Below are 114581 nucleotides of genomic sequence, written 5' to 3' on the forward strand. Positions count from 1 at the left end.
AAACGCTACGTGGCCCGCGAGCTCTACCGGCACATCCAGCCTCCGACGGCCGCACAGAGACCTTCAGCCACTTGACGAAACATAGGGGCATCTACAGCACCCACAATTCCCGGCGCAGGACACTAGATCCCCTGCCACCGCGGCTTCGCCGCATACGTGGCCCGGAAGTAGTCCGCCAGCTTCAGCTTCGACGCCGCGGCCTCGTCCACGACCACCGTCGCATGCGGATGCAGCTGCAGGGCCGACGCCGGTACGAACGACGCGACCGGCCCCTCGACCGTCAGCGCCACCGCCTCGGCCTTGCCCTTGCCCGTCGCCAGCAGGATCGGGTGGCGGGACTCCAGGATCGTGCCGATGCCCTGCGTGATGACGTGGTGCGGCACCTGGCTGATGTCGTTGTCGAAGAAGCGCGCGTTGTCGACCCGGGTCTGCTCGGTCAGCGTCTTGATCCGGGTACGGGACGCCAGCGAGGAGCACGGCTCGTTGAAGCCGATGTGCCCGTCCGTGCCGATCCCGAGCAGCTGAAGGTCCACCCCGCCCGCCGCGGCGAGCGCCTGGTCGTAGGCCTCACAGGCGGCCTGGACGTCCTCGGCGGAGCCGTCCGGGCCCATGAAGGACTCCTTGGACAGTCCGAGCGGCTCGACGACCTCGCGCAGCACCACCGAACGGTACGACTCGGGGTGGCCGGGCGGCAGTCCGACGTACTCGTCGAGCTGGCAGATGCGCGCACGCGAGGCGTCCACCTCGCCGGAGCGCACCTTGGCGGCCAGCGCCTGGTAGATGGGCAGCGGGGTCGAGCCGGTGGCAACGCCGAGAAGGGCGTCGGGCTTGCGGCTCAGCAGGGCGCCGATGGCTCCCGCGATGAGTTCGCCGCCTGCCTTGGCGTCCGGGACGATGACAACTTCCACGCGGGGCCTGCCGATCTGAAGAGTCTCGATATGTGGTATAGACCAATCTAAGGCTAATCTAGCAGAGCCTGGCAACCCGCAGGCGACCTCCGGGTTCCCTTCGCGCGCTGTCCGGCCGCCGCCCGCTGACGGCGCTCCCGTACCCCGTGGTCGACTTGGTCGAGCGGCGCTCCGGACGCACCGAGACACCTCTGGGAGGCACCTGGCATGTCCGCCACGTTTTCGGCCGGTGAGGGCGAGCGGCCGCGCCGGATCCGTCCGGCGAGATGGCCGAGCGGCCAGGGATGCTGCGCCGCATCCTCGACCGGGGCGCCCCCTGATCCGCGCGGTGGCCACCGAGATCGCGGCGAAGAAGCCGCGCTTCGTCCTCCTCGCCGCCCGCGGCACGTCGGGCAACGCCGCGCTCTGTCGTCACGGACGGCTGGGTCGGCGAGACCCTCCAGGCGGTCCTGGACCGACTGCGCGGCCGCGGCGCGGACCTCTTCGTGGTCGGCCCCAAGGCCCAGGCGGAGGCGGCGTCCGCGGCATTCGTCCTGCCGACGGCCGGGGTCGCCGAGGAGGTCCAGCCGATCCTGGAGATCCTGCCGCTGCAGATGCCGGCGTACGAGGTGACGATCGCCCGCGGCCAGGACAGACCCGGACGCGCCCCGTGCCCTGGCCAAGGTCACCGGGACCCGCTGACCCTGCCGGTCTCCGGTGGGGGCCCGCAGAAACACCCGCGGGCCGCGGCGCCAGGACGGGACCCTCAGCCCGTCCGGCACCGCAGCCCGGAGTAAGACCGGCCACCGCCTGGGGGGCGGCGTCGCGGGGCTGGGCACGCACATCTGCGGCGTTGTCGTCAATCACCAACGCTCCGCGTTGGTTCAATCCTCCGCCTTGCAGCTGCACGCACCCAGCCCCGCTCCTTCTTCCACCCCCCAGGCGCCGGACGGTCTGCTCGGCCGGCGGTGTGCGGTGCCCCCGGCCGGGGGAGGTGCCGGCGCAGTCAGGGCAGAGAGCGCGGGTACCTCGATCCACTCTCCTGTGCGGGGAGAGCGGAAGCTCTGTCTTGAGCATTGTGGACTAGACCATTCTCGTCTGTCCATCCATCGGAGCACGCCAATTTCCGGCCCTTCTGCCCTTGCACGTACGGGCAACTGGTTCGGTTCGGAACCATCGCGTATCCACAGGTACGCTCGCACACGTGCCCTCCATGAACGACCTCGTCCGCCAGCACACAGCCCTCGGCGACACCGACCTCGAGTGGCTGCATCTGCTGGTCTCGGAGTGGCAGCTGCTCTCCGACCTGTCCTTCGCCGACCTCGTCCTGTGGGTGCCTACCCGCGACGGGACCCGCTATGTGTCCGTCGCCCAGATGCGGCCCAACACGGGACCCACCTCGTACCAGGACGACATGGTCGGCCATCTGGTGCCGCGCGGCCGCCGTCCGCTGCTGGACGCGGCGCTCGACGAGGGCCGGATCGTGCGCGAGGGCGACCCGGAATGGCGCGAGGAGGTGCCGGTTCGGGTCGAGTCGATCCCCGTACGCCGTGAGGGCCGGGTTCTGGGCGTCATCGCCCGCAACACGAACCTCCTGACCGTCCGCACCCCGTCACGGCTGGAGCTCACCTATCTGCAGTCGGCCTCCGACCTGGCCCAGATGATCGCCGCGGGGGCCTTCCCGTTCCCGGGCCAGCAGGTCGACATGGATGCCTCCCCGCGCGTCGGTGACGGTCTGATCAGGCTCGATGCCGACGGCGTCGTCCAGTACGCCAGCCCCAACGGCCTCTCCGCGTACCACCGCCTCGGTCTCGCCTCCGACCTCGTCGGACACCACCTCGGCCGGACCACCGCCGAACTCGCCCCCTCCCGCGGCCCGGTGGACGAGGCCCTGGTCAAACTGGCGAGCGGTTACGCGCCCCGCGAGTTCGAGGTCGAAGGCGCGGGCGGCGTGATCCAGCTCCGGGCGATCCCGCTCAAGCCCAAGGGAGTCCGGATCGGCTCTCTGGTCCTCCTCCGCGACGTCACCGAACTGCGCCGACGCGAGCGCGAGTTGATCACGAAGGACGCCACCATCCGCGAGATCCACCACCGGGTGAAGAACAACCTCCAGACGGTGGCTGCCCTGTTGCGTCTGCAGGCCCGACGGATGGAGTCCACGCAGGGCCGTGAAGCCCTCAACGAGGCGGTACGGCGCGTCGGTTCGATCGCGATCGTCCATGAGACGTTGTCCCAGAATCTGGACGAGCGGGTCGAGTTCGACGAGATCGCCGACCGGGTCATCGCGATGGTCTCCGAGATCTCCCCGGGCCGGGTCGCCTGCCGGCGCAATGGGCGCTTCGGCATCCTCGATGCGGAAGTGGCCACTCCGCTCGCCATGGTGCTCACCGAGGTGCTGCAGAATGCCCTGGAACACGCGTTCACCGTCGGCCAGACCGGCACGGTTGAGGTCTCGGCGGTGCGCGGCGGCTTGTCGGCCGAGGCGCGATTGCTGATCACTGTCCAGGACGACGGGTGCGGGCTGCCCGAGGGGTTCGACCCGCAGCAGGCCGGCAATCTGGGGCTGCAGATCGTACGGACGCTGGTGGAGGGCGAGTTGAGCGGATCGTTCGGCATGGTCCCGGCCCCCGAGCGCGGCACCCGGGTGGTCCTCGACATTCCGGTCCGTGCGGAGAAGTGACCGGCTGCCGCCGGGGCACACCCGGCGGACGGCGCGAACGGGAATGCGCAAAGCAGTGGGCCCGGACCGTTGATCACGGTCCGGGCCCACTGCTTCATGCGTGCGCTTTTGGGGTGCTGCGCGCTGCGACTCGGGGGGCGGGTTCGTGCGTACGCTCTGTACGCGCCGCCTGACTGAGGCTCGTAGCGGTGGCGTCGAATCAGGCGCTGGCGTTACGCGCCCGGTTGCGAGCGGCGCGGCGCTTCATTGCGCGGCGCTCGTCCTCGCTGAGGCCACCCCAGACGCCGGAGTCCTGGCCGGACTCGAGCGCCCACTGCAGGCACTGCTCCATGACGGGGCAGCGACGGCAGACGGCCTTGGCTTCCTCGATCTGCAGCAGCGCAGGACCGGTGTTGCCGATGGGGAAGAACAGCTCGGGGTCTTCCTCACGACAAACGGCGTTGTGACGCCAGTCCATGGCTGCTACCTCTCCTTGGTATTACATACAGTTGCTTGTGAATGTGAACGCTTTCACGAATCCCCCCGCAGATGATGGGCCGACGCCCAGATGAACTGGTTGTGGTCCTGTGCAAGTGAGGAGGGGTTCTGGCTCTCAGTGGAGGCCGTTGTTGCGGGCCGTCCCGATCGCCATGTAGAGATTCGCAAACCTCGGCGGCGGATACAACCCCTTCCGGAAACTTTTTTTTGATTCCTCGGTGTCGGCTAGGTCACAGCCGTACTTCCAGGGGGTGGAAGCCAGTCCAAACGTTCGAGTTAAAGGACTTTGGGCCCTTCCACTCACACAATCACACGCAGTGCACGGCGTACGCCTGTGAACGTCACACTCGTACGCAGGCCCAGGTGGTCACCGTCCATCTGGAAGGGCAGCGGGGCCTTTGAATGCAAGGTGAAGTCCGTGAGGTCATGGAGTGAAACCGCGTGCTTGCCCTGCGGGCCCCTCTCGGGGGTCGAGGTGAGCAGCTGGGTGCCGTACCGGGCGACCGCCGGAGTGGAGAGGCGCTTCAGCCCGAGGACGTCCAGAGCGGTGTCGAACGACGCCTTCGGGGACGCGTACATCGGGCGATTCCCCAGGTAGGTCCAGGGGGCGGTGTTCGAGATTATGGAGAGCGCGAGATCGGTGACCGGGTCCTGGCCGGGGACGTCCAGCGTGATCACTCCGTGCCGCCGGTGCGGCTCCTCCAGGAACTGCCGGACCACCTGGCGCACGTACAGCGCATGCGTGGACCGCTTCCCGAGTTCGCGCTTCTGTTCGACGCGGCCGACCACGCCCGCGTCGAATCCGAGACCGGCACAGAACGTGAACCAGCGTTCGGGGACCGACTCGTCCTCGGTGCCCGGCGTGCCGGCCGCAAGTCCCAGGCCGACCGTGCGTTCGGTCCGGTTGGCGAGCGCGTCCAGGATGGCGCCGGTCGCCTCCACCGCGTCGTTCGGCAGGCCGAGGGCGCGCGCGAAGACATTGGTGGAGCCGCCGGGGACCACGGCCAGGCTCGGCAGGCTGTCTATATCGGGACCGCGGTGCAGCAGACCGTTCACGACCTCGTTGACCGTGCCGTCGCCGCCGAGGGCGACGACGAGATCGATGTCGTCCGAGTCCGCGGCCCGCCGTCCCAGGTCCCGGGCGTGCCCCCGGTACTCCGTGGTCACCGCCTCCAGCTTCATCTCGCTGGCGAGCGCGTGAATGAGCACGTCACGGGTACGCGCACTGGTGGTGGTAGCAGCTGGATTGACCACGAGGAGTGCACGCATGACCGCCAGACTACCTACCGTGCGGTACCGGTCTGAAGCCCCGCCCCCTGCCCTTCACGTTCAGTGACGGACCGGCTGCGAGGGGCTCGGGCGCGGCACCCCGGTCCAGACCCCGGCTTCGCTTTCACCGGGCCGGGATGTCAACCTGCAAGGGTGAGTACTCAGCAGAACACGCCGTCCTCGTCGCCCATGGCCGAGCCGACGAAGCCGGCCCGGATCGCTCTCGTGGCCGGGCTCAATGTCCTCGAAGGGGCGGCGCTCGCCCTCGGCGGGATCTACATGCTGGTCATGGGGCTGCTCGGCCAGCCCGAGAGCCCGCAGCAGGCGGAGACGGGCGGGCTCACTCTGATCGCCCTCGGCCTGATCCCGCTGATCGCGTCCCGCGGACTGATGCGGCGGCGCAGCTGGAGCCGCGGCCCGGCGCTCATCACACAGATCATCGCGCTGCCGGTGGCCTGGACGCTGCTGCGGTCGCACGGCGCGCTGATCCCGGCCGGGATCGTCCTTGCCGCGGTTTCGCTGACGGCGCTATTCCAGCTGGCCAGGCCGACGACCCGGGAAGCGCTCGGCATCCGGGGACCGGGCGCGACGCCGGAGGCGTGACCTCGCGACGCGGCACGTCCGTAGCCAGTGGCGTGACCGGCAATGCGTGCCCCATGAGGAGCATCGCCCCATCCGTGCGATCGCAAGGCGTCCGGACGTCCTTGGACGGGGTCTCCCCCTGCTCGAACGGAGCTGGGAGCTTGGGGAAGGAGCTGCCAGGGCTTATGGCCCACGCGGCGAGCGAGCGTGCCGGACGGTGCGACGGGGCAAAGCCTGCCAAGGGGCACTAGGGCCTGTTCTGAGTTCCCCGTCGTCCGCGCGAAGCGCGGGCGCAGCGGTGGTCGGTGCGTGCGATCGGCGTGCGGTGTCGCAGGTCATGTGGCGGAGCCACCTGTCCTGCGGCGCCGTGCGGCGAGCGTGCGTGCCGGGCGTCGGGGCGCAGGCGGGGAACTCAGAACAGGCCCTAGGCGCGGAAGCGCACCGTACGGCTGCTGAACCACAGTGCCCGCAGCCCGTCCGGCTACTCCTCGACGAGCAGCCGCTCGCGCAGCTGCGCCAGCGTGCGCGCCAGCAGACGCGAGACATGCATCTGCGAGATGCCGACCTCCTGCGCGATCTGCGACTGGGTCATGTTGCCGAAGAACCGGAGCAGCAGAATGCGCTTCTCCCGGGGCGGCAGGTCCTCCAGCAGCGGCTTCAGCGACTCCCGGTACTCGACGCCCTCCAGCGCCTCGTCCTCCGAGCCCAGCGTGTCCGCCACCGCCGGGGACTCGTCGTCCGTGTCCGGCACGTCGAGCGACAGCGTGCTGTACGCATTGGCCGATTCCAGGCCCTCCAGGACCTCTTCCTCGGAGATGCCCAGCCGTTCTGCCAGCTCGTGCACTGTGGGCGACCGGCCGTGCTGCTGGGAGAGCTCGGCGGTGGCTGTGGTGAGCGAGAGGCGCAGCTCCTGCAGCCGGCGCGGCACCCGGACCGCCCAGCCCTTGTCGCGGAAGTGGCGCTTGATCTCGCCGACGACGGTCGGCGTGGCGTACGTCGAGAACTCGACGCCCCGGTCCGGGTCGAATCGGTCCACCGACTTGATCAGGCCGATGGTGGCGACCTGGGTCAGATCGTCGAGCGGCTCGCCGCGGTTGCGGAACCGGCGGGCCAGATGCTCCACGAGCGGAAGATGCATCCGCACCAGCCGATTGCGCAGCTCGGCCTTCTCCGGCGAGCCGTCGGGGAGTTCCCGCAGCTCGTAGAAGAGCGCCCGCGCCCCGCTGCGGTCATGTGGATCGTGGTGCCCGTGCTCGCTCATCTGGCCTGCCCGCTCCGCCTGCGACTGCTCCACCGCGACCGTACGGACCACCGGCCCGTCCGCCCCGTCCACTGGATGGGGCAGGGCCTGCTGCTCGGGGATGCCTGCTGCTCGCACCACCCCTGGTCGGATCGTCTCGTCCCGCACCGGACCGTCCCCGTTCCCGTTGCTCACGCCGGCCCGGGTCCCGCGCCGCGCTGTTTGTACAGGCTGATGCTGACCGTACGGTCATCGGCGACCGTGGAGTCGACTTTGCCGGCCAGTGCGGAGAGCACCGTCCAGGCGAAGGTGTCGCGCTCCGGGGCCCGGCCGTCCGTCGTCGGGGCGGCCACGGTCACCTCAAGGGAATCGTCGACGAGCCGGAACACGCAGCTGAGGACAGAGCCCGGCACGGCCTGCTGAAGCAGGATCGCGCAGGCCTCGTCGACCGCGATGCGAAGATCCTCGATCTCGTCGAGAGTGAAGTCCAAGCGCGCTGCGAGACCGGCCGTGGCCGTACGCAGCACCGACAGGTAGGCACCCGCAGCGGGCAGCCGGACTTCCACGAAGTCCTGATTCCCGGGCTCGCCTGCGATCTGGGACACCCTCACCTCCAAGGTGGCACAAACTCATTCGAGGTTCCGGGAGGGTGCCCCGGAGCCATGCGGTACGTCTTCGGTTCTTGGTCCGGTGACGCTATCGCGATCCATGATGCCGTGTCGCCGGGACCCCATCCCCACTGCTGTCACTCATGGTAAACCCATGAGCACACACAGTGGCTAGAGGTCTGAGGCGGTCAATTACGAAGAACCGGCGCCGGTTTGACGTACCCAGGCCTCAGACGATCGAACCGTCCTCGAAGCACCAGCGCCAGCTTTCTCCCGCCTCGAAGCTCCGCATGACCGGATGGCCGGTCTCCTTGAAGTGTCCCGTCGCGTGCTGCAGGGGCGACGAGTCGCAGCAGCCGACATGACCACAGACCAGGCAGAGCCGCAGTTGCACGGGGTGGGTGCCCGCGGCAAGACATTCGGGACATGTGGCATCGAGCGGGACAGGCTCGGGGCTCGGCAGTTCGAGAACGTGCAGGCACTCACTCATGATTGTCAGGTTACGACGGATGCGAGGACCGTGAGATGGACGCATTGCCGCTGGTGGCACTGGTCGCGGCCAGTGCCGCGATCGCGGGCGCGGCGAGGCGCACCCCGGTACCGGCCCCGCTGCTGCTGGTGACCGCGGGGCTGCTCGCCTCCTACCTGCCCGGGGTGCCGACGTACACCCTGGACGCGCACATCGTGCTGCCGCTGCTGCTGCCGCCGCTGCTCTACACAGCTGCGGTCGACAGCTCGTATCTCGATCTGCGGGCCAACATCAGGCCGATCGCCCTGCTCTCCGTCGGCTACGTCCTCTTCGCGACCTTCGCTGTCGGGTGGCTGGCGTACTGGCTCGTTCCCGACCTGCCGCTGACCGCCGCGCTGGTGCTGGGCGCCGTCATCGCGCCGCCGGACGCCGTCACGGCCGCCGCCATCGCCCGTCGGGTCGGGCTGCCCGCCCGGGTCACGACGATCCTGCAGGGCGAGTCCCTGGTGAACGACGCGACCGCGATCACCGCCTTCAAGGTGGTGCTGGCCGCAGCCGTCGGCGAGGGCATGAGCTGGGGAGCCGGGATCGGCGAGTTCTTCCTGGCGGCGGTCGGCGGTGTCGGGGTCGGCCTGGTGCTGATGGTGCCGCTGCACTGGCTCCGTACCCATCTCGGAGAACCCCTGCTGCAGAACACCCTGTCGCTGCTGATCCCCTTCGTGGCGTACGCGGCGGCTGAGCGGGTGCATGCCTCCGGAGTGCTCGCCGTGGTGGTCGTCGCGCTCTACCTGGGGCACCGCTCCTGGCAGGTCGACTTCGCGACCCGGCTCCAGGAGGCGGCCGTGTGGAAGATGGTCGCCTTCATCCTGGAGTCGGCGGTTTTCGCGCTGATCGGACTGCAGCTGCCCTTCGTGCTGAAGGGGCTCGGTACGTACGCCGTCGCGGAGGCGCTCTGGTACGCGGTTGCCGTGTTCCTCGCCGTCGTCGTGGTCCGCTTCGTCTGGGTGTACCCGGCCGCGTACCTGCCCCGCTGGCTCTCGCGGCGGATCAGGGAACGCGAACCGGAGACCAACTGGACCTCGCCCCTGATCGTCGGCTGGGCCGGGATGCGCGGCGTCGTCTCGCTCGCCATCGCCTTCTCCATCCCGGTGGTGACGACGGCAGGGGCCCCCTTCCCGGCCCGCAACCTGGTGCTGTTCCTGACCTTCACGACCGTCATCGGCACGCTGGTCATCCAGGGGCTCACCCTGCCTCTCCTGGTGCGCGTCCTGAAGCTCCCCGGGCGCGACACGCAGGCCGAGACCCTCGCCGAGGCACAGGCCCAGAGCGAGGCGTCCGCGGCCGCCGAGGCGCGCCTGGAAGAGCTCCTCCAGGACCCGCGCAACTGCCTGCCCGGACCGCTCACCGACCGGCTCCGCACCGTCCTGGAGCGCCGCCGCAACGCCGTGTGGGAGAGGCTCGGAGCCTCCAATCCGCTGACCGGGGAGTCGGCGGACGACACCTACCGGAGGCTGGCCGGCGAAATGATCGAGGCCGAGCGCACCGTCTTCGTCCGGCTCCGGGACGAGCGCCGGATCGACGACGAGATGCTGCGGAACCTGCTGCGGCGGCTGGACCTGGAGGAGGCGGCGGCCTACCGGGAGGAGTCCGACGCCCCCCAGGGCTGACCCGTGACGACAGCGGCGACCGTGGTGCCCGGAGTGAACGCGTCCTCCTGGGCGAGTGTCATCAGTCCATAGAGCAATTTGGCGACATAGAGACGCTCGACGGGCAGCCCGTGCCGGTCCTCGAAGTCGTCGGCGAAGGCGTGCAGCTCCGGTGTCGTCCGGGCATAGCCGCCGAAGGCGAAGCGCTCGTCCAGCGACCACGCCCCGGCCGGGCCGCCGAACGCCTCCCGCTGCAGCTCCCGTACCGCGTCCCCCAGGAAGCCGCCGCGCAGCACCGGGATGCCGAGTGCCCGCTGACCGGGTGCGAGGCCCGCGGCGAGACCGGCGAGGGTGCCACCGGTGCCGCACGCCACCGCGACCACATCGGCCCGGCCGTGCAGCTCGCGCCCCAGCGCTGTGCAGCCCTGTGCGGCCAGGGCGTTGCTGCCGCCCTCCGGGACGACGACACACTCCCCGCAGTCGCTCAGCAGCCCCGCCAGGACCGCTGGATCGGTCTTCGCGCGGTACGTCGCCCGGTCCACGAAGCGCAGACGCATGCCGTCCGCCGCGCACTGCGCCAGCGACGGGTTGAGCGGGCGGCCGGCCAGCTCGTCGCCGCGCACGACGCCGACGGTCGGGAAGCCGAGCAGCCGGCCTGCGGCGGCGGTGGCACGCAGGTGGTTGGAGAACGCACCGCCGAAGGTCAGCACGGTGCGCCCGGCGGCGGCCGCCAGGTTGGGGGAGAGTTTGCGCCACTTGTTGCCCGGCAGATCGGGGTGGATCAGATCGTCGCGTTTGAGCAGCAGCCGCACGCCGTGCCGGGCGAAGCGCTCGTCCTCGGCCGGTTGCAGGGGGGACGGGAGCACCGGCCGCAGCCGGGAGAGGGCGGGCGGGTCGGAGGGCATGCGCCCATTGTCGCCCGGCACCCCGGTGACCCAACGGCCTCCCCCACGACAGGGAGTGGGCTCCCGGCGTCATGCGACTCCTCCCCCAAGCTCTCGGCTTCGCTCGAGCAGGGAGGGGCTCCCTTCGGCGTTGTCGTCGGTCACCGACGCTCCGCGTCGACTCCGTCCTCCGCCTCGCCATCGAAGCCGCATGACGCCGTTCGCTGATCCGCTCGCTATCGTGCACCAGGCCGTAAGCGGGGGCGAGCGGCTACGTCAGCCGGTCGTGGATCCGGGCGCGCAGGTAGTCCATCGTGAAGCCGCGCGGATCGACCTTGCCGGGCTGCCACTCCCGGTGCCCGATCACGGACCGGGAGGTCCAGTCGTGGTGGCGGCAGACCGCGGCGGCGGCCTTCTCGACGGCGTCCAGCTGGACCTCGGGCCAGGGGTCCTTGCCGTCGCCGAGGTTCTCGCACTCGAAGCCGTAGAAGTGCCTGTTCCCGTCGGTGTTGGCCTCGTTGTCGGCCGGCAGGCGCTTCTCGGCGACGACGGCGCGCAGGACGTCGTCGTCGCCGAGCCCGGCGTGGTTGGTGCGGCCGTAGCCGACCAGATGGATCCGGCCGTCCTTGGCGATCACGCCGTGGCAGAGCGGTCCGGGAAGCCCCGGGTAACCGTCACGGCAGATGCGGACGGTGGCCTCGGTGCCCCTGGTGGCGGTGTGATGGATCATCACGCCGTTGACAGGTCCCCAGGGGCCCTTGTGGTTGCGGTTGTGCGTACGCCAGCCGCCGACCAGGACAACGGTGAGCCCTTCGTTCACCAGGGCTTCGAGGAAGGTGCTCGCGGACATGGGTGAGGACATGGCCGACTCCTTGTGCGCGTGGGGGAGCGAATCCTTACAGCGCTTGTACCGGAGCGCCGGGCTCCGGGCCATTCCCGGGCCCTCTGTTCGGGCGGTGTGCGAGCCGATCCGGTCAAGTCCGCGAGCACCCACGGCGGTTCAGTCCTGGGCGAGCCACAGGTCGGGGCCGAACACCTCGTAGTGGATGTCGGCCGCCGGGACACCCTTGGCCAGCAGTTGGGTGCGCACGGCCCGCATGAAGGGCAGCGGACCGCAGAGGTACGCGTGCGTGCCGGGCAGGACCGGGATGCCGCCCAGGTCGACCAGGCCGGTGCGGTCGGCCGGGTGGCCGGGCTCCGGGTTCTCGTACCAGAAGTGTGCCGTGCCGTCCGGCAGCTTGGCGGTGAGCTGCGCATGGTCGGCGCGCAGGGCGTGGTCGGCCGGGGAGCGGTCGCCGTGCACGACGGTGACCGGGGCCCGGTGGCCGGTCGCCGCGAGGTTCTCCAGCATCGACAGCATCGGGGTGCAGCCGATGCCCGCGGAGGCGAGCAGCAGCGGGGCGTCTACGGCGTCGATGACCAGATCGCCGTACGGGGCGGAGACGCGCAGCCGGTCACCGGCCCGGGTGGTGGCGTGCAGGTGCGCCGAGACCTCGCCGTCGGGTGAACCGCCGCCGTGCACTCGCTTGACGGTGATCGAGTGCAGCCGGGAATCGGGACCGCAGGTAAGGCTGTACTGCCGTATCTGCCGGGCTCCGTCGGGCAGTTCCACCTGCACGGAGACGTACTGACCGGGCCGGAAGTCGGGGGCGGGCGCGTCGTCGGCCGGGCGAAGCTGGAAGGTGGCGACGTCGTCGTTCTCCTCGACCCTCGCGACCACCTCCCATTCACGCCAGACGTCACCGGCGACGAGGCCCCGCTGGGCGTAGAGCCGGTCCTCGATGGCGATCAGGGCGTTGGCCATCAGCCAGTAGACCTCGTCCCAGGCGGCCGCGACCTCCGGCGTGACCGCGTCACCGAGCACCTCGGCGATGGCGGCGAAGAGATGGGTGTGCACCACCTCGTACTGTGCGGCGGTCACGCCGAGCGAGGCGTGCTTGTGGGCGATGCGGCTGAGCATCACGTCGGGACGGGTGTCCGGGTGCTCGACCAGCTGGGTCGCGAACGCCGCGATGGACCCGGCGAGGGCCTGACGCTGGGCACCGGAGGCCTGGTGGCCGCGGTTGAAGAGGTCGCGCAGCAGCTCGGGGTGGGCGTCGAAGAGTTTCCGGTAGAAGAGATCGGCGATGTCCCCGATGGCTGCGCCGACGGCGGGGAGGGTGGCACGGACGGTGGCGGTCGACGACTCGGAGAGCATCGGGCAGACTCCTCAGATTGAATTGGTATTTTGGATTCTTATTTTTGGCAGCGGTGAGGCCGGGCTGTGCCGGGTGGGGGATTCAGTCGGCGGGACGGCTGCGGCTGATACCGATCAGCAGGGGGCCGGTGGGGGAGGTGACGAGTTCGGTGACGGTGATCGGGTCGAGCGAGGCGTAGAAGGCCTCCGCCGCCAGGCGCAGGGCGCCGCGCAGCCGGCAGGCCGAGCGCAGCGGGCAGGGGGTGCTGCCCTCGCAATCGACGACATCGCCGGGCCCTTCGAGCTGGCGGACGAGTCCGCCGATCGATGCGGACCGACCGGCTTCGGTGAGGGTGAGCCCGCCGCCGCGGCCGCGTCGCGCCTCGATCAGGCCGAGGTGCTGGAGCCGGGCGACCACCTTCGCGGTGTGGGTGTACGGCACCTGCATGGTCGCCGCCACCTCCCGGGTGGTCGGCGGTTCCTCGTTCTCCACGACGGCGAGGCGCATCAGTACGCGCAGCGCCACGTCGGTGAATCTCGTCAGCCGCATGGCTGTCACGTTAGATAACTTGCATCGAGGATGCAAGTTATTCACGCCCGGAGGCATCGCGGAGCGTCGTGCCCAGCCCAAAGCCCGATTAGTCACACTCTTTTGTGTAATGGCGTGCCGAGTCCCCATGCTGAAAGTCTTTTCACGCAGGTCAGCCGATGATCGAGAGGACGTCAGATGTCCGTTGGTGAAGAGGTTCAGAACGCGCAGGTATCGCCGCAGCAGAGTCTGGGCACGGCGGCCGCGCGGAACCTCGCGACGACCACCAAGTCCGCTCCGCAGATGCAGGAGATCACCTCGCGGTGGCTGCTGCGCATGCTCCCCTGGGTGCAGGTGCAGGGCGGTACATACCGGGTGAACCACCGGCTGAGCTACTCGGTCGGAGACGGCAGGGTGACCTTCGTGCAGACCGGTGACCGGGTCACGGTGATCCCCGCGGAGCTCGGCGAGCTGCCCGCCCTGCGGGACTTCGCCGACGAGGAGGTGCTCGCCGAGCTGGCCCGCCGCTGCGAACAGCGCGAGATCGCCGCAGGTCAGGTGATCGCCGCAGCCGGGGAATCGGCGGACCGGGTCTTCCTGCTGGCGCACGGCAAGGTCGAGAAGGTAGGTACCGGCCCGTACGGCGACGAGACCGTGCTCGGGGTGCACGCCGACGGAGCGTACTTCGGTGACCACTCGCTGATCGAGGGCGACGCCGTCTGGGAGTACACCGCACGTGCCGTCACGGCGTGCACAGTACTCACGCTCAGGCGGGCGGACGTGCTCAACCTCACCGAGCGGGCGGAGTCGCTCCGCGCGCATCTCACCGGGCTGCTCAACATCCCCCACCAGCGCACCAACAAGTACGGCGAGGCGGAGATCGACCTCTCCGCGGGCCATGTCGGCGAGGCCGTCGTGCCGCACACGTTCGTGGACTACGAATCTGCCCCTCGTGAGTACGAGTTGAGCGTCGCCCAGACCGTGCTGAAGGTCCACAGCCGGGTCGCCGACCTCTACAACCAGCCGATGAACCAAACCGAGCAGCAGTTGCGGCTCACGGTCGAGGCGCTCCGCGAGCGCCAGGAGCACGAGCTGATCAACAACCGCGAGTTCGGGCTGCTCAACAACTGCGACTACGGGCAGCGCCTCCAGCCGCACGACGGCGTGCCCAGCCCCGACGACATGGACGAACTGCTCTCGCGCCGTCGCGGATCGAAGCTCTTCCTCGCGCATCCGCGGGCCATCGCCGCCTTCGGCCGCGAGTGCAGCAAGCGTGGACTGGTGCCGGAGAGTGTGGAGATCGACGGACACCATGTGCCCGCCTGGCGCGGGGTGCCCATCTTCCCGTGCAACAAGATCCCGGTCACCGACGCCCGCACCACGTCGATCATCTGCATGCGAACGGGTGAGGCCGAGCAGGGGGTCATCGGACTGCAGCAGACCGGCATCCCGGACGAGATCGAGCCGAGCCTCTCGGTCCGGTTCATGGGCATCGACGAGCAGGCGATCATCTCGTACCTGGTGACGGCGTACTACTCGGCGGCCGTCCTGGTGCCGGACGCCCTGGGCGTCCTGGAGAACGTCGAGGTCAGCCGCTGGCGCTGACGGTCAGGGGGCCCGGACCGGACCGTCAGGATCCGGGTCCGGGCCCGTGACGGCCTCGGCCCGGGGCGTGCCCGGCCGGGGTGTCCCACCGCACTGACCGCGTGGAAACCACCCACTCACCGAGTCCATCCATGCCCCGGGACCGGGTTGCACCGGACCCGTGTGCTCACCGAAACCACCCACGCCCCCGGTCCGGGGGGGGTGCGCCTGGCCGGGGTGCCCCGAGCCGGCGCACCTCGGTTCAGGGGGTGCCTCAGGGGGAGCCTGTGACCATGATCAGTACGGACGCCGCCACCGAGGGCAACGAGGCTGCGGCGCTCCTGGAATGTGCCCGGAACCTCGTGGACCCACAACTGCGGGCCGCGGTCGAATCGTTGCCCGGATCCATCCGGCGCGTGGCGATGTACCACTTCGGCTGGGAGCACGCCGACGGCTCCGCGGCCGGCGGGCAGGCCGGCAAGGCGATCAGACCCGCGCTCGTCCTTGCCGCGACCAGGGCGTTGGGCGGCGACCCCGAGCGGGCGGTGCGGGCAGCCGTGGCCGTGGAACTGGTCCACAACTTCAGCCTCCTGCACGACGATGTCATCGACGAGGACCGGACCCGCAGGCACCGTCCCACGGCCTGGACGGTCTTCGGTATCCCGGCCGCCGTCATCGCGGGTGACGCCATGCTCGCCCTCGCCCACCGGCTGCTCGCCGAGGACTCCCGCCCGGTGTCGGCGCGCGCCTCGGCCCGGCTCGCCGGCTGCGTCATCGAACTGTGCGCGGGTCAGCAGGCGGACTGCTCCTTCGAGAAACGCGGCCCCGACGAGGTCACGCTGGACGAGTGCCTTGCCATGGCCACAGCCAAGACCGGCGCCCTGCTCGGCTGCGCCTGTGCGCTCGGCGCGCTGTATGCGGGGGTGGGGAACGGGCGGTCGGCGCGATGGACGGCTTCGGCCGGGAGGCGGGCCTCGCCTTCCAGCTCATCGACGACCTGATCGGCATCTGGGGGGACCCGATGCAGACCGGGAAGCCGGTCGGGGCGGATCTCGCCGCCCACAAGAAGTCTCTGCCGGTGGTCGCCGCACTGACCTCCCACACCCCGGCCGCGGTCGAACTCGCCGGGCTCTACCGGGGCTCCATGAACACGCCCGACGAGGTGAGCCGCGCCGCCGACGCCGTCGACCGGGCCGGCGGCCGGGACTGGGCACAGGCCTGCGCGGGGGACCGGATGGCCCGCGCCGTCCACTATCTGTCCCGGGCGGTTCCCGACCTGGCCGCGGCGGGTGACCTGTTGGCCCTGGCGGAGTTCGTCACCCGCCGGACGCACTGACCGGAGAGAGGGGGCAGTGGGGACCGGCCGGGCTCCCGCCGTACACGTGCGGCGTCAACTCTCGGATTCTGTAAGTAGGTTGAGGTCGCGCGAGTATATGGGTGAGTGAGGGCGGGAGCCGGGCATGGGTGTACGGGTACGCAGGGCGACGCCGGCGGGCACGGGCTACAGTCCCTGCCCATGACAGACGAGTCATGGGCAGGCTGGTACCGGGACCGCCAGGGTTCCGACGCCATCATCCTCACCACCGACGGACAGCAACTCCGCATCCGGATCCGGGGCGTCGATTTCGAGGGCGAGAGCTTCGACGACCTCGGACCGGTCCCCGGAATGCCGCCGGAGAGCGGCATGTTCGCCCTGGCGGACGGCGCGCTCACCGACTGCGTGCTGGAGTGGGACCTGCCGCTACCGGTGATCTCGGACGGCATGGTCCATCAGGCCACGCTCAGCTGCCTGCTGTCGCTGCGCCGCCCCGACGCCGATCTCCATCTGGAGCTGCACTTCGGCGGCGCGGTCTACGGTTCGCGCCGGGCCGAGTGCGACTTCGCCACCGCGCTCGCCACGATCCAGCGCATCCTGCCGCCCGGAGTCCGTCTGCAGACCTGCATCGCCTGCGCGTACTCGGACTACTTCCCGGCGCCCGGCCGTGGACTGTCCGGTGGCCTTGCCTGCTTCCGGGGTGCGAAGGACGCATACCGCGGGGTGACGGGCGAGGACGATGTCATCGGTCTGTGGGACCGGCGGACCGGATTCGTCCAGGAGATCTGGAGCTGCCGTGAGTTCGAGGCGCGCCCGGCGGAGGGCGCGGGCACCGGACACCGCGGCGCGTTCCCCCTCGAACACGCCTGACCGTTCTCTCGCCCGACGGCATGTCGGGCGACGCGCTGTGCCCCGTACCGGATGAACCTTCCCGGCGCGGGGCACGGCGCTTTACCGGGGCCTCATTGTTCTACTATCATGCGAACAAGGAGGTTTTAATGAATCGTAAGAATGCCGGCCGCGCGATCCTGGTCGCCCTGCCGTTCCTGCTCGCTCTCATCGTCGACCTGGCCCTCTTGGCCGCGTTCCGTGACCGGCTGCCCGGACAGTTGGCCAGCCACTTCGAGGCCGGCGGGCAGGCGAACGGCCATGCGGGCCGGACGTCATACGTCCTCGTCACCGTCGTCCTGTTCGTGGTGACCGGCGCCTTGTGGGCCACCATGGTGGTGAAGGAGAACTTCTCCGGCCGGGCCTACCGCCTACTGGTCGCCGGGGGATACGCCTTCGCCGGATTCTTCGGCTATCTGATGGCCGCTGTGCTGATCGTGAACCTGGACGCCGGCGAAGGCGCGCCGGGTGTGTCGTTCCCGATGTGGCAGCCGGCCGCCGCCCTCGGTGCCGGCGCGCTCGCCGCCGGTCTCGGATTCGTGCTGGCCGCACTGGGCCCCGTACCGCAGCAGCCGGACCGCTCAGCGCAGGCCATCGAGGGAGAGCGCATTGTGCTCGCCGACGGGGAGGTCGCCGGATGGGCACGCAGTGCCGACAGTTGGTGGCTGCCGCTCGTCTCGCTCGGACTCCTCGTCCTCGGAGTCGTTCTCTTCTTCGCCGGCAACTGGTCCGCCGCAGTTCTGCTGCTGATCGTCGGCGTGGTGCCGGCAAGCTTCGCCCGGCCGTACGTGAGCGTGGACCGGCGGGGTATCACCGTCTCCGGAATGCTGCCCTGGCCGCGCATCCGGGTGCCGCTCGACCGGATCGAGGCGGCGACCAGCCGGGACATCAACGCCCTTGCGGAGTACGGCGGCTGGGGCTACCGCATCCGGCCCGGACGGACCGGGGTCATGATCCGCTCAGGCGAGGGGATTGTGGCGAGGCTGGTGGGCGGGCGGGAATTCGCGGTGACCGTCGACGACTCCGCGACCGGTGCCGCGCTCCTCAACACCCTGATCGACCGGCGCCGGGCGGGGCGCTGACCATGCTCTTCCGGGTCGATCCCACCTCCACCGTGCCGCTCGGCGACCAGATCGCGGCCTGCGTCCGCCGGGCCGTCGCCGACGGGGCAGCAGTCCCGGGCGAGCGGCTCCCCGCCGCCCGGGTCCTTGCCGAGTCCCTCGGCGTCAACGTCCATACGGTGCTCCGCGGCTACCAGCAGCTCCGCGAGGAAGGGCTGATCGAACTGCGCCGGGGCCGGGGTGCGGTCGTCACCGGTGGCGCCTCGCCGCACCGCGCCCGGCTGCTGGAACACGTACGCGAGGTGGTCGCGGACGCACGCGAGCTGGGCATGACGCAGGACGAACTGCTGTCCCTGATCCGTACCGAACTCGACCGTACATAAGGGACGTTGCAGGCGCGGGTCAGCGCAGGCCGTCCCATCCCCAACGCGGTGTCGGCCCGGGATCGCCGAGGTCTTCGCCGGCCGGGGACGCCGAGACATCGCGTGCGATCTTCGTGCCCCAGTCGAAGTACTCCACGACGCGGCGGCGCAGCAACTCGTCGTCCGGCAGCGCCTTGTCGACCGCCGCCGTCATCAGCTCCATCCAGCGCAGCCGCTGTGGCTCGGTGATCGACAGCCCGAGGTGGGTGCGCAACAGGGCCTGGTGGCCGCCGAGCCTCGCGGTGTAGTCGGCGGGACCGTCGAAGATCTCGGCCAGCCACACGGCGACATGCTCGATGTGCGTCGGGGTGAAGCCCGCGAAGACAGGGGCGAGCAGCGGGTCGGCCAGCGCCTCGTCGTAGAAGGTGTTGCTCAGCCGGCGCAGTACGCCGATGCCGCCGACGGCCTTGTACAGCGTTTCCGGACGTTCGCTCACGCGGGCACCTCCAGGGGTGGGTCCGACCCTCGCGGACCGCTGGGCCCAGCATCCATCAGGGGGCTCGGCCCCGCCGGGACCGTTCGCTGCCGGCGCATCAAGCGGGGGCACCCGTTCACCCGTTCCGTCCCCCTTCCCGCGTGCCGCACGGGGCCGCCAGGCCGAGCGGCCCTGGGGCGTGTTTCGAAAGTCCCGCCTGCCAGGCGGCGCAGCGGGTGGCGGGTACCACCAGTGAATGGTGCGCCACCGCAGCCCCTCGCGCGGCTGCCCTGACGTCCCGCCCGGACCCGGCCGATTCCGCCCAGAGCGAGGAGCTGTTCCCAACTTCCCCGGCTGCGGGCAGAGTCGGCCCATGAGGCTCTTGATCCTGGGTGGTACGGAATTCGTCGGGCGCGCCGTCACCGAGGCGGCGCTCGCACGGGCCTGGCAGGTCACGGTGTTCCATCGCGGCCGTCACGCACCCCCGGCGGGCGTCACAGAGCTGTTCGGCGACCGCACCTGCGCCGACGGACTCGTGGCGCTCGCCGCCGCCGCCGGGCAGAGCGAGGGAGGAACGCACACCTGGGACCTGGTCGTCGACACCTGGAGCGGTGCCCCCTCGGCCGTACGGGACACGGCCCGGCTGCTCGCCGGCCGTGCCGGGCAGTACGCCTATGTCTCCAGCCGTTCGGTGTACGACCACCCCGCCCCGGCCGGACTCCCCGAGGACGGCCCGCTGGTCGACGGGGCCTCGCCGGACGCCGGGGCGGATGTCCCGTACCCGCAGGCCAAACGCGGCGGTGAACTGGCCGCCCTCGACGCGTTCGGTGACCACGCCCTGCTGGTCAGGGCGGGGCTGATCCTCGGGCCGTGGGAGAACGTCGGCAGACTGCCGTGGTGGCTGCGGCGGATCGCCCGCGGCGGACCAGTGCTGGCCCCTGGCGTACCGGACACCCCGCTCCAGTACATCGACGCCCGCGACCTCGCCGACTGGCTGCTGGACGCGGCGGAACGCGGACTGCACGGACCGTACAACGTGGTCAGCCGCCCGGGGCACACGACCATGGGTGAGCTGCTGGACGCCTGTGTGCGTGCCACCGGCTCCGGCGCCGAACTGCGCTGGACGGCCGCCGAGAAGATCCTCGCGGCGGGCGTCCAGCCATGGAGCGAGCTGCCGATCTGGGTGCCGCCGGGCGAGCTGTACGACACCATGCACCAGGGCGACGTCAGCCGGGCGTACACGGCCGGGCTGCGCTGCCGGCCGGTCGGGGAGACGGTCACGGACACCTGGGACTGGCTGCGCGGGCTGGGCGGCGCGGCGCCGCAGCGGCCGGACCGGCCCGCGGTGGGACTGGACCCGGAGACCGAGGCGAAGCTGCTGACGGCCTGAGACTCCGCTTGCCGCGTTGTCGCCGGTCACCGACGCTCCGCGCCGACTCCTTCCTCCGCCTTGCCATCGAATCCGCACGACGCCGCTCGCTGATCCATTCCTTGTCGTGGGGAGGCCGATAGTTTGGCCCCATGGCCGAACTCCTGCTGCACCTCACCGAAGGCCCTCTGTGGGAGGCGGCCCGCGGGATCGGGACGTACGAGATGTCCACCCGCGGCCGCACCCTGCACGAAGAGGGCTTCATCCACTGCTCGCTGCCCCACCAGCTCCCCGGCGTGGCCGAGATGCTGTACGGCGCCGGGGCCCCGGCCGACCTGGTGGTGCTCGTCATCGACCCCGCGCGGCTCTCCGTGCCCGTGCGGTACGAGTCGTTCGAGCCCGGCGGCGAGGAGTTTCCGCACATCTACGGCCCCGTCCCGGTGGACGCGGTCGTGGAGGTACGTCCCTGGCCGCGTAAGGAAGGCACCCCCGCATGAACACCGCATCCTCCACCGGCGCCCCGATCATCGCGGTCACCGGAGCGAGCGGTGCGGTCGGCGGCCGCGTCGCCCAGCGGCTCGTGCGTGCCGGTGTCCCCGTGCGGCTGCTGGGCCGGGACCCGTCCCGGCTGCCGGACCTGCCCGGCTCGGTCGCCGCTCCACCCGCCCCCTACGGCGACGGGGCGGCCATGCGCCGGGCACTCGCCGGGGCGCACACCCTGTTCCTCGTCTCCGCGCACGAGAGCCCCGACCGGGTACGCGAACACACCACCGCCGTGGACGCGGCGGCCGCCGCCGGTGTCGAACGCATCGTGTACCTGTCCTTCCTCGGCGCCGCACCCGACGCCACGTTCACCTTCGGCCGTGACCACTGGCACACCGAGGCGCACATCCGTGTGTCCGAGGTGCGCTACACCTTCCTCCGCGACAGCTGGTACCTCGCCGGGATCCCGGCGATGACCGGGTCCGACGGAGTGCTGCGTGGCCCGGGCGGCGACGGCCGGGTCGCCGCGGTGGCGCACGAGGACATCGCGGACGCGGCGACGGCCGTCCTGCTGGCCGGCACCGGGAGCGCCGGCGCCCGCCACGACGGGGTGACGTACGACCTCACCGGGCCGGAGGCATTCACCCTCGCCGAAGCCGCCGAGGAACTCAGCCGGGCCACCGGACGGACCATCACCTACCACCCGGAGACCCGGGAGGAGGCATACGCGTCACGGGCGCAGTACGGCGCGGCGGACTGGGAGGTCGCCGGCTGGGTGACGTCGTACGAGGCGATCGCGGCCGGCGAGATGGCCACCGTCTCGGACGCCGTACCGCGTCTGACCGGCCGCCCGGCGCAGAACCTGGCCACGTATCTCCGGGAGCATCCGGACAGCTACCGGCACCTGCTCAGGACCGGCTGAACTCCCGGCCCCTCGTCCTTCAGGTGCAGGTGCCGTACAAGGCGAAGTCCCGACGCGCCAAGGGCGACCAGGACTTCGCGTCCGGTCTGCCGATCCTGAGCGCCGGCCAGCGCGCCTGGCTGACCGAGACCATCACCCTGGCGCACGGCGCCGACCACCCGTGGGCGGTGAGGCTGCGCGGTCAGCGGTGAGGACGCGCGGCACAGCCCCCGCCCGCGCACCGCGTCACCTCACGTACACGCCCGCCCGCGCCGCAGCTGCCGCAGCCTCGGCGGCGAGGTCGGCAGCCGCCGTGTCGAGGGGAGCGCCGCTGGCCAGCAGCCGGTAGTAGAGCGGGGCCGAGACCGCGCGGATCACCTCGTCGGGGTCCGTGCCCGCGGGCAGTTCGCCGCGTTCCTGGGCCGCGGTGACGCAGCCCGCCCACTCCGCGACGCGGATCGCGTAGAAGCGGTGCAGGGACTCGGCACCGAGACCTCCCTCGTCTTCCTTCTCACCCTCTACCTGCAGGAAGTCCTCGGCTACTCGCCCCTCGCCACCGGATTCGCCTTCGGGGTCCTGGGCCTGGGCACCGTCATCGGCGGAACCCTCGGCGGCCGCGCCGTCGGCCGCCACGGGGCCCGGGCCACCATCGTCGGCGGCGGGATCGTCCAGGCCGCCGCCACGCTCACCCTGGTCGCCCTCGGTACCTCCGGCGCCTGGATCTGGCTCCTCCTCGCCGCCACCTTCATCGGCGGCATCGGCAACATGCTGGTGATCGTCGGCTTCATGGTCACCGCCACCTCCGGCCTCCCCGACACCGAACAGGGCCTGGCCACCGGCCTCGCCACGATGACCCAGCAGGTCGGCATCACCATGGGCATCCCGGTCATGAGCGCCGTCGCAGCCGCCCGGATGGCCTCGCTCGGCGACACCGGATCCACTGGCGTCCTGTCCGGAGTCACCGTCGCGATCCTGGTCAACTCCGCACTGGTCCTGATGGGTTCGCTGCTGGCCGGCGCGTTCCTGGGAACCCGGCGGCGCGCGGGAGCCACCGGCCGGTGACCGCCCGGACGGCTCCGCCGGACCGGGGAGCCGCCGGGCCGTCCGCCCGGCAGCTCCCTTTCCTCATCCCGTCGCTCCTGCACCGGCCCGGCATGCACCACATCGACGGTGTCCCCCCGCCGGGCCCGATGGCGGGCCCGGAACATTCACCCTGCTCGCAGGGGTGCTGATGTCTGATCAGCTCGAAGAGGACACCGGAAACCCGTGGGCGTGACCGGGCACTCACCGGACCCATGCCGCGTAGGTCCGCGAGCACGGTCCTGTGGGGCGCTGACCTGGCCTTTTGGCGATTGGTGGCGATGGGGTGCGACGGTCTTGATCGGGTGTCTTGCGGACTGTGTCCGGACTGCTGGGAGCGGTAGGGTTAGTATCAAGCGATACCGTATCGAATGAGCGGATGGCTGGTAATGTGTCCTTATGGCCGCTGACCTTCCTCGCCAAGCCGACCCCTCGCGCGCGACCGACCGCCCCGGGGATGAATCGCCTTTCGCTCTCGGCTTGCTGCTGCGCCGGGCGCACTGGCGCGCGGCCGCTGTCATGGGGGAGGCGCTCCGGCCGCTCGGTATCGAGTTGCGGCATTTCGCGGTACTGGTCGTCCTGGTCAACCGTGGGCCTACAGTGCAGCGGGACCTGGTGACGGCGACGGGGTCGGACAAGGCCGGAATCATGCGGGTTGTGGACGATCTGGAGCGCATGGGGCTGGCGGTACGCAGGACCGTTCCGGGGGACCGGAGAGTGCGGGCAGTGGAGATCACACCTCAGGGCGTTGAGCTTTTCGATGCCGCACATGTGGCGGCGGAGCCGCTGGCTGAGCGTCTGGTTGCCGAACTGGGGGCCGGTGAGCCCGAGCAGCTGAGGGATCTGCTGGCCAGGCTCGCCTATCCCGCAGACGGCCAGGTTTAGGCGCGCCCGTGCGCACCGGCCGCCTGCCACGTCGGCGGCTCTCGTTTCATACGGCTTCCGCGGTGACCCCGGACTTGAGAGGTGCGGTCACAGCGCCGGCTCCTCGATGAGCTTCCAGCGCGCGGCGAATGCGGCGGACTGCTGCGGGGTGCGCTCGGACGGGGCGGCGTAGCCGGCGGATCAGGCGTCGGCGGTGATGTGCAGGACAGGGTCGGCGGCGAGGTTGTGGTAGGTCACCGTGACCTCCGGGTGCTGCTCCGCCCAGGTCTTGCGGAAGGCGGCCGTGACCGAGCAGGACGAGGACGCCTCGCCGTAGAACACGGACGAGTCGATGTGCAGCAGCGTGGTCATGGACTTTCTCCAAGATGCGGTGCCCGAGGCGGGGGGCCAGGGGCTGGGGATCGGCGCAAGAAGATAGTTGCACTCGATACCGTATTGAGTGATACCATATTGACTGTAACCAAGATAGCCTCTTGAGTAGATGGGGGCGGGCGGTCATGGACGTCTATGAGGCGGTCACGAGCCGACGGGCGGTGCGCGTGTTCACCGGCCGGCCCGTGCCGAGGGAAACGCTGGAACGGGTCCTGTCCGCCGCGGCCTGGGCGCCGTCCGGATCGAACATCCAGCCGTGGCACACCTACGTGCTGACCGGCGCACCGCTGGCCGAACTCAAGAAGCGTGCCGGCGAGCGCCTGGCCTCGGGCGACCCCTGGGATGCGCCGGAGTACGAGATGTATCCGCCCGAACTGAAGGCTCCGTACCGCGAGCGCCGATCCGCCTTCGGCGAGCAGCGCTACGGCGCACTCGGCGTCGCGCGTGAGGACCTGGAGGCGCGGCAGCGGGCCGCTGCCGCGAACTGGGACTGCTTCGGCGCACCTGCCGCCCTGTTCTGCTACATCGACAAGGACATGGGTTCGCCCCAGTGGGCCGACGTCGGCATGTATCTGCAGACTGTCATGCTGCTGCTCCGCGCCGAAGGGCTGCACAGCTGCACGCAGATGGCCTGGGCGAAGTACCACAAGACCGTCGCGGAGGTCCTGTCGCCCCCGGACGGACTCATCCTCTTCTGCGGCATGTCGATCGGGTTTGAAGACGTCACAGCGGGTGACGCCCGTACAGGCCGGGCGCCGCTCGACGAGACGGTCGCGTTCGTCGATGGTCTCTGACGCCATCCCCCCTTGGTCGATCAACGAGCCGTTTCATGCCGCACCCACATAGCGGCTCATATGTCATAGTGCGCACGTAATCCCGATGAACGGCATGTCGTGAAGATCGCAGTCATCGGCGGTACCGGACTGATCGGGTCGCAGGTCGTCAAGAACCTGAGTGGCTGTCCACGATGGAGGAGGGTGAGCCCCTCAACTACCGCCGCTGGAAGACGGAGTGGAACTGCGCCCGCAGGGCGCTCCAGGCGGCGGAGAACGAGGCGGCCGAGCGCGAGGGCCGCAAGCCCGTCGAGCTGCCCCACATGGTGACCCACGACCTGCGCCTCTTCTTCGCCTCCGCCCTTATCGCCGGCGGAGCGAGCGTCAAGCAGGTGCAGTTGGTCCTCGGCGCGCGTCCGCCGTCATCACGCTGCGGATCTACGCGCACCTGTGGCCGGGGGAAGAAGAACGCACCCGGGCCGTCATGGACGCCGTGCTCGGCGGCCTGCGGACCGGGTGCGGACAGCTAAGCGGTGCGACCCGCGAAAGCGCAGGTCAGACCGCCTAGAGGGAGATCAGGCCTTCTTGGTCTCCCAGAAGATCTTGTCGATCTCGGCGATGTAGTCCAGCGCCTTCTGGCCCGTCGCCGGGTCCGTGGAGGCCTTCGCGGCCGACAGCGCCTTGAGGGCGTCGTTGACCAACTGGTGCAGCTCCGGGTACTTCTCGAAGTGCGGGGGCTTGAAGTAGTCGCTCCACAGCACTGAGATGTGGTGCTTCGCAAGCTCGGCGCGCTGCTCCTTGATGACCACCGCGCGGGCCCGGAAGTGCGGGTCCTCGTTGGCCTGGTACTTCTCCTGGACGGCCTTGACGGACTCCGCCTCGATGCGGGCCTGGGCCGGGTCGTACACGCCGCAGGGCAGGTCGCAGTGGGCGCTGACCTTCACCTTGGGGGCAAACAGGCGGGAAAGCATTGAGCTGTCCTTCCTCGTGATCGTCTTCTCAGGTGGGACATTACTCCGTGAGGGACGTGTTTTCGTGGGTGCCCCCATGGGCTTAGGCCAAAAGTCCAAGGTGAGTATGGGACCAGTAGTCGAATGCACGGAACGGACCGGGGAGGTGCCGGGGATGCCGGAGGTACCGGAGTTGGCGCAGGAGCCCCTGCGGGGTACGGCGGGGCGGCTGCCGTTCCAGGTGGTGGAGGTGACGGGACCGTCGATGGTGCCCACGCTCTATCACGGGGACTGGCTGCTCGTGCAGTACGGGGCGCCAGTGCGCCCCGGTGACGTGGTTGTCCTGCGCCACCCGTTCCAACAGGACCTGTTGGTCGTCAAGCGGGCCACCGAGCGCCGCGCGGGCGGCTGGTGGGTGCTGGCCGACAACGCGTTCGCGGGCGGGGACAGCACGGACTACGGGACGGTGCCCGAAGAGCTGGTGCTGGCCCGGGTCCGGGCCCGCTACCGGCCGCTGAGGAAGGATCAGCGTTCGGTCGGCGCGGTGCTGGCCTGGGCGGTCTCCGCGCTGCGGCCGGTGTCGGCGGCGCGCTCCGTCTCCAGGCGCTTGCGGGCCCGGTAGGCGGCCACATTGGCGCGGGTCGCGCAGCGGTCCGAGCAGTAGCGGCGGGACCGGTTGGTCGAGGTGTCGAGGTACGCGTTGCGGCAGGGCGTGGCCTCGCAGAGCCCGAGCCGGTCCACCCCGTACGACGTGAGGTGGAAGGCGAGACCCATCGCCGCTATGGCGGCGTAGCCTGCCGTCGCGTTCGAGGGGTGGTCGGCCAGGTGCATGTGCCAGTCCGGTTTCCCGTCCGCGTCACGGGTGTTGTGGCCGGAGATCTGCGGGCTGACCGGGAACTCCAGCAGCAGCGAGTTCAACAGGTCGACGGCGAGCGTCTCGTCGCCGATGTCGGCCGCCTCGAAAACGGCGCGCAGCCGTCCCCGTACCGAGCGGAAGCGGGTCACGTCCGCGTCGGTGGCTCGCCTCGCCGCCTGTCCGTTGGCGCCGAACAGATCGCGGACCGCCTCGACGGAGGTGAGGACGTCCTTGTTGCGGGCCGGCTCCTCGGTGTTGACCAGGCGCACCGCATAGTCCGAGTAATAGGCCAGTTCCACTTGTAGTCCTTACGGGGTCGGTCTAAGGTCGGGTTTCGGGGCCGATGTAACGGTCGTTTCTGCTTCGAGAGTATTACGTAGTGGAGGGATTCGGGTGACGGAGACATCGACGGGTACTGACTGGCAGGCCTGGCAGCAGAGCTGGGACCGGCAGCAGGAGTGGTACATGCCCGACCGCGAGGAGCGGTTCCGGGTGATGCTGGACATGGTCGAGGCCTTCGTCGGGCCCCGGCCGAGGGTGCTCGACCTCGCGTGCGGTACGGGAAGTATTACGGACCGGCTCCTCAAGCGGTTCCCCGAGGCCACCAGTACCGGTGTCGATCTCGACCCGGCGCTGCTCACCATCGCCCGCGGCTCCTTCGCCGGCGACGAGCGCGTCACGTTCGTCACGGCCGACCTCAAGGACCGCGCCTGGGCCGACCGGCTGCCGTACGACACCTACGACGCCGTCCTCACCGCCACCGCCCTGCACTGGCTGCACAGCGAACCGCTCGCCACGCTCTACGGGCAGCTCAGCGGACTTGTCCGGGACGGCGGGGTGTTCATGAACGCCGATCACATGATTGACACCGACACCCCCCGTATCAACGCGGCCGAACGCGCCCGCCGTCACGCCGGGATGGACCGGGCCAAGGCCGCGGGAGCCCTCGACTGGGCGGACTGGTGGGCCCTCGCGGCCAAGGACCCGGTCCTCGCCGGACCCACCGCCGAGCGGTATGAGATCTACGGCGAGCACGCCGACGGCGACATGCCGTCCGTGCGGTGGCACGCGGACACTCTGCGCGCCGCGGGCTTCGGCGAGGCACGGGCCGTCTGGGCCTCCCCGTCGGACGCCCTGGTGCTCGCCGTGAAGTTGTCCCGATAGTCGCTGGTGGGCGCACGACGACAGCTACGGCACCATGCGTCACATGGGGCGGTGCGGACTCCGGTCCGTACCGCCCCGGACTTTTTCCGCGCCTGCTGCAACCCGCCGCGCACCCTGGCGCACTGGAAGGGTGAGACGGTCCGCACCCGCGGACCCGGGAAGGGGCGCCGACGATGCGGATCGATGACGAAGCCGCGCTGCACGCCTTCGTCGAGGGCAGACGTACGGCACTGTTCCGCAGCGCCTATCTGCTCTGTGGCGACCGGCACGAGGCCGAGGACCTGGTCCAGTCGACCCTCGTGAAGGTCGTGCTCGGCGGGCGGCGGCACGGGCGGCTGGACAACATCGAGGCGTACGCGCGCAAGACGCTGGTCAACACCTTCATAGCCGCCCGCCGCCGGTTCTGGCGGCGCGAGGAGGCGTACGGCGAACTGCCCGAGCGCGCGGGCCAGTCGACCGACCCGGACACCGGCCTTGCGGTACGGGCGGCCCTCGCCCGGCTCACGGCCAAGCAGCGGGCCGTTCTGGTGCTGCGGTACTGGGAGGACCTGAGCGTCGAGGCCACGGCCGACATGCTCGGGATGCGGGAGAACACGGTCAAGAGCCACGCGGCTCGGGGGTTGGCGGCGCTGCGCGCCGAGATGGCGGAGGAATACGTATGAGCGACGTCAGGGAGCTGCTGGGGCGGGCCGCCGAGCACGCGGGGCAGCCGGTCATCAGCACCGAAGGGGTGTACGCGAAGGCCGCCCGGGTGCGGTGGCGGCGCCGGGCCACGGTCGCGGCGGCCGCGTTCGCCGTGGTCACGGCCGGAGCGGTCGTGGTCCCGGGGCTGACTGCGCAGCCGAAGGAGGAGCAGGCCTCGGTGGCGGCGCCCGCCGAACCGGCCGGCAACAGCGGCCGGGCGAAGAAGCTCGTCGAGCTGCTGCCCAAGGGGGTGGGCTCGGTCGAGCAGGTCTCACTCGCCGTGATCATCAAGCACGCGACCCCGCAGCAGGCCAAGGAGCATCCGGTGGGGCCGCTGGACGGGCAGTACGCCGTCCGCAGGGACGGGGGCGTCGGCTACCTCGTCATCGGCGCCATGAGCGGCGAGCAGGTCCGCAAGAAGTTCGGCGGATCCGCTCCCGCCGACGACCTCTGCAAGCCGACCAACGGGGAGCCGCGCCCGACCGACTGCGTACGTGAGGAACTGCCGGACGGCCGGGTGCTGACCATCTGGAGCGACTCGATGGACTACGGCGACGGTACGCCGCAGTGGGGCTTCGAACTCGTCGGCCGGCTCACGCTGAGGGACGGCGGGCTGCTGACCGTGCGGGACAGCACCGGCTTCACGGCCGACACCTCGCAGGGGCCGCTGCTCAAGAAGACCCCGCTCACGCGCGCCCAGCTGCGCACGCTGATGCTGAGCCCGGAGCTGCTGCCGAAGAAGTAGCCCGGCGGGGGATACGGGGACACGGGGATACGGGAGAGGGCGGTACGGACCGGAGTCCGTACCGCCCTCGTGTCATTCCCGTGCCGCTACAGCACCTTCGACAGGAACGACTTCGTCCGGTCGTGCTGCGGGTTCGTCAGAACGTCGCGCGGGTGGCCCGACTCGACCACCACCCCGTCGTCCATGAAGACCAGCGCATCGCCGACCTCCCGGGCGAAGCCCATCTCATGGGTCACCACGATCATCGTCATGCCGTCCTCCGCGAGCCCGCGCATGACGTCCAGGACGTCGCCCACCAGCTCCGGGTCGAGCGCCGACGTCGGCTCGTCGAAGAGCATCAGCTTCGGCTCCATGGCCAGTGCGCGGGCGATCGCCACCCGCTGCTGCTGGCCGCCGGAGAGCTGCGACGGGTAGTTCTTCGCCTTGTCGGCCAGGCCGACCCGGTCCAGCAACCGCTCCGCGCGGGCCCGGGCGACGGCCTTCGCCTCGCCCTTGACCTGTACCGGGGCCTCCATGACGTTCTCGATGGCCGTCATGTGCGGGAAGAGGTTGAACCGCTGGAAGACCATGCCGATGTCTCGGCGCTTCAGGGCGACCTCGGTGTCCTTGAGCTCGTAGAGCTTGTCGCCCTTCTGGCGGTAGCCCACCAGATCGCCGTCGACATAGAGCCGGCCGGCGTTGATCTGCTCCAGGTGGTTGATGCACCGCAGGAACGTCGACTTGCCGGAACCGGACGGGCCGATCAGGCAGAAGACCTCCCGCGGGGCGACCTCCAGGTCGATGCCCTTGAGAATGTGTGCGGCGCCGAAGGACTTGTGGACGCCCTCGGCCTTCACCATGGGGTGCGTTGTCACTTGGCCACCTCCGAACGGCGGAACATGTTCAGGTTGGCCCGCAGGCGCTGCAGCGGGGTGGGCGGCAGGGAGCGCAGCGATCCGCGGGCGTAACGGCGCTCCAGGTAGTACTGGCCGACGCTGAACACGCTGGTCAGGGCCAGGTACCAGATCGAGGCGACGATGAGCATCTCCATCACCGCGAACGAGGTGGCCGCGATGTCTTGTGCGCTGCGCAGCAGATCCTGGTACTGGACCGCGACGACCAGTGACGACGTCTTGAGCATGTTGATGAACTCGTTGCCCGACGGCGGGATGATCACCCGCATCGCCTGTGGGAGCACCACACGCCGCATGGTCTTTGCCTGACTCATGCCCAGCGCATGGGACGCCTCGGTCTGGCCTTCGTCCACGGACTGGATGCCGGCCCGGACGATCTCCGCCATGTATGCGCCCTCATTGAGGCCGAGGCCCAGCAGGGCGGCCAGGAACGGCGTCATGACATCGGTCATCTCGTCCCGGTAGAACCCGATGTTGAAGATCGGGAAGATCAGGGCGAGGTTGAACCAGATGAGCAGCTGTACATACACCGGAGTGCCGCGGAAGAACCAGATGTACAGCCAGGCCACCGTGCTGGTCACCGGGTTCTTCGACAAGCGCATCACGGCGAACAGCACGCCGAGCACCAGGCCCAGGGCCATGGAGGCCACGCTGATGTAGATCGTGTTCCGGAGACCCGTCAGGATGCTGGGGTCGAACAGCTTGTCCGGCACGGTTGCCCAGCGCACATTGCCCTGCGAGAAGGCGTACGTAAGTCCCGCGAGGACTGCGATCACGACCAGGGCGCTGATCCAGCGCCCGAAATGACGTACCGGGATCGCCTTGATTGCCATGGGTGGTATCTGGTCCGCGATAGGGGTTGCTCCCGACGGAACCTTGTCGATCTTGTCGCTCACAACGACTGCCCTTCAGGGGTACGCGGGTCAGGAGCCGCCGTTGATGGCTGCTTCGGTGACGGCGCCGTCGGCGGCGCCCCACTTGTCGAGAGCGGTCTTGTAGGTGCCGTCGGCGATGATCGCGTCCAGGGCGGCCTTGAGGGCGTCACGGAGCTGCGTGTTCTTCTTGTCCACCGCGATGCCGAACGGTCCGGCGTCCGACTTGTTGGCGACGGCCTCGAAGTCGTTGCCGCCGCCTGCGGTCTTGGCGATGTATGCGGCGACCGGGGAGTCGTTCAGGTCGGCGACGGCACCGCCGGACTTGACTCGGGTCTGGGCCTCGGCGTCGGTGGAGAAGGCCTCGATGGAGATCTTCTTCTTTCCGTCCTTGACGCACTTGGCCGACAGGTCCTTGGCGGCCGTCTCGTACGTCGTGCCGCGCTGGACGGCGAGCTGCTTGCCGCAGAGATCGTCGACCGACTTGATGCCCTCCGGGTTGCCCTTCTTCACCAGAATCCCGGTGCTGGCGGTGAAGTAGTCGACGAAGTCGACACCCGTACCGGTCTTCTTGCCCTTGTCGTCCAGACCCTCCTGGCGGGCCTTGGTGTCGCTCATGGCAGACATGACGGCGTCGTAGCGGCCGGTGGGCAGCGCGCCGAGCAGGGTGTCGAAGGTGCCCGAGGTGAAGTCGACCTTCACGCCGAGCTGCTTGCTGAGGGCCGCGGCGATGTCGGGGTCGACACCGACGATTTTCTCGCCCTCCTTGAACTCCATCGGGGCATACGTGGCGTCCGTACCGACCTTGATGACACCGGCCTTCTTGACGTCCGCCGGCAGCTTGTCGAAGAGGGGAGCGGCGCTCTTGGTGCCACTGCCCGTCGTCGTGGTGTCCGAGTTGGTCTGGTCGCCACAGGCGGTCAGCAGCATGGTGCCGGCGACCGCGATGGCGCAGACCGCTGCAATCCGGGACGTTGCGGTCGTGCGACGGGTGGTGCGAGCGGTCATGATCGGGTTCCTCCGGCGGGTGAGGGTGGAGTTGCCAGGCGGTATGGCACACATCGTCGGATGTCGCCGCCTCGTATGGTTACGGCATCTTGCCATTCGGACTAGCCCAAACAGGGGGCCAGTCATGTCAAAATCGGGTAACGGGCGATCCCCGAACCTCAGTAGGCCGGTACATCAAGGCCGGACCTTCTATGGGGTTTTCTTCTTCCGGCCGGAGAATCTTCGGCGCGTCTCGACTGGTGGACGGATATCTGGTTGATTAGTCGACTTGTCCAGATATTCGACTATGAGGCACGTCACCGCGTCGGTTTGAACTCGTCCGGGATGCGGTCCGTCCGGTAAGAAAGACCTTTACACCCCTCATCCGGGGCTCAGGGCGCGTGTGCGGCGCGCCCGCGCGTACGTACCTCCCCCTGCCGGAGCGGGCCAACCGCTCACTGCAGGGAACGGACGCGGTGCCCGCCCACCCCTCCTCAACCAGGAGTGGCCACCCTCAGGCAAAGAAGACTTAAGGGGTCATCACCATGGCAGCGGAGATCGTCAATCCTCGCAGCGACAGCACGACTGACAGCAATACCGGGAGCGCCACCGATGAGCCGTTCGACGCGGCCTTCGCGCTCCACCGCGGCGGGAAGATGGCCGTGCAGGCCACCGTCCCGCTGCGCGACAAGGACGACTTGTCCCTCGCGTACACACCAGGCGTTGCCAAGGTGTGCAGCGCCATCGCGGAGAATCCCGAGCTGGTTCACGACTACACCTGGAAGTCGCAGGTCGTCGCCGTCGTGACGGACGGCACCGCGGTGCTCGGGCTGGGAGACATCGGACCGGAGGCGTCCTTGCCCGTGATGGAAGGCAAGGCGATCCTCTTCAAGCAGTTCGGCGGGGTCGACGCGGTGCCGATCGCGCTCGCGACGACCGATGCGGACGAGATCGTGGAGACGGTCGTCCGGCTCGCACCGTCGTTCGGAGGCGTGAATCTGGAGGACATCTCGGCGCCCCGCTGCTTCGAGATCGAGCGCAGGCTGCAGGAGCGGCTCGACATCCCGGTTTTCCACGACGACCAGCACGGTACGGCCGTGGTGACCCTGGCAGCGCTGCGCAACGCCGCGAAGCTGTCCGGGCGGACCCTCGGCGACCTGCGCGGCGTCATCTCCGGCGCGGGGGCGGCAGGGGTGGCCATCGCCAAGTTCCTGCTGGAGGCGGGGCTCGGTGACGTCGCCGTGGCCGACCGCAAGGGGATCGTCAGCCGGGACCGCGAGGACCTGACGGACGTCAAGCGTGAGCTCGCGGAGATCACCAACAAGGCGGGCATCTCCGGTTCGCTGGAGACGGCACTGGTCGGCGCGGACGTCTTCATCGGCGTCTCCGGCGGTACGGTGCCGGAGGCGGCGGTCGCGTCGATGGCGCCCGGTGCGTTCGTCTTCGCCATGGCCAACCCGGACCCGGAAGTCCACCCCGACATCGCGCACAAGTACGCGGCGGTCGTGGCGACGGGCCGGTCGGACTACCCGAACCAGATCAACAACGTGCTGGCCTTCCCCGGCATCTTCGCCGGTGCGCTGCAGGTGCGGGCGTCCCGCATCACCGAGGGCATGAAGATCGCCGCGGCGACTGCGCTGGCGGATGTGGTGGGAGACGAACTGGCGGCGGACTACGTGATTCCCTCGCCGTTCGACGAGCGGGTTGCTCCCGCGGTGACGGCCGCGGTTGCCGCGGCGGCACGCGCGGAGGGCGTGGCGCGCCGCTGAGGTGAGCGCGGGGCGGGGCGGGGCGGACCCCCCGCCCCGCCCCTTCCCGTACCCGGGCCCGGCCCCTGGCCCCATGCCTCGAACGCCGGCGAGGCCGAGCGGTGCCCCGCGCCCCGGTACGGCCACGCGGGCCACGTCACACCTCTCGCCGGTTCCGCCGCACCCGCCTCGCGCCTAGGGTCAGGGCCATGTTCGCCGCCTACGCAGCCCGCATCGACCGCGACCACCCCCTCACCGGCCTTGAACTGGGCGAGCGCCCAGCTCCCGAGGCGCGCCCCGGCTGGACCACCGTCCATGTCCGGGCCGCTTCCCTCAACCATCACGACCTCTGGTCGCTCCGTGGCGTCGGCCTCGCCGAGGACAAGCTGCCGATGATCCTCGGCTGTGACGCGGCCGGGATCGACGAGGACGGCAACGAGGTCGTCCTGCACTCCGTCATCGGTCAGACCGGACACGGCGTCGGCCCGGACGAGCCCCGGTCCATCCTCACCGAGCGCTACCAGGGCACCTTCGCCGAGCAGGTCACCGTCCCCAGCTGGAATGTGCTGCCCAAGCCGAAGGAGCTCACCTTCGAGCAGGCCGCCTGTCTGCCGACCGCCTGGCTCACCGCGTACCGGATGCTCTTCACCAATGCCGGAGTGCGGCCCGGTGACTCCGTCCTCGTCCAGGGCGCCGGCGGTGGTGTCGCGACCGCCGCGATCGTCCTCGGCAAGGCTGCCGGGCTGCGGATCTACGCCACCAGCCGCGACGAGGCCAAGCGCAAGAGGGCCGTCGAACTCGGTGCGATCGAGGCGTACGAGCCCGGCGCGCGGCTGCCGCAGCGCGTCGATGCCGTCATCGAGACGGTCGGCGCGGCCACCTGGTCCCATTCGGTGAAGTCGCTGCGCCCCGGTGGCACCCTGGTCATCTCCGGCGCGACCAGCGGCGACCGGCCCTCGCACGCCGAGCTGACCCGGATCTTCTTCCTGGAGCTGAAGGTTGTCGGTTCGACGATGGGGTCCAAGGACGAGCTGGAGGACCTGCTGGCGTTCTGTGCGACGACCGGAGTGCGGCCCGTCATCGACGAGGTGCTGCCGCTGGACCGCGCCCGCGAGGGGTTCGAGCGGCTCGCCTCGGGCGACCAGTTCGGAAAGATCGTACTCACCACATCCTGAAGTGCCGCTCTCTGACACAGAGATGATGCGTCGATCCTGCTGCTGAGATCTGCCGCCATGCGTGCCGTCGGGGCCTCATGGCGGCAGTTGTCACTTTGCCGACGCGCGCAGGCCGGCCTGCGGCGGGTCATCGCCGAACGCCTCACTCAACCCGTGTGCGTCCCGCGCTTCCGTTGTCGGCCCGCGGCGCGGATCATGTCAACCATGGTTGACATGGGCGACGTGTCAATGTAAGTTGACATCATGACCGAAGCAACGGATCTCGCCGCACGCGCCGGCGACCGCGACCCGCGCGTCGGGTTGCGAGCCGTCGCCGCCCTGCGGCGGCTGCTGGAGCAGCTCGAAGCCGTACAAGTCAGAAGTGCTCGCGTCCAGGGCTGGTCGTGGCAGGAGATCGCGGCCGAACTGGGCGTCAGTCGACAGGCCGTCCACAAGAAGTACGGGAGGCATTGATGTTCGAGCGATTCACCGGCGGTGCCCGCGCCGTCGTGACCGGTGCCGTGGACCAGGCCAAGAAGACCGGTTCCGACTCCGTCACCGAGGAGCACATGCTGCTCGCCCTGCTCGACCAGCAGGGCGGCCGGGCCGCCTTCGCTGTCGCAGCCCTCGGGCTGACCGACTGCCGCGCCTCGGTGGAGACGGCGCTTGCCGAGGCCCGTCGACGAGGCGGGCTGACCAAGGCCGACACGGACGCACTCGCCGGCATCGGCATCGATGTGACGGAGATCGTCACCCGAATCGAGGACGCCCACGGTGCAGGCGCCCTGGCTGAGGACCGCCGCGGGCGGTCCGGGCGGCCCTCCTTCGCCCGGGGCGCAAAGGCGATTCTGGAGAAGTCCCTGCGGGTCGCGGTAGGGCGTGGTGACCGCTTCATCGGTGAGGAACACATCCTGCTGGCGTTCACCGTCACGCCCGGTGTGGTCGCCGATGTGCTGGCGGAGCACGGGGCGACGCACGAGGCGGTCACCCGCGCGCTGTATGGGGAGGGTGCCGGGGGAGCCGAGGGGCAGGCGAAGGCGGGGTAGGGATGTGGTGGACGTGGGGGGGGGGGGGCCCCCCCCCCGCCCCCCCCCGGGGGGGGGGCCCGCGGGGGGGGGGGGGGGGGGGCGCGGGGGGGGCGGGGGGGGGGGGGGGGGGTGGGGGGGGGCGGGGGGGGGGCCCCCCCCCGCCACTGCTCACTCCTTGGCGTCGGCGCCCTTCCGCAGGAGCGCGCCGATGCCGGCCGCCGCCGTCGACAGATGGCGGCGGGCCTCGACCAGCTGGTCCTCCGTGATGCCCCGGTCGCGGGCCGCGTCGCGGATGTCGTCCCGGAAGCGGTCGAGCAGGCGGTCCAGGTCGCGGGCCGGGTCGCCCGTCGTGCCCGTCTCCTTGCCCCAGTCGGGGTCGGCGGCCGCCGGTTCGGGCTTGATGTACGGGGGCCGGCCGGTCGTCCCGGCGTAGCCGGCCAGGCGGCCGGTGATCTCGGCCAGCCCCTCCCGTACGCCGGTGGGCCAGTCACCCCGGGCGAAGTGCTCCTGGACCTGCCGGGCCGCGTTCTGCATCTGCTCGCGCGCCTTCTCCTGGGCCTCCTTGGCCTGGCGGCGCGCCTGCTGGGCGTCCTCGCGGGCACGGCGGGACTCGTCCTTCGCCCGGCGGGCCTGCTCCTTCCACTCCTGCTTGGCCTTGCGCAGCTCCTCCTTGGCGGTGCGCCAGGCCTCGCTGTCGCCGAAGTCCGTGAAGTCGCCGAACGGGGAGCCCCGGTCGCCCTTCGCGCTGGTCCCGGTGGCGGAGGTGTGCCGGGTCTCGCCGGCTGCCGCGCGCATCTCGCTGCGCAGCTTCCCCGCCGCGCCCCGCACGTCGTCCCGCATCTCGGCGGCCAGTTCGGAGACCGACTCGCGGATCTCCAGCTCCAGATCGGCCAGTTCGCCGCCGCGGTCCGCCAGTTCGGCGCGGCCCGCGTCGGTGATCGAGTAGACCTTGCGACCGCCCTCGGTGGCGTGCGTGACGAGACCCTCGGCCTCCAGCTTGGCCAGGCGAGGATAGACGGTGCCCGCCGATGGTGCGTACAGGCCTTGGAAACGTTCCTCGAGGATCCGGATCACCTCGTAGCCGTGACGGGGCGCCTCGTCCAGGAGTTTCAGAAGGTAGAGGCGGAGCCGCCCATGAGCGAATACGGAGGGCATGTCAGAGCACCTTTCCGGTCGACTCGGCGTCGTACGGATCGTCCTCGGCCGGTGGGCGGCGGAGCAGGGCTATCGACCCCGACACGGTCGTGGCCCTCAGCGTCCCGGTGCCTGCGCCGAGCGTCCCGGTGATCCGCTTCGCCCCCCACTGGCCGCCGACCCGCAGATCCTCGAAGCTGTTGGAGACGGCGCCGCTGGCCGTGTTCGCCTCGACCGTCGCGTCCGCCGGGTGCGGCAGCCGGATGGCTACCTCGCCGGAGACCGTGGTCAGCCGGATGTCCGTGGGCTTCCCGGTCGGGTCCAGGTCCAGCACCATGTTGCCGCTGACCGATTCGGCCCGTACCACCGTCCCGGCGCCCTCGACGACCGTCAGATCGCCGGAGACCGACTTGAAGCGAAGCTCTCCGGTGACGGACTGGGCCTCCACACTGCCGGAGACCGTGTCCGCGCGGACCGTGCCGCCGAGGCCCACGAGCGTGGTGTCGCCGGTGATGCCGCGCACGTCCGTACGTCCCCGGATGCCCGAGACCAGCGCTCCGGCGCCGACCGTGCCGAGCTCCACCGTCGACCCGGCCGGCACGGCGAGCGAGACCACCGCGCTGCGGTGCCGCCCCTTGTGGTCGAACCACTTCAGGAAGCCGTGCCAGGGCAGGTCCTCGTAGGCGACCGTGAGGATGCCGTCCTTCTGCGTCACATTGAGCGGCGGGCCCTCGATCGCGGAGACCTCCAGCCGCGCGGTCGGCTCATCGGTGCCGACGACGTTGACGGTGCCGTTGACGATGCGCACGCTGAGTGCCGTCACCGGGTCGTCGAAGGTGAGCTTCTGAGGCTCGGCGATGGCCCACGTCGACACAGGCATGGATCTGACCTCCCAGGAACGCGCCGTGACGCAACATATCGCGTCTCTTGAAGGACACGATATATCGCGGATCGGGGAAGTCAAGGGAGGGCGGGGTGGCCTGAGGTGATCAAATGACGTCAAGTGTGGGCAAATTGCCCTACGGTGTGAGCTGTGAACGCGACATCACCCGTGGGTGCGCTGCTGCTCTGCCGGGCCGGACCCGACTCCGTACGGCCGGTGGCCCATCTGCTGCGCGAACGCATGCTGCTCGCGCCCGCGGGAGACGGGTGGAGCGTCCTGGTGCCGGAAGGAAGGCCCTGGCGGGACGGGGGAGAAGGGGATCAGCCGGTCGACAGTGTGGTGGGCGGCTGGGCCACCGCGCTCGCGGTCGGCTCCACCTGGCCGGTTCTCGCGCTGTGGTGGGACGGCGACCGGGCCGGCTACACGCTCGCGTCCGACTTCCGGCGGCCCGTCGGATACATCTGGCTGGCGGACGGGACTCCGGCGGGTGAGGGCGAGGCGATGCGTACGTTTGCCGCGCGGCTCGGGCTCGACCCCGTCCTGGACGTCCAGCGGCTCGAAACGCTGACCCGCCCGGATCCCGACGCGGACGCCCGCACCCGGCTGCGCGGTCTCCTCGCCGCACTCACCCGCATCGGACTGACCCTCCCGGCCGGCCTCGATCCCGGCGAACCCGCTGATCGGCTGCACGCCTCGGCCGACAGCAGGCCCGGAACGGAGCGGATCGCCTGGGCGGGCTGGCGCGACGCGTTGAAGACCGAACTCGCCGCGGTCGAGAGCGGCAGACTCGGCCCGTGGCTGCGCGGCCCCAAGGCGCGTGCACTCGCCACCGCCCAGCTCGCCGCGGGAGTGCCGCTCGTCACCTGGGGGATCGGGCGCCGCAGCGGAGGGTGGGCGTTCGCGGGAGCGCTGCTGATCGTGCACGGGGCACTCGGTCTTGCGTGCGACCGGATCCGGGCCGACGGTCGCTGATCCGGGATGCGGGGGCTGATCCCGGCCGACGGGGCCCGGCGGACGCGCCCTGGGGCGTCGCCCTACTCCTCGTCCTCGTCGTCCAGCCGGGCCAGCCAGGTGGCGAGGCGCTCGACGGGCACCTCGAAATCGGGATTGAGGTCGACGAACGTACGCAGCTGCTCGGCGAGCCACTCGAAAGTGACCTCCTCCTCGCCGCGCCGCTTCTCCAGCTCCTCGATGCCACGGTCGGTGAAGTACATGGCGCAAGTTTAACGGCCTCCCCGCGGCAGGGAGTGGGCTCCCGCCGCCCTGCAACTCCGCCGGCGGCGTTGTCGTCAGTCACCGACGCTCCGCGTCGACTCCCTCCTCCGCCTTGCCACCGAAGCCGCACGACGCCGCTCGCTGATCCACTCCCTGCCGCGGGGGCGCCCGTAACGGCCTCCCCCGCGACTGGGAGTGGGCTCCCGCCGCCCTGCAACTCCGCCGGCGGCGTTGTCGTCAGTCACCGACGCTCCGCGTCGACTCCCTCCTCCGCCTTGCCATCGAAGCCGCAGGACGCCGCTCGCTGATCCACTTCCTGCCGCGGGGGCGCCCGTAACGGCCTCCCCGCGGCAGGGAGTGGGCTCCCGCCGCCCTGCGACTGGGCTTGCGGCGTTGTTGTCGGTCACCGATGCTCCGCGTCGACTCCGTCCTCCGCCTTGCCACCGAAGCCGCAGGACGCCGCTCGCTGATCCACTCCCTGCCGCGGGGGAGGCCGTAATGCCTGGTGACAGCCCTCAGGGGCCGAGAGCGCGGGCGCCGGAACCCTCGGCGGGGGCGACGGAATCCGGCCGGGAAACGTCCGAGAACCGGTGCGCCCGGCCACGGCGTCCTGACGGATGTGCATCGCATCGATCGCGTACTGCCGTTAACCTGCGGGGAGTTCGGGGAACGGGGGTGTCATGAGTGACAGCGGGGCCCGTATTGCACGCATTGAGATGCCGGACGGCACACCGGTCTGGGCACGCATCTCAGGGGCCGAGGAACTTGAGCAGCAGTCGGCCGGGAACGGGCCGTCCTACACGGACACCGGCTTCTCGGACTTCGCCGACCAGGTGCAGGCCCGGGTGGAGAGCCTGCAGGGGGTGGTGACCAGCGTCGCGCGCTCGCTCGCCGAGCCGCTGCGGGCCGTGCGGCCGGACGAGGTCAGCGTCGAATTCGGTATCGAGCTCACCGCCAAGGCCGGCAAAGTGGTCGGACTCCTCGCGGACGGGGAGGCCAAGGGCGCCATCAAGGTCACGCTCACCTGGAGCGGTGGCGGCCCGGCCGCCGATCCGCCGATCACGCCGCAGGTGCCCGCGCAGGCCGCCGCGCCACCCATGCCGCCCATCCCGCCCGCCCCGCCCGCACCCGCCGCCCCGCCTGCACCACCGGTGCCGCCGGGACCAGCACCCGCGCGGCCCGACCGCGCGTCCCCGCCGTCGCACGCCCCCGCATCCTCGGACGATGCGTCCGCCGGAGCATCCCCCGGCTCACCGGCGCACCCCGACGGTGCCGCGACCTCCGACGGCGGCGGGTCATGACGGAGGAGACCGCCGGGGGCGCAGAAAGGGGTCCGGGGCCGGAGGAGGCTGCGCTCATGGACCTCGTGCGGGACGCCACCGTACGCATCCATCGCCGGGGGGACGGGTATGCCACTGACGAACCCGGCCCGGGCTTCTTGGGGAGTGGCTTTTTCATCGCCCCGAGCTGGGTCCTCACATGTGCACATGTCGCCATGCAGGGGGAGGGGCGCGAGGTGAACGTGCTGTTCAGGGCCGACCCCTACGACGCCGGGCTGACCGAGGTCCCCGGCGTGGTGCTCGCCGCGCTGCCCGAGACCCGGCCGGCCGGCGCCCAGGGCTGGCCCGCGCCCGACCTCGCACTCATTCAGCTGCGGCGGCCCGTCGAGCACCCCTGTGTGTACGTCACCGAGCGCTCGGAGGCCATGCTCCGCGGCCGTAAGGTCCGCGTCGTGGGCTGGGCGCCCGCCCCGGGCGGCGGGCTGACGACGCTCAGCGGCGACTGCGAGGTGAAGGGCACCTTCGGCGGCTGGGCCGATGCCGACCAGCAGATCCGGCTTGCCGAGGACTGGCTGGCGCCCGGGATGTCCGGCGGGCCCGTCGTGGACGTCACCCGCGGCGAGGTCGTCGGCGTGATCAAATCGCGGCTCGACGGCCACCAGGGCGGCACCGCCATCGGAATCGAGCGGCTCCGCTCCCTCACCGTGCCCGCCGGACCCGTGGAGACCGAGACGGACGACACGTACCAGGCCGTCTTCCACGCCCACGACCGCTACCACGCCGACCGGCACAACAGCCCGGCGTCCACCGAGCGGACCTGGGCCGATGTGCAGAGCGAGCTCCCCGGCCCGACCGGCCGGGTGCTCAGCCCCAAGCGGCGGATCGACCTCCTGGGCAGGCTCGCCGAGTTCCCGCCGCCGGTCAGCACCCGCAATCTGCTGCGGATGCTCGACGGCCTGCCGAACGTTCATGCGCGCGATCTCCGTCCGGCGCCGCGCGGCTGGCGCGACGGACTCGGCGCGCTGTACGACGCCCGCGTCCGCGACCGCGACGCCGCACTCGAACTGATCCTGCGCTACTGCATGGGCGTCCTCGCCGCCGACCGCCCGTACGACGTGCCGTCCACCCGGGCCGCCACGAAGTCCTTGTGGGAATGGGTGAAACGGATCGCCGACGAGGACCTGTCCCGCGACTTCCGGCAGGAACTCGTGCTGCACTGGCGCGCCGTCCGGCAGAGCCGGGACCAGGAACACCAGCGGGCCCCCGAGCCGAGGGGCGAGCCGACCCGGTACGGCGAACGCGCCTTCGTCCTGCTGGAACTGGAACCGAGGGGCTGGGAACGGGACCGTTACGACTGGCGGATCGGCGTTGCCCGCCACACGGGGGAGGTCCTGCCCGTCGCCGAGGACAGTCAGGGCACGGGGCTCGGCGCGCTCCCGGACCGGCTGGCCGCCCCGCTCGCCGAGGCGTTCCGGCGGTGCGACGAACCCGACAGCCCCGCCATGCTCCAGGTCGCGATCCCACCGGCGCTGCTCGGCCTGGACGTCGACAACTGGAAGGTGACCCCCGACGGGCTGCCGCTCGGAGCCGTGCGCCCGGTCGTCGTCCGCCGCTCGGCGCGGGAGCGGCTGCCGGACGACGACGTGGAAAGACTGCGCAGGGCCCGCTGGAGCGGCACCCGGAACTCGTCGGTGCAGGCCGAAGTCGTCGACTGCGAGGACGGAATGGGGGTACGCGTACCGGAGGTGGCGAGGCTGCACACCCTGGCGTACGAGACCGTGCCGGTCCTCTGCCGGTACGGCGGCCGGCCGGACCCCGAGACCACGGCCGGACTGATGCGGATCCTCGACGGCGGCTTCGGGGTGGCCCTGTGGCGGCGGACCGGGGAACCGGACGGGGTCTGCTCCGAATTCCATCGGCGCGCCCTCAACACCGTCGCGGAGACCCGCACCGCCGACCGGCTGCCGCAGCGGATCCACGAGCTGAGAAGAGACGTGAAGGCGGAACGTGCCGATGCCTTCTGGTCCTACGGCGTCGTGCTGTTCTATGACGATCCGCACCATATGCTCCCCGGTTCCGATCAGCTCCTGGAGGCGCCGTGAACAGCGTCGGCCGGCCTCTTACCGGGGAGTTCACGGATCGATACCGTGAGGCGCGTTCGACGGCTGCTGCCCCTCACACCGGACCTGGCGGACGAGTGACGACGAGGAACACGCTATGAGTGAACCCAGCGAGTGGCTCATCTACCGAGGGGCCGGTGAACCGCACGACGGCATCGATCAGCTGCCCTCCCCGCCGCCCTGGCGGGACTTCGCGGCCCGCGAGGCCCCGGACCCCGGCGACGGCGGTACCGGGAGCGACCGGACGGACGGGTCCGCCACCCGGCGTCTCGGTGGCCACCGGCACATCGCCGAACTCCACCGGCCCGGCGCCGAGGAACTCGAAATGATCAACGCAGCGCTGTACCTGCGGCGCCCGCTGCTGGTCACCGGCAGCCCCGGCGCCGGAAAGAGCACGCTGGCCCACTCCGTCGCCCATGAACTCAGGCTCGGCCGGGTCCTGCGCTGGCCCATCGTCAGCCGGTCCACGCTCCTCGACGGCCTCTACCACTACGACGCGATCGCCAGGCTGCAGGACGTCCAGATCGCCGCGCACGGCGCAGCGGCCGGGGCGGCCGGCTCCGGAGCGGCGGAGAACGTCGGCAGCTACATCCGGCTCGGCCCGCTCGGCACCGCGCTGCTGCCCTCCGACCGGCCCCGCGTACTGCTCATCGACGAGCTCGACAAGAGCGACATCGACCTGCCGAACGATCTCCTCAACGTGCTGGAGGAGGGCGAGTTCGGCATTCCGGAACTGGAGCGCATCGCGGACCGGCTGCCCGGCGGGGAGGCCGAGGTGCTGACCGACGACGGCACGAAGGTGACGGTCAAGGGCGGCCGTGTGCAGTGCGGGGCGTTCCCGTTCGTCGTGCTCACCAGCAACGGCGAGCGCGACTTTCCGGCCCCGCTGATGCGGCGCTGCATCCACCTGGAGCTGGGCCGCCCCGACCACCAGCGGCTCGCCACCTTCGTCCGCGCCCACCTCGGCGACGAGGCGGCGCGCTCCGGAGACGATCTCATCGCCCATTTCCTGGAGCGGTCGCGCAGCGAACTCCTCGCCACCGACCAGCTGTTGAATGCCATCTACCTCACCGACGCGGCTGCCCCCGCCGGCCGGGACCGGCTGGCCGACCTGCTCATCCAGCGACTCGACAGGCCGAGGTGATGCGCTGATGTCCGACGCCGCGGCACGCCACGGCCCGGACGGAGCAGGGGGAGGGCCCCCTGCGGAACCGGAGCCGTACGACGGAGGCCTGCTGCCCGCACTTGTCGCCCGGCTGCGCGAGGCCGGGCTCGACCCCGACGCCGAACAGCTCTGCGACGCCCTGTGGCTCGCCCGATGGACCCGTCGCGCCGACACGCCGGAAGGGGCCGAGGAGCAGGGCGGCCCCGCCGTGCCGTTCTCACGCGCCGAGCTGTCCGACGCAGGGCCGGCCGCACCGTCCGCCCGCACCACGGCCGGGCGCGCCCACGGCACGGGCGCCGCACCGGACGACGACGAGCCCGCGGAGCAGGGGGATCCCGCGGCCACCGACCGCCGGATAGCTCTGTATCCGGTACCTCCCGCGGACTCCGTCCCGCACCGCGACGGGCAGCGCGAGGGCGACGGGCCGCACGGCCATCGGAGTCGCAGCGGCGCCACCCTCACCCTCGGCGTGCCCGCCGCCCCCGCCCTGCCCGCACCTCTTGAAATCCAGCGAGCCCTACGTCCCTTGCAGCGCTATCGCCCTGCCGCGCCACCCCTGCGCCGCACCCTGGACGAGACGGCAACCGCCGAACTCAGCGCCCGCGCAGGAGGGTTGATCATCCCGGTGTTCCGCGGGGTGTCCCGCGCCGACGCACTGCTGCAGTTCGTCATGGACGCCTCCTCGTCGATGCGCGTCTGGGACCGGATGTTCGGCGAATTCCAGGAGATCTTCGGCCAGTTGGGTGCCTTTCGGGATGTCCAGGTGCGCTATCTGCACCGTGGCCCCGACGGTTCCTGCGCGGTCAGCCGCAGTCCCGACCCGGCCGCCGCCCCGCTGAACTCCGCGGACCGGCTCAGCGATCCGACCGGGCGCCGCGTCACCGTCCTGGTCAGCGACTGCGCCGGACCGCTCTGGCACAGCGGGCGCGCCCACCGGCTGCTCCACCAGCTGGCCCGGCAGGCCCCCACCGCCGTACTGCAGCCGCTGCCGCAGCGGATGTGGAACCGCACCCGGCTGCCGGTGACCTTCGGTGCGCTCTCCCGCGGCGAAGGGCTCTCCGGTGCCGCGGTCCTGAAGGTCACCGAGGAGGCGGGCGGGGCCCCCACCGCGCGTCCCGGCGCCCTCGCCGTGCCCGTACTCCCGCCCGTGGCGGGCGCGCTCGCCGCCTGGGCGCGACTGCTCTCCGGCACCGGTGCCGGCCGGGTCTCCGGGGCGGTCGGCTGGGTCAGGGCCGACCAGCCCGCCGCGCCCGCACCACGCCCCGGCGACCGGCTGTCCTCGCTCCAGCTGGTCAGCCGCTTCCGCTCGGCGGCCTCGCCGGTCGCCGGGCAGCTCGCGGTCTACCTCGCCGCGGCGCCGCTGTATCTGCCGGTGATGCAGCTGGTGCAGCGGACGATGCTGCCCGACTCCGGCCCCTCCGAACTCGCCGAGGTGCTGCTCAGTGGACTGATCTCACGGAGCAAGGGCGACGGCGCGGGTGACGGACAGTGGTACGAGTTCGCGCCCGGCGTCCAGGAGGCACTGCTCGGACCGCTGGGACGGGACGAGGCGCTGCTCGTGCTCAAGCACTGCTCGGAGTACATAGAACAGCGGTTCGGCAAGGGTGGCCCGAACTTCCCCGCGCTGGCGTTCGCCCAGCTCGGAGACGGCCGACGCGCATCCTCCTACACCACCGACCTCGGCCGCCGCACGCAGAGCGGCGGCATCGGGCCGAACGCAGAGAACGACGAGGGGGACGAGAGCGGGGAGAGCGACGGAAACGGCGGGTCGCGCGTTCCCCATCCCTTCGCCGAGGTCGCGGCCCGCGTGCTGGAACGCTTCATGCCCCTGCCCGAGCAGTTCGCGTTCTACGGCGACCGGGGCGGCCGCGACACCCCCGGCCGGACGACACACACGGCGGTGGAGAGCGCCCGCGCACTCCTGCGCCAGTTCGACTCGGACAGCATGGTGCAGTACCTGATCGACGCCGTGCAGCTGCTCCGGGGCGCGACCGAGCGCGAGCGGTACCCGGGCGCCGACCCCGAACTGTGGGCCGAGTACGCCCGCTGTGTGCTGCGGCTGTGGGAGGTCCAGGGCGGCGACGACCTCCTGCGCGAGGCCGAGAACGCCGCGGAACGGGCCGCCGCGCATCCCGGCGCGGTACGCGAACGGGCGGTGCTGGCCAAGGTGCTGCACGCCGCGGCCGACGACCGGCGCAGGCGCGGCGACCGGCGCGGCGCACTGACCCTGCTTCGACGTGCCGACCGCGAGTACACGGTCGCCTGCGCGGCCCCCGGCCTCGACCCGGGCGAGGCGCTGCGGCTCACCCTGGAGCGGGTACGCGCCCTGGAGGCGCAGTGGCGCCTCGGCGGCGACAGCGCCCTGCTGCAGGCCTCGGCAGGAATGCTGGAGGCGTTCGCCGACGTGTGGCCCGACCAGGAGAACCGTCCGGCCACGCTGCCGCTGGCGCACGGCCGGGCCCTGCTCAAACTGGCCGGGGCGACCGCCGACACCGAACAGGCACGGGTGTACGCGGGGCAGGCGGCCCGCTCACTGCGCACCGCGTTCGGGGCGGGCGGCGGCCGGCACACCCTGGGCACCGAGGTACGGATCCTGCTGGACCTGGTGGACGCCCTGCTGGCCTCCGGCGGCGAACCGGACGAGGCGGCGACCCTGATCGACCAGGCGCTGGTGACCGTCAGGGAACAGCGTCAGCGCGCCGCGCTCCAGACCAGGGCGGGCCGGGTCCGGGTCGCCCGCTACGAACAGCTGGACGCACCGGACGAACTCGCGGCGGCTGCCGAATGGTTCGCCCGCGCCTCCCGCGGCGTCCCGCGCGACTCCCGGGCCCATGCGGATCTGCTCGCCGAATGGGGCGGGACCTTGTTGCGGCGTGCCGAACTGCCGGACGGGCACGAGTACATCGGCGCGGCGGTGCGGGTGCTGCGCGACTGCCGTACGGAGACGCCGTCGGGCAGCGCGCGCCAGGCCGAGCGGCTGCTGATGCTCGGCCGGGCCCTGATGCTGCGGCACCGGGCCACCGAGGACCGGGTCGATCTGCGGGAGGCCGAACACCTCTTCGGGCTTGCCGCGCAGGAGGCCCGCGATCCGCTGACCGCGGCGCGCTGCTGGCTGGCGCTGGGGCAGTCCCATCTCGATGCCTCGCGGGTGCTGCAGCGGCCGGCCAGGCTCGACGACGCGGCCGAGGCGTTCCGCGACGCAGCCGAGTCCGCCCGCACCGCGGAAGCGGATCTGGAGAGTCCACAACAGTGTCAAGAGGCAGTGGAGTTGGGTGCTATGGCCAACCACTGGCGGGGTATGACGTATGAGAAGGCGGGGCGTCCCCGGGCCGCGCGCGAGGCGTACCGGGCGGCCGTCCTCGAATGGCGAAAACTGCCGAACGGCGGCGGCGCGGCGGGCGAGTCGACCGCCGAGCGGCTGGCCGAGCTGGAGCGCTGAGCGCACAACGGTGTGCGCCGGGGTGTAGTGGTACGAGGGTCAGGGACACGGGCTTGGCGGTGTTCGCTCGACGGTGGGCGTGCGACCGCGAGAACGGTGCGACGGTAACGTGAACGGGGAGGCGTGATGGGCGAGTCGTGTGAGGTGTACGAGCCGAGCCGGCCGACAGCCGAGGGGCCGGGCGGTGAGCTGCCGGAACTGCCGGATCTGCTGGAGCTCGACCTGGAAACCCTGCGGACGCTGGACCATCCGGTCCTCGCGGCCGTGGTGGCGGATCTGCGGGGCCGGGCGAACCAGCCGCGGGAGATGCTGTGGGGATTCACCAGCGCGCTGTGAACGACCTGAGTCAGACGGATCGGCCGCCGAAACGCGTCCGGAGCCGAGCCGACCCGCATGGTTTCGGCCTCGGACTCCGTCGAACAGGACGTCGCAGACCGGCTGGGTTTGCCCTCCCGGAGGGCCAGGGATACTCGCTTCGGGCCGGCGCCGAGGGCCGTCCACGCAACCGTATGCAGGAGCTGTCCCAAAGGTCCGTGCAACAGGGGGTGCCAGGTTGTCCCGACAGGCGACCCCTCGCGTGCCGTGGCGCACCGGCCCTGTGAGCCGCACCCCCGTCCCTTTCGGACAGTTCATCGTCAAGGTGCACGGCCGCTGCAATCTGGCCTGCCGCTACTGCTACCTGTACGAGGGCCCCGACCAGTCCTGGCGCGACCGCCCGTCCGCCGCCTCGCCCGCAGTCCTGGAGCACACCGCCTCGCGTATCGCCGAACACGCCGCGGCTCACCGGCTGCGGGAGGTCGCCCTCGTGCTGCACGGCGGGGAACCCCTGCTCGCGGGTGCCGACCGGCTGGCCGCCTTCGCCGACCGGGTGCGTGACCGGGCGCCGGGCGACTGCACCGTACGCACCACTGTCCAGACCAACGCCACTCTGCTCACCGACGCGCGCGTCGCCACATTGGCCCGGCACCGGATCAGCATCGGCATCAGCCTGGACGGCGGTCTGCCCGCCCACAACACCGAGCGCACCGACCATGCGGGACGCCCCTCCTGGCCGGCTGCCTCGCGCGGCGCCCGGTTGCTCGCCGACCGGCACCCCCAGGCGTATGCGGGTGTCCTCACCGTCGTCGACCCGCGGACCGACCCGGTGGAGGTGTACGAGTCGCTGCTCGCCCTGCGCCCACCGGGCCTGGATCTGCTGCTGCCGCACGGCAACTGGACCACCCCGCCGCCCGGCCTGCCCGCCACGCACCTGGCGCACTCCGCGCACCCCGGCGGAATCGGACGTCCCACCCCCTACGGCGACTGGCTGTGCGCCGTTTTCGACCGCTGGTGGCCGGCCGGGCGACGGGAGACCAAGGTCAGGCTCTTCGAGGAGTGCCTTGCCCTCCTGCTCGGCTTGCCCGCCGCCACCGAATCGCTCGGACTCGACCCGGTCAACGCCATCGTGGTCGAGACCGACGGCACGATCGAGCAGATCGACTCCCTCAAGTCCGCCTATGACATGGCCGCGGCCACCGGACTCGACATCTTCCGCCACACCTTCGACGATGCTCTGCGGCACCCCTCTGTCGCAGCCCGCCAGGCCGGCGCCGATGCGCTCGCCGCCGTCTGCCGCACGTGCCCGCTGCTCACCGTTTGCGGCGGCGGCCACTACGCCCACCGCTACCGCGCAGGACACGGCTTCGCCAACCCCTCCGTCTACTGCGCCGACCTCGACCGACTGGTCCGCCATGTGGCGGACCGGTTGGCCGAAGCGACCGCAGGAGACCCCTCATGAGTCCCGCTCTTCCCCACCGCGTGCTGCGCGAACTCGGCCGCACCGAAGGCGACGCAGAGGCCCTGGAACTACTCGTCCGCGATCAGGACACCCGTCGGCTCGTCCTGCTGCGCGCCCTGCTCGACACGGCGGCGGCCGCCCCCGTGACTGTCTGCCCGCCGGACCTGCTCGACCGGCTCCACGAGGACTGGGCGCTGCTGGCGGCGGCCGAGCGCACCGACCGGGCCGCCGCACGCTCCGTACTGCTCTATCCCCTCGTGGGCCCCTGGGCCGAGCGCTGCCTCAACGGTCTCACCGCCGGCGGACCGGTCCCGGAACTCCGCACCGATCTGGGCCACTTGGGGGCGCTGGCCGCCGCGGCGGCAATCCGCGCCGGGCTGCCCTTCGCGACACGGCTCACCGCGCGCGACGCAGTGCTGCATCTGCCGATGCTCGGCGTCGCCCAGCTGGGCCCGGGAACGGTCGATCTCTCGGCGGAAGGCGGGGAGGTGAGGCTCCGCCGAGGGCGTTCGGCGGAAGTCTCCGTACGGGTCGACTCCGGCGTCGCGAGCTCCCTGGACCCGCGCTGGCTGCCTGTGCCCGCGCTGCCCGCCGTACTGCCGGGCGGCAGCCCCGTGCAGCTGGACGATCTCGACCCGTACCGCGCCGCGGGCGGCGGTCTCGAGCGCCATGGACTGAGTGGCGCCATCCACCTCGACGACGACGGGCGCAAGGCCTGGAGCGCGTCCTGGTCGGGCGTGGAGCCTTTACTCCGGATCGGCGGCGACCACCGGTCGGTCGAAGCGGCTGTCCTGCTGCGCTGCCTGGTGCCGCTGGCCCCGCCACCCGGGTCCGCTTCCTCCGGCGAGGGCGCCGCGCACTGCAGTGGCACCCGGCGAGAGGCGTTCGGGGCCGTCCTCGGCAGCAGGCCAGCCGGGGCCGTTCACTTCGCCTCGACCCTTGTGCACGAGCTCCAGCACGCCAAGCTGGCCGCGCTCGGTGTCCTCGTGCCCCTGCACCACGAGGACACCGCACCCCGGTACTTCGCACCCTGGCGCCCCGACCCGCGGCCCTTCGACGGACTGCTCCAAGGGGCCTATTCGCACATCGCGCTCGCCGACTACTGGCAGCGGTTCGCACTCGGCGCTGAACGTGCCACGTTCACCCAGCGTGATCTTGCGTGGTCCGAGCACGCCCGCCGCCGTGAGCAGGTCGGCGCTGTCCTGCCCGTGCTCGCCGGATCCGGCGCACTGACTCCCGAAGGCCGTGTGATCGTCAACGAAATGATCACGCTCTACCACCGTCTGGCGGATTGGCCGCCCCCAATGGGGCACTTGGCTCGCGCGAGGGCGTACGTGGCCACGGCCCGGGTGATATGGCAGCAGAGGAACCATTCCGAACGAGCGTGACAGGGTGCCACAGATCAAGCGGCGGCGGGCCGCAGAACGACGTCCGCTGCGGCCGCCGGTGTATGTTAATAGGGCTTATATCGATGCAGGGAGACGGTTGAATGCCCGTAGCGCGTAAGCAAGTTGGAGCAAAGGGGGCGTCCACCGTCACCATCAGCTTCGCCGGGTTCAACCGGGCCTGGGCGGCCTGGATCGGGGACCGTCTCGAACGGCGTGGTGTGCGCGTCGTGTTCCAGCGCTGGGATCCCCCGGTGGAGACGCCGCTGGAGGACTCGCTGCAGGACCTGATGCTTGCCCCCGGCCGCATCCTCGTCATTCTCAGCGACTGGTACTTCCAACTGGGCCCCCGCAGCCACGGCGAGTGGAACAGGGCGTTGCGCGAAGTGGTCGCCCCCGATGCCGAGCGCTTCGCAGCCGTATCCATCTCCGCCGCCGTCATGCCCGGCGCCACCTCCGTGTTCGCTGCGGCCGACCTGACCAACGTCGGTGCGGACGAGGCCGAGCGGCGCATGCTCGCTCGCCTCGACCTGACCGCCGACCCGGAGTCGCAGCCCGCCGACGCGAAGCCCGGGCCACGCTTCCCGGCCGACACCCCCGAGGTGTGGGGCGGAGTGCCGCGCCGCAACACCCGGTTCACCGGCCGTGAGGGGCTGCTCAACGAGGCGTACCACGCACTTCAGGAGGCAGGTCACGGCGCGGGTGTCGTGACGCTGCACGGCATGCCCGGCGTCGGCAAGACGCAGCTTGCCGCGGAGTACGTCTACCGGTTCGGCTCCGAGTACGACGTCGTGTGGTGGGTCCCCGCCGACCGCCGCGCCCTCTACCGCCAGAAACTCGCCGAACTCGCCCCGGAACTGGGCCTGTCCACCGGCGCCGAGTACGGCGAACGGCTGCGCGCGGTCAGGGACTCGCTGCGCCGTGGCGAACCGTACTCCCACTGGCTCCTCGTCCTCGACGGAGCCGACGACCCCGAACAGATCTGGGACCTGGTGCCGACCGGTCCGGGACACGTCCTGATCACTTCTCGCAATCCGGAATGGGGCGAGCACAACAGCAACCTTCTCGAGGTGCCGATCTACAGCCGGGACGAGTCGGTGGCCTTCATCCGCCGTCGGGCTCCACGGCTGACGCACACCGAGGCCGCTGAGCTGGCCGAGGCGCTGGAGGACCTTCCGCTGCTGCTCGACCAGACAGCGGGCTGGCTCAACGACTCCGACATGTCGATCGAGGAGTACATCGAACTCCTCCAGGGCGGCATCGACCAGGACGTCGTCAAGGTCTCCAGAGACTTTCCGATCGCCTTCCAGACCGCCTGGTCAATACTGCTGAACAAGCTCAAGGAGACCGTCCCTGAATCCATCGACCTGCTGCGGCTGTGCAGCTTCTTCGCGCCGGGCTCCATTCCCGTACGGCTGCTGAAGGAGATGCCGCCCGGTGAGCTGCCGGAACAGCTCACCGGCCTGATGAACGATCCGCTGCTCTGGAACAGGGCGATCGGCCAGCTGCGGCAGTACTCCGTGGTCCGGCTGGAGTCCCACGAGTCGGTGGACGAGGAGGCCTCGTCATCGGGGGAGTCGCTCTATCTGCACCGCATGGTCCATCAGATCGTGGGCAAGGACATGCCGGAGCGGGACCGCAAGGAATTCATCGACGTCGTCCGACGGGCTCTCGCAGCCGCCGACCCCGGACGGCCCATCGACGCCACGCAATGGCCCGCGTACGCCGAGATCACCCCTCATCTGAAGTGGGCCGGCGTCCTGGAGAGCACCGATCCCGCAGTGCACACCCTGGTCCTCAACTGCCTGCGCTACATGTACTTCTCGGGTGAGTACAGGGCGGGCATCAAGCTCGGCGGCCGCGCCATGACGGCGTGGCGCGAACTACTGGGCGAAACTCACCCCAGGCTTTGGGACCTCAGCTACAACTACGCCAACCTGATGCGGGCCGTCGGCAACTACGCGGGCACCGAGGCCATGGAGCGGGCCGTGGTCGACCATCTGCGCACCGAGCGCGGGGGACAGGACCTCGAACATCTGCGGGCCGCCAATGGCCTCGCCGCGGACCTGCGGGGTCTCGGCCGCTACGAGGAAGCGCTGGAGATGTCCAGCTGGATCCTCGCCACCTACCGCGAACTGCTCGGAGAGCAGGACTCCCGCACTGTCAACGCCCAGAACAACCTGGCGATTTCGCTGCGCTTGCTCGGCCGGTACGAAGAGTCCAGGGAGCTCAACCGGCGCACTCTGGAGGCGCGGCGGCAGCTGTTGCGGGCCCGGCACAGCTGGACTCTTATCTCCGAGATCAACTACGCCACGGATCTCCGACTGCTCGGCCGCTACAGCGAGGCCGAATCGCTCCAGGCGCAGAGCGCCCGGGTGCACCGAATCGTCCTGGGTGAGGACAATCCCCAGACGCTGCTCGCCGAGCACAACCTCGCGCTCTGCCGCTACCGCCAGGGCGAACGTGGCAAGGCGGCGCCCGCGTTCACCCGGGTCCTCGAGCGCAGCGAGCGGGTACTGGGTGAGAACGACCCGCTGACCTTGATGTTCGCGGCCAGTCAGAGTTTCTTCGCGCGCGAGCACGCCGACATCGACCAGGCCAGGACCATAAGCGAGTACGTCGTCGACGGATACACCACGATGCTCGGCGAGGACCACCCGTACGTGGCCGGCACCCGCGCCAACCACGCGCTGATCCTGCGCAATGTCGGCGAGCGGGACCAGGCCCACCTGCTCACCGAAGAAGCGCTTGACCAGTTGACGCGGGCCGTGGGCGAGAACCACCCATGGGTGCTCGGCTGCGCGATCAACGCATCGGCACTGCGCAACCTGGTCGGCGACCCGGAATCCGCCGCCGCGCTCACCGACGCCTGCGTCACACGGGCCACCGAGACCCTCGGCCGGACTCATCCACTCACGCTCTCCGCCCGGATCGCCCACGCGGCGGACCTGCGGGGCATGCGGGAGAGGCAACGGGCCGACAAGGTCGAGAGCGAGGCGTTGGGCGACCTCGTCGCCACGCTGGGCGCTCAGCACGTCCACACGGTCTCGGCGCGGTCCCGCAACCGGCCGTACTGGGACTTCGAGCCGCCGATCATCTGATCCGGTCACCGAAGGAACGGCGACACGCCGAAGGGCCCGGCCCCGCGATCACCTCGCGGGGCCGGGCCCTTTCGTACGTACAGCCGCTGATCAGGCCTCGAAGACCTCGGCGACCAGCTGCGCCTGCTCGGCCTGGTGGCGCTTGGCCGAGCCGACCGCCGGGGAGGAGCTGTGCGGCCGCGAGATGCGACGCAGGCGCTCACCGTGCGGGACGTCGGCGCCGACGGCCAGGTCCAGGTGGTCGATCAGGTTCAGGGCGATGAACGGCCAGGCGCCCTGGTTGGCCGGCTCCTCCTGGGCCCAGAGGTACTTCTCGGCGTTCGGGTACTTGGCGATCTCGGCCTGCAGCTCGGCACCCGGCAGCGGGTACAGACGCTCCAGCCTGATGATGGCCGTGTCCTTGACACCGCGCTTCTCGCGCTCGGCATCCAGGTCGTAGTAGACCTTGCCGGCGCAGAAGACGACCTTGCGGACCGCCTTCGGGTCGACCGAGTCGTCGCCGATCACCGGGCGGAAGCCGCCGGTGGTGAACTCCTCCGCCTTGGACGCCGCCGCCTTGAGGCGGAGCATCGACTTCGGGGTGAAGACGACCAGCGGCTTGTGGTGCGGGTTGTGCACCTGCCACCGCAGGAGGTGGAAGTAGTTCGACGGGAGCGTCGGCATGGCGACCGTCATGTTGCTCTGCGCGCACATCTGGAGGAAGCGCTCCGGGCGGGCGGACGAGTGGTCCGGGCCCTGGCCCTCGTAGCCGTGCGGCAGGAGCAGCGTGACGCCCGAGGTCTGGCCCCACTTCTGCTCGGCCGAGGAGATGAACTCGTCGACGACGGTCTGCGCGCCGTTGACGAAGTCACCGAACTGGGCCTCCCAGATGACCAGCGACTCCGGGCGGGCCAGCGAGTAGCCGTACTCGAAGCCCATCGCCGCGTACTCGCTGAGCAGCGAGTCGTAGACGTTGTAGCGGGCCTGGTCGTCGGAGAGGTAGAGCAGCGGGGTGTAGTCCTCGCCGGTCACCTGGTCGACGAGGACCGCGTGGCGCTGGCCGAAGGTGCCGCGGCGGGTGTCCTGGCCGGCGAGCCGGACCGGGGTGCCCTCCATCAGCAGCGAACCGATGGCCAGGGTCTCGCCCATGCCCCAGTCGATCGTGCCGTTCTCCACCGAGGCGGCACGGCGCTGCATCTGCGGCATCAGGCGCGGGTGGACCGTGATCCGCTCCGGAATGTTGACCTGGGACTCGGCGATCCGCTTCACGACCTCCGCGGAGACCGCGGTGGTGACGGCGACCGGGAACTCGGGCTTCGCTTCCGGGACAAGGGTCTGGGCCGGGTGCGAGGTGGCTTCGCGAACCTCCGCGAAGACCTTCTCCAGCTGGCCCTGGAAGTCCTGGAGCGCCTGCTCGGCCTCTTCCAGCGTGATGTCGCCGCGACCGATGAGGGACTCGGTGTAGAGCTTGCGCACCGAGCGCTTCTTGTCGATCAGGGTGTACATCTGCGGGTTGGTGAACTCCGGGTTGTCGCCCTCGTTGTGACCGCGGCGGCGGTAGCAGATGAGGTCGATGACGACGTCCTTGTTGAACGCCTGCCGGAACTCGAAGGCCAGCCGGGCCACCCGGACGACGGCCTCGGGGTCGTCACCGTTGACGTGGATGATCGGCGCCTCGATCATGCGCGCCACGTCGGTGGCGTACATCGAGGAGCGGGAGGACTCCGGGGCGGCGGTGAAGCCGACCTGGTTGTTGATCACCACGTGCACGGTGCCGCCGGTGCGGTAGCCGCGCAGCTGCGACATGTTGAGCGTCTCGGCGACGACGCCCTGGCCCGCGAAGGCCGCGTCGCCGTGGAGCGCGACGGGCAGGACCGTGAAGTCCGTGCCGCCCTTGTTGATGAGGTCCTGCTTGGCGCGGGCGATGCCCTCGAGGACCGGGTCGACGGCCTCCAGGTGCGAGGGGTTGGCGGCCAGCGAGACCTTGATCTGCTCGCCGTCCAGACCGGTGAAGGTGCCTTCGGCGCCCAGGTGGTACTTGACGTCGCCGGAGCCGTGCATCGACCGCGGGTCGAGGTTGCCCTCGAACTCCCGGAAGATCTGCGCGTACGACTTGCCGACGATGTTCGCCAGGACGTTCAGACGGCCGCGGTGGGCCATACCGATGACGACCTCGTCGAGGCGGGCCTCGGCGGCGGAGTCGATGACCGCGTCGAGCAGCGGGATGACGGACTCGCCGCCCTCCAGCGAGAATCGCTTCTGGCCGACGTACTTGGTCTGCAGGAACGTCTCGAACGCCTCGGCGGCGTTGAGGCGGCGCAGGATCCGCAGCTGCTCCTCGCGCTCCGGCTTGGGGCGGGGGCGCTCCACCCGGTCCTGGAGCCACTTGCGCTGCTTCGGGTCCTGGATGTGCATGAACTCGATGCCGGTGGTGCGGCAGTACGACTCACGCAGCACACCGAGGATGTCGCGGAGCTTCATCAGCGTCTTGCCGGCGAAACCGCCGACCGCGAAGTCCCGCTCCAGGTCCCACAGGGTGAGGCCGTGCTCGGTGATGTCCAGGTCGGGGTGCTTGCGCTGGCGGTACTCCAGCGGGTCGGTGTCAGCCATGACGTGGCCGCGGACCCGGTAGGAGTGGATCAGCTCGAAGACCCGCGCGGCCTTGGTGACATCGTCGTCGTGCGAGGCGTCGATGTCCTTGAGCCAGCGGACCGGCTCATAGGGGATGCGCAGCGCCTTGAAGATCTCGTCGTAGAACTCGTTCTCGCCGAGCAGGAGCTGGGACACGATCCGCAGGAACTCGCCGGAGGCGGCGCCCTGGATGACGCGGTGGTCGTACGTCGAGGTCAGGGTCATGACCTTCGAGATGCCCAGCTTGTTCAGCGTGTCCTGGGAGGTGCCCTGGAACTCCGCCGGGTAGTCCATCGCGCCGACACCCATGATGAGGCCCTGTCCGGGCATCAGGCGGGGCACCGAGTGGACGGTGCCGATGCCGCCGGGGTTGGTCAGCGAGGCGGTGACTCCGGTGAAGTCGTCCATGCCGAGCTTGCCGATGCGGGCGCGGCGGACGATGTCCTCGTACGCCTGCCAGAACTCGAAGAAGTTGAGCGTCTCGGCCTTCTTGATGGCCGCGACGACCAGCTGGCGGTCGCCGCTCGGCTTCACCAGGTCGATGGCCAGACCGAGGTTGACGTGCTCCGGCTTGACCAGGGTCGGCTTGCCGTCCTTCTCCGCGAAGGAGTAGTTCATCGACGGCATGGCCTTGAGGGCCTGCACCATCGCGTACCCGATGAGGTGGGTGAAGGAGATCTTCCCGCCGCGGGCGCGCTTGAGGTGGTTGTTGATGACGATGCGGTTGTCGAAGAGCAGCTTCACCGGAACGGCGCGGACGGACGTGGCCGTCGGCAGTTCCAGGGAGGCGTTCATGTTCTTCGCCACGGCGGCGGACGGGCCGCGCAACGTCACGTACTCGGGGCCCTCGGCGGCAGTGGCCGGGGCCGCCTTGGCGGGCGCGGCGGCCTTCGCGACCGGAGCGGCGGGCGCGGCCGGAGCGGCGGGCGCGGCCGGGGCCACCGGGGCAGCGGCCGGAGCGGCAGCCGCGGGCTTCGCCGGGGCGGCGACCGGGGCCTGCGCCGGCGCGGTGGCGGCCGGGGGCACCACAGCCCCCGCGGCGGCGGCGCCGGGAACGGGCTTGTCCGCCGCGCCGGACGTACCCGGCTTGTAGTCGGCGAAGAAGTCCCACCAGGCGCGATCGACCGAATTGGGATCCTGGAGGTACTGCTGGTAGATCTCGTCGACGAGCCACTCATTGGGGCCGAAAGCCGTGGCCGGGCTCGTGCCCGGGCTGGCTTGGTCGGTCGAGATGCTTGAGTTACTGGGGGACTGAGACGACACGGCGGTAACCGCCCTCTTCCGCTTCACAAGGTGATGGACAGCGGAAATCAAGGCTACGCCTCCCTGACCGTTCCATGCAGGCCGGGCCGGTCTTCGTCGTGCAAGTCACATCAAAGAGCGGGTTTCGGTGCAGGAAATGGCGGGAAACAAGCTTGGTTCCGCTTCAGTCCGGGTATGCGAGGCCGTGGCTACGGCCACGTGGACCGTATCCCCCTCGTGGGACGACACGTAGAACGCGCCCTTCCGGTTCGAACCCTATGTCAACTGCGCGGCTGAGGGATCCCCGGAAGAGTGACTTGGATCCGGCAGCCGCGAACTGATTCAGCCACTCCGATGCGGCCGCCGTGCAGATCCACCGCCCAGCGGGCGATCGCGAGCCCCAGACCCGTACCGCCGTCGCTGCCCGGACCGTGCGGGGACGGCACCTCGCCCCGGTTGAAACGCTCGAAGACCCGGTGCCGCTCGGACTCGGGGATGCCCGGGCCTTCGTCCAGGACCTCCAAGTCCAGTGACTCCGGCTGCGCGCCGCGCCGTGCCCGCACCGTGACCCGGCCGTGTGGCGGGCTGTGCTTGACAGCGTTGTCGATCAGATTGGCCACCACCTGGTGGAGCCGCTCCGCGTCCGCATGAGCGGTCAGCTCGGGCGGCGACACATCCAGATGCAGATGTACGTCCTTGCGGCTGTGGTTCCCGGAGCCGGAGGAGAGCCGGCGGTGCGAGGCGGCCAGGTTCGCTTCCTTCAGCACGCCCGAGAGATACGGCCACACCTCGAAGCGGCGGGCCTTCAGGGTGACCACCCCGTGGTCCAGCCGGGAGAGGTCCAGCAGCGTCTCCACCAGCCTGCCGAGCCGCTCCGTCTGTTTGAGCGCCGTACGCATCGTCTCCGGATCGGCCGCGGAGACCCCGTCCACGACGTTCTCCAACACCGCTCTCAGCGCCGCGATCGGCGTACGCAGCTCGTGCGAGACGTTGGCCACCAGCTCCTTGCGGTGCCGGTCCACGGCCTCCAGATCGTCCGCCATGAGATTGATCGTCTGCGCCAGGTCGCCGAGCTCGTCACGCCGGTCGGCGCCCCTCACCCGTCTGGTGTAGTCGCCGTGCGAGATCGACCGGGCGACCTTCGTCATCTCGTCCAGTGGCGCCGTGAGGCCGTGCGCCACGAACTGCGTGATCAGCAGCGTCGCGATCACTGAGAACACGGTGATGAACCGCAGCTCGGTCCTGGTGCGCACCGCCACCATCAGCAGCCCGGTCGTGATGAACACCGAGACCACGACGAGCGTGCCCAGCTTGGCCTTGACCGAGAAAGGACGCAGTCGCGAGCCGGGCCCGGTCATGGCGCCGGGGTCTCCAGGGCGTAACCGACACCGTGCACGGTGCGGATCCGCTCCGCACCGATTTTCCGGCGCAGCGCCTTGATGTGGCTGTCGACGGTACGGGTGCCTGAGGCGTCCGCCCAGTCCCAGACCTCCGCGAGCAACTGCTCCCGGGAGAGCACCGCACGCGGTGTGCCGGCCAGGCAGACCAGCAGATCGAACTCGGTCGGCGTGAGGTGGACGTCCTCGGCACGCACCCGCACCCGGCGCTGCGCGTGGTCGATCTCCAGCTCGCCGAGGCGCAGGATGCCGCTGCGCGGTGTTACCGCGGCCAGTGCGGCACGCTCCACCCGGCGCAGCAGGACATGCACCCGGGCGGCCAGCTCACGCATCGAGAACGGCTTGGTCATGTAGTCGTCCGCGCCGACACCGAGGCCGACCAGCATGTCGGTCTCGTCGTCCCGGGCGGTCAGCATCAGGACGGGCACCGGCCGTGTGGCCTGCACCCGGCGGCACACCTCCAGGCCGTCGAAGCCCGGCAGCATGATGTCGAGCACCATCAGGTCGGGCTGCCAGGACTCGGCCGCGTCGACGGCCGCGGGGCCGTCGAGCGCGGTCTGCACCAGGAAGCCCTCGGCCCGCAGGCGGGCGGAGATGGCATCGACGATTGTCGCGTCGTCCTCGACCACCAGCACCCGGCGCTGCGCGCCCGGGGTCGCCGCGACACCGTTGTGGGTGGTGTGTGTCTGTTCCATCGCCCCGCCCCTGCCCGTTCTCGCGGGGGCCATTCCCCCGGACGCACGGTCTTCGCTTGTGAATTTCGTGGGTGATCCCGTTTGCCGCTCAGCAGCGTAAAGGCACCGGACGGCCCCCGGCTACGCAGGGTGTAACGGCACAGGAACGGGTTGGACGCGAGGAGGAGGCGGAGTGTCTGCCTTGTGGCGCTTGGCCCCCGGGCGTCCGGGGGCCTTGCATACCCGGTGGGGGAACCTCAGGCGGCCCGAAGTGCGAGATGAACCACGTCGGGCACACCTCGGGCAACCTGCACCTCTTCCGTCCTGACGCCGCTGAATCCGGCATTCCGCAAGGCCTGTTCGAAGTGGGCGGACGGTTGCGCGGACCAGACCGCGAGTACTCCGCCCGGATTCAGCCGCTCCCGGCAGTCGGCGAGACCGGCGGGCGAATACAGGCTGCCGTTGTCGTCGGTGACGGTCCAGTCCGGTCCGTTGTCGATGTCCAGGCACAGCGCGTCGTAACGGTCCGTAGTCGCGCGAAGGTACGCAACCAGATCCGTCGCCAGGATCTCGGTCCGCGGGTCGGCGAGTGCGGCACCGGTGATCCGGGCCAGCGGGCCACCCCGGTGCCAGTCGATGATCGCCTGCTCCCGCTCGACGACCGCGATCCGCCCCCAGCGCGGCTCGGCTGCCGCGTGGGAGAGGGAGAAGCCGACCCCGAGACCGCCGATCAGCACCGCCGGGTCCGGCCGCCCGGCGGGCAGTGCGGCAAGCGCCGCGTCGATCAGCAGCCGCTCGGAGCGGCCGTCCGCGGTGTCCATCAGGAAGCAGCCGTTGGCGATGATCTCGAAGTCGTCACCCCGCTCCCGCAGGACTACCTCTCCGTAGGGTCCTTCGCGGCGGTCGAGCGTGACGGGGCTGTGGGCGGTGCGACGGTCGGCGGTGGGCATGTCCTCGGTCTCCGGTAGAGGGTGGGTGAGTCCCTGCCATCCTCGCCCGGCCGCGCGACCGGGACCAGCGGGTTGCCGGATCCGTACAGGGCGCGGGGAGGCGAACGGCGTGGTCACACGGGCGCCTGCCGTGCGCCGCGCACCACGAGGAGCGCCCCGTCGGCCGTGTACGCCGCCATGTCACGGGGGCGGGTGAGTCCGGGACCCCGGCCGGCCGGGAGAGCGTGCCGCCCAGTGCGGTCGACAGCTGCGCCGGCATCGGGCCGTCGTCTGCGTTCACACAGATCTGCGGGGCGCTGTCCGTGCAGATCCGGTGGACCGCCACGGGGCGGTCATGGGCGCGGTGCCTTCTCGCCGTGGACCGCGACGTACTCGGCAGCCGGCCAAGGAGCCGGATTGTCGATGAGCAGGGCGGGCAGCAGGTCCCGATCCGAGACACCGGGAATGGCGGTGCCGCGCGGAATGCTGCCGTAGAGGTAGGCGCTGTGCAGCTGCGTGGTGTCGGATGCGTCGGCGATCCCGGCGCGGGCCGTCTCGACGACGGGGGTGAAGGCGCCGGCAGGCTCAGTGAGCTTTCGCGTCGGATCGTCCCGTCGTCGGCCAGTCCTCTGTCGCCGGGAGATCCGCGTCGGCCGTTGTCGGTCATACGGGCACTGCCCCGGGTGCGTGCCGCGGCTGCCGAGTGGTCTTTCGCAGGTGACGGGCAAATGGAAGAAGATCGCTGAGAGCGAACACGATCCCGGGAACACAAAGTCACTCAGGAGCATTGAGTCGGTATAGCTCAACTTGGATGCCGAAGGGGAGATCATGGCTACTGAGTCCAACGCGGTCACTCCGCTCACCTTGCCTGTGCTGCCACTCGACGACGAGGTGGTGCTGCCCGGAATGGTGGTTCCTCTGGACCTGTCCGACACCGATGTCCGGGCCGCCGTCGAGGCTGCTCAGGCCGCCGCCCGTCCGGGTGGCGGCAAGCCCGAGGTGCTGCTGGTGCCGCGGATCGACGGGACCTACACCGGTACCGGTGTACTCGGCACCGTCGAGCAGGTCGGCCGGCTCTCCGACGGAGACCCGGGCGCCCTCATCCGCGGTCGTGACCGCGTGCGGATCGGTGCCGGAACCACCGGACCCGGAGGTGCACTCTGGGTCGAGGGGACCCGCGTGGACGTCTCGGCTCCCGAACCGCTCCCCGGCGCAGCCGCCGAGCTGGTCAAGGAGTACAAGGCCCTCGCCACCAGCTGGCTGAAGAAGCGCGGCGCCTGGCAGGTCGTGGACCGGGTCCAGCAGATCGACGACATCTCCGCGCTTGCCGACAACTCGGGTTACTCACCGTTCCTCACCACTGCCCAGAAGGTGCAGCTCCTGGAGACCGCCGACGCGGTCGCCCGGCTGAAGCTCGCCATCCAGTGGCTCGGCGAGCACCTCGCCGAACAGGATGTCGCCGAGTCGATCGCCAAGGACGTCCAGGAGGGCGTCGACAAGCAGCAGCGCGAGTTCCTGCTGCGACGCCAGCTGGAAGCCGTACGGAAGGAACTGTCCGAGCTCAACGGCGACGCGGAGGACGAGTCCGACGACTACCGGGTGCGCGTCGAGTCCGCCGATCTTCCCGAGCACGTCCGTGAGGCCGCGCTCAAGGAGGTCGGCAAGCTGGAGCGCTCGTCCGACCAGAGCCCCGAGGGCTCCTGGATCCGAACCTGGCTGGACACCGTCCTCGAGCTGCCGTGGACCGAACGGACCGAGGACGCGTACGACATCCGTGCGGCCAAGGAGATCCTCGACGCCGAGCACGCGGGCCTGGAGGACGTGAAGGAACGGATCACCGAGTACCTCGCGGTGCGCAAGCGCCGTGCCGAACGCGGCCTCGGGGTCGTGGGCGGGCGCCGGGGCGGTGCGGTGCTGGCCCTCGTCGGGCCGCCCGGCGTCGGCAAGACGTCCCTCGGTGAGAGCGTCGCGCACGCCATGGGCCGCGCATTCGTCCGCGTCGCGCTCGGCGGTGTGCGGGACGAGGCGGAGATCCGAGGCCACCGGCGTACGTACGTCGGTGCGCTCCCCGGGCGCATCGTCCGCGCCATCAAGGAAGCCGGTTCCATGAACCCGGTCGTCCTGCTCGACGAGATCGACAAGGTCGGCTCCGACTTCCGCGGCGACCCGGCCGCGGCGCTCCTCGAGGTCCTCGACCCGGCGCAGAACCACACCTTCCGTGACCACTACCTGGAGGTCGAACTCGACCTCAGCGACGTCGTCTTCCTGGCCACCGCCAATGTCCTGGAAGCCATCCCGGAGGCGCTGCTCGACCGCATGGAGCTGGTCAGGCTCGACGGCTACACCGAGGACGAGAAGGTCGTCATCGCCCGCGACCACCTGCTCCCGCGCCAGCTGGAGCGGGCCGGTCTGGAGGAGGGCGAGGTGACGCTCGACGAGTCGGCGCTGCGCAAGCTGGCCGGCGAATACACCCGTGAGGCGGGCGTACGCAACCTGGAGCGGGCCGTCGCCCGGCTGCTCCGCAAGGTCGCGGCCCAGCACGAACTGGGCGACCGGAAGCTCCCGTTCACCGTCACCGACGAGGACCTGCGGGGTCTCGTCGGACGGCCGCACCACATCCCCGAGTCCGCCCAGGACCCGGCCGAGCGCCGCACCGCGGTGCCGGGCGTGGCGACCGGACTCGCGGTGACCGGCGCCGGTGGCGACGTGCTGTTCGTCGAGGCGTCGCTGGCCGACCCGGAGACCGGCGCGGCCGGACTGACCCTCACCGGTCAGCTCGGCGACGTCATGAAGGAGTCCGCGCAGATCGCGCTGAGCTTCCTGCGCTCGCACGGCGCCGAGCTGGAACTGCCCGTCGCCGACCTCAAGGACCGGGGAGCGCACATCCACTTCCCGGCGGGCGCGGTGCCCAAGGACGGTCCGAGCGCCGGTATCACGATGACGACGGCGCTGGCCTCGCTGCTCTCCGGACGGCTTGTCCGTACGGATGTGGCGATGACCGGTGAGGTGTCGCTGACGGGACGGGTGCTGCCGATCGGCGGGCTGAAGCAGAAGCTGCTGGCCGCCCACCGGGCCGGGATCACCACCGTGGTGATCCCCAAGCGGAACGAGGCCGATCTGGACGACGTCCCGGCCGAGGTCCTGGAGAAGCTGGAGGTCCACCCGGTGACGGATGTCCGCCAAGTGCTGGAGATCGCCCTCGCCCCGGCCGCGGCAGGGGCGGAGGAGAGGGTCCCGGCCGCGGCGTGAGCGCCATGGCGTGACGGGCGTGGCATGACGTGCGCGGCCGGTCGGACGGCCCGTGCCACCCGAAAGGGCGGTGCGGGCCGTTCCGCTTGTCCGGGTGCCGGAACGTGCTGTTCCGCGTCCGGGCGGGGCACGGAGGGGGCACGCTGCTGCCGTGGCCCGTGGCCCGTGGCCCGTGGCCCGTGGCCCGGACCGCCGTCCCCGTGGACTCCGTGGTGCGCACGAGGCATGCGGGAGCCCCGGTGACGGGGTGCGTCACCGGGGCTCCGGGAAGCGGAGGCTCAGCCGTTGGCGAGCGCCTGTACGCGGTCGAGAGCGCCGTTGAAGTGGTTGTGGTCGCCGACGTACGGGCCGGACGACGTGTACTGCCACATCGTGTAGTAGCCCCAGCCGGCCGGGAGTGCGCCGACCGTGGTGTCGTAACGGGCCACCCACAGCGGGTTGGTGGTGCCGAAGCCCGCGTTGTTCCCGGTGCAGGTCGTCCACCAGCTGGTCGCGGTGTAGATGACCGCGTCACGCCCGGTGCGCGCCTTGTACGTGTTCACGAAGTCGCGGATCCAGGAGACCATGCCGGCCTGCGTCTTGCCGTAGCACTGCGCGCCGTACGGGTTCCACTCGATGTCGAGCACGCCGGGCAGCGTCTTGCCGTCCTTCGACCAGCCGCCCCCGTGGTCCACGAAGTAGTTGGCCTGGGTGGCGCCGCTCGTGGTGTCCGGGGTGGCGAAGTGGTAAGCACCGCGGATCATGCCGATGTTGTACGAGCCGTTGTACTGCTGCGCGAAGTAGGGATTCGTGTAGTACGTGCCCTCGGAGGCCTTGGTGTAGGCCCACCGGACGCCGCTGTTCCAGAGAGTTGCCCAGCCGACGTTGCCCTGGTGGCTGCTGACGTCCACGCCTTCGGTCTGGGCGACGAGCGTGCCGCCCGGCAGGCCGCCCCGGCCGTCGTGGGCGATGACGCCCATGCCCATCGTGGCCGACCCGCGCGCGGGCTTCTTGGCGGCGGCCGTGGGGGAGTCGGCCGCGATGGCGGCGCCGGGCAGGGTGAGCAGAAGCGAAAGTGCTGCGAGGAGGGTTCCCAGTGCCGCCAGGCGTGAGCGGCGGGTCGTTCCGGATCCGGATCTGTGCACGGGCATGTGCGTGCCTCCGAGGCCTCGGTGGGGGGATCTGCAGACCCAGGGGGGCGACTCGGCGCACCCCCTGTGGCATGTCATGGTGTGGACATGCCAGCAATGACGCTACGCACGTAGACCCGTGCGGCGGAAGAGGGCCTGGGCGGTGCCGTTGGTCTACGCCTGCGAAATACTGGCGGAGCTGCGGCGATGACCGGCGGCGCAAGAAATTTTCAGCGGCAGGAAAGCTCATGAGGAGTGTTGACGTGCACGGGAGCGAAAGCGGTAGTGAACCCGGCGCGACCGGAGGAAGTGGTGCGGACCACGAATTCCTGGCACTGGAGCGGGAATTGGCTGTCTTTCTGCGCCGCGCGCGGGCCAGTTCCGGTGAGATGGCGCGGGAGGTCCATCCCGAGCTGGAGGCCGCGGCGTACGGACTCTTCGTACGGCTGGAGTCGGTGGGGCGGCAGCGGGCCACCGACCTCGCCGCGTACTTCGGCGTGGGGAAGGCGACCATGAGCCGTCAGCTGCGCGCCCTGGAGGAGCTCGGACTGGTGGCGCGCGAGCCCGATCCGGCCGACGGGCGGGCCTTCCTCGTCCATCTCACCGACGAGGGGCTTGCGCGCTTCCGTAGCGTCCGCGACGCGCGCCGCGACCGGTATGTGAGCAAGCTGGCCGACTGGGACCGGACCGAGGTGGCGGAATTGGCACGGCTGCTGCACCAATTGAACGCGCGGGCCGAGGACTGACGCCGGCCGGGCCCGAACCAGGCCCGGTCAGGCATCCTCGGATGCCCTCCGACCCCCGCCCCGCGGAAACCGCCCACGCCGCGGGTGGGGGCCGACCCCGCACCCGGGTGACCTACAGCACCACGTAGACCGCCGTCGCGTCGTCGTGCGTCTTGCTGCGCCGCAGATGCACACGCTCCGTGTCCGCGTCCTCCAGGGCCCTGACCCGGTCGATCAGCCCCTGTGTGCCCTCCTTGTGGAGCACCGCGAGGCAGGCAGCCCAGTCGCCCTCGTGGAACATCTCCGTCCAGCGGCTCGCGCCGTCCGTCAGCGCGGCCATCGCCCGCACCTCGGTGAGCGGCGTCCGCCCGGTCACGGCGCGGACCGCCACCCCGGGGTCTGCGGCGGCGGTGAAGAAGCCGCCCTCCTTGTTCCGTACCCGCGTATCGGCGATCGCCTCGGTGGCCAGCGAGCCCGGCGGCAATCGGTCGAGCCGGTCGTCGAGCAGCGCGCGCACCGTTCCGTCCGGCGACTCGAACAGTAGTACGGAGTCGGAGAGCACCAGGTGTTCGATCTCTTCCCCGCCCCAGCGCACCATGACAACGGTCGCCTGGGGGGTGCGTACGTGAGAAAGGTCACACAGGGTGCGATGTGTGTCGGCGGTGCGCCGGATGGACTCGGCGAGGATCTCGGTGAGCGTCAGATCCCGCCGCGAACCCGACAGTTCGACCAGCGACCCGCCCAGCCGCGCGGTGAACCAGGGCACGGAGTGCGCACAACCGTCGTCTCCCCGTGGCGGAGTGACTCCGTCGAGCAGGACCAACGTGCCACCCCCGCCGGAAGCGGGAAGCGCGGTGGCCGCCCAGTCCTCGTTGGGGCGCTCGGGGCTACCGGGGACCGAGGTGAGTTCGATGCGCATACGGCCAGTCTGCACGACGCCTTCACGGGGCCTGCACGATCGTGGCGTTGGGCCGTATCAGCAGGTCAGTGGGGAGGCTTGAGCGGAAGGAGTGGCTCCGCGCCGGGTGCGGGCGGGCATCCTGCCAAAGCCCGGGCGGAAGTTCCAGCCGGTGATCCAGGTGTGGGCTGCGGCGCCCGCGGGGAGACTTGTTCGTCAACTCCGGAGTGATGTTCACTCGTTCAGGTGGCGGAGCGGTTGATGCACGCCCCCCTCTCAAAAGCACTGGAATGGTCAGAAGCCGTACCAGGGGTCGGGGTGTCCTTCCACATATGACCGTGCGTCACCTCTGCTTCAAGGGTGGACGAGTCAAGATTGCGAGCACCGGTGCAGAAGAAGCGGCCGCGGAGCAAAGGCAGCGAACAGAGCAGTACCGGGGCGACACCTCCGGTGCCGAGCGGGAGTGAGCCGACCCGGCGCACCGTCCGCGTACGCAGCCGGCTGGTCGCCGGCGTCGCGATCGTCGGCATCACCGTCATCGCCGCGGGCACGCCCGCGGCCCTCGGCGCCTCCACCGAACTGACCGAGTCCCAGCGCTTGGTCACCCTTGCCCAGCTGAACCAGCAGGCGGTGGCCCTCGCCCACTCCCTCGCGGACGAGCGCGACGAAGTCACCGCCTATGTCGCGGGCGGCCGGGACGGGAAGTCCGGCGCGAAGAACGACGGCCCCAGCGCCCGCGTCGACCAGCAGATCGACGAGATCCGCGACACGGCTCCCGCCGCGCTGCGCCGCGACCTCTCCACGATTCCCTCCCTGCGCCGCACCGCCCTCACCGGCAAGGGCTCGGCACTCGACGCCCACCAGGCGTACTCCGAGGTCATCACCAAGCTCCACGACCTCGCCGACGACCTCGCCGAGAAGACCCCGCCGCGTGCCGCCGAGGCCACCCGGGCGCCCCTCGCCCTCGGCCGGGCCACCGATCAGGCCTCCGCCACCCGCGGGCTCCTGATCGCCGCGCTCTCCGTGCCCCGCGAAGAGGCCACGGTCCCGCAGATCGACCCGTTCACCGGGCTGCCCGTCCAGACCCAGGACGAGGGCAGCAGCGAGGACGCCCGCAACCGTGACGCGCTGAGCGCCGCCGCCCAGCAGGCCAGGGTGCGCGAGCTCTCCTCGCTCGCCGACTTCGACCAGGCCGCGGGCAGCACCGCCCGCGAGAAGCTCTCCTCCACTGTCACCGGGCCCGAGGTCAACCACGCGGAGAAGTACCTCGCCGCACTCACCGACCGTCCCGAGCTGTCGGACTCCGACCAGAAGGCCGACCGGAAGAAGGTCGAGGCGGCACTCTCCGCCCGCGTCGACCGGATGCGCAGCGTCGAGTCCGCCCTCGGCACCGCCCAGGTGCGACGCCTGGAGCAGCTGCGCGACGACGACGTCACCGCTCTCGAACTGCGCATCGCGCTCCTCGGCGGCTGTCTGCTGATCGCCGTCGGCGTCTCCACCGCCGTGGCCCGTACGCTGACCCAGCCGCTCGCCGTCCTGCGGATCGGCGCCGCCCGCCTCGCCGCGGAGCCCGCCACCGCCGAGCCCATCCGCTACACCGGCCGCAACGACGAGTTCGCCCAGGTCGTTCGATCCCTCAACGCCCTGCACGGCCAGCTGCACGGGCTGCTCCACGAGTTCAACGGCCGGTTCGAGAATCTGGAGAACGAGCGCGGCGAACTGATCGCCGGACGCGAGGCACTCACGCTCCAGTGCGCCGAACTCCAGGTCCGCACCGCTGATCTGACCGCCCAGCTGGAGCGGCTCAAGAACACGGTCCATCACACCTTCGTCAACCTCTCGCTGCGCACCCTCGGCCTCGTCGAGCGCCAGCTCGGCGTCATCGAGAGCCTGGAGGATCGCGAGCAGGACCCTGAGCGGCTCGCTACCCTCTTCAAGCTCGACCACATGGCCACGGTCATGCGGCGCCACAGCGAGAACATGCTGGTCCTCGCGGGCGCCGAGCACGGCCACGGGCACTCCGGCCCGATCCCGCTGGTCGACGTGTTGCGTGCGGCCGTCAGCGAGATCGAGCGGTACGAGCGGGTCACCATCCAGTCCCTGCCGCCGCACGCCCAGATCGCCGGTTTCGCCGCCGACGACCTCAGCCACCTGGTCGCCGAACTCCTGGAGAACGCGACCTCCTTCTCGCCGCCCGACTCGCATGTCGAGCTCTCCGGCTGGCTGCTGGAGACCGGCGAGGTGATGCTCTCCGTGCAGGACGAGGGCATCGGCATGTCGTCCGTACGGATGGGCGAGCTCAACGCCCGCCTGGCCGACCCGTCCTCGTTCGAGGCGGGCGAGCAGAGCGCCGACGGCGCGGGCCTCGGACTCCAGGTGACGTCGCTGCTCGCGGCGCGCCACGGGGTGCGGGTCCAGCTGCGCGAGCACAAGGGCAGCGGGGTGACGGCGGTCGTCGTGCTGCCGCAGGCGCTGCTGCCCAAGGCGCCGCCCGGTGCCACGCCGCCGCCCGTGACCGCGCCGGGGGGCGCACCCGCGCTGAACCTGCCCGGATCGGTCGCCGAGGCCAACTCCAATGCTCTGCCGGGCCGGACGCTCGCGCTGCCCGGCGACCCGCTGATCGCCGCCGCCGAGCAGGCGATCCGCGCGTCGGCACCGGACCCTGCCCAGGCGGAGGCGCCCGCTCCGACCGCGGCGCCTGCTTCGACGGAGGCAACCGCTCCGGCGGAACCCGAGCCGGTCGTCACCGACGGGTCCGAGTCCGAGACCACGATGCAGGTCCGGCTCCCGGGGCTGCGGGACGTTCCTGCGGCTCAGCCGGTCCCGTCGGCCGCACCGGGCCATGAGACCCCGGCGACCCCTGACCCGTACGCCATCGGCCCCGACCGCCACGAGCGCACCGCGGACGAGACCCCGGAGCCCTTCACCGCGCCGACTCCTTCCCCGGCGTCCGCCGCCGAGGCCCTTCCCGGCCCCCGGCAGCCGGAGCCGCAGGCCGAACGCATCACCGACAAGGGCCTTCCCAAGCGCACCCCCAAGGTCGTCAAGCTCGCCGCCCCCACCGCCGAGCGCAAGGGCAGTCTGGACAAGGACGAGCTGCGCCGCCGCCTCGGTGGCTTCCACCAGGGGGCGAAGGACGGCCGCCGCGACGTCGAGGCGGAGATCGCCGACGGTGCCGTCACCGGTGCCGGCTCCGCACAGACCGAGCAGACCGAGCGGGCAGACCGTTTCGGCGGTCGAACCGATGAGACGGGGGACACAGTCGAGGAGGCACGCAGTTGACTGCGCCCAGCACATTCGGGCTGAGCACCGAGGCCCGGAACCTTCACTGGTTGCTGAGCAATCTCGTGGAGGAGGTGCCAGGGGTCCATTCGGTCACCGTTGTCTCGTCCGACGGACTGATGCTGCTCTCCTCCGACCCCGGCCGCCAGACAGCCGCAGCGACAGGCAGCCCGCAGGACGGCCCCCGAGGCTCCAGCGCCGACCTGGCGACCATCGTCTCCGGCATCGGCTCCCTCACCGTCGGTGCCGCGAAACTGATGGACGGCGGCGGCGTCAAGCAGACCATGGTCGCCATGGACGAGGGCAGCGTCTTCGTCATGTCGATCAGTGACGGTTCGCTGCTCGGCGTGCACGCCACCCCCGACTGTGACATGAGCGTCATCGCGTACCACATGGCGCTCTTCGTCGGTCGTGCCGGACACGTACTCACCCCCGAACTCCGCAGTGAACTGCGCAAATCGATGGAGAGCGCCCAGTGACGCCCGCTGCTGAACCCGCCCCCAGGCTCCCGGTCCGCGGGTCCGACCGACGGCCCGCCCGGGTCCGCCCGTACTCGCTCACCCGCGGCCGCACCCGCTTCGGTCACGTCCTTCTCGTCGAGACGTTCGTGGCCGCGCTGGAAGCGCCCGAGGAGCGCCGCGAGCTCACCAACGGCAACCTCGCCACGCGGGTGATGCCGGAGCTCCGGGCTATTGTCGAAATCTGCCGCCGCATGCGTACGGTCGCGGAAATCTCGGCCCTGTTGAAGATGCCGCTCGGCGTGGTCCGTGTGCTGCTCAGCGACTTGGCCGACCAGGGAAAGATCCGTGTGTACGGGACCGGTCACGGCACCGGCCAGCCCGACCGCGCACTGCTCGAAAGGGTGCTGAATGGACTCCGTCGTCTCTGATCCACTCCTGTCCGCCCCGCGTCAGCCGGGACCGGAGGACCAGGCCGAGGAGTCGATCCAGGCCTGGCAGTTGGATCACACCAGGGCCCCCATCGCCACGAAGATAGTGGTTGCGGGCGGGTTCGGGGTCGGCAAGACGACCTTCGTGGGATCAGTCTCCGAGATAACCCCGCTGCAGACCGAAGCACTGATGACCCAGGCCAGCGAGGAGACCGACGACCTCACCGCCACGCCCGACAAGGTCACCACGACCGTGGCGATGGACTTCGGCCGTCTCACGCTCGACGACGACCTCGTGCTGTACGTGTTCGGCACGCCCGGACAGCAGCGCTTCTGGTTCATGTGGGACGACCTGGTGCGCGGCGCGATCGGTGCGGTGGTGCTCGCCGACACCCGGCGGCTCTCCGACTGCTTCCCCGCGCTCGACTACTTCGAGAGCTGCGGACTGCCGTACATCGTGGCCGTCAACCACTTCGAGGGGACGCCTGGTTACGAGGCGGAGGACGTCAGGGAGGCCCTGACCGTCCCCCCGGACGTGCCTGTTGTGATCATGGACGCGCGTAACAGGACCACCGTCGTGGAGTCGCTGCTGGCCCTCGTGGGTCACGCTTTTGACGCGGCCCCCTCCTAGGCGGGGGCTGAAGATCTTGGCCGGGCTCCCGGCGTCTTGCACGCACATCTGCGGCGTTGCCAAAACGGCCTGATAGCTCCGCTATGAGGCCGCTTCGGCGCCTTGCAGCTGCACGCACCAGACGCCGCTCGCTGATCCGGCCAAGATCTTCAGCACCCTCCCAGGGCGTGTTTCGAACGTCCCGCCTGCCTGGCGACGCCTGGCGCGCACGCTCGCTGCGTTGTCGGGCTCGCCCCGATACAACCGGTATCGGGGCGAGCCTCCGCCTTGCGATCGCACGCACCGGACGACGCTCGTCACGGGGCAAACACTGCCGGTCACGGCACTAGACACACCTCGCGCACGTACCACGTAGACGTAACGGAGAACCGCGATGCGGAAGATACTCATAGTCGGAGCCGGCCAGTCCGGTCTCCAGCTCGCCCTCGGACTGCAGTCCCATGGGTACGAAGTCACCCTGATGTCCAACCGCACCGCCGACGAGGTCCGGTCCGGCCGGGTCATGTCGACGCAGTGCATGTTCGACACCGCGCTGCAGCACGAGCGCGACCTCAAGCTCAACTTCTGGGAGTCCCAGGCCCCGCGCATCGAGGGCCTCGGCGTCTCGGTCGCCGCCCCCGACTCCTCGCGCGCCGTCGACTGGGTCGGCAAGCTGGACGGCTTCGCCCAGTCCGTCGACCAGCGCGTGAAGATGGCCGGCTGGATGGATACGTTCGCCCAGCGCGGCGGACAGCTCGTCATCCACGGTGCGGCCGTCTCCGACCTCGACTACTTCTCCCGCACCTACGACCTGGTGATGGTCTCCGCGGGCAAGGGCGAGCTCGTCTCCATGTTCGGCCGGGACGCGTCCCGTTCGCCGTTCGACGCCCCGCAGCGCGCCCTCGCCGTCGCGTACGTCCACGGCATGGGCCCGCGCCCCGAGCACCCCGAGTTCGACGCGGTCCGCTGCAACCTGGTCCCCGGTGTCGGCGAGCTCTTCGTGATGCCGACCCTGACCACGTCCGGCCGCGCCGACATCCTGTTCTGGGAGGGCATCCCGGGCGGCCCGCTGGACGTCTTCCAGGGCATCAAGGACCCCTCCGAGCACCTCGCGAAGACGCTGGAGCTCATGGAGCAGTTCACGCCGTGGGAGTACGCGCGCGCCACCAAGGTCGAACTGACCGACGCCAACGGCACCCTGGCGGGCCGTTACGCCCCGACCGTGCGCAAGCCGATCGGCCGGCTGCCCAGCGGCGGCCTGGTGCTCGGCGTGGCGGATGTCGTCGTCGCCAACGACCCGATCACCGGCCAGGGTTCCAACTCCGCCTCCAAGTGTGCCGACGCGTACCTGAAGTCGATCATCGAGCACGGCGACCAGGCCTTTGACGCGGACTGGATGCAGTCCACGTTCGACCGCTACTGGGACACCGCGCAGCACGTCGTGAAGTGGACGAACGCCATGCTCGGCGTACCGCCGGAGCACGTGCTGAACCTGATCGGCGCCGCCGGTCAGCTGCAGCCGGTCGCCGACCGGTTCGCCAACGGGTTCAACAACCCGGCGGACTTCGACAACTTCTTCTTCGAGCCGGAGAGGACGAACGCGTACCTCGCCGAGGTATCTGCCGCTGTTTAAGCGTCTGACCTGCGAAACAGCGGTCAGGGTTGGTGTCTGTGGGCCGTCCTCGGGCGGCCCACGGACGGCTCGGCCGTCGACGGGCAGCTCGGCGTCTCCCGCCGCACCGCCCAGCGCCGCATCGGCGAACTCATGCTCAGGGCGGGCCCGGAAAGCCGCATCCAGCTCGGCTGGATCGCCGCCCCCAAGGGGTGGGCCTGACGGCCGCGCACGCCGATGCGTACGTCACACGGGCAGGTGGGCAGGCAGGCACCCGAACGGCGCAGCCACAGGCGGTCGACTCGGGGCCGACGGCCTGACCGCCGTACCGCCAGGACTGACACGGCAGCCGGGCCGGTTCCCGTGGGGAGAGCGACGTGCGCGGCCCGGCTGAGGTGTGCACAGGGGTTACTGCATGCGGCTACTCGTCGTCCGGCTCGGACGAGGAGTCGTACCCCGCATCCGAGCCGCCGGACGTGTCCCGGGCCGGCTCCGGCAGGCTGTACGTACTCAGCGACGGGCTCTCCGGATCCGGACGCACGGCGCCCAGCAGCGGATTCGACGCCAGTGGCGAGACCTTCACCTGCGACCCCGGCCGGGGCGCCTGCACCACCAGGCCGTTGCCGACGTACAGGGCCACGTGCGTGGCCTTCGGGAAGTAGATCACCAGGTCACCCGGGCGCAGCGCGTTCAGCGGTACCTTCCGCAGCTGCTTCCACTGCTCCTGCGAGGTCCGCGGAATCGCGTGCCCCGCGTTCGCCCAGGCCTGCGAGGTGAGCCCGGAGCAGTCGAACGAACCCGGACCCTCCGCGCCCCACACATACGGCTTGCCGAGCTGTCTGACCGCGTACTTCACCGCCTCGTCGCCCTCCTGGGACGGCGGCCGGGCCGAGGACAGGGCGCCCGAGGTGACCAGCCTGCCCTGGGCCTTGTCCGTGGCCTGCTGCTCCAGCTGGGACACCTTGGCGATCTGCTCGGCGGAGAGCTCGGCCAGCAGCGCCTCCACCTTCCTCAGCCGCGACTGCACGGTGTCGCGCTGCTTCTTCTGCCGCGCGGCCAGCACCCGCTGCTTCTCGAGCGCCTTGCGGGACGCGGAGGCCAGCCCGTCGGCGCGCTTCTCGGCGCCGGTGAGCCGCTTGACGGTCGCGGCCCGGCCGGCCGCCACCCGCCGGATGACGTGTTCCTGGTCCAGGGCGTGCTCGGGATCGCGGGACAGCATCAGCCGGACGTACGAGGAAAATTCGGACTGCCCCTGGTACTGCTCCCGTGCCAGCCGCCCCGCGTCGTTGCGGCTGCGGCCCAGCGCCGTCCGCGCCGCGGCGAGAGCGGTGTCCAGCTTCTTCGCATCCGCTGTCCGCTTCTTCAGCTTCGCGGTCGTTCCGTTGTACGCCTCGCTGGCCTCCTCGGCCTGCTGGTACAGCTTCCCGAGCTCGGTCAGCAGCTCAGCGACGCTTTTCGTGGCGCGTGGCTCACGGGAGGGGGAGGAGGGGCCAGGACTGCTCGGGTCCGTGGTGGCGGCGACGGCGGGCGAGGCCGCGACCACCGTGGCGAGTGCCGCCGCGCAGACGGTGCGCAGAACCCTGGACGACACGGGATCACCTCCGATGACGGGGCGATCGCGGGACCACCCCATGAGTGAGCGCAACGCGTCAATACGGTCACTGGGGGGCGGGTGATGCAAGAACCGTGCGGCGCGGCGGCGCCCGGATTCGCCCGGACGGCGGGACGCCCCTCAAGGGGCCTGGCGGACCACGGCCGGGGCCCTGATCCGCCGGACACCTCCGAGGTCACTTCACCGGGAACGCGTAGAACATCCGTTCCCGCTGGACGACGGCGGACTTCCCGAAGGCCAGCACCCGGTACGGGGCGGTGACCGTGGCGCCCTTCGGGTCCTGCACCCCGATGTCCTGGAATTTCCACAGCCGCCGGCCGTCCGCCGCGGCGAACGCGGTGACCTGGGCGGCCCCGGCCGCCAGCACGGTGCTGCCGCTGGAACTCACGGTGACGACCGGCGCCCATCCGCCGGGCACCGCCTCGGTGGACCGCCGCCAGCGAAGCTTTCCGGACTCCCGGTCGACCGCGCCCACCTCCTGGTTGCGGCTGGTGGTGTGCAGCAGGTCCCCGGCCGGGACCGGTGTTCCGAACACGGACCCCGGCGTGCCGTTCAGCGTCCACTTCGGCTTGCCCGCGGGCATCTCGAACGACTGGAGGGCGTCGCCCGCCGCCGCGTACAGCAGTCCCCGGTCATCCCCGGCGGCTGCCCCGTCCGGACCGACCGTGCCGAACGACTTGGTCCACAGCAGCTTCCCGCTCCTCCGGTCGAACCCACGGAAGACGGCCTTGCCCTTGGCGGCCTTGACGTCGCCGGGGGTGAGCGTCGCGCTCTTCTGGCGTACGACGATGTCGTCGGGACGGACAGCGATCAACTGGTAGGCGGGGGTCGTCGATTCCCGGCCGGTGGGTACGGGGGTCCGCCACAGCTCCTTGCGCCGCACGATGTCGTACGCGAACAGGAACGACGTGACGACCTCCGTGTCCTTCCCCGGCTTCTTGCCCTTCTTCGGCTTCTTGGCCTTCACGGTGACCTTGTGCGAGCCGGTGAACCAGATCGCCGGACCGGACTGGCCGATGACGTCGGACACCGTCAGGAACGGTGCACCCTCGAACTGGTTCTCGTACGCCACCCGGTGCGCGACCGTTCCGTCCTTCGGCGACAGCCAGAGGAACTCGGACGGCCCGGCGACGAAGCAGAACGCGTCGCCGGCGGCCAGGGCCGCCTGCCCCTTCGCCGCGTCCGGGCACTCCCAGAGACGGTGGCCGGTCCGCAGATCGACGGCGGAGGCCTGTGTCTCGCCGGTCAGCACGAGCAGCCGGTCGTGCCAGAGCGCGGCGGTGAGCGGTGCGGGTTCGGCCTCAGGGTGGCTGTACACCCAACGCGGCTGCGGCGGCAGCCCGGCCACGGTGGGGCCGCTGGGGGACGGGGCGGGCTTGCCATCGTCCGGGGCCTCGGAGCCGTTGCCCCCGAGGGCGAACACACCCCCACCGCCGACGATCAGCCCGGCCGCGCCGGCGGCCGCACCGAAGAGCAGGGTGCGGCGGTCGAGGGCGGCGGAGGGGGACGAGGAGGGTGCGGGCGTGGGCGTCACGGGCGGCGGGGGCGAGGCGGGAACCGCCGCTGCCGGGGCCGGGAGGGGGCGTGGCACGAGCGGCGCGACGGGCGGCAGGACGGCGGGCAGCCGGTCCGGGGGACCGGTCCGTTCACGCGGGATGGACAACTGGGTGGTCGGCCGGTCGGGCTCCGGGGCGCGGGGGCTGCCGACGCTTCCGATCCGGGTGGTCCGGGTGTCCTCTCCGGGGCCGCCGTCGCCGGGCGCGCCAGTGGCGGGGCTGTCGGGTGTGGCGTCGGCAGGTTCGGTGAGAGACCCGTGCGGGGCTGTGCCGACGGAACTGTCCGCCGGCTCGCCGGCCGCGCCCGCGGACACCAGCTCCCTGACGCGGGACTCCTGTTCCGTAAGCGTCTTCGACACCCGCTCCGGCAGCCAGCCGCCCCTGGCGAGGCCCGCCGCGCCCTCCAGTGCCAGTTCCGCCGCCACCGTCCCGGAGCTCGGCCGCTCGGCCGGGTCCTTGGCCAGGCAGCGCGCGATCAGCCCGCGCAAGTCCTCCGGGACTGCGCCCAGTTCCGGCTCCGCATGCGCGATCCGCTCGGCTGCCTCCGCCGGCGGGCCGTCCGCGAGCGGGGTCGTGCCGGTCGCGGCGTACGCCAGCAGCAGGCCGAGCACGAAGAGGTCGGAGGCCGGTCCCGCCGTCTCGCCCTTGACCTGCTCCGGGGTGAGATATCCGAGCCGTACGGAGAGCTGACCGCCCGTTCTGGCCTCGGCATCGGCCGCCGCGCCCAGCGGGCCGAAGGCGGTGAGCCGCGGTCCGTCCCCGGCCAGCAGTACGGTCCTCGGGGCGAGCCCCTCCAGTACGGCCCCGGTGGCGTGTACCCGGGAGAGCGTCTCGGTGATGCCGGCGCCCAGTATCCGCACGGCACGCTCGGGGAGGGGACCCGCTGCGTCGATCGCCTCGGCGAGCGTCAGCGCCGGTACGTACGCCACGGCCGTCCACAACTCCCCGTCGTCCGTACGGGTGGCGAGCTGCGGCTGGACCCAGCCACCCGCCAGCCGGTCCGCGGTGCGGGCCTCCGCCTCGAAGCGGCGGCGGAAGGCGGGCAGTGCGGCAAGCTCGGTCCGGGCCGCGGTGATCACGACGGTCCGGTCCGCGGGGCCGTCCGGGCGGTCGGCAGCGCTCGCGTCGTGCGCGAGGTACTGGACGGCGCTCGCCGTCTCGCGGAACCGCGCCAGCACGGTGTACGGACCGAGGCGGCGTGGATCGTCCTGACGCAGCGCCTCCATGGCGCACCCCCTTGTGACCGTTCTCGTGACCATGGATCCGTCGATCCTAGAGTGTCCGGCAATCAAGAGGCGGCCGACGCACCCCGCCGGGACCAGCGGGTCAGTTCGGTTTCGACCAGGGCCACTTGAGAGTGTGGCGCTCGCGGCCCTCGGGGGCGTACTCGTACACCCAGCCGCGCTGCACACCCAGCCGCTTGGAGTATCCGGCCGGGACCCGTCGGTACGCGTAGACGGTGGCCGGTCCGCCGTCGGCGTCCGGCACCGGGACCTCGTACCACTTGGGCGGGTGGCCGGTCGAGCCGACGAGGACGGGGAGGACCCGCCCGTCCAGCGGGCCGCCCCTGAAGGTGGTGTTCTCGCTTCTCACGTCCCCAGTCTGACTCAGGGCGCGTTCCAGGGCTCACGGCCTCCCCGGCGATCCGGCGGCAGCAGGGGCGCCCCGCCGACCACGGGGACCAGCCGGGCCACCGGCCTCCCGGCCGGACCGGAGGCGGTCTCCAGCGGCAGCAGTGCCGCCACCACGGATGCCGTCTCCTCGTCCCTCGCCGCGGTGGACAGGCAGCCGTGAGCAGGGCGATCAACGGTGCCCGGTCGATCAGAGGCGGACGGGTCGCGGCTCCCGGCCGTGATCCCCGGGCACTCCCTGCGGCGCCCCCTGCCGTGGGTGCCGGCTCAGAGCCTGCCGGGCGGCCTCTGATCGGGCGGACGTCACCCGACAGGCTCTCAGGCCAGCAGACCCGAGCTCTTCCACAGCCTGCGCCCCACCCCGTTCAACACGCCGATGTCGTCGAGGAAGTCCGTCAGCCGCTTGGCACCCGACTGCATGACCTCCGCCCGGTGGCCGCTCGCCTTCACCTGGGCGACGGCCTCGCGGCGGTCCAGGCCGACGTTCTCGTACACCTGCGGGTTGATGAAGCAGACAGAGAAGACGCGCGCCGCCTCCCCGCAGCTCAGCCGGGTGAGCTCGCGCTCCCAGCGAGGTGCCGTGACCATCTGGCGGCGCAGCTCCTCGCGGGCGTAGCGCACGTGCCGTGCCTCCTCGACCACATGGATCCGGGTCACGCCGCGCACCAGCGTCTGGACGCGCTCGTCCGGGAACGTCAGACGCTGCATCCAGTCGAGGATCTCCTCGCCGAGCAGGGTCGCGGCGAACGAACCGGGCGTCGTTGACACGGTCTTCAGCACCCGCGCCAGGTTGTGGTAGACGCGCGGTACGGCATAGCTGGGCGCCCGCCCCCACTGGATCATGCGGCCGAACATCATCGAGTGCCGGCACTCGTCGGCTATCTCGGTCAGCGCATAACGGACATGATTGCTGGTCACCGGCTTGTCGTAGATGTGCCGGACCAGCAACTGCATCAGGATGATCTCGAACCAGATGCCGAGCGAGGCCAGCGACGCCGCCTCGTGCCGGGCCAGGTCCATCCGCTGTTCCTCCGGCATCCTCCGCCACAGCGGGGTGTCGTAGAGGGAGACGAGCTCGGGCGGCCAGAACCACTTGCCGTCTTCGGCCGCCGCATCCCAGTCGAGCTCGGTGTCCGGATCGAAGGAGTGCTTGGCCGAGGACTCCAGGAGGCGCTCGGCGATCTGCTCGCGGTCCCGTAGCGGGCCGAGTGCGTCGCGGAGCACCTGCACGTCGCGTTCGGTCACTGTCGTCATGGCTGAGGGCACCTCACCTGTGGATTACCGGCGGTCACTCCTTATGAGACTGCTTGTCAGTAAGGCGGTCAATCCCTCGCGCGCGACTTGTTGACCCGGCGTCTAGCAACGTGTGAACCTGCCAACTGGCGCAACCGCAGCGGAATGTGGCCGAGCATGCGAGGCGAAGGAGCTGTCCGTGTCGACACACGACCTCTACACCACCGCCCCCGACACGCCCCTCTGGCAGGTGCCCGCCTCCGGCGCCGCCAGGTTCAACTGGGACTACGACGACGGCCGCGAACGCCTTCTCGCCCTCTACCAGAAGGGCAAGGACAAGCAGTGGGACGGCAACAAGCGCATCGACTGGTCCCTGGAGGTCGACCCCGCCGACCCGCTGGGCACCCCCGACGAGGCCCTCACGCTGTACGGCACCCCGCACTGGGCCAGGATGACCGCGAAGGACCGGGGCGAGCTGCGCAAGCACTACACCTCGTGGCAGTTCAGCCAGTTCCTCCACGGTGAACAGGGCGCGATGGTCTGTGCCGCCCGGATCGTGGAGTCGGTCCCCGACCTGGACGCGAAGTTCTACTCCGCGACCCAGACCATGGACGAGGCCCGGCACGCGGAGATATACGGCCGGTTCCTGCACGAGAAGGTGCAGATGCTCTACCCGGTCAACGACAGCCTCCAGGGCCTGCTCGGCGACACCCTGCGAGACTCCCGCTGGGACATGCCCTACCTGGGCATGCAGGTCCTGATCGAGGGCCTGGCGCTGGCCGCGTTCGGCATGATCCGCGACACCACGAACAAGCCGCTGCCCAAGCAGATCCTCGCCTACGTCATGCAGGACGAGGCCCGGCACGTCGCCTTCGGCCGGATGGCGCTGCGCGACTACTACAAGCAGCTGAGCGACGCCGAACTGCGCGAGCGCGAGGAGTTCGTCATCGAGGGCTGTTACCTGATGCGCGACCGCCTCAGCGGCGTCGAGGTGCTGGAGAACTTCGGCATAGGAAAGCAGGAGGCCAAGGAGCTCTCCGAGCACTCGGAGTTCCTGCAGCTCTTCCGCAAGCTGCTGTTCAGCCGGATCGTCCCGTGCGTCAAGGACATCGGTCTGTGGGGCGAGCGGCTGCAGAAGGCGTACGTCGCCATGGGCGTCTTCGAACTCGGCGACTCCAACCTCGACCTGCTCATGGCCCAGGATGAGGAGATAGCCGAGCAGCTGGACCGGGACCGGTTCGCGGCGGAGGAGCAGGCGCGGGTCGCGGAGGTCGAGGAGGCGATAGCGGAGGGCGCAGCCTAGAAAATGCGGGACGGCCCGGTGCGAGGGTCTTCGACGGCAGGCAGTCAGAGGCCCGCCGTGAAGCCACGCACCAGCTCCGCCACCCGCACCGGAGGTGTCATCAGCGGGTGCCGCTCCGCCCGCGCTGTTCCGAGCCGCGAGACGCCCCGGACCGGGGCGCGCCCCCCTTGCCACCGGCCTGCAGCGCCGCCTCCATGACGGCCCGGGCGATCGGCGCCGCGCTGCCGCCCCCGCTGATGTCCGCCCGCTTCGCGGCGGCGTCCTCGACGACCACCGCGACCGCGACCGCCGGCCGGTTCGAGTTCGGCGCCTGTGCCCAGGAGATGAACCAGGCGTACGGGGTACCGGAGTTGTCGATGCCGTGCTGAGCGGTGCCGGTCTTGCCGCCGACCGTCGCCCCGTAGATCGCGGCATTGGAACCGGTGCCCTGCTCCACGACGTCGATCATCATCTGCCGTAGCTGCGTCGCGGTCCGCGGGCTCATCGCCTGGTGGTAGGTGTGCGGGCGGTTCTGATGGACGGTGGTGCCGGTGCTGGTCGTCGTGCGGTCCACCAGATACGGGTATGTGAGGTCACCGCCGTTCGCGACGGCCGACGCCACCATGGCCATCTGCAGCGGTGTCGCCGTCGTGTTGAACTGTCCGATCGACGACAGGGCCAGCTGGTCGTCGCTCATGTCGGTGTCGAAGTTGCTCCTTGCCACGCCGGACGGGATCTTCAGTCCGGTGTCGTTGAAGCCGAACTTCCGCGCCGCCTCCACCATCCCGTCCAGCCCGACCTTCACCCCCAGATGGGCCATCACGGTGTTGCACGACACCCGGATCGCTTCGGCGAGCGACGCGTACTCGCAGCCGCTGGCCTCATTGGGGAGCGTGGTGCTGGTTCCCGGCAGGACGTACGGGGACGGGGTGTCGGTCTCCGCGTAGGGGTCCTCGACCACACCCGCGTCGAGCGCCGCGGCCGCCGTCACGATCTTGAAGGTGGAGCCGGGCGGATAGGTCTGCCGGATCGCCCGGTTGAGCATCGGCTGGCTCCTCGCCCTGTTGAACTGCCGCCAGGCGTCGGTGACCGACGAACCGGTGCCGGAGAGCCGCGCGGGGTCGTACGAAGGGGTCGAGACCAGCGCCAGGATCTTGCCGGTCGACGGTTCGAGGGCGGCGACCGCACCCCGCCGCCCGCCAAGCCCGGCGTACGCGGCGCGCTGCATGGAGTCCTTGACGGTCGTTGCGACGTTGCCGCCGGGCTGCCGGCTGCGGGTGATCTCGTCCCACAGCGGCAGCGGGGCGAGCAGCGGATCGGTGCCGGAGAGGATGTCGTCCTCGGCATTCTCGATGAGCGTCGTGCCGTACGTCTGCGACGCGTACCCGGTCACCGGCGCGTACAGCGGCCCGTCGGTGTAGGTGCGTTCGTAGGTGAGCTGCTCGTCCGTGTTCTTGGAACCGGTGACCGACGTGCTGCCGACCAGGATGTTGCCCCGCGGCTGGTCGTAGCGGGCGATCGTGCCGCGGCGGTTGGCAGGGTTGTCGTCCAGCTCGTCCGCCTGGAAGACCTGGATGCGGGCGGCGTTCAGCAGCAGCGCCATGAGCAGCAGCAGGCAGAACGCGGCGGCCCGCCGGATGTAGCGGATCACGACGGGTCCTCCACGATCGGTGCGATGACCCCGTTCTCCACCTGGTCGGGGTGGGGGGTGCGGGCGAGGTCGCTGATCCGGATGAGCAGCGCCACGATGATCCAGTTGGTCACGACGGACGAACCGCCCTGGGCGAGGAACGGCATCGCCATGCCCGTCAGCGGGATCAGCCCCATCACGCCGCCCGCGATCACGAAGACCTGGAGGGCCAGGATCGATGCGAGCCCGATCGACAGCAGCCGCCCGAAGGGGTCGCGCAGGGCGAGCCCGGCCCGGTAGCCGCGGGCGACCAGCAGCGCGTACAGCAGGAAGATCGCGGTCAGACCGGACAGCCCGAGCTCCTCGCCTGCCGTGGCCAGGATGAAGTCGGACTTGGCGGCGAAACCGATGAGGATGGAGTGGCCGAGACCGAGCCCGGTGCCGAGCATCCCGCCCGCGGCGAACGCGAACAGCGACTGGGCGAGCTGGCTCGGTCCCTGGCCCGCGGCGATGGAGGCGAACGGATCGAGCCAGTCCTGCACCCGGCTGTGCACATGCGGCTCGAAGGAGCCGACGGCGAACGCGCCGACGGTGGCGAGCAGCAGCCCCACCGCGATCCACCCGGTCCGGCCGGTCGCCACGTACAGCATGATCACGAAGAGGCCGAAGAAGAGCAGCGAGGTCCCCAGGTCCCGCTCGAGGACCAGCACCCCGACACTGAGCAGCCAGATCGCCACGATCGGGCCGAGCACCCGGCCGGTGGGCAGCTGGAGTTTCCAGATCCTGCGGCCCGTGTAGGCGAGCGCGTGGCGGTTCGCGGAGAGGTAAGCGGCGAAGAAGACGGCGAGCAGGATCTTGGCGAACTCGCCCGGCTGGAACGAGAATCCGCCGATCCGGATCCAGATCTTGGCACCGTTCACCGCGGGGAAGAAGATCGGCACGATCATCAGGACGAGCGATGCGGCGACCGACAGGTAGGCGTACCGCTGGAGCACCCGGTGGTCCCGGAGGAAGACGACGACCACGATGAAGAGTGCGACCCCGAGCGTCGACCAGACCAGCTGGGTGGGCGCCGCCTGGTCCTTCGGGGTCTCCAGGTCGAGCCGGTAGATCAGCACCAGCCCGAGGCCGTTGAGCAGGACGGCGATGGGGAGCAGCAGCGGATCGGCGTGCGGGGCTCGGAAGCGGACGGCGAGATGCGCGAGAAGTGCGAGCAGCCCTAGACCGGCACCGTAACCGGCGACATCGGGCGGGATCGCGTGGTCGTGCGCGAGGCCGACGGCGGCGTAGCCGTAGACGGAGATGAGGACGGCTCCGATGAGGAGTGCGAGCTCGACCCCGCGCCGCTTGGGCAGGCGTAGCTGCGGCGGGGGAGCGTCCGTCCTCGTTGCGGTCATGCGACGCAACGTAGCAAGAGGTGCACCGTATTCCCCTTATGTCACTTCATTTCCCTTACGTCGCTTCTGTCTGGTCGTCATGGCCGGGCGGTTCGCCGCTGTCGAGTCGTACGTATTCCGGGAGTGTCAGCCGCGCCACCGCCCCGCCGTCCTCCGCGTTGGCGAAGACGAGCTCGGCGCCGATGGCCGCCGACTGCCCGACGGCGATGGTCAGTCCGAGCCCGTGGCCCTTGCCGCCTTCCTCGGTGCGGAATCGCTGCGGACCACCGGCCAGCAGATAGTCCGGGAACCCCGGACCGTGATCGCGTACGGTCACCACCGGCCCGTCGACCGTCACGACCACCGGGGGCCGGCCGTGCTGGTGCGCATTGGCGATCAGATTGCCGAGGACCCGCTCCAGCCGCCGCTTGTCGGTCTCGACCCGCACGGGCCTCGCCCCGGTTCCGGCTTCCGCCTCCACGACGCGGACCTCGGTCTCCGTTCCCGAGGCGCTCGCCACGCGCACGGCGAGCGGAGCCAGTTCGTGAACGGCGAGATCGACCTCTTCCGTGCGGGCGTCGAGCCGGGAGATCTCCAGCAGATCCTCCGTCAGCGTCCGCATCGTCCGCACCCGGTCCCGCACCAGCTCGGCCGGGCGGCCCGCCGGCAACAGCTCGGCCGCGGCCGAGAGACCGGTCAGCGGGGTGCGCAGCTCATGCGCCACGTCGGCGGTGAAGCGCTGCTCGGCCAGCAGTTTGCGCTGGAGTGTGGATGCCATCGTGTCCAGCGCACCGGCGACGATCGCCACCTCGTCCTGCGGGCGCGACGGGTCCGAGGTGCGGGGATCGTCGACGCGGGCGTCGAGATCGCCCGCACCGATCCGGCGGGCCACCTGGGCGGTCTGGTGCAGCCGGCGGGTGACCCGGGTGACGGCGAATGCGCCGACCAGCAGCGTGGCACCGATCGCCAGCAGCGAGGAGCCGACGATCGCCCGGTCGAGGCTGTCGATCACGTGGGCGCTGCGGCTGTAGTCGATCGCGGTGGCCAGCGCGCGGCCGTCGGCCGGGCCTGCCGCCCACATGGTCGGACGCCCGTGGTATTCGGCGACGAGCGTGCCCTGATGCCCGCTCACGGCGAGGGCGCGCAGGGACGCGGGCAGCCCGGGCGGATCGATGCCGGAACCCGGCGGGAGCTCCTCGCCCGCCTTGTACGCCGCGGTGACGTCGTTCAGCCGGGAGAGCGCCTCGGTGCGGGCCTCGGCGACGGTCTCCCGGGACACCGCGGTGTGCACCAGTGCGCCCAGCAGCGCGGCGAACGCACAGCACATCACGGTGATGAACACGGCCGACTTCCAAGCGAGCGTCGCGGTCCACGCGGGCGCGCGCATTCTCCGTCGCCTCATCGACGCCCCGCGGAGGCGGTGACCGGTGGCGGCATCATGGTCGCTTCGGAGCTGGGCTTCGCGCTCGGCCGGGCGGTGGGCACCATCCCCGGGGCCTTCCGCAGGACCTCGTCCCGAGTCGGCAGCATCGCGTGCGGCCAGAGCCGGGCGGGCCCGATGGCGGTCGGGGCCCGTCCGGCACTCTTCAGCTTGCCGCCGGTGTCACAGCCGGCCGGCAGCGTGGCGCCGACGCCGGCCACGAGGGCCGCCATCGCGCGGCGCGTCACCCGGTGATGCGGGCGCATGACTCCCTCCCTTTCCGGACGTCCGGTCATGGGTCCGCCGACCCACGACCTGTCGACCTTATGCGGAAGTAAGTCCCTTATGTCTTTTTGCTACCGGTGCGGCCGTGGTTGTGTCAGCGCTGGTAGGGGTTCTGGCCGTCCTGGGCATACCCGGGCTGCTGCTGGGCCTGTCCGAACGGGTTGCCGTCCTGCGCTGCCACGTGCTGCGCCAGCAGTTGGTCGGCCTGCTCCTTCGGGATCTTCTGTTCCCCGCCGCAGAACGTGCACTGCGTCGCGTACTTCGTCGAGAACGGGAACAGCGGCACGAAGAACAGCGTGAACTTCGTGACCCGCTTCCGCAGTGTGTGCGCGGCCGGATTGCCGCACCAGCCGCAGACCATCGTCAGAACGGCCAGTTGGTACAGATAGCCTCGCGTACCAAAAATGATCATGCCGTGGGCCCCTTTCCCGTTACTTCGTGGAGCGCTCGCCGGCAGAGCGCCAGCAGCTTTTCGTCCTCGTGTGTGTCGTGGCTGCCGTACCCGCCGTCCATGGCGTTGTGACGTCGTACGGAGGCGAGTTCGGCGCGCAGCACATGTGCCGCATCCGACCCTGCACCAGCAACGCCCATCAGCGCCAGGCATTCGGCCACCCGGACCCTGACATGACGGTTCATCTCCCAGGCGGCCAGCATGACCGGTACGGACTCCTTGGTCCGCCCCGTCACCTCCCACAGCGCGATCGCCGCGTCCACCCGCAGCCACGGCTCGTCATGGACCAGCAGCGCCCGCAGCCGGGGTGCCACCACGGCCGCGCGCGCACCCAGACCGCCCAGCGCTCTCACCGCCGCGCGCCGCTCGTGCGCTCGCTCCGCCCCCAGCCCCTCGATCAGCACCGGCAGCACGGCCTCCGCGTCCCCCTCGACCGCCCACAGTGCCTGAGCCGCCTCCGTCGCCGCCGGGGTCCCGGCGCTGCGGATCAGCGCCCGCAGCTCCGGGACGGCGCACCGGGCGGCCGGGCCGAACGAGCCGAGCGCCCGCAGCGCCGAGGTCCGCAGCCATTCCCCGCGGTACTCCGGCGCCCCGCGGAGCACCCGCAACACCTCCGGCGCCGCCTCGCCCGCGCGCAGCGCGGTCAGCCCGCCGAGCAGCGGTCTCGCCCGGTCGTACACCCCCTCGTCGAGATCGAGCCCGCCCACCCTGCGCCGCAGCACTCCGGCGAGTGGGGCCGCGGCCGCTCCCAGATACCCGATGGCGAACCCCACGTCGTGCGGCACCTCGGGCCGCTCCAGTGCGGCGGCCAGCGGGGGCACCGCCCGGGCGTCACCCAGCCGGGTCAGCGCCTTCACCGTGCTGCCGAGCCCCGGCGGTTCGCTCGCCCGCTCCTTCACCCAGGACCCGGGATCCGCCGCCACCCGCGCCGCCAGCGCGTCCGCGGCCAGCCCGAACAGCTGCTCCAGCATGTGCGAGGCGGCCTCGGCCAGCCGCGGCTCGGGGTCCGCGAGCTGGTCACCGGCGAGGCGGACCAGCTCCTCGTACGAGCCCCGCCAGGCCCGTATCAGCCCGCTGCTCATCCGTACCGCATCGATGCGTGCGCCATCAGGGCAGCGGCCGGGCCCGGTTCGGATTGATGAGCGGGCCGAGCAGATCCCCGTACCGCGCCAGCCGCCCGGCCATGTCACCGGCCAGAAAGACCAGCTCGGCGGGGCTCCGGCAGCCCTGGATCTCCGCCCAGGTGACGGGCGCGGACACGGTTGGCTCGGTCCTGGCGCGCAGCGTGTACGGGGTGGCGGTCGTTTTCGCCGCCGCGTTCTGGCTGAAGTCGACGAACACCTTCCCCGGCCGCAGTGCCCGCGTCATCCGGCGCACCACCAGCTCCGGAAGATCCCGCTCCGCATCCACCGCCAGCTGTTTGGCGTACGCCGACACCCGGTCGGAGGAGACCGGCTCCAGCGGTACGAGCACATGCAGCCCCTTCGATCCGGAGGTCTTCCCGTACGCGAGGAGCCCGTCCGCCGCCAGCCTGTCACGCAGCCACAGCGCCACCGCGCAGCACTCCACGACGGTTGCCGGAGCCCCCGGATCGAGGTCGAACACCATCCGGTCGGCGATACCCGGCCTGTCGGCCTGCCACTGCGGCGTATGGAACTCCACCACCAGGTTCGCCGCCCACATCAGCGACGCCAGATCCTGGATGAGCACCTGTCCGGCCTGCTGCGCCATATGCCGTGGCACCTCGGTGATCCGTACCCAGGACGGGGTGCCCGGTGGCGGGTTCTTGGTGAAGAACCGCTGCCCGTCCGGCCCGTCCGGATAGCGCAGGAAGGACACCGGCCGGTTGTACAGATGCGCGAGCAGGGCCCCCGCCGCCGTGGCCGCGTAGTAGTGCAGCACCTCGCCCTTGGTGGTTCCGGTGGCCGGATACAGAACCTTGTCGAGATTGCTGAGCGCCAGGCGCCGCCCCTCCACCTCAGTGATCGGCGTCATACGATAAGAATCACATGAAATAAGGATCAATAGTGATCTATCGGTATTCCTATGGACAAAGGGGTGAACGGTGAGGTCCATCTGGAACGGCGCGATCTCCTTCGGGCTGGTCAGCATCCCCATCAAGCTGGTCAACGCCACCGAGAGCCACTCGATCTCCTTCCGCCAGATCCACCTCGCCGACGGCGGCCGGATCCGCTACCGGAAGGTCTGTGAAATCGACGAGCAGGAAGTGACGGCCGCCGAGATCGGCAAGGGATACGAGGACGCGGACGGCTCGATCATCCCGATCACCGACGAGGACCTCGGTTCGCTCCCGCTTCCCACCGCGAAGACGATCGAGATTGTCGCCTTCGTGCCCGCCACCGAGATCGACCCGCTCCAGATGGACACGGCGTACTACCTCTCCGCCAACGGAGTCCCCGCCGCCAAGCCGTACACGCTGCTGCGCGAGGCCCTGAAGCGGAGCCAGAAGGTGGCCGTCGCCAAGTACGCGCTCCGCGGCCGGGAGCGGCTCGGCATGCTGCGCGTCGTCGACGACGTGATCGCGATGCACGGCCTGCTCTGGCCCGATGAGATCCGTGCCACCGACGGTGTGGCCCCGGAGACCGACGTCACGGTCCGCGAAGCCGAACTCGACCTGGCCGACGCCCTGATGGCCACACTCGGCGAGGTCGACATGAACACCCTCCACGACGACTACCGCGAGGCGGTCGAGGCGCTGATCGCCTCGAAGGCCTCCGGCGAGGCACTCGAACCGGCAGCATCCGGCGACACCGGCGGTGGCAAGGTCATCGACCTGATCGCGGCACTGGAGAGCAGCGTCCGGGCGGCGAAGAAGGCCCGCGGCAAGGAGCTGGAAGAGGCGGAGGAATCCGAGAGCGCACCGGTGGCCGAGGTGACGTCGCTCGCCACCCGCAAGAAGAGCGGCGGAACCGGCGCGAAGAAGAAGGCCTCCGCGACCCCCACCCCCCGGAAGACCGCCGCGAAGAAGTCGACGCCGGGCAGAACCCCGGCGAAGAAGACCGCCGCGCGGTCGACCACGAAGGCGGCCGCGAAGACGGCGGCGAAGAAGACCGCGAAGACCACGGCCAAGAAGGCAACACCCAGGAAACGCGCCTCGGCCTGACGGGACGCCGGCAGTCGCCGCTCCTGCCCGCGGCGACGTGGCGCTGGCGACCGGGGCCGGCCCACGCCGACGAAGTCGCCAGGCGGGGCGGAAAGGGCATCAGTACCTGGCCATCGACCCCGGGCAGACGAGCGCATCCGCCGGGACCGGGCGTCCGCAGGGCTGCCACGCAGGACTGCCCCGGAGCCGTAGCCCCGGGGCAGTCATCGCGTCGAGCCGTGCGTCAGTGCCGGCGGTACGAGTTCACGTATCCGGCTGCCGGAGTCCCGACACCCGTCACGTCGTCGTATCCCTTGACCGCCTTGAGCGAGGCGTCCTTGCCGAGGCTGCGTACCGATGTCAGCAAGCCGTCCGCCGCGTCGGAGCCGTTGGCGAAGTCGACGCGGGCGACCGCGAGGTCACGCTTGGCACCCAGCGGGTGGTCGGTGACGTCGTGGTACGTCGCCGAGCCGTACCGCGCGTAGATCGCCGGGTTGGCGAAGCCGAGCGGGCGGCCGTGCTGGGCCTGCTGTGCGAGCGCCTGGACGCCCGCGATGACCGGCGCCGCCAGCGACGTGCCGCCGATGCGGTACTCGTCGTAGCCGAGGGAGCCGTCGGGCAGCGTCTGCGTCTGGCCGACCAGGAAGCCGGTGTTCGGGTCGGCGACCGCCGCGATGTCCGGGGCGGTACGCATCCGGGCCTTGCCGTTCGCCCGCGCGAGCGAGTCCGGGACGACACCGCGCTGGTAGAACGGCTGCTTCACGGTCGAGCTGGTGCCGCCGCCCGCGCCCGAGGTGTACGCGCCGGGGAAGCCGGTCCAGCTCTTGCCGTCGGCGGCGAGGGACGCCTTCAGCGTGCCCCAGCCGGTCTCCCACTGGTACGTGTCGTGCTTGCCGACGGCCAGTGAGGTGCCGCCGACCGACGTCACCCAGGCGGAGTTGGACGGGACGTCGATCTGCTTCGTGCCGGTGGACGCGACGTTGTCGCCGTCGTCGCCGGAGGAGAAGTAGAAGCCGATGCCCTCGACCGCACCCATCTTGAAGACCTGGTCGTACGCGGCCGCGACGTCCGGGGTCTCGTTGGCCTCGACGTCGCCCCAGGAGTTGGAGACGATGTCGGCGAGCCGGTGGTCGACGATCTTGTTGAGCGAGTCCAGCAGGTCGGCGTCGTAGCAGGACGCGCCGCCCACGTAGACGATGTCGGCGGCGGGCGCGACCGCGTGCACGGCCTCGACGTCGAGGGTCTCCTCGCCGTACCAGCCAGAGGCCCCGCACTCCTCGGTCTTCGTGTAGTCGTCCGGCAGGACCTGGCTGAGCTGCCCGCGCCTGTACGGGGCGTCGCCGTTGCGCTTGGCGTACTCGGCGGCGTCCTTCGCGATGGTCGGCGAGGCGTACGCGTCGGTGATCGCGACGGTCACACCCTTGCCGGTCCACCTGCCCGCACCGTACGCGGCACGCAGCTGCTTGCCGGTGTAGCCCCTGATCGCGTACGGCACCTTGGAGCCGTAGGCGCTCGGCAGCGTCGAGGCAGTTCTGGAGCCGAAGTACGAGGAGAACGGACCGGAGTTGCGGAACACCGCGTCCGGCGGCGGCAGCGTTTCGTCGTGGCTCGACTTGTGCGGCGCGTTGTCCAGACCGGAGACGGCGAGGACGGCGTCGCTCAGCGCGGCCGGGACGGAGGCCGTGGAGGACGGGGCGCGGTAGGTCCGGCTGCCCTTGCGGTAGTTGCGCAGCTGGGTGCTGAACGCCTTCTCGGCCGCGGCGACGTCACCGGTGGCGGAGACGTAGTGCTGATGGGCGCCGGTGACGGTCAGCCCGCTCGACTTCAGCCACTGAACGACCTCGTCGATCTGGTGCTGGGTCGCCCCGAAGCGGGCCTGCGCCTCCTTGGCGCTCAGGTACTTCCCGTACGAAGGGGACTTCGGGTCGGACACGGCGGCGGCGTAGGCGGCCAGCCCCTTCGCGTCCCGGCCGGCCAGATGGACCCGGACACTCACCTTTCCGCTGTCGGCGGTGGCCCCCTGGTCGGCCTTGGCCGTGGCCCAGACCGGCTTGGTGCCCTGCAGCGCATCGCGACCGGAGGGTGCGGAGTCCGCGCTGGCGGACGGTATGCCGAGGGCGAGTGCACCGGCGAGCAGCGGCAGTGTCGCTGCCATGCTCAGCCCGGCGCGACGTCTGGCACGACTGGTTCTCATGAAACCCCCTGCGATGTGGTTCTTCGCGTGTGGAGCATGTGCCGGATGATGTGCACATGTAAGCCGCCACTCTGGCGAGGAACCCGTTACGTAAGGGGCATGCGTTTACCAAGAAACTGTCAAGACGGGGCGAGCGATGGGGAGTTCGAGGTGAAAGGCCGAGAATGCGTGCAATCGGGAGGGTGCTGCTCCGACCGCCCTTGACCGGCTGTCTGCCCGTGTCTACCCGGAAATCGGCCATTGCCTCGCGAACGGGACCGGTTTGCCGGGCCGCAGGAGAACCTGAGGACCGGCCGGTGCGCAGGATGCCGGCCGAAACGGGAGGGGAACCCTGTGACCACGCAGTCCGCAGGGATCATCGAGAGGAACCCGCGGGCGCAAGGCTGACGGGACCGGTCGGCGAGGGCAGCCCCAGCCCGTATGAGCTCTTGACGACGTACGTACAACTCGTATATGTATAGCCGGGTTTGATCCGCGACCCGGACGAGTAGCTGTGGACGGCCGCGCTCGCACCCGTGCCGTGTTTGTACAGGAAGTGGTACTCGCCCGCAGGAAGCCGCAACCGCGCCTTCGGATAGCTCCTGCCGCCGGACTTGCAGGCGAGCGACGAGCCGCTGGCCTCCGAGGTGTACTGCCGACAGCTGCCGCACCCCTTGAGTGAGACGCGGCCGGTGACCGGGCCGGTGTAGAGGATCTCGACGCCGCTCGGGGCGTCGTTGCTGATCACGAGCTCCATCCGGGAACCGCCCGGACTCCCGGACGGCGGCAGCCGCTTGCCCGCCGCGGGCCGGTCGGCGGCGATCTCCGCGGCGATGGCGACGTCCCGGGCGTGCGCCCGCCGCTTGTCGCTCCTGTACGTGGCGGCGAACTCCGTCAGCGTTTTTTGGGCGTCAGTGAACTTCTTGGACCTGAACTGGTCCACCCCGCACGCGTACACGCCGTTCCGGATCCCGGTGTCGGCCTCCCCGGCACGCGCGGAGACCGACGTGTCGGGCAGTGCCATCACGGTCGTCCGGAGCCCGCGCAACGCCTCGGTGGCCGCGCAGGGACTGCTGCCGCCCACCGCGCCGACCTGCTCCTTGATCTTCCCGGAGACCGCGGGCCCGACCTTCTTGGCCTGCGCCGATCCGGGAAACGTACGCAGCAGTTCGGCGAGCTCGCCGCCGGACGATCCCGCCGCCCGGTCGCCCAGCTTCGACACCCCGCACGTGTACAGCGAGGTGGCCAGCGGGTCGTCCGGCCAGCCGGCCAGGTCGCCCAGGAGCTTCGGGTCGATCGACTTGGGCACGGTCCGCAGATACGCCAGCGGCGCGACCGCCTCGCAGTGCTTCCCCTGACGGTACGGGGCGGCGACCGCCTCGTAGTAGGCGCTCAGCCGCTGCGGTACGAGCTCTCCCGCCCTCGACCCCGCGTGATCCTCACCGAGCTCCCGGTACACGGCGAGCGCGGAACGGTAATCGGCCCGGGCGGCATCGAAGGTCCTGCCCGAGGCGGCCTTCACCGTCCGGTCGCCCTCGCCCAGCCGGTCGAGCAGCATCTGCTCGACGGCCTCGTCCTGCGCGGATCCGTAGAACACCACGCCCCCCGCCGGTACCGCCAGCAGTACCAGTCCGACCCCGGCCGCCACCATCGGCCGCCACGATCCGCCGACAGCGGTACGCCGCGCGATCCACCCGCCGTGCAGGGTGGCCGGCACCACCACGAGCACATATGCGACGACCAGACCCCCGGCCACACCGTCGGGGTCGGCAGGCAGCGCGACCAGCAGCAGCGCACCGGTGGCCAGCCAGCACAGAACGGCCCCGCCCCAGCGACCCACCAGGGCATAGCCGATACCGAGACCCGAGAGATTGAGCAGCCCCACCGTCGTGGCGCGCAGCGCAGCACCAGGAGGCGGCGGTCCGACGGTCGGCGGACGGGATGGCGGAGGCGGTACCGAAGGAGAGTCCTCCGGCCCGAAAGACGGATCGCCCCAACTCATACCGGCCCCCCAACCGTTGGGCATGGCACCCCTGACCGCGCCCGGCCCTACCACCATCCTCGCGGCCACGAAGTGTGTCAATCGGGTTGGAACAGTCCACGAACGGCCCATCACACAGCTCCCCGGGCCGCCCCCATCAGTAGACTGAGAGGCGCCGCGACTGGCGCGCATCCCGGCAGGGATGCTCCGTGGAACCGACCACGAGGAAGCGGCACACTCCGGGCCTGCCCGGAGGCGTCACCGCCGGAGAGCCGTCCGCCTGGGCAATCCGGGTCCACGCCGCAGCCATGCGCCAGACCCGGGAGGATCCCGTGACGACACCTGAGAACCGCCGCCCCGCACTCACCGCCACCGACCCGGAGCTCGCCGCCCTCGTCACCGCGGAGGAGCAGCTCCAGGCCGACACCCTGCGCCTGATCCCCAGTGAGAACTACGTCTCCGCAGCCGTGCTGGAGGCCTCCGGCACGGTGCTCCAGAACAAGTACTCCGAGGGCTACCCCGGCAAGCGTTACTACGAGGGCCAGCAGATCATCGACCAGGTGGAGACGGTGGCCGTCGAACGGGCCACATCCCTCTTCGGCATGGACCACGCCAATGTGCAGCCGTACTCCGGCTCGCCCGCCAACCTCGCGGTGTACCTGGCTTTCCTGCAGCCCGGCGACACCGTGCTCGGCATGTCGCTGCCGATGGGCGGCCACCTCACACACGGCTGGGGCGTCTCCGCGACCGGCACCTGGTTCCGAGGTGTGCAGTACGGCGTCCGCCGCGACACGGGCCGCATCGACCTGGACGAGGTCCGCGACCTGGCCCGCGCCGAGCACCCGAAGGTGATCTTCTGCGGCGGTACGGCCGTGCCCCGGACGATCGACTTCGCCGGCTTTGCCGAGATCGCCGAGGAGACCGGCGCGGTCCTGGTCGCCGACATCGCCCACATCGCGGGCCTGATCGCGGGCGGCGCCCACCCCTCGCCCGCCCCGTACGCCGACGTGGTCTCCACCACCACCCACAAGACCCTGCGCGGTCCGCGCGGAGCGATGCTGCTGAGCCGGGCGGGGCACGCCCGCGCCATCGACCGCGCCGTCTTCCCCGGCCTCCAGGGCGGCCCGCACAACCAGACCACGGCGGCGATCGCGGTGGCCCTCAAGGAGGCGGCGACCCCCGGCTTCAGCGACTACGCCCACCAGGTCGTCGCCAACGCCCGCGTCCTGGGGGAGGAGCTGGCGTCCCGCGGTTTCGACCTGGTCTCCGGCGGCACGGACAACCACCTCCTGCTGATCGACCTCACCGGCAAGGACGTACCCGGCAAGATCGCGGCGAAGACCCTGGACCGGGCCGGCATCGTCGTCAACTACAACACCGTCCCGTACGACCCTCGCAAGCCGTTCGACCCGTCCGGCATCCGCATCGGCACCCCGGCCCTGACCTCCCGCGGGATCCCCGCCTCCGAGATGGGCACGGTCGCGGAGTGGATCGACCGCGTGGTCGAGGCGGCGCGCACGGGCGACGAGTCCGCCGTCGAGAAGGTACGCGGCGAGGTGAAGGCCCTGATGGACGCGTATCCGGCGCCGGGTCTGCCGGTGGCATGACCTGACCGCCTGATGTCCGCCGGATCCCGCACACCCCGGGATCCGGCGTCCGTCACCTGCTCGGCCGTACGGTCCTGCCGGCGGCTCCCGGGGCACGGTGAACGGCCGCCTGGACTTCCCCGTCGGCCGGTTGCCTCGTTGCCGCAGCAGCGTGCCCAGGGCGCGAACCGTGCTGCGCGCCAAGCTCGGCGAATGGAGAGCGAAGCAAGCGGCGGCTGAAGCAGCCGAGTTGGTGCTGTCGGAGCTGGTCACCAACGCTCTGCGGGTGCCCGTACCCAGCGACCGGATGGTCGGCGTACGCATCTCGTGCCGGGAACGGGGCGGTCTGCTGCGACTGGAGGTGAGCGACGCGGGGGAGGGGCGTCCCGAGGTGCGACAGCCCGGCGACTTCGACGTGACCGGTCGCGGACTCCTGCTCGTCGACGCGGTGGCAGACCGCTGGGGTGTGGACAACCGTCCGGCCGGAATCGGGAAAACGGTCTGGGCGGAACTGGTGGTCCCCGGCATCGTCCCTGCACCACCAGAGACCGAGGTCGCGGCGGTGACCGTCCGCCCTGGTCAATCCGTCCGCGTATGGGGCGCCTGGCGAACGGTCCGCAGCGTGCGCAGTGAGCGGTACGCGTCCGGCGGCCTCGCCGTCGTCATCGGCCTGGGCGAGGGCCCGGCCCTTCGGCTGCCCGCGGCGGAACCGGTGACCGTGCGAGGCGGGTGGAAGGCCGGAGGCGGGCGATTGGCCGGTGCCCCGGATGGCGTGCGGTCTATTGCCGTCCGGCGCCGACAGTGACCCGTGCGAGTCCCGGAGAGGACCGCTCGCCTCCACCCGGCCCGGTGTCCGCAGTCGGTTAGCCGCCTTGCCGAGGTCAGATCTTGATGACGGTGACGCGTGCCCCGCACAGCGCGGTGAGGTCCTCCGGGTCGGAAGTGAGCACCGTGACCGGGCCGGGGGCCGCGAGGGCGGTGGCGCTGAGCATGGCGTCGATGGCGTACTTGTGGCCGTGCAGGCCGGTGTCGGCAAGGAGGGCGGCGGCGTGCCGGGCGATCGGCTCGGTGACCGGCTCCACGATGAGGCGGGAGAGGGTCCACTCCAGGGCGGGGCGATTGATCCGGGGATGGACCACCTCGACCAGGGTGGCCGCAGACGTGATCACCCTCAGGTCGTCGGCGCGGGCCAGGGCGAGCCAGCCGGTGACCGTACGGTCGCGCAGCACGGCCTTGGACAGCCCCTCGCTGTCGAGGACCAAGGTGCCGCCGGGTACGGCGGGGGAGCGGGTCACGCCGCGTCCGCCCTGCCGCGGGTCTGCTCGAGGCGGGCCTGGTGGAGCTGGTCGCGCAGCGCCTGGATCTCCTCGTCGGTGACGGGGCCGTGCTCGGCCTCGGCGACCTGGATGAGTTCGTTGAGGTTGTCGCGTTCGATCTGCCGGGCGACGGCTGCGGCCACGTAGGCGGACAGGCCGGAGGGGCCGCTGCGGGCCTTGGCGGCCTCCGCGATGTCGCGCGGCATGGTGATCGAGTACTTGCCGGTAGGCTCGCTCATGCCCTTTATCCTACCTCCAATCATCCTTTATGGGTTATCCATCCGCCTGCTCGCTACGGGGCGACCCCGTTGAGCAGGATTGACTGAGGACGCGGACTGTCGGAACGCCGTGATCTCAGGGAGCGTGATCACTTGGACAGTCGACGCGCACGTCGGATACTGGCCATACCCGGCCAAGCATCGACGTGCAGGGGTTGCCCATGATCCGACGTGATGCGCTGGCCGAATACGTTCGCGGGTCGCTGTGGGTGCTTCCCACCCTGTCCGTGGTGGCCGCACTGGTCACCGGGTCGCTGCTGTCCCTCGTCAAGACCGGCTCGGGCTCGCCGCTGGCGTTTCAGGGGACCGCCGACGATGCCCGGACGCTGCTGATCGGGATCACCGGGACGATGGTGACGGTCATCGCCGTGCTGCTGGGTCTGGCCGTGGTCGCGCTGCAACTGTCATCCACCCAGTTCTCGCCGCGGCTGCTGCGCAACTTTCTCCGCGACCGGCCCAATCAGATCGTGCTCAGCGTCTTCGTGGCCACCTTCGCCTACAGCGCGGCCGGTCTCTACACGGTCGGTGTTTCGGGAGGGGGTCGCTCCGAGAACTTTCCCCGGTTTGCGGTGAGCGGCGCGCTCGTCCTGCTGTTCGTCAGCCTCGGCCTGCTGGTGTTCTTCGCCGACCATCTAGTGCACTCCATCCAGGTCGACGCGATCATGAGTGTGGTGGAGCGCAACACCGTCCGGGTGATCCGCGATGGGGTGTTCGCGGGTGGCGAGGATGTCGTCGACGTGCCGGAGTGGGCCGTGGCCATGGCCTCCCACCGCTCCGGGTACGTACAGGTGGTGCGCCCGCACCTGCTGCTGCGGACCGCGGCCGAGCACGGTGTCTGTCTGCGGCTGCGGCCCCGGGTGGGCGAACACGTCGTCGCGGGAACGACACTGGCGTGGATCTGGCGGGCTTCACCGCATGATCCCGCTCCGGCCCCTCAGGAGTTCTCGCAGGTGATGGACGCCGGCGTCCGTATCGGATTTGAGCGCACCCTGGAACAGGACGCTGCGCTCGGAATCCGGCAACTGGTCGACGTCGCCTGCAAGGCGCTGTCTCCGGCGGTCAACGATCCGTACACGGCGGTGCAGGCCATCGACCACCTGTCCGTGATCTTCTGTGTGCTCGCCCGGCGCCCCCTGGGCAACCACGTCGTCCGCGACGCCGGCGGGGCCGCCGTGATCATTCCCGGGCGGCGGTTTCCGGAATACCTCGCCGTGATGTGCGGGCTCATCCGACGCTACGGGGCCCGTGAACCGACCGTCGCCCATGCCCTGCTCCGCCTGCTGCACAACTGCGCCGCCGTGGTCGCCGACGATGCCGAGCGGTCGGCGGCGATCGAGGAACAGGCCCGCATCGTCATCGCCGACGCCGAGCGAGAGGTGGCGCAGCCGACCGACCTCGCCCTCGCCCACGCGGAGGCGGAAGCCGTGCGCCGGCAAGTGGCCAGGAATCGTTCGACCGTTCACACCCCCGACAACCGACCAGACGGGCCACCAACTCCCTGACCACGTCGGCAGGCAATCCCGGCAGTCCTGCAGCGCCACGGCTTGTCCCCTGCGCCGACCCCCGGCGCGACCTCCCGTGCCACGTCCTCGGCTCGTCTGGCAGGCGTGGTCCTACGCACCGGGGCAGGGTGGAGCCGCTGCGGGGACGGAATGTCAGCCGGCCGCGCTCAGCGGCGCCGGATCACCGGGGCGTTGCACCCTGTGATCTTCGGAGACCTTATGGACTTGCTGTTGCTCCTCGATGAAGCCGTGGCCGCCCTCAAAGCTCCTCTGGGAGAGGAGGACCGGGAACAGGGCTGGACCGATGATCTCCGGCGAGAGGTCCAGGAGGAGATCTCGGTCCATCGCTCAGTGCTGCGTCGCCATGGGTTGGGCGTGGTGCGGTATCTGCGCCCTCGCTTCGAGGAGTGGATGGAGTGGGAGGGCGTGCATTCTGGGCGACTCCGAAGCCTCGTGTCTGACGTGCAACGGCGCCTCGTGGACGCAGAGAGCGCAGCGCAAGACGCGCCTGCCGACCTGGGGTTTTAGCTCCTGTCGCCTGTCCACGAATAGTCCACGGACCCCGACATACGCCCGCTCCGAGCGGCATACGCCTGCACATACGCGAAGACCCCGACCTCAGCGTTTCCGCTGGTGACGGGGTCTTTGGGCACCTCATGAAGGGTGCCCCCGGCAGGATTCGAACCTGCGCACCCGGCTCCGGAGGCCGATGCTCTATCCCCTGAGCTACGGGGGCGTGTCGCCGTACTGCTTGGCGACGAATGAAACACTACCAGCTTCTGGCGGGTGTCCGTGAACAGGTATTTCCGCGCGGCCGCCCCCGCGCGTCACCCCCGCGCCCCGCCGCCGCCGTGCCCCGCGCCGCAGGCCCGGTCGCGCGTCCGTCCGCAGGGCCGCCGTGTCGGCCATGTGCCGTCCGCCCGCCACCCGTCCGGGGCCGGAAATGGGCAAAACACGGACGCAGCCCCTACGCCCGACCTACCCTCGGAGTGTGTCAGGGGCGTGTGGCCGCGTGCTTGTTGTCGACGACAACAAGGTCATCCGGCAGTTGATCAGGGTCAATCTCGAGCTTGAGGGCTTCGAGGTCGTGACCGCGGCCGATGGTGTCGAGTGTCTGGATCTGGTGCATCAGGTCTGTCCGGATGTGATCACCCTTGATGTCGTCATGCCCCGGCTCGACGGTCTGCAGACCGCCACCCGGCTCCGTTCCGACCCCCGGACCAGCCGGCTGCCTGTCGCGATCATCAGCGCCGGTACGCAGTACGAGGTGGACAACGGCGTCGCCGCCCGGGTCGATGCCTTCCTGGCGAAGCCCTTCGAGCCGAGCGAGCTGGTGCGGCTCGTACGACAGTTGGCGAACAGGGAGGCCCCGCCGTCGATCGACGGCAGACACCGTGCCGGGAGGGCGGAGAGCGCCGCGGGCTGACCGCATGGCGAAACCGGGTCGCGAAAGGCCCCCCTCCCTCCCATACGCTTGTCCCGTGACCCCCGCCGATCTCTCCAGGACCGTGCTGCACGCCGTGCGTCGCGCGGTCGACGAGGACGTCCTGCGCGCGCCGCTGCCCGCGCGCGTGCGGGTGGAGAGGACCAGGCCCGGCGGGACCGGGGACTACGCCTGTGCCGTCGCACTGCAGTTGGCCGGGCCTGCCGCGCGTCCGGCCAGGGAAGTGGCCGAGATCCTGCGGGACCGGGTCGCCGGTGCGCCCGGGATCGGGCGGGTCGACGTCACCGGGCCCGGGTTCCTGAGCTTCACCCTCGACGCGTCGGCCGATGTCCGGGCGCGCGAGGCACTCGTCCGTGAGGTGCTGGCGCGAGGGGCCCGGTACGGGTACGGGGACGCGCTCGCCGGAGACATCCTCCGGTTCAGCCACGCCCGCGAGGTCCGGGCGGCGGTCACCACCCACACGCTGCGCGCGATCGCGCGAACGCAGGGCGCGCTGGTGCGTAGCAGTTGTGACGGGACGCCCGACCCGGACTGGGCGCGGCTGGGCGTACACGTCGACGCACAGGGGAAGCCGCCGACTCCGCTCACCGCCATCCGGCCCGTTCCCGCCGGTGCCGGTGCGGGGGAGCTGCTGCGGCGGCTCGGTCCCGACGCCACCCGGTGGGGACTGCTGCGGCCGGCCGGGCACGATCGCGCCCCGCTCGGTGCGGAGCTGCTCGTCCAGGGCACCGGCAACCCGCTCTTCCTGGTCCGTTACGCCCGCTCCCGGGTCTGCGCCCTCACCCGCGGCGCGGCCCTTCTCGGATTCACCGCGACGTACGACGAGGACGTCGACGCCCCCGCACTGCTGCGTACGCTGGCCGACTACCCCCAGGCTCTCGTCACCGCCGCACGTCACCGCGCGCCCGACCGGCTCGCCCGGCAGCTCGAAGAGATCGCGCACGCCTTCTTCGACTTCCACGACGCCTGCCCGCCGCTGCCCAAGGGTGACGAGAAACCCTCGGCCGCCCACCGCTCCCGGCTGGCCGTTGCCGAAGTTGCCGGGACGGTGCTCGCAGGCGGCCTGTCCCTGCTCGGCATCAGCGCACCCGAAGTCCTCTGAGAGACCTGAGAGAGCAGAGCACCACCATGAGCCGATCCGCACACCCCGCCGGTCCCCGTCACGCCGACGTCCTGACCGAGGGCCACTACGCAGCCCCGCCCGCCGACCTCAACGCCCTCGACGAGAAGGTCTGGGCCCGCACCGTCTCCCGCAACGCCGACGGCGTCGTCGCCGTCGGCGGGATCGAAGTGACCCGGCTGGCCGAGGAATTCGGGACGCCCGCCTACTTCCTCGACGAGAGCGACTTCCGCGCCCGCTGCCGCGCCTGGGCCGACGCCTTCGGGCGGGACGCCGATGTCTTCTACGCCGGAAAGGCGTTCCTGTCGCGGGCCGTCGTGCGCTGGCTCCAGGAGGAGGGGCTCAACCTCGACGTCTGTTCCGGTGGTGAGCTGACCATCGCGCTCGACGCCGGGATGCCCGCCGAACGCATCGCCTTCCACGGCAACAACAAGACCGTCGCCGAGATCGAACGCGCCATCGAGGCCGGAGTCGGGCGGATCGTGCTCGACTCGTTCCAGGAGATCGTCCGGGTCTCGCACGTCGCGCAGCGGCTCGGCAAGCGGCAGCGCGTACAGATCCGGGTGACCGTCGGCGTCGAGGCGCACACCCACGAGTTCATCGCCACCGCGCACGAGGACCAGAAGTTCGGCATCGCGCTGGCCGGGGGAGAGGCCGCCGAGGCGGTCCGCCGGGCGCTCAGCCTCGACGGGCTCGAACTCGTCGGCATCCACTCGCACATCGGCTCGCAGATCTTCGACATGGCCGGCTTCGAGGTCTCCGCCCGACGTGTGGTCCAGCTCCTCGCCGAGGTGCGCGACGAGCACGGCATCGAGCTGCCGGAGATCGACCTCGGCGGTGGTCTCGGCATCGCGTACACCTCCGACGACGACCCGCGCGAGCCGCACGAGATCGCCAAGGCACTCGGCGACATCGTGACCCGCGAGTGCGAGGCGGCCGGGCTCGCCACCCCGCGGATCTCCGTCGAGCCGGGGCGCGCCATCGTCGGACCCACCGCGTTCACGCTGTACGAGGTCGGCACCGTCAAGCACCTCGAAGGGCTCCGTACCTACGTCAGCGTCGACGGCGGCATGTCGGACAACATCCGCACCGCGCTGTACGACGCCGAGTACTCCGTCGCGCTCGTCTCCCGCCGCTCCGACGCCGAGCCCCTGCTCGTCCGCGTCGTCGGCAAGCACTGCGAGAGCGGCGACATCGTGGTCAAGGACGCGTTCCTGCCGTCGGACCTCGCGCCCGGCGACCTGATCGCGGTGCCCGCCACAGGCGCCTACTGCCGCGCCATGGCGAGCAACTACAACCACGCGCTGCGCCCGCCCGTCGTCGCCGTGCGTGACGGAGAGGCGCGCGTGATCGTCCGGCGGGAGACGGAGGAAGATCTCCTGCGTCTCGATGTCGGTTGATGAAATATATGTCTCAGGATCCGGACGGGTGGCAGAAACGTCCGTCCGGTGAGTGAGACTGGTCCACACATGAGCATGTATGAGAAACGAGGTCGGATGATGCGTACGCGTCCGCTGAAGGTGGCGCTGCTGGGCTGTGGAGTGGTCGGCTCAGAGGTGGCGCGCATCATGACGACGCACGCCGACGACCTCGCCGCGCGCATCGGCGCGCCCGTGGAGCTCGCCGGCGTCGCCGTCCGCCGCCCTTCCAAGGTGCGCGAGGGCATCGACCCCGCACTCATCACCACCGATGCGACCGCCCTGGTCAAACGGGGCGACATCGACGTCGTCATCGAGGTCATCGGCGGCGTCGAGCCCGCCCGCACGCTCATCACCACCGCCTTCGAGCACGGCGCGAGCGTCGTCTCCGCCAACAAGGCGCTGCTCGCCGAGGACGGCGCCGCACTGCACGCCGCCGCCGAGCAGCACGGCCGGGACCTCTACTACGAGGCAGCCGTCGCCGGCGCCATTCCGCTCGTACGGCCGCTGCGCGAGTCCCTCGCCGGCGACAAGGTCAACCGGGTGCTCGGCATCGTCAACGGCACGACCAACTTCATCCTCGACAGGATGGACACCAGCGGCGCCGGCTACTCCGAGGCGCTCGACGAGGCCACCGCCCTCGGGTACGCCGAGGCCGACCCGACCGCCGACGTCGAGGGCTTCGACGCCGCCGCCAAGGCCGCGATCCTCGCCGGGATCGCCTTCCACACCCGGGTGAGGATCGGTGAGGTGCACCGCGAGGGCATCACCGAGGTCACCGCCGCCGACATCGCGTCGGCCCGCCGCATGGGCTGCACCGTCAAGCTCCTCGCCATCTGCGAGAGGGCCGCCGACGGGCAGTCCGTCACCGCGCGCGTGCACCCCGCGATGATCCCGCTCAGCCACCCGCTGGCCTCCGTCCGCGAGGCGTACAACGCGGTCTTCGTCGAGGCTGAGGCCGCCGGGCAGCTGATGTTCTACGGCCCCGGCGCCGGTGGCTCGCCGACCGCCTCCGCGGTCCTCGGCGACCTGGTCGCGGTCTGCCGCAACAAGCTCGGCGAGGCCACCGGCCCCGGAGAATCCGCGTACACGCGTCTGCCGGTCAGCCCCATGGGCGAGGTCGTCACGCGGTACCACATCAGCCTCGACGTGGCCGACAAGCCTGGCGTACTCGCCCAGGTCGCGACGGTCTTCGCCGAACAGGGCGTATCCATCGATACGGTCCGCCAGCAAGGCCGACAGGACGTCGGCGGCGAGGCATCCCTCGTCGTCGTCACCCACCGCGCGCCCGACGCCGCCCTCTCGGCGACCGTCGAAGCGCTGCGCAAGCTCGACACCGTGCGCGGTGTCGCCAGCATCATGCGTGTTGAAGGGGAGTAAGGACCCATGACCACCAAGGGCACCCACCAGTGGCGCGGCATCATCGAGGAGTACCGGGACCGCCTTCCGGTCACGAGCACGACGCCGGTCGTCACGCTTCGTGAGGGTGGTACGCCGCTCGTTCCCGCTCAGGTCCTTTCCGAGCGTACGGGCTGCGAGGTGCACCTGAAGGTGGAGGGCGCCAACCCCACCGGGTCCTTCAAGGACCGCGGGATGACGATGGCGATCACCCGGGCCAAGGAAGAGGGGGCGCGGGCCGTCATCTGCGCCTCCACCGGCAACACCTCCGCCTCCGCCGCCGCGTACGCGGTGCGGGCCGGCATGGTCTGCGCCGTCCTCGTGCCGCAGGGCAAGATCGCGCTCGGCAAGATGGGCCAGGCGCTCATCCACGGCGCCAAGATCCTGCAGGTCGACGGCAACTTCGACGACTGCCTGACGCTGGCCCGCTCGCTCTCGGACAACTACCCGGTGGCTCTGGTCAATTCGGTCAATCCCGTCCGGATCGAGGGCCAGAAGACCGCGGCGTTCGAGATTGTCGACGCGCTCGGCGACGCCCCGGACATCCACGTCCTGCCGGTCGGCAACGCGGGCAACATCACCGCGTACTGGAGGGGTTACACGGAGTACGCGGCGGACGCGATGTCCACGCACAAGCCGCGCATGTGGGGCTTCCAGGCGTCCGGCTCCGCGCCCATCGTCCGCGGCGAGGTCGTCAAGGACCCGTCGACCATCGCCACCGCGATCCGGATCGGCAACCCGGCCTCCTGGCAGTACGCGTTGGCCGCGCGGGACGAGTCGGGCGGCTTCATCGACGAGGTCACGGACCGTCAGATCCTGGCCGCCTACCGGCTGTTGGCCTCCCAGGAGGGCGTCTTTGTGGAGCCCGCCTCGGCCGCGTCGGTCGCCGGTCTGCTCAAGGCCGCCGAAGAGGGCAAGGTCGACCCGGGCCAGAAGATCGTCTGCACGGTCACCGGCAACGGCCTGAAGGATCCCGACTGGGCCGTCGCCGGTGCCCCGCAGCCGGTCACCGTGCCGGTCGACGCGGCCACCGCCGCGGAGAAGCTGGGCCTCGCGTAACCGGAACAGCAGCAGCTCAATCGCCCCTTTCCGGAGCGGAGAGCGCATGGGAGGCGCGCGACACGCATCGTGCGCCTCCTGTGCGCCCTATGTCGCGACAGAACCTTCCTTCGATAAGCTGTACCCAACCTGCCACGCCGCACCTGCCGCGGTGCTGCCGTCGTGGCCATCGGGTTCTCCACAGGCTTACGAAAGATCCACCGCCACAATCCCCGCCGCAACACATCCCCGCTGCCTCACAAGGAGAGTCGTCGAAGCGATGGCCGGTCCCGCCTTCCGAGCCGCCGCCGTCCGGGTGCGCGTCCCCGCCACCAGCGCCAACCTGGGCCCGGGTTTTGACACCCTCGGCCTGTCGCTGGGGCTCTACGACGACGTCGTCGTCCGCGTCGCCGACTCCGGGCTGCACATCGACATCGCCGGCGAGGGTGCCGACACCCTGCCCCGCGACGAGAGTCACCTCCTCGTGCGCTCCCTGCGCACCGCCTTCGACCTGCTCGGCGGACAGCCCCGCGGCCTGGAGATCGTCTGCGCCAACCGCATCCCGCACGGGCGCGGCCTCGGCTCCTCCTCCGCCGCCATCTGTGCCGGCATCGTCGCGGCCCGCGCCGTGACCATCGGCGGCGACGCCCGGCTCGACGACGCGGCGCTGCTGGAGCTCGCCACCGAGATCGAGGGCCACCCCGACAACGTCGCCGCATGCCTGCTCGGCGGCTTCACGCTGGCCTGGATGGACGGCGGATCCGCCCGGGCGATCAGGATGGATCCCTCTGATTCCATCGTTCCGGTGGTTTTCGTCCCCGGCAAGCCGGTGCTCACCGAGACCGCCCGCGGACTGCTGCCGCGCACCGTCCCGCACGTCGACGCCGCGTTCAACGCAGGCCGCGCGGCGCTCCTCGTCGAGGCCATGACCCGGCGCCCGGAGCTGCTGCTCGCCGCGACCGAGGACCGACTGCACCAGGAGTACCGCGCCCCGGCGATGCCGGAGAGCGTGGAACTAGTCAACCGTCTGCGCGCCGACGGCGTCCCTGCAGTCATCTCCGGTGCCGGGCCGACCGTGCTCGCGCTGGCCGAGGACGGTGCGGCCGACAAGGTCGCACGGCTGGCGGGCGAGGGATGGGCGGCCAACCGGCTCACTCTCGACGCATCGGGCGCGAGTGTGCTGCCGCTCGCCTCGTAGCGAGAAGTGATTGCCGGTGAGTGAGAGGGGGAATGTTTGTTGGAGCCGGTAGTGTTAACCTCAAGTCTGCAACCGACGTCTAAGTGGCGCGTTGCTTCGTGTCCCTTTCCGGGGCCACCATTTCTTCCGAGAGCCTCCCCAACTGCCTGAGCAGCCTGCCTGAGCAGTTTCGAGCACGCTCCGGAACCGGCACGACACCCCTCGCTTGTCCAGGAGTGGGCCGAGCAGGGGGATGCTCGCGCCGGACCCTTGCACATTCATCTCTCCGCCGTACCCGGCGGACCACCGCCCCGGCACGGTCCGCAAGATCAATAGACCGCAGTCGGACAGCACAACCGGTCGCCGAGCCAGAAGGCCGACGTCCGCTCCAGGGAAGGACCCTTCGTGAGCGACACCACCGATCTGATGGGCGTCACTGCCGACAAGACCGTCGACAGCGCCGCGCCCGCCGAAGGTGCTGCCACTGGCACCACCGCACGGCGCCGCCGCTCCGGCACCGGCCTCGATGGCATGGTCCTGGCCGAGCTGCAGCAGGTCGCGTCCGGCCTCGGCATCAAGGGCACTGCGCGGATGCGCAAGGGCCAGCTGATCGAGGTCATCAAGGAGGCGCAGGCCGGCAGTGCTGCGCCCAAGGCCGCTGCCGCGCCCGCCGAGACCAAGCCCAAGCGGCGCACCACCTCCAAGTCGCGCACCGGGGAAGAGGCCGCCGCCGCGCCCGCCGAGAAGGCCACGGCTCAGCAGCAGATCGACATCCCCGGCCAGCCGGCCAGTGACGACCAGCCCGTGGGCGAGCGTCGTCGGCGCCGTGCGACCGCACAGGCGGGCAGCCCGGAAACCAAGACGGAGCCCACGGTCGAGGCCAAGGTGGAGACGCCGGCCGAGCCGAAGAGCGAGGACCGCTCCGAGGCGAAGGCCGAAGCCGCCGTGGACACCGCCGAGGGCCGCCGGGGCGACCGCGGTCAGCGCGGTGAGCGTGGCGACCGCGGTGAGCGCGGCGACCGCCGTGACCGTCAGCGCGACCGCCGTGGCAAGGGCGACGAGCAGGGCGGTGGCCAGGGTCAGCAGGGCGGCCAGCGCCAGCAGCGCCAGGGCCAGCAGGGTGGCGGCGGCCCGCAGGACGACGGTTACGACGACGAGGCAGGTGGCCGTCGCGGCCGCCGTGGCCGCTACCGCGACCGTCGTGGCCGCCGTGGCCGCGACGACTTCGCGAGCGACGCGCCGCCGGTCACCGAGGACGACGTCCTGATCCCCGTCGCGGGCATCCTGGACATCCTCGACAACTACGCGTTCATCCGGACCTCCGGCTACCTGCCGGGCCCGAACGACGTGTACGTGTCGCTCGCGCAGGTCCGCAAGAACGGCCTGCGCAAGGGTGACCACGTCACCGGTGCGGTGCGCCAGCCCAAGGACGGCGAGCGCCGCGAGAAGTTCAACGCGCTCGTCCGCCTCGACTCCGTCAACGGAATGGCGCCCGAGTCCGGCCGCGGCCGCCCGGAGTTCCAGAAGCTGACCCCGCTCTACCCGCAGGACCGGCTCCGTCTGGAGACCGACTCCAACGTCCTGACGACGCGGATCATCGACCTGGTCGCTCCGATCGGCAAGGGCCAGCGAGGCCTGATCGTGGCCCCGCCGAAGACCGGCAAGACCATGATCCTGCAGGCGATCGCCAACGCGATCACCGTCAACAGCCCCGAGTGCCACCTGATGGTCGTCCTGGTCGACGAGCGTCCGGAAGAGGTCACCGACATGCAGCGGTCGGTGAAGGGCGAGGTCATCTCCTCGACCTTCGACCGTCCCGCCGAGGACCACACCACCGTCGCCGAGCTGGCCATCGAGCGTGCCAAGCGGCTCGTCGAGCTGGGTCACGACGTGGTCGTCCTGCTGGACTCGATCACCCGCCTCGGCCGTGCGTACAACCTCGCGGCCCCGGCGTCCGGCCGCATCCTGTCCGGTGGTGTCGACTCGACCGCGCTGTACCCGCCGAAGCGCTTCTTCGGTGCCGCGCGCAACATCGAGGACGGCGGCTCGCTGACCATCCTGGCGACCGCGCTCGTCGAGACCGGCTCACGCATGGACGAGGTGATCTTCGAGGAGTTCAAGGGCACCGGCAACATGGAGCTCAAGCTCGACCGGAAGCTCTCGGACAAGCGCATCTTCCCGGCGGTGGACGTCGACGCGTCCAGCACCCGTAAGGAAGAAATCCTGCTCGGCAGCGACGAGTTGGCGATTGTCTGGAAGCTGCGCCGGGTGCTCCACGCGCTCGACCAGCAGCAGGCGATCGAGCTGCTCCTGGACCGGATGAAGAAGACCCAGTCCAACGCGGAGTTCCTGCTCCAGATCCAGAAGACGACGCCCGCCCCGGGCAACGGCAACGACTGACCTCGTACCGTCCCGGCAGTCCTGCACCGCCGGTCGTCAAAAGGGCCGACCCCGTCACCTCGGTGACGGGGTCGGCCCTTTTCTCCGGTGTTTCGTTCGAACCGCCCGATCCGAGACCTTCGCCACACGGTGACCGCTTCGCCCCTGGGCTCGAATTGGCTGTAGCAGGCAAGAAACCGCAGGTGGGCGCGGAATCACCTGCGGTTCACCGGCGCTGCGTGCGGGTGCCGTGCCCACACGGGCATCACAGGTCGCTGTGCAACCCTTCTCCGAGTCACGGCGTCGTACGAAGTGGCGACAGAGCGACACAACCAGTGCCCGAACACCACAGCAAGGGGTAGCCGGGAGCAAGCGAGGATCGAGGGAGACGGATGACCGGGCAGAGCGGGAGCAGCTCCCGGATACGCGCCACCGGCAAGCGCCGGAAGAAGCCGTCCCGCCGCCGCAGGGCCGCGGTCATAGCCGCCTGGACCGCGGCCGGTGTGGTCGTCGTCGGCGGTGCGGGGCTGGGATACGCGTACGTGAAGCTCAACGACAATCTCAAGGCCGTCGACATCAACGCCGCGCTCGGCAAGAACCGCCCCGTCAACGTCGACAACGGCTCGGAGGACATTCTCGTCCTCGGCTCCGACTCCCGCTCCGGCGCGAACTCCGCGTACGGCGTGGACGAAGGCACCGCCCGCTCGGACACCGCGATGGTCGTGCATGTCAACAAGGGCCACAAGACGGCCAGCGTTGTCTCCATCCCGCGCGACACCCTCGTCACCCGCCCCGACTGCACGAGCGACACCACCGGTGAGACGGTCGCGGGCCAGCAGCGCGCGATGTTCAACACGGCGTACGAGGTCGGCGGACCGGCCTGCGCGGTCAAAACCGTCGAGTCGATGTCCGGCATCCGCATGGACCACTACGTCGAGGTCGACTTCACCGGCTTCAAGAAGCTCATCGACCAGCTCGGCGGAGTCAAGATCACCACCACGCAGGCGATCGACGACTCCAAGAGCCATCTGCATCTGCAGCCCGGCACCCACACCCTCGACGGGGAGCAGTCGCTCGGCCTGGTCCGCACCCGCAAGAGCGTCGGCGACGGCAGTGACCTCGGCCGCATCCAGCTCCAGCAGGCGTTCATCAAGGCGCTGATGGAACAGGTGAAGAGCGTCGGGGTGTTCTCGAACCCGAAGACCCTGTTCGACCTCGCGGACACGGCGACTCAGGCCGTCACCACCGACTCCGACCTGGGTTCGGTCCAGAAGCTCACCGGCTTCGCCACCGGTCTCAAGGGGCTCGGCCCGAAGAACGTCACCATGGTGACGATGCCCGTGCAGTACGACCCGGCCAACCCGAACCGCGTCATTCCGCTGGAGGAGTCCGCGCAGCAGGTGTGGACCGCCCTCAAGCACGACAAGCCGATTCCGGCCTCCGCCACCGAGAAGTCGGCGGGCGACAAGGGCGTGGCCGGCAAGGTCGTCCAGTAGACCTCCGGCAGATCAGTGACAGGACACGCGCGATGTGTTCCCGAACGGTCGGGAATAGTTGCGGCCCGCCCCCGGTTTTGGGAGATACGGCTGGTCCTGGCAGACTGGTACGTCGGCCCCGGTTCACGGATGCGCAAATCCGCGCATGCGACCCGGCGCCCTCCCGAACCTAGGAGACACCCTTGAAGCGCGACATCCACCCCGAGTACGTCGAAACGCAGGTCAGCTGCACCTGTGGCGCGTCGTTCACCACCCGGAGCACCATCGACGGCGGCAACATCCGCGCCGACGTCTGCTCCGAGTGCCACCCGTTCTACACGGGCAAGCAGAAGATCCTCGACACCGGTGGCCGTGTGGCCCGCTTCGAGGCCCGCTTCGGCAAGGCTGCAGGCTCCGCCAACAAGTAGCGAGCTCTTGCGCCGGTCCTTGGCGCCCTCTTCCCGGGGGCGCCGAGGCCGGCGTTTTTTTCCGGCCGGGTGTACGGGGTCTCCCGGACCTCGCCCGGACAGCACAACGCCGTTCAGCAGGCATATCGAGTAAAGAAAACCAGGAGCCCCCGATGTTCGAGGCGGTCGAGGAACTGATCGGCGAACAGGCCGATCTCGAGAAGAAGCTCGCGGATCCCGCGGTCCACGCCGACCAGGCCAACGCGCGCAAGCTCAACAAGCGCTACGCCGAGCTGACCCCGATCGTCGGTGCGTACCGTTCCTGGAAGCAGGCCGGTGACGACATCGAAACCGCCCGCGAGCTCGCCGCGGACGACCCCGAGTTCGCCGCCGAGGTCAAGGACCTGGAGAAGCAGCGCGAGGAGCTCACCGAGAAGCTCCGCCTCCTCCTGGTCCCACGCGACCCCAGTGACGACAAGGACGTGCTCCTGGAGATCAAGGCGGGCGCGGGCGGCGACGAGTCGGCCCTCTTCGCCGGCGATCTGCTGCGCATGTATCTGCGGTACGCCGAGCGCATCGGCTGGAAGACCGAGATCATCGACTCCACCGAGTCCGAGCTCGGCGGCTACAAGGACGTCCAGGTCGCGGTGAAGACCAAGGGCGGCAACGGCGCCACCGAGCCCGGCCAGGGCGTGTGGGCCCGGCTGAAGTACGAGGGCGGGGTGCACCGCGTGCAGCGCGTGCCGTCCACCGAGTCGCAGGGCCGTATCCACACCTCCGCCGCCGGTGTGCTCGTCACGCCCGAGGCGGAGGAGGTCGACGTCGAGATCCACGCCAACGATCTCCGTATCGACGTCTACCGGTCCTCGGGCCCCGGCGGCCAGTCCGTCAACACCACGGACTCCGCCGTCCGCATCACGCATCTGCCGACCGGTGTGGTCGCCTCCTGCCAGAACGAGAAGAGCCAGCTCCAGAACAAGGAGCAGGCGATGCGTATCCTGCGTTCGCGACTGCTTGCCGCGGCCCAGGAAGCGGCCGAGCAGGAAGCCTCGGACGTCCGGCGCAGTCAGGTGCGTACCGTCGACCGTTCCGAGAAGATCCGCACGTACAACTTCCCGGAAAACCGGATCTCGGACCACCGCGTCGGCTTCAAGGCGTACAACTTGGACCAGGTGCTCGACGGGGAGCTGGACGCCGTGATCCAGGCCTGTGTCGACGCCGACTCCGCCGCCAAGCTCGCCGCCGCATAAGAACGCCCGCCCCGCCCGTAAACCCGTACGGAGAACCGCGATGAACCTGCTGCTCGCCGAGGTGGCTCAGGCCACCCAGCGGCTGGCCGACGCCGGTGTACCCTCGCCGCGATTCGACGCGGAGGAACTCGCCGCGTTCGTGCACGGCGTCAAGCGGGGCGAGCTGCACCTGGTGCCGGACGAGGACTTCGACGCCCGGTACTGGGAGACCATCGCCCGCCGCGAGGCCCGCGAACCGCTCCAGCACATCACCGGCCGCGCCTTCTTCCGCTACCTGGAGCTCCAGGTCGGCCCCGGTGTCTTCGTGCCCCGCCCGGAAACCGAGTCGGTCGTCGGCTGGGCGATAGACGCCGTCCGGGCGATGGACGTCGTCGAGCCGCTGATCGTCGACCTGTGCACGGGATCGGGCGCCATCGCCCTCGCTATGGCCCAGGAGGTGCCGCGCTCGCGCGTGCACGCCGTGGAGCTCTCCGAGGACGCCCTCAGATGGACGCGGAAGAACGCCGAGGGGTCTCGGGTCACCGTGCACCGCGGAGATGCTCTGACGGCCCTTCCCGAGCTCGACGGCCAGGTCGACCTGGTCATCTCCAACCCGCCGTACATCCCGCTCACCGAGTGGGAGTACGTGGCACCCGAGGCCCGTGACCACGATCCGGAGATGGCGCTCTTCTCCGGCGAGGACGGCCTCGACACCATCCGCGGCCTTGAACGCACCGCGCACCGCCTGCTGCGCCCCGGTGGCCTCGTCGTCATCGAGCACGCCGACACCCAGGGCGGCCAGGTGCCGTGGATCTTCACCGAGGAGCGGGGCTGGGCCGACGCGGCCGACCACCCCGATCTGAACCGACGGCCCCGGTTCGCGACGGCCCGCAAGGCCATGCCGTGACCGGCGCCCCGCACCCGCACGACCCGTACCCGCCATACCCGTACATGCTTGAGGAGGCCGGCTGATGGCTCGGCGATACGACTGCAACGACGCGACCGACCGTACGACGGGTCTGCGTGAAGCCGCGTCCGCCGTCCGCCGCGGAGAACTGGTCGTGCTGCCCACCGACACCGTGTACGGGATCGGTGCCGACGCCTTCAGTTCCGAGGGTGTCGCCGACCTGCTCGACGCCAAGGGCCGCGGCCGCAACATGCCGACCCCTGTCCTGATCGGCTCCCCGAACACTCTGCACGGCCTCGTCACGGACTTCTCCGAGCAGGCCTGGGAGCTCGTCGACGCCTTCTGGCCGGGAGCCCTCACGCTCGTCGCCAAGCACCAGCCCTCGCTCCAGTGGGACCTCGGCGACACCCGCGGCACCGTCGCCATCCGGATGCCGCTGCACCCGGTCGCCATAGAACTGCTCACCGAGGTCGGCCCGATGGCCGTCTCCAGCGCCAACCTCACCGGACACCCGGCTCCCGAGGACTGCGACGCCGCCCAGGAGATGCTCGGCGACTCCGTCTCCGTCTACCTCGACGGCGGCCCGACCCCCGGCATCGTGCCGTCCTCGATCGTCGACGTCACCGGCAAGGTCCCGGTCCTGTTGCGGGCCGGAGCTCTCTCCGTCGAAGAACTCCGCAAGGTGGTACCGGACCTCGAGGTGGCCAATTGACCGCCCCTGAGGGGCGTGGCATAGCGGGGCGGACCGACACCTTCCGCATCCTCCACGTCAGCACCGGCAACGTCTGCCGCTCGCCGATCACCGAGCGGCTGACCCGCCATGCCCTGGTGGACCGGCTCGGCGACCCGCTGAGCGGCGGGCTGATCGTGGAGAGCGCGGGCACCTGGGGGCACGAAGGCGCCCCGATGGAAACCAACGCCGAGATCGTCCTCGCCGACTTCGGCGCCGATGCCACCGGCTTCGTCGGCCGCGAGCTCCTCGACGAGCACGTGATCCGCGCCGACCTCGTCCTGACCGCCACCCGGGACCACCGCGCCCAGGTGATCTCGATGGGTCACTCGGCCGGCCTGAGGACGTTCACGCTCAAGGAATTCACCCGGCTGGTCCGGGCCATAGACCCCGCGACGCTGCCCGACCCGCGCGACGAGGGTGTCGTCGAACGCGCCCGTGCGCTGGTCCGTGCGGCCGCCGCGCTGCGTGGCTGGCTGCTGGCCCCCACTGCCGAGGCGGACGAGGTCTACGACCCGTACGGTGCCCCGATCACGTTCTTCCGTTCCATCGGCGACGAGATCAACCAGGCGCTCGACCCGGTGGTCACCGCACTGACGGGCGTACCGGCCCCGCACTGACGCGCCCGGGCAGCGGGCGGGCGCACGCGTACCGGCCTACATTGGATCCGACGCCAACGCATCCCCCTCCCCAGGCCCGGAGCCGTCAGATGTCGGTCACCAGTCCCGCCCCACCCTCCTCCGCCCCCGTCACAGCCCTGCCGCAGGATTTCGGCGCTCTGCTCCGAGGAGATCCGGAAATCGCCGACGTGCTGCTGGGGGAGCTGCACCGGCAGTCGAGCACGCTGCAGCTGATCGCCGCCGAGAACTTCACCTCGCCCGCGGTACTCGCCGCCCTCGGCTCGCCGCTCGCCAACAAGTACGCCGAGGGATACCCCGGCGCCCGCCATCACGGCGGCTGCGAGCTGGCCGACGCCGCCGAACTCATCGCCGTCCAGCGGGCCACTGCGCTCTTCGGCGCCGAGCACGCGAACGTTCAGTCGCACTCCGGCTCCTCGGCCGTCCTGGCGGCGTACGCGGCCCTGCTGCGCCCCGGCGACACGGTGCTCGCGATGGGACTCCCGTACGGCGGACACCTCACCCATGGCTCGCCCGCCAACTTCTCCGGCCGATGGTTCGAGTTCGTCGGGTACGGGGTCGACTCGGAGAGCGGCTTGATCGACTACGAGCAGGTGCGCACCCTGGCCCGGGCACACCGGCCCAAGGCGATCGTCAGCGGCTCGATCTCGTACCCCCGCCATCCCGACTACAAGCTGTTCCGCGAGATCGCCGACGAGGTCGGCGCGTATCTGATCGCGGACGCCGCGCACCCGATGGGGCTGATCGCCGGGGGAGCGGCGCCCAGTCCCGTCCCGTACGCCGACGTGGTGTGCGCCACCACGCACAAGGTGCTGCGGGGGCCGCGCGGCGGCATGATCCTGTGCGGATCGGAGCTGGCCGAGCGGATCGACCGGGCGGTCTTCCCGTTCACCCAGGGCGGCGCGCAGATGCACACGGTCGCGGCGAAGGCGGTCGCGTTCGGCGAGGCGGCGACACCGGCGTTCGCCGCGTACGCCCATCAGGTGGTGGCACACGCCCGGGTTCTGGCGGCCGGTCTGGTGGCCGAGGGGTTCGAGGTGACCACCGGCGGCACGGACACCCACCTGATCGTCGCGGATCCGGCGCCACTGGGCGTCGACGGCCGCACCGCCCGCGAACGGCTCGCGGCGGCGGGCATGGTGCTGGACACCTGCGCGCTGCCTTACGGGGACGCCCGGGGCATCAGACTCGGCACTGCCGCGGTCACCACCCAGGGCATGAACGTCACCGACATGGCACGGCTCGCGGTGCTCTTCGCGGCTGCGGTACGCGAGGAAGGCGACGTCCGCGCCGAGGTGAGGGAACTGGCCGGGAAATATCCCCCCTATCCGGGGTAGACGTGGTGCATGCAACCATCACCGGTACCTCCGTGTCCTCAACCATGAGGCCGACGTAGTTAAGGTGTGGGCTGAGATGGCCGGCGATATCTGTGGGGCAGCCCGTGCGTGATTACCTGCTGACGCTCTGTGTCACGGCCGCGGTGACCTATCTGCTCACCGGCCCGGTGCGGAAGTTCGCCATCGCGGTCGGGGCGATGCCCGCGATCCGTGCGCGTGACGTCCACCGAGAACCGACACCGAGGCTCGGTGGCATCGCCATGTTCGGCGGGCTGTGCGCCGGACTGATCGTCGCGGCCCATCTGTACAACCTCGACAGTGTGTTCCAGCTGTCCAGCGAACCGCGGGCGCTGCTGTCCGGTGCCGCGCTGATCTGGCTGATCGGCGTCCTCGACGACAAGTTCGAGATTGATGCGCTGATCAAGCTCGGCGGGCAGATGATCGCTGCCGCGGTCATGGTCATCCAGGGGCTGACGATCCTGTGGCTGCCGATCCCCGGCGTCGGCACGGTCGCGCTCACCCAGTGGCAGGGCACGCTGCTCACCGTCGCGCTGGTCGTCATCACGATCAACGCGGTCAACTTCGTCGACGGCCTGGACGGCCTGGCGGCCGGCATGGTGTGCATCGCCTCTGCCGCGTTCTTCCTCTACACGTACCGGCTCTGGTAC

The 114581-nt window shown here is 70.5% G+C and carries 99 protein-coding genes, 1 tRNA gene and 7 pseudogenes (1 of these 107 running past the window's edge); 61 read left to right on the forward strand and 46 right to left on the reverse strand.

Annotated elements, in window-relative coordinates; all coding sequences use genetic code 11:
* Positions 1-122: 122 nt before the first annotated feature.
* The gene (gene nagB, locus ACIBB8_RS22145; protein ID WP_398954621.1) at positions 123-908 is read right to left on the reverse strand and encodes a glucosamine-6-phosphate deaminase; all 786 of its coding nucleotides are present in this window, start codon (positions 906-908) and stop codon (positions 123-125) included.
* 404 nt (positions 909-1312) lie between these two features.
* Between nagB and ACIBB8_RS22150 the strand changes: the two are divergent.
* Both ACIBB8_RS22150 and ACIBB8_RS22155 read left to right on the forward strand, forming a co-directional pair.
* Positions 1313-1589 (forward strand): annotated as a pseudogene (locus tag ACIBB8_RS22150) (glucosamine-6-phosphate deaminase); the annotation flags it as partial.
* A 511-nt stretch (positions 1590-2100) separates the two neighbouring features.
* Positions 2101-3567: a PAS domain-containing sensor histidine kinase gene (locus tag ACIBB8_RS22155; protein WP_398954810.1), complete on the forward strand. Its 1467-nt coding sequence runs from the start codon at positions 2101-2103 to the stop codon at positions 3565-3567.
* A gap of 199 nt (positions 3568-3766) precedes the next feature.
* Here ACIBB8_RS22155 and ACIBB8_RS22160 read toward each other — a convergent pair whose 3' ends face one another.
* Entirely contained in the window at positions 3767-4024 is a 258-nt protein-coding gene (locus tag ACIBB8_RS22160; RefSeq protein WP_003953983.1) for a WhiB family transcriptional regulator, read from the reverse strand.
* A 320-nt stretch (positions 4025-4344) separates the two neighbouring features.
* The gene (locus ACIBB8_RS22165) at positions 4345-5313 is read right to left on the reverse strand and encodes a diacylglycerol/lipid kinase family protein (RefSeq protein ID WP_398954623.1); all 969 of its coding nucleotides are present in this window, start codon (positions 5311-5313) and stop codon (positions 4345-4347) included.
* Between the two features lie 225 nt (positions 5314-5538).
* Between ACIBB8_RS22165 and ACIBB8_RS22170 the strand changes: the two genes are divergently transcribed.
* Positions 5539-5916: a hypothetical protein gene (locus ACIBB8_RS22170; RefSeq protein WP_398954812.1), complete on the forward strand. Its 378-nt coding sequence runs from the start codon at positions 5539-5541 to the stop codon at positions 5914-5916.
* A gap of 460 nt (positions 5917-6376) precedes the next feature.
* On the opposite strand, the gene ACIBB8_RS22175 is transcribed toward ACIBB8_RS22170, so the two are convergent.
* The 3 genes from ACIBB8_RS22175 to ACIBB8_RS22185 all read right to left on the reverse strand — a co-directional run bounded on the left by ACIBB8_RS22175 (position 6377) and on the right by ACIBB8_RS22185 (position 8233).
* Complete coding sequence (locus tag ACIBB8_RS22175) at positions 6377-7330, reverse strand: RNA polymerase sigma factor SigF (protein WP_398954625.1); 954 nt, start codon at positions 7328-7330, stop codon at positions 6377-6379.
* Positions 7327-7740: an anti-sigma regulatory factor gene (locus ACIBB8_RS22180; RefSeq protein WP_030915678.1), complete on the reverse strand. Its 414-nt coding sequence runs from the start codon at positions 7738-7740 to the stop codon at positions 7327-7329. The genes ACIBB8_RS22175 and ACIBB8_RS22180 overlap by 4 nt, the downstream gene beginning before the upstream one ends.
* Before the next feature lie 232 nt (positions 7741-7972).
* On the reverse strand, positions 7973-8233 hold the full coding sequence (locus tag ACIBB8_RS22185) for a UBP-type zinc finger domain-containing protein (RefSeq protein ID WP_366693338.1): 261 nt from the start codon (positions 8231-8233) through the stop codon (positions 7973-7975).
* Between the two features lie 35 nt (positions 8234-8268).
* Here ACIBB8_RS22185 and ACIBB8_RS22190 point away from each other — a divergent pair, with 35 nt between their 5' ends.
* Complete coding sequence (locus ACIBB8_RS22190; protein WP_398954628.1) at positions 8269-9879, forward strand: Na+/H+ antiporter; 1611 nt, start codon at positions 8269-8271, stop codon at positions 9877-9879.
* Here the strand turns inward: ACIBB8_RS22190 and ACIBB8_RS22195 are convergent.
* The 4 genes from ACIBB8_RS22195 to ACIBB8_RS22210 form a co-directional block, all read right to left on the reverse strand.
* A complete protein-coding gene (locus ACIBB8_RS22195) occupies positions 9846-10763 on the reverse strand; it encodes a 1-aminocyclopropane-1-carboxylate deaminase/D-cysteine desulfhydrase (RefSeq protein WP_398954630.1) in 918 nt (305 codons plus the stop codon). The two genes, ACIBB8_RS22190 and ACIBB8_RS22195, sit on opposite strands and share 34 nt — an antisense overlap.
* 250 nt (positions 10764-11013) lie before the next feature.
* Positions 11014-11604 (reverse strand): N-acetylmuramoyl-L-alanine amidase, encoded by a 591-nt coding sequence (locus ACIBB8_RS22200; RefSeq protein ID WP_398954632.1) that lies wholly within the window; start codon positions 11602-11604, stop codon positions 11014-11016.
* A 138-nt stretch (positions 11605-11742) separates the two neighbouring features.
* A complete protein-coding gene (locus tag ACIBB8_RS22205; protein ID WP_398954634.1) occupies positions 11743-12939 on the reverse strand; it encodes a globin domain-containing protein in 1197 nt (398 codons plus the stop codon).
* An 82-nt stretch (positions 12940-13021) separates the two neighbouring features.
* The gene (locus ACIBB8_RS22210) at positions 13022-13468 is read right to left on the reverse strand and encodes an RrF2 family transcriptional regulator (protein WP_398954636.1); all 447 of its coding nucleotides are present in this window, start codon (positions 13466-13468) and stop codon (positions 13022-13024) included.
* A gap of 177 nt (positions 13469-13645) precedes the next feature.
* On the opposite strand from ACIBB8_RS22210, the gene ACIBB8_RS22215 reads away from it, so the two are divergent.
* The 5 genes and pseudogenes from ACIBB8_RS22215 to ACIBB8_RS22235 all read left to right on the forward strand — a co-directional run bounded on the left by ACIBB8_RS22215 (position 13646) and on the right by ACIBB8_RS22235 (position 18678).
* Entirely contained in the window at positions 13646-15052 is a 1407-nt protein-coding gene (locus ACIBB8_RS22215; protein WP_398954638.1) for a family 2B encapsulin nanocompartment shell protein, read from the forward strand.
* A 272-nt stretch (positions 15053-15324) separates the two neighbouring features.
* Positions 15325-16367: pseudogene (locus ACIBB8_RS22220) on the forward strand (family 2 encapsulin nanocompartment cargo protein polyprenyl transferase).
* Positions 16368-16547: 180 nt separating this feature from the next.
* Positions 16548-17216 (forward strand): DUF6304 family protein, encoded by a 669-nt coding sequence (locus ACIBB8_RS22225; RefSeq protein WP_398954640.1) that lies wholly within the window; start codon positions 16548-16550, stop codon positions 17214-17216.
* 128 nt (positions 17217-17344) lie between these two features.
* Positions 17345-18316, forward strand: a complete 972-nt coding sequence (locus ACIBB8_RS22230) for a DUF1648 domain-containing protein (RefSeq protein WP_398954642.1) — start codon at positions 17345-17347, stop codon at positions 18314-18316.
* A gap of 2 nt (positions 18317-18318) precedes the next feature.
* A complete protein-coding gene (locus ACIBB8_RS22235; RefSeq protein WP_398954644.1) occupies positions 18319-18678 on the forward strand; it encodes a GntR family transcriptional regulator in 360 nt (119 codons plus the stop codon).
* A gap of 19 nt (positions 18679-18697) precedes the next feature.
* On the opposite strand, the gene ACIBB8_RS22240 is transcribed toward ACIBB8_RS22235, so the two are convergent.
* On the reverse strand, positions 18698-19153 hold the full coding sequence (locus ACIBB8_RS22240; protein WP_398954646.1) for a group II truncated hemoglobin: 456 nt from the start codon (positions 19151-19153) through the stop codon (positions 18698-18700).
* Between the two features lie 364 nt (positions 19154-19517).
* On the opposite strand from ACIBB8_RS22240, the gene ACIBB8_RS22245 reads away from it, so the two are divergent.
* From ACIBB8_RS22245 to ACIBB8_RS22260, 4 genes are all read left to right on the forward strand, one after another.
* Complete coding sequence (locus ACIBB8_RS22245; protein WP_398954814.1) at positions 19518-20522, forward strand: NAD-dependent epimerase/dehydratase family protein; 1005 nt, start codon at positions 19518-19520, stop codon at positions 20520-20522.
* A gap of 131 nt (positions 20523-20653) precedes the next feature.
* The gene (locus tag ACIBB8_RS22250; RefSeq protein ID WP_398954648.1) at positions 20654-20998 is read left to right on the forward strand and encodes a DUF952 domain-containing protein; all 345 of its coding nucleotides are present in this window, start codon (positions 20654-20656) and stop codon (positions 20996-20998) included.
* Complete coding sequence (locus tag ACIBB8_RS22255; RefSeq protein ID WP_398954650.1) at positions 20995-21906, forward strand: SDR family oxidoreductase; 912 nt, start codon at positions 20995-20997, stop codon at positions 21904-21906. The genes ACIBB8_RS22250 and ACIBB8_RS22255 overlap by 4 nt, the downstream gene beginning before the upstream one ends.
* A 29-nt stretch (positions 21907-21935) precedes the next feature.
* Positions 21936-22097 (forward strand): hypothetical protein, encoded by a 162-nt coding sequence (locus ACIBB8_RS22260; protein WP_398954652.1) that lies wholly within the window; start codon positions 21936-21938, stop codon positions 22095-22097.
* A 34-nt stretch (positions 22098-22131) separates the two neighbouring features.
* On the opposite strand, the pseudogene ACIBB8_RS22265 reads toward ACIBB8_RS22260, so the two are convergent.
* Positions 22132-22371, reverse strand: a pseudogene (locus ACIBB8_RS22265) (TetR-like C-terminal domain-containing protein); the annotation flags it as partial.
* Between ACIBB8_RS22265 and ACIBB8_RS22270 the strand changes: the two are divergent.
* Both ACIBB8_RS22270 and ACIBB8_RS22275 read left to right on the forward strand, forming a co-directional pair.
* Positions 22372-22947: pseudogene (locus ACIBB8_RS22270) on the forward strand (MFS transporter); the annotation flags it as partial.
* Between the two features lie 417 nt (positions 22948-23364).
* A complete protein-coding gene (locus ACIBB8_RS22275) occupies positions 23365-23850 on the forward strand; it encodes a MarR family winged helix-turn-helix transcriptional regulator (protein WP_398954654.1) in 486 nt (161 codons plus the stop codon).
* A 99-nt stretch (positions 23851-23949) separates the two neighbouring features.
* Here ACIBB8_RS22275 and ACIBB8_RS22280 read toward each other — a convergent pair.
* Positions 23950-24201, reverse strand: a pseudogene (locus tag ACIBB8_RS22280) (NAD(P)H-dependent oxidoreductase); the annotation flags it as partial.
* A 146-nt stretch (positions 24202-24347) separates the two neighbouring features.
* Between ACIBB8_RS22280 and ACIBB8_RS22285 the strand changes: the two are divergent.
* Both ACIBB8_RS22285 and ACIBB8_RS22290 read left to right on the forward strand, forming a co-directional pair.
* On the forward strand, positions 24348-25016 hold the full coding sequence (locus ACIBB8_RS22285; RefSeq protein ID WP_398954656.1) for a nitroreductase: 669 nt from the start codon (positions 24348-24350) through the stop codon (positions 25014-25016).
* 146 nt (positions 25017-25162) lie between these two features.
* Positions 25163-25563: pseudogene (locus tag ACIBB8_RS22290) on the forward strand (tyrosine-type recombinase/integrase); the annotation flags it as partial.
* A 7-nt stretch (positions 25564-25570) separates the two neighbouring features.
* Here the strand turns inward: ACIBB8_RS22290 and sodN are convergent.
* Positions 25571-25966 (reverse strand): superoxide dismutase, Ni, encoded by a 396-nt coding sequence (sodN, locus tag ACIBB8_RS22295; protein WP_266981604.1) that lies wholly within the window; start codon positions 25964-25966, stop codon positions 25571-25573.
* Positions 25967-26120: 154 nt separating this feature from the next.
* Here sodN and sodX point away from each other — a divergent pair, with 154 nt between their 5' ends.
* Positions 26121-26567, forward strand: a complete 447-nt coding sequence (gene sodX, locus ACIBB8_RS22300; RefSeq protein ID WP_398954658.1) for a nickel-type superoxide dismutase maturation protease — start codon at positions 26121-26123, stop codon at positions 26565-26567.
* Here sodX and ACIBB8_RS22305 read toward each other — a convergent pair.
* The gene (locus tag ACIBB8_RS22305; protein ID WP_398954660.1) at positions 26471-27100 is read right to left on the reverse strand and encodes a CGNR zinc finger domain-containing protein; all 630 of its coding nucleotides are present in this window, start codon (positions 27098-27100) and stop codon (positions 26471-26473) included. The two genes, sodX and ACIBB8_RS22305, sit on opposite strands and share 97 nt — an antisense overlap.
* Positions 27101-27194: 94 nt before the next feature.
* Here ACIBB8_RS22305 and ACIBB8_RS22310 point away from each other — a divergent pair, with 94 nt between their 5' ends.
* The 3 genes from ACIBB8_RS22310 to ACIBB8_RS22320 all read left to right on the forward strand — a co-directional run bounded on the left by ACIBB8_RS22310 (position 27195) and on the right by ACIBB8_RS22320 (position 29394).
* On the forward strand, positions 27195-27965 hold the full coding sequence (locus ACIBB8_RS22310; protein WP_398954662.1) for a class I SAM-dependent methyltransferase: 771 nt from the start codon (positions 27195-27197) through the stop codon (positions 27963-27965).
* A gap of 173 nt (positions 27966-28138) precedes the next feature.
* Positions 28139-28627 carry a SigE family RNA polymerase sigma factor gene (locus ACIBB8_RS22315; protein WP_398954664.1) on the forward strand — a complete coding sequence of 163 codons (489 nt, stop codon included), beginning with the start codon at positions 28139-28141 and terminating at the stop codon, positions 28625-28627.
* Positions 28624-29394 carry a hypothetical protein gene (locus ACIBB8_RS22320; RefSeq protein ID WP_398954666.1) on the forward strand — a complete coding sequence of 257 codons (771 nt, stop codon included), beginning with the start codon at positions 28624-28626 and terminating at the stop codon, positions 29392-29394. Before ACIBB8_RS22315 ends, ACIBB8_RS22320 begins: the two co-directional genes overlap by 4 nt.
* 86 nt (positions 29395-29480) lie before the next feature.
* Here ACIBB8_RS22320 and ACIBB8_RS22325 read toward each other — a convergent pair whose 3' ends face one another.
* Genes ACIBB8_RS22325 through ACIBB8_RS22335 form a run of 3 tightly spaced genes read right to left on the reverse strand, consistent with a single transcriptional unit; the run spans position 29481 to position 32167 of the window.
* On the reverse strand, positions 29481-30233 hold the full coding sequence (locus ACIBB8_RS22325; protein ID WP_398954817.1) for an amino acid ABC transporter ATP-binding protein: 753 nt from the start codon (positions 30231-30233) through the stop codon (positions 29481-29483).
* An 11-nt stretch (positions 30234-30244) separates the two neighbouring features.
* Positions 30245-31183, reverse strand: coding sequence for an amino acid ABC transporter permease (locus tag ACIBB8_RS22330; protein ID WP_398954668.1), 939 nt, complete (start codon positions 31181-31183; stop codon positions 30245-30247).
* A 27-nt stretch (positions 31184-31210) separates the two neighbouring features.
* A complete protein-coding gene (locus ACIBB8_RS22335) occupies positions 31211-32167 on the reverse strand; it encodes an ABC transporter substrate-binding protein (RefSeq protein ID WP_398954670.1) in 957 nt (318 codons plus the stop codon).
* A gap of 524 nt (positions 32168-32691) precedes the next feature.
* Between ACIBB8_RS22335 and ACIBB8_RS22340 the strand changes: the two genes are divergently transcribed.
* The 4 genes from ACIBB8_RS22340 (at position 32692) to ACIBB8_RS22355 (ending at position 36094) form a co-directional block, all read left to right on the forward strand.
* Complete coding sequence (locus tag ACIBB8_RS22340) at positions 32692-33915, forward strand: NADP-dependent malic enzyme (RefSeq protein ID WP_398954672.1); 1224 nt, start codon at positions 32692-32694, stop codon at positions 33913-33915.
* Between the two features lie 188 nt (positions 33916-34103).
* Complete coding sequence (locus tag ACIBB8_RS22345) at positions 34104-35069, forward strand: zinc-binding dehydrogenase (protein ID WP_398954675.1); 966 nt, start codon at positions 34104-34106, stop codon at positions 35067-35069.
* 243 nt (positions 35070-35312) lie between these two features.
* A complete protein-coding gene (locus tag ACIBB8_RS22350; RefSeq protein WP_014154112.1) occupies positions 35313-35522 on the forward strand; it encodes a sigma factor-like helix-turn-helix DNA-binding protein in 210 nt (69 codons plus the stop codon).
* Positions 35522-36094, forward strand: a complete 573-nt coding sequence (locus ACIBB8_RS22355) for a Clp protease N-terminal domain-containing protein (RefSeq protein WP_398954678.1) — start codon at positions 35522-35524, stop codon at positions 36092-36094. Before ACIBB8_RS22350 ends, ACIBB8_RS22355 begins: the two co-directional genes overlap by 1 nt.
* A gap of 150 nt (positions 36095-36244) precedes the next feature.
* Here the strand turns inward: ACIBB8_RS22355 and ACIBB8_RS22360 are convergent, their stop codons facing one another.
* Both ACIBB8_RS22360 and ACIBB8_RS22365 read right to left on the reverse strand, forming a co-directional pair.
* Entirely contained in the window at positions 36245-37231 is a 987-nt protein-coding gene (locus tag ACIBB8_RS22360; RefSeq protein WP_398954680.1) for a helix-turn-helix transcriptional regulator, read from the reverse strand.
* Position 37232: 1 nt separating this feature from the next.
* Positions 37233-38090: a DUF4097 family beta strand repeat-containing protein gene (locus tag ACIBB8_RS22365; RefSeq protein WP_398954682.1), complete on the reverse strand. Its 858-nt coding sequence runs from the start codon at positions 38088-38090 to the stop codon at positions 37233-37235.
* A gap of 153 nt (positions 38091-38243) precedes the next feature.
* Between ACIBB8_RS22365 and ACIBB8_RS22370 the strand changes: the two genes are divergently transcribed.
* Complete coding sequence (locus ACIBB8_RS22370) at positions 38244-39065, forward strand: hypothetical protein (protein WP_398954684.1); 822 nt, start codon at positions 38244-38246, stop codon at positions 39063-39065.
* 62 nt (positions 39066-39127) lie between these two features.
* Here ACIBB8_RS22370 and ACIBB8_RS22375 read toward each other — a convergent pair whose 3' ends face one another.
* Positions 39128-39307 (reverse strand): DUF6104 family protein, encoded by a 180-nt coding sequence (locus tag ACIBB8_RS22375; protein WP_023586593.1) that lies wholly within the window; start codon positions 39305-39307, stop codon positions 39128-39130.
* Between the two features lie 681 nt (positions 39308-39988).
* Here ACIBB8_RS22375 and ACIBB8_RS22380 point away from each other — a divergent pair.
* The 8 genes from ACIBB8_RS22380 (at position 39989) to fxsT (ending at position 53575) form a co-directional block, all read left to right on the forward strand.
* A complete protein-coding gene (locus ACIBB8_RS22380; RefSeq protein ID WP_398954686.1) occupies positions 39989-40609 on the forward strand; it encodes a CU044_2847 family protein in 621 nt (206 codons plus the stop codon).
* Between the two features lie 56 nt (positions 40610-40665).
* Positions 40666-42690, forward strand: coding sequence for a trypsin-like peptidase domain-containing protein (locus tag ACIBB8_RS22385; protein ID WP_398954688.1), 2025 nt, complete (start codon positions 40666-40668; stop codon positions 42688-42690).
* A gap of 115 nt (positions 42691-42805) precedes the next feature.
* Complete coding sequence (locus ACIBB8_RS22390; protein WP_366689446.1) at positions 42806-43852, forward strand: MoxR family ATPase; 1047 nt, start codon at positions 42806-42808, stop codon at positions 43850-43852.
* Between the two features lie 7 nt (positions 43853-43859).
* Positions 43860-47312, forward strand: coding sequence for an SAV_2336 N-terminal domain-related protein (locus ACIBB8_RS22395; protein WP_398954690.1), 3453 nt, complete (start codon positions 43860-43862; stop codon positions 47310-47312).
* A gap of 126 nt (positions 47313-47438) precedes the next feature.
* A complete protein-coding gene (gene fxsA, locus ACIBB8_RS22400) occupies positions 47439-47648 on the forward strand; it encodes an FxSxx-COOH cyclophane-containing RiPP peptide (RefSeq protein WP_398954692.1) in 210 nt (69 codons plus the stop codon).
* A 217-nt stretch (positions 47649-47865) separates the two neighbouring features.
* Positions 47866-49089, forward strand: a complete 1224-nt coding sequence (locus ACIBB8_RS22405) for an FxsB family cyclophane-forming radical SAM/SPASM peptide maturase (RefSeq protein WP_398954694.1) — start codon at positions 47866-47868, stop codon at positions 49087-49089.
* Positions 49086-50477 carry an aKG-HExxH-type peptide beta-hydroxylase gene (locus ACIBB8_RS22410; protein WP_398954696.1) on the forward strand — a complete coding sequence of 464 codons (1392 nt, stop codon included), beginning with the start codon at positions 49086-49088 and terminating at the stop codon, positions 50475-50477. The genes ACIBB8_RS22405 and ACIBB8_RS22410 overlap by 4 nt, the downstream gene beginning before the upstream one ends.
* 101 nt (positions 50478-50578) lie before the next feature.
* Entirely contained in the window at positions 50579-53575 is a 2997-nt protein-coding gene (fxsT, locus tag ACIBB8_RS22415; RefSeq protein WP_398954698.1) for an FxSxx-COOH system tetratricopeptide repeat protein, read from the forward strand.
* 90 nt (positions 53576-53665) lie between these two features.
* Here the strand turns inward: fxsT and ACIBB8_RS22420 are convergent, their stop codons facing one another.
* The 5 genes from ACIBB8_RS22420 to ACIBB8_RS22440 all read right to left on the reverse strand — a co-directional run bounded on the left by ACIBB8_RS22420 (position 53666) and on the right by ACIBB8_RS22440 (position 61281).
* On the reverse strand, positions 53666-57448 hold the full coding sequence (locus tag ACIBB8_RS22420) for a multifunctional oxoglutarate decarboxylase/oxoglutarate dehydrogenase thiamine pyrophosphate-binding subunit/dihydrolipoyllysine-residue succinyltransferase subunit (RefSeq protein WP_398954700.1): 3783 nt from the start codon (positions 57446-57448) through the stop codon (positions 53666-53668).
* A 260-nt stretch (positions 57449-57708) separates the two neighbouring features.
* Positions 57709-58785, reverse strand: coding sequence for an ATP-binding protein (locus tag ACIBB8_RS22425; RefSeq protein WP_398954702.1), 1077 nt, complete (start codon positions 58783-58785; stop codon positions 57709-57711).
* Positions 58782-59519: a response regulator transcription factor gene (locus tag ACIBB8_RS22430; RefSeq protein ID WP_266981553.1), complete on the reverse strand. Its 738-nt coding sequence runs from the start codon at positions 59517-59519 to the stop codon at positions 58782-58784. Before ACIBB8_RS22430 ends, ACIBB8_RS22425 begins: the two co-directional genes overlap by 4 nt.
* Before the next feature lie 236 nt (positions 59520-59755).
* Positions 59756-60448, reverse strand: coding sequence for a spermidine synthase (locus ACIBB8_RS22435; RefSeq protein ID WP_398954705.1), 693 nt, complete (start codon positions 60446-60448; stop codon positions 59756-59758).
* A 332-nt stretch (positions 60449-60780) separates the two neighbouring features.
* Positions 60781-61281: a hypothetical protein gene (locus tag ACIBB8_RS22440; RefSeq protein ID WP_398954706.1), complete on the reverse strand. Its 501-nt coding sequence runs from the start codon at positions 61279-61281 to the stop codon at positions 60781-60783.
* Here ACIBB8_RS22440 and lon point away from each other — a divergent pair.
* Positions 61256-63676, forward strand: a complete 2421-nt coding sequence (gene lon, locus ACIBB8_RS22445) for an endopeptidase La (RefSeq protein WP_398954710.1) — start codon at positions 61256-61258, stop codon at positions 63674-63676. The genes ACIBB8_RS22440 and lon overlap by 26 nt on opposite strands.
* Positions 63677-63954: 278 nt before the next feature.
* Here the strand turns inward: lon and ACIBB8_RS22450 are convergent, their stop codons facing one another.
* The gene (locus tag ACIBB8_RS22450; RefSeq protein WP_398954712.1) at positions 63955-64806 is read right to left on the reverse strand and encodes a lysozyme; all 852 of its coding nucleotides are present in this window, start codon (positions 64804-64806) and stop codon (positions 63955-63957) included.
* 227 nt (positions 64807-65033) lie between these two features.
* On the opposite strand from ACIBB8_RS22450, the gene ACIBB8_RS22455 reads away from it, so the two are divergent.
* Entirely contained in the window at positions 65034-65531 is a 498-nt protein-coding gene (locus ACIBB8_RS22455) for a MarR family winged helix-turn-helix transcriptional regulator (RefSeq protein WP_398954715.1), read from the forward strand.
* Between the two features lie 112 nt (positions 65532-65643).
* On the opposite strand, the gene ACIBB8_RS22460 is transcribed toward ACIBB8_RS22455, so the two are convergent.
* A complete protein-coding gene (locus ACIBB8_RS22460) occupies positions 65644-66429 on the reverse strand; it encodes a hypothetical protein (protein ID WP_398954717.1) in 786 nt (261 codons plus the stop codon).
* A 366-nt stretch (positions 66430-66795) separates the two neighbouring features.
* Between ACIBB8_RS22460 and ACIBB8_RS22465 the strand changes: the two genes are divergently transcribed.
* The 5 genes from ACIBB8_RS22465 to ACIBB8_RS22485 all read left to right on the forward strand — a co-directional run bounded on the left by ACIBB8_RS22465 (position 66796) and on the right by ACIBB8_RS22485 (position 72822).
* Positions 66796-69690, forward strand: a complete 2895-nt coding sequence (locus ACIBB8_RS22465; RefSeq protein ID WP_398954819.1) for a nitrate- and nitrite sensing domain-containing protein — start codon at positions 66796-66798, stop codon at positions 69688-69690.
* Positions 69687-70169, forward strand: coding sequence for a roadblock/LC7 domain-containing protein (locus ACIBB8_RS22470; RefSeq protein ID WP_398954719.1), 483 nt, complete (start codon positions 69687-69689; stop codon positions 70167-70169). The genes ACIBB8_RS22465 and ACIBB8_RS22470 overlap by 4 nt, the downstream gene beginning before the upstream one ends.
* Positions 70166-70579 (forward strand): DUF742 domain-containing protein, encoded by a 414-nt coding sequence (locus ACIBB8_RS22475; RefSeq protein WP_358857364.1) that lies wholly within the window; start codon positions 70166-70168, stop codon positions 70577-70579. The genes ACIBB8_RS22470 and ACIBB8_RS22475 overlap by 4 nt, the downstream gene beginning before the upstream one ends.
* Positions 70560-71210 carry a GTP-binding protein gene (locus ACIBB8_RS22480; RefSeq protein WP_398954721.1) on the forward strand — a complete coding sequence of 217 codons (651 nt, stop codon included), beginning with the start codon at positions 70560-70562 and terminating at the stop codon, positions 71208-71210. Before ACIBB8_RS22475 ends, ACIBB8_RS22480 begins: the two co-directional genes overlap by 20 nt.
* 373 nt (positions 71211-71583) lie before the next feature.
* Positions 71584-72822: a styrene monooxygenase/indole monooxygenase family protein gene (locus tag ACIBB8_RS22485; protein ID WP_398954723.1), complete on the forward strand. Its 1239-nt coding sequence runs from the start codon at positions 71584-71586 to the stop codon at positions 72820-72822.
* Between the two features lie 400 nt (positions 72823-73222).
* Here the strand turns inward: ACIBB8_RS22485 and ACIBB8_RS22490 are convergent, their stop codons facing one another.
* From ACIBB8_RS22490 to ACIBB8_RS22510, 5 genes are all read right to left on the reverse strand, one after another.
* Positions 73223-74392, reverse strand: a complete 1170-nt coding sequence (locus ACIBB8_RS22490; RefSeq protein ID WP_398954725.1) for an NlpC/P60 family protein — start codon at positions 74390-74392, stop codon at positions 73223-73225.
* Between the two features lie 196 nt (positions 74393-74588).
* A complete protein-coding gene (locus ACIBB8_RS22495) occupies positions 74589-77195 on the reverse strand; it encodes a PQQ-binding-like beta-propeller repeat protein (RefSeq protein WP_398954727.1) in 2607 nt (868 codons plus the stop codon).
* 100 nt (positions 77196-77295) lie between these two features.
* Positions 77296-77562: a hypothetical protein gene (locus tag ACIBB8_RS22500; RefSeq protein WP_398954729.1), complete on the reverse strand. Its 267-nt coding sequence runs from the start codon at positions 77560-77562 to the stop codon at positions 77296-77298.
* 14 nt (positions 77563-77576) lie between these two features.
* Entirely contained in the window at positions 77577-77717 is a 141-nt protein-coding gene (locus ACIBB8_RS22505; protein ID WP_398954731.1) for a hypothetical protein, read from the reverse strand.
* A gap of 201 nt (positions 77718-77918) precedes the next feature.
* Positions 77919-78854, reverse strand: coding sequence for a diiron oxygenase (locus ACIBB8_RS22510; RefSeq protein ID WP_398954734.1), 936 nt, complete (start codon positions 78852-78854; stop codon positions 77919-77921).
* Between the two features lie 178 nt (positions 78855-79032).
* Here ACIBB8_RS22510 and ACIBB8_RS22515 point away from each other — a divergent pair, with 178 nt between their 5' ends.
* Entirely contained in the window at positions 79033-80136 is a 1104-nt protein-coding gene (locus ACIBB8_RS22515; RefSeq protein ID WP_398954736.1) for a ferritin-like domain-containing protein, read from the forward strand.
* A 100-nt stretch (positions 80137-80236) separates the two neighbouring features.
* On the opposite strand, the gene ACIBB8_RS22520 is transcribed toward ACIBB8_RS22515, so the two are convergent.
* The 7 genes and pseudogenes from ACIBB8_RS22520 to ligD form a co-directional block, all read right to left on the reverse strand.
* Positions 80237-81766: a peptidoglycan D,D-transpeptidase FtsI family protein gene (locus tag ACIBB8_RS22520; protein WP_398954738.1), complete on the reverse strand. Its 1530-nt coding sequence runs from the start codon at positions 81764-81766 to the stop codon at positions 80237-80239.
* The gene (locus ACIBB8_RS22525) at positions 81763-83142 is read right to left on the reverse strand and encodes an FtsW/RodA/SpoVE family cell cycle protein (RefSeq protein WP_398954740.1); all 1380 of its coding nucleotides are present in this window, start codon (positions 83140-83142) and stop codon (positions 81763-81765) included. Before ACIBB8_RS22525 ends, ACIBB8_RS22520 begins: the two co-directional genes overlap by 4 nt.
* Positions 83143-83197: 55 nt before the next feature.
* A complete protein-coding gene (locus tag ACIBB8_RS22530) occupies positions 83198-84523 on the reverse strand; it encodes an ATP-binding protein (protein WP_398954742.1) in 1326 nt (441 codons plus the stop codon).
* Complete coding sequence (locus tag ACIBB8_RS22535) at positions 84520-84807, reverse strand: hypothetical protein (protein ID WP_398954744.1); 288 nt, start codon at positions 84805-84807, stop codon at positions 84520-84522. The genes ACIBB8_RS22530 and ACIBB8_RS22535 overlap by 4 nt, the downstream gene beginning before the upstream one ends.
* A 113-nt stretch (positions 84808-84920) precedes the next feature.
* Entirely contained in the window at positions 84921-85238 is a 318-nt protein-coding gene (locus ACIBB8_RS22540; RefSeq protein WP_398954746.1) for a zinc-ribbon domain-containing protein, read from the reverse strand.
* Positions 85235-86395, reverse strand: a pseudogene (locus ACIBB8_RS22545) (HEAT repeat domain-containing protein); the annotation flags it as partial. The pseudogene ACIBB8_RS22545 and the gene ACIBB8_RS22540, both read right to left, overlap by 4 nt.
* Complete coding sequence (ligD, locus tag ACIBB8_RS22550; RefSeq protein ID WP_398954748.1) at positions 86385-87272, reverse strand: non-homologous end-joining DNA ligase; 888 nt, start codon at positions 87270-87272, stop codon at positions 86385-86387. The gene ligD and the pseudogene ACIBB8_RS22545, both read right to left, overlap by 11 nt.
* 70 nt (positions 87273-87342) lie before the next feature.
* Between ligD and ACIBB8_RS22555 the strand changes: the two genes are divergently transcribed.
* Positions 87343-88401, forward strand: a complete 1059-nt coding sequence (locus tag ACIBB8_RS22555) for a Ku protein (protein WP_398954750.1) — start codon at positions 87343-87345, stop codon at positions 88399-88401.
* Positions 88402-88624: 223 nt separating this feature from the next.
* Here the strand turns inward: ACIBB8_RS22555 and ACIBB8_RS22560 are convergent, their stop codons facing one another.
* Together ACIBB8_RS22560 and ACIBB8_RS22565 are read right to left on the reverse strand one after the other, a co-directional pair.
* The gene (locus tag ACIBB8_RS22560) at positions 88625-90574 is read right to left on the reverse strand and encodes a protease pro-enzyme activation domain-containing protein (protein ID WP_398954752.1); all 1950 of its coding nucleotides are present in this window, start codon (positions 90572-90574) and stop codon (positions 88625-88627) included.
* A 355-nt stretch (positions 90575-90929) separates the two neighbouring features.
* Positions 90930-92555 (reverse strand): hypothetical protein, encoded by a 1626-nt coding sequence (locus ACIBB8_RS22565; RefSeq protein ID WP_398954821.1) that lies wholly within the window; start codon positions 92553-92555, stop codon positions 90930-90932.
* A 287-nt stretch (positions 92556-92842) separates the two neighbouring features.
* On the opposite strand from ACIBB8_RS22565, the gene glyA (ACIBB8_RS22570) reads away from it, so the two are divergent.
* A complete protein-coding gene (gene glyA, locus ACIBB8_RS22570) occupies positions 92843-94141 on the forward strand; it encodes a serine hydroxymethyltransferase (RefSeq protein ID WP_398954822.1) in 1299 nt (432 codons plus the stop codon).
* 151 nt (positions 94142-94292) lie between these two features.
* Positions 94293-94925, forward strand: a complete 633-nt coding sequence (locus tag ACIBB8_RS22575; protein ID WP_398954754.1) for an ATP-binding protein — start codon at positions 94293-94295, stop codon at positions 94923-94925.
* Positions 94926-95001: 76 nt separating this feature from the next.
* On the opposite strand, the gene ACIBB8_RS22580 is transcribed toward ACIBB8_RS22575, so the two are convergent.
* Together ACIBB8_RS22580 and ACIBB8_RS22585 are read right to left on the reverse strand one after the other, a co-directional pair.
* Complete coding sequence (locus tag ACIBB8_RS22580) at positions 95002-95415, reverse strand: type II toxin-antitoxin system VapC family toxin (RefSeq protein ID WP_398954756.1); 414 nt, start codon at positions 95413-95415, stop codon at positions 95002-95004.
* A complete protein-coding gene (locus ACIBB8_RS22585) occupies positions 95412-95675 on the reverse strand; it encodes a CopG family transcriptional regulator (RefSeq protein WP_351788286.1) in 264 nt (87 codons plus the stop codon). The genes ACIBB8_RS22580 and ACIBB8_RS22585 overlap by 4 nt, the downstream gene beginning before the upstream one ends.
* Before the next feature lie 200 nt (positions 95676-95875).
* Here ACIBB8_RS22585 and ACIBB8_RS22590 point away from each other — a divergent pair, with 200 nt between their 5' ends.
* On the forward strand, positions 95876-97216 hold the full coding sequence (locus ACIBB8_RS22590; protein ID WP_398954758.1) for a DUF2254 domain-containing protein: 1341 nt from the start codon (positions 95876-95878) through the stop codon (positions 97214-97216).
* A 153-nt stretch (positions 97217-97369) separates the two neighbouring features.
* Here the strand turns inward: ACIBB8_RS22590 and ACIBB8_RS22595 are convergent, their stop codons facing one another.
* A complete protein-coding gene (locus ACIBB8_RS22595) occupies positions 97370-97561 on the reverse strand; it encodes a hypothetical protein (RefSeq protein ID WP_398954760.1) in 192 nt (63 codons plus the stop codon).
* Between the two features lie 319 nt (positions 97562-97880).
* A tRNA-Arg gene (locus ACIBB8_RS22600) sits at positions 97881-97952 on the reverse strand.
* A 207-nt stretch (positions 97953-98159) separates the two neighbouring features.
* On the opposite strand from ACIBB8_RS22600, the gene ACIBB8_RS22605 reads away from it, so the two are divergent.
* The 15 genes from ACIBB8_RS22605 to ACIBB8_RS22675 all read left to right on the forward strand — a co-directional run.
* Positions 98160-98642, forward strand: coding sequence for a response regulator (locus ACIBB8_RS22605; protein WP_398954762.1), 483 nt, complete (start codon positions 98160-98162; stop codon positions 98640-98642).
* 55 nt (positions 98643-98697) lie between these two features.
* Positions 98698-99762: an ArgS-related anticodon-binding protein NrtL gene (nrtL, locus tag ACIBB8_RS22610; protein WP_398954764.1), complete on the forward strand. Its 1065-nt coding sequence runs from the start codon at positions 98698-98700 to the stop codon at positions 99760-99762.
* A gap of 26 nt (positions 99763-99788) precedes the next feature.
* On the forward strand, positions 99789-101180 hold the full coding sequence (gene lysA / locus ACIBB8_RS22615; protein ID WP_398954766.1) for a diaminopimelate decarboxylase: 1392 nt from the start codon (positions 99789-99791) through the stop codon (positions 101178-101180).
* Positions 101181-101276: 96 nt separating this feature from the next.
* Positions 101277-102578 (forward strand): homoserine dehydrogenase, encoded by a 1302-nt coding sequence (locus ACIBB8_RS22620; protein ID WP_398954768.1) that lies wholly within the window; start codon positions 101277-101279, stop codon positions 102576-102578.
* Positions 102579-102584: 6 nt separating this feature from the next.
* The gene (gene thrC / locus ACIBB8_RS22625) at positions 102585-103655 is read left to right on the forward strand and encodes a threonine synthase (RefSeq protein ID WP_398954770.1); all 1071 of its coding nucleotides are present in this window, start codon (positions 102585-102587) and stop codon (positions 103653-103655) included.
* Positions 103656-103914: 259 nt separating this feature from the next.
* A complete protein-coding gene (gene thrB, locus ACIBB8_RS22630) occupies positions 103915-104832 on the forward strand; it encodes a homoserine kinase (protein WP_398954772.1) in 918 nt (305 codons plus the stop codon).
* Positions 104833-105216: 384 nt separating this feature from the next.
* Positions 105217-107211, forward strand: coding sequence for a transcription termination factor Rho (gene rho, locus ACIBB8_RS22635; RefSeq protein ID WP_398954774.1), 1995 nt, complete (start codon positions 105217-105219; stop codon positions 107209-107211).
* Positions 107212-107582: 371 nt separating this feature from the next.
* Positions 107583-108686: an LCP family protein gene (locus ACIBB8_RS22640; protein ID WP_398954776.1), complete on the forward strand. Its 1104-nt coding sequence runs from the start codon at positions 107583-107585 to the stop codon at positions 108684-108686.
* 182 nt (positions 108687-108868) lie between these two features.
* A complete protein-coding gene (gene rpmE / locus ACIBB8_RS22645; RefSeq protein ID WP_398954778.1) occupies positions 108869-109093 on the forward strand; it encodes a 50S ribosomal protein L31 in 225 nt (74 codons plus the stop codon).
* 152 nt (positions 109094-109245) lie between these two features.
* Complete coding sequence (gene prfA / locus ACIBB8_RS22650) at positions 109246-110322, forward strand: peptide chain release factor 1 (RefSeq protein WP_366133447.1); 1077 nt, start codon at positions 109246-109248, stop codon at positions 110320-110322.
* 40 nt (positions 110323-110362) lie between these two features.
* Positions 110363-111208, forward strand: coding sequence for a peptide chain release factor N(5)-glutamine methyltransferase (gene prmC, locus ACIBB8_RS22655; RefSeq protein ID WP_358857407.1), 846 nt, complete (start codon positions 110363-110365; stop codon positions 111206-111208).
* A 64-nt stretch (positions 111209-111272) separates the two neighbouring features.
* Positions 111273-111920: an L-threonylcarbamoyladenylate synthase gene (locus ACIBB8_RS22660; RefSeq protein ID WP_114246670.1), complete on the forward strand. Its 648-nt coding sequence runs from the start codon at positions 111273-111275 to the stop codon at positions 111918-111920.
* The gene (locus ACIBB8_RS22665; protein WP_398954781.1) at positions 111917-112558 is read left to right on the forward strand and encodes a protein-tyrosine-phosphatase; all 642 of its coding nucleotides are present in this window, start codon (positions 111917-111919) and stop codon (positions 112556-112558) included. The genes ACIBB8_RS22660 and ACIBB8_RS22665 overlap by 4 nt, the downstream gene beginning before the upstream one ends.
* An 89-nt stretch (positions 112559-112647) precedes the next feature.
* Positions 112648-113913, forward strand: coding sequence for a serine hydroxymethyltransferase (gene glyA / locus ACIBB8_RS22670; RefSeq protein ID WP_398954782.1), 1266 nt, complete (start codon positions 112648-112650; stop codon positions 113911-113913).
* Between the two features lie 92 nt (positions 113914-114005).
* Positions 114006-114581: the beginning of an MraY family glycosyltransferase gene (locus tag ACIBB8_RS22675; protein ID WP_398954784.1), read on the forward strand. The gene runs 810 nt beyond the window's last position; the window shows 576 of its 1386 coding nt (coding positions 1-576); its start codon is at positions 114006-114008; its stop codon lies off the right edge, out of view.

The organism is Streptomyces sp. NPDC051286, from assembly GCF_044455345.1.
In the GTDB taxonomy this organism is placed as follows: domain Bacteria; phylum Actinomycetota; class Actinomycetes; order Streptomycetales; family Streptomycetaceae; genus Streptomyces.

Excerpts from the sequence above, each read along its gene's own strand:
- ACIBB8_RS22155 (WP_398954810.1), top strand. The coding sequence starts at position 2,101 with ATGAACGACCTCGTCCGCCAGCACACAGCCCTCGGCGACACCGACCTC.
- ACIBB8_RS22160 (WP_003953983.1), bottom strand. The coding sequence starts at position 4,024 with ATGGACTGGCGTCACAACGCCGTTTGTCGTGAGGAAGACCCCGAGCTG.
- ACIBB8_RS22165 (WP_398954623.1), bottom strand. The coding sequence starts at position 5,313 with ATGCGTGCACTCCTCGTGGTCAATCCAGCTGCTACCACCACCAGTGCG.
- ACIBB8_RS22185 (WP_366693338.1), bottom strand. The coding sequence starts at position 8,233 with ATGAGTGAGTGCCTGCACGTTCTCGAACTGCCGAGCCCCGAGCCTGTC.
- ACIBB8_RS22190 (WP_398954628.1), top strand. The coding sequence starts at position 8,269 with ATGGACGCATTGCCGCTGGTGGCACTGGTCGCGGCCAGTGCCGCGATC.
- ACIBB8_RS22195 (WP_398954630.1), bottom strand. The coding sequence starts at position 10,763 with ATGCCCTCCGACCCGCCCGCCCTCTCCCGGCTGCGGCCGGTGCTCCCG.
- ACIBB8_RS22200 (WP_398954632.1), bottom strand. The coding sequence starts at position 11,604 with ATGTCCTCACCCATGTCCGCGAGCACCTTCCTCGAAGCCCTGGTGAAC.
- ACIBB8_RS22205 (WP_398954634.1), bottom strand. The coding sequence starts at position 12,939 with ATGCTCTCCGAGTCGTCGACCGCCACCGTCCGTGCCACCCTCCCCGCC.
- ACIBB8_RS22210 (WP_398954636.1), bottom strand. The coding sequence starts at position 13,468 with ATGCGGCTGACGAGATTCACCGACGTGGCGCTGCGCGTACTGATGCGC.
- ACIBB8_RS22215 (WP_398954638.1), top strand. The coding sequence starts at position 13,646 with ATGTCCGTTGGTGAAGAGGTTCAGAACGCGCAGGTATCGCCGCAGCAG.
- ACIBB8_RS22225 (WP_398954640.1), top strand. The coding sequence starts at position 16,548 with ATGACAGACGAGTCATGGGCAGGCTGGTACCGGGACCGCCAGGGTTCC.
- ACIBB8_RS22230 (WP_398954642.1), top strand. The coding sequence starts at position 17,345 with ATGAATCGTAAGAATGCCGGCCGCGCGATCCTGGTCGCCCTGCCGTTC.
- ACIBB8_RS22235 (WP_398954644.1), top strand. The coding sequence starts at position 18,319 with ATGCTCTTCCGGGTCGATCCCACCTCCACCGTGCCGCTCGGCGACCAG.
- ACIBB8_RS22250 (WP_398954648.1), top strand. The coding sequence starts at position 20,654 with ATGGCCGAACTCCTGCTGCACCTCACCGAAGGCCCTCTGTGGGAGGCG.
- ACIBB8_RS22255 (WP_398954650.1), top strand. The coding sequence starts at position 20,995 with ATGAACACCGCATCCTCCACCGGCGCCCCGATCATCGCGGTCACCGGA.
- ACIBB8_RS22275 (WP_398954654.1), top strand. The coding sequence starts at position 23,365 with ATGGCCGCTGACCTTCCTCGCCAAGCCGACCCCTCGCGCGCGACCGAC.
- ACIBB8_RS22285 (WP_398954656.1), top strand. The coding sequence starts at position 24,348 with ATGGACGTCTATGAGGCGGTCACGAGCCGACGGGCGGTGCGCGTGTTC.
- sodN (WP_266981604.1), bottom strand. The coding sequence starts at position 25,966 with ATGCTTTCCCGCCTGTTTGCCCCCAAGGTGAAGGTCAGCGCCCACTGC.
- sodX (WP_398954658.1), top strand. The coding sequence starts at position 26,121 with ATGCCGGAGGTACCGGAGTTGGCGCAGGAGCCCCTGCGGGGTACGGCG.
- ACIBB8_RS22315 (WP_398954664.1), top strand. The coding sequence starts at position 28,139 with ATGCGGATCGATGACGAAGCCGCGCTGCACGCCTTCGTCGAGGGCAGA.
- ACIBB8_RS22320 (WP_398954666.1), top strand. The coding sequence starts at position 28,624 with ATGAGCGACGTCAGGGAGCTGCTGGGGCGGGCCGCCGAGCACGCGGGG.
- ACIBB8_RS22325 (WP_398954817.1), bottom strand. The coding sequence starts at position 30,233 with ATGGTGAAGGCCGAGGGCGTCCACAAGTCCTTCGGCGCCGCACACATT.
- ACIBB8_RS22335 (WP_398954670.1), bottom strand. The coding sequence starts at position 32,167 with ATGACCGCTCGCACCACCCGTCGCACGACCGCAACGTCCCGGATTGCA.
- ACIBB8_RS22340 (WP_398954672.1), top strand. The coding sequence starts at position 32,692 with ATGGCAGCGGAGATCGTCAATCCTCGCAGCGACAGCACGACTGACAGC.
- ACIBB8_RS22345 (WP_398954675.1), top strand. The coding sequence starts at position 34,104 with ATGTTCGCCGCCTACGCAGCCCGCATCGACCGCGACCACCCCCTCACC.
- ACIBB8_RS22350 (WP_014154112.1), top strand. The coding sequence starts at position 35,313 with ATGACCGAAGCAACGGATCTCGCCGCACGCGCCGGCGACCGCGACCCG.
- ACIBB8_RS22355 (WP_398954678.1), top strand. The coding sequence starts at position 35,522 with ATGTTCGAGCGATTCACCGGCGGTGCCCGCGCCGTCGTGACCGGTGCC.
- ACIBB8_RS22360 (WP_398954680.1), bottom strand. The coding sequence starts at position 37,231 with ATGCCCTCCGTATTCGCTCATGGGCGGCTCCGCCTCTACCTTCTGAAA.
- ACIBB8_RS22365 (WP_398954682.1), bottom strand. The coding sequence starts at position 38,090 with ATGCCTGTGTCGACGTGGGCCATCGCCGAGCCTCAGAAGCTCACCTTC.
- ACIBB8_RS22375 (WP_023586593.1), bottom strand. The coding sequence starts at position 39,307 with ATGTACTTCACCGACCGTGGCATCGAGGAGCTGGAGAAGCGGCGCGGC.
- ACIBB8_RS22380 (WP_398954686.1), top strand. The coding sequence starts at position 39,989 with ATGAGTGACAGCGGGGCCCGTATTGCACGCATTGAGATGCCGGACGGC.
- ACIBB8_RS22385 (WP_398954688.1), top strand. The coding sequence starts at position 40,666 with ATGGACCTCGTGCGGGACGCCACCGTACGCATCCATCGCCGGGGGGAC.
- ACIBB8_RS22390 (WP_366689446.1), top strand. The coding sequence starts at position 42,806 with ATGAGTGAACCCAGCGAGTGGCTCATCTACCGAGGGGCCGGTGAACCG.
- ACIBB8_RS22395 (WP_398954690.1), top strand. The coding sequence starts at position 43,860 with ATGTCCGACGCCGCGGCACGCCACGGCCCGGACGGAGCAGGGGGAGGG.
- fxsA (WP_398954692.1), top strand. The coding sequence starts at position 47,439 with ATGGGCGAGTCGTGTGAGGTGTACGAGCCGAGCCGGCCGACAGCCGAG.
- ACIBB8_RS22410 (WP_398954696.1), top strand. The coding sequence starts at position 49,086 with ATGAGTCCCGCTCTTCCCCACCGCGTGCTGCGCGAACTCGGCCGCACC.
- fxsT (WP_398954698.1), top strand. The coding sequence starts at position 50,579 with ATGCCCGTAGCGCGTAAGCAAGTTGGAGCAAAGGGGGCGTCCACCGTC.
- ACIBB8_RS22425 (WP_398954702.1), bottom strand. The coding sequence starts at position 58,785 with ATGACCGGGCCCGGCTCGCGACTGCGTCCTTTCTCGGTCAAGGCCAAG.
- ACIBB8_RS22430 (WP_266981553.1), bottom strand. The coding sequence starts at position 59,519 with ATGGAACAGACACACACCACCCACAACGGTGTCGCGGCGACCCCGGGC.
- ACIBB8_RS22435 (WP_398954705.1), bottom strand. The coding sequence starts at position 60,448 with ATGCCCACCGCCGACCGTCGCACCGCCCACAGCCCCGTCACGCTCGAC.
- lon (WP_398954710.1), top strand. The coding sequence starts at position 61,256 with ATGGCTACTGAGTCCAACGCGGTCACTCCGCTCACCTTGCCTGTGCTG.
- ACIBB8_RS22450 (WP_398954712.1), bottom strand. The coding sequence starts at position 64,806 with ATGCCCGTGCACAGATCCGGATCCGGAACGACCCGCCGCTCACGCCTG.
- ACIBB8_RS22455 (WP_398954715.1), top strand. The coding sequence starts at position 65,034 with ATGAGGAGTGTTGACGTGCACGGGAGCGAAAGCGGTAGTGAACCCGGC.
- ACIBB8_RS22460 (WP_398954717.1), bottom strand. The coding sequence starts at position 66,429 with ATGCGCATCGAACTCACCTCGGTCCCCGGTAGCCCCGAGCGCCCCAAC.
- ACIBB8_RS22480 (WP_398954721.1), top strand. The coding sequence starts at position 70,560 with ATGGACTCCGTCGTCTCTGATCCACTCCTGTCCGCCCCGCGTCAGCCG.
- ACIBB8_RS22485 (WP_398954723.1), top strand. The coding sequence starts at position 71,584 with ATGCGGAAGATACTCATAGTCGGAGCCGGCCAGTCCGGTCTCCAGCTC.
- ACIBB8_RS22495 (WP_398954727.1), bottom strand. The coding sequence starts at position 77,195 with ATGGAGGCGCTGCGTCAGGACGATCCACGCCGCCTCGGTCCGTACACC.
- ACIBB8_RS22510 (WP_398954734.1), bottom strand. The coding sequence starts at position 78,854 with ATGACGACAGTGACCGAACGCGACGTGCAGGTGCTCCGCGACGCACTC.
- ACIBB8_RS22525 (WP_398954740.1), bottom strand. The coding sequence starts at position 83,142 with ATGACCGCAACGAGGACGGACGCTCCCCCGCCGCAGCTACGCCTGCCC.
- ACIBB8_RS22530 (WP_398954742.1), bottom strand. The coding sequence starts at position 84,523 with ATGAGGCGACGGAGAATGCGCGCGCCCGCGTGGACCGCGACGCTCGCT.
- ACIBB8_RS22535 (WP_398954744.1), bottom strand. The coding sequence starts at position 84,807 with ATGCGCCCGCATCACCGGGTGACGCGCCGCGCGATGGCGGCCCTCGTG.
- ACIBB8_RS22540 (WP_398954746.1), bottom strand. The coding sequence starts at position 85,238 with ATGATCATTTTTGGTACGCGAGGCTATCTGTACCAACTGGCCGTTCTG.
- ligD (WP_398954748.1), bottom strand. The coding sequence starts at position 87,272 with ATGACGCCGATCACTGAGGTGGAGGGGCGGCGCCTGGCGCTCAGCAAT.
- ACIBB8_RS22560 (WP_398954752.1), bottom strand. The coding sequence starts at position 90,574 with ATGAGAACCAGTCGTGCCAGACGTCGCGCCGGGCTGAGCATGGCAGCG.
- ACIBB8_RS22565 (WP_398954821.1), bottom strand. The coding sequence starts at position 92,555 with ATGAGTTGGGGCGATCCGTCTTTCGGGCCGGAGGACTCTCCTTCGGTA.
- glyA (WP_398954822.1), top strand. The coding sequence starts at position 92,843 with ATGCGCCAGACCCGGGAGGATCCCGTGACGACACCTGAGAACCGCCGC.
- ACIBB8_RS22585 (WP_351788286.1), bottom strand. The coding sequence starts at position 95,675 with ATGAGCGAGCCTACCGGCAAGTACTCGATCACCATGCCGCGCGACATC.
- ACIBB8_RS22590 (WP_398954758.1), top strand. The coding sequence starts at position 95,876 with ATGATCCGACGTGATGCGCTGGCCGAATACGTTCGCGGGTCGCTGTGG.
- ACIBB8_RS22595 (WP_398954760.1), bottom strand. The coding sequence starts at position 97,561 with ATGGACCGAGATCTCCTCCTGGACCTCTCGCCGGAGATCATCGGTCCA.
- ACIBB8_RS22605 (WP_398954762.1), top strand. The coding sequence starts at position 98,160 with ATGGGCAAAACACGGACGCAGCCCCTACGCCCGACCTACCCTCGGAGT.
- lysA (WP_398954766.1), top strand. The coding sequence starts at position 99,789 with ATGAGCCGATCCGCACACCCCGCCGGTCCCCGTCACGCCGACGTCCTG.
- ACIBB8_RS22620 (WP_398954768.1), top strand. The coding sequence starts at position 101,277 with ATGATGCGTACGCGTCCGCTGAAGGTGGCGCTGCTGGGCTGTGGAGTG.
- thrC (WP_398954770.1), top strand. The coding sequence starts at position 102,585 with ATGACCACCAAGGGCACCCACCAGTGGCGCGGCATCATCGAGGAGTAC.
- thrB (WP_398954772.1), top strand. The coding sequence starts at position 103,915 with ATGGCCGGTCCCGCCTTCCGAGCCGCCGCCGTCCGGGTGCGCGTCCCC.
- ACIBB8_RS22640 (WP_398954776.1), top strand. The coding sequence starts at position 107,583 with ATGACCGGGCAGAGCGGGAGCAGCTCCCGGATACGCGCCACCGGCAAG.
- prfA (WP_366133447.1), top strand. The coding sequence starts at position 109,246 with ATGTTCGAGGCGGTCGAGGAACTGATCGGCGAACAGGCCGATCTCGAG.
- prmC (WP_358857407.1), top strand. The coding sequence starts at position 110,363 with ATGAACCTGCTGCTCGCCGAGGTGGCTCAGGCCACCCAGCGGCTGGCC.
- ACIBB8_RS22660 (WP_114246670.1), top strand. The coding sequence starts at position 111,273 with ATGGCTCGGCGATACGACTGCAACGACGCGACCGACCGTACGACGGGT.
- glyA (WP_398954782.1), top strand. The coding sequence starts at position 112,648 with ATGTCGGTCACCAGTCCCGCCCCACCCTCCTCCGCCCCCGTCACAGCC.